This is a genomic window from Sedimentitalea xiamensis (assembly GCF_030164465.1).
Taxonomy (GTDB): domain Bacteria; phylum Pseudomonadota; class Alphaproteobacteria; order Rhodobacterales; family Rhodobacteraceae; genus Sedimentitalea; species Sedimentitalea xiamensis.
Genome location: NZ_JASNJE010000008.1, coordinates 1 through 113329 on the forward strand (window position 1 = coordinate 1; position 113329 = coordinate 113329).

111 protein-coding genes and 1 riboswitch (1 of these 112 cut by a window edge) are annotated in these 113329 nt (G+C 64.9%); of the genes, 63 read left to right on the forward strand and 48 right to left on the reverse strand.

Annotation, left to right across the window (positions count from 1 at the left end):
• The 6 genes from QO034_RS08625 to QO034_RS08650 all read left to right on the forward strand — a co-directional run.
• On the forward strand, positions 1–173 hold a 173-nt coding region (locus QO034_RS08625; RefSeq protein WP_284485249.1), incomplete at its 5' end, for a formate--tetrahydrofolate ligase.
• An 11-nt stretch (positions 174–184) separates the two neighbouring features.
• Positions 185–1045 carry a universal stress protein gene (locus QO034_RS08630; RefSeq protein WP_284485114.1) on the forward strand — a complete coding sequence of 287 codons (861 nt, stop codon included), beginning with the start codon at positions 185–187 and terminating at the stop codon, positions 1043–1045.
• Between the two features lie 117 nt (positions 1046–1162).
• The gene (locus tag QO034_RS08635) at positions 1163–2125 is read left to right on the forward strand and encodes a Bug family tripartite tricarboxylate transporter substrate binding protein (protein WP_284485115.1); all 963 of its coding nucleotides are present in this window, start codon (positions 1163–1165) and stop codon (positions 2123–2125) included.
• A 43-nt stretch (positions 2126–2168) separates the two neighbouring features.
• Positions 2169–2672, forward strand: a complete 504-nt coding sequence (locus QO034_RS08640; protein WP_284485116.1) for a tripartite tricarboxylate transporter TctB family protein — start codon at positions 2169–2171, stop codon at positions 2670–2672.
• 41 nt (positions 2673–2713) lie between these two features.
• Positions 2714–4234 (forward strand): tripartite tricarboxylate transporter permease, encoded by a 1521-nt coding sequence (locus QO034_RS08645; RefSeq protein WP_284485117.1) that lies wholly within the window; start codon positions 2714–2716, stop codon positions 4232–4234.
• Between the two features lie 102 nt (positions 4235–4336).
• Positions 4337–6091 carry a DEAD/DEAH box helicase family protein gene (locus QO034_RS08650; RefSeq protein WP_284485118.1) on the forward strand — a complete coding sequence of 585 codons (1755 nt, stop codon included), beginning with the start codon at positions 4337–4339 and terminating at the stop codon, positions 6089–6091.
• Between the two features lie 160 nt (positions 6092–6251).
• On the opposite strand, the gene QO034_RS08655 is transcribed toward QO034_RS08650, so the two are convergent.
• The 3 genes from QO034_RS08655 to QO034_RS08665 form a co-directional block, all read right to left on the reverse strand.
• A complete protein-coding gene (locus QO034_RS08655) occupies positions 6252–7265 on the reverse strand; it encodes an NAD(P)H-quinone oxidoreductase (protein ID WP_284485119.1) in 1014 nt (337 codons plus the stop codon).
• A gap of 54 nt (positions 7266–7319) precedes the next feature.
• Positions 7320–7763 carry an energy-coupling factor ABC transporter permease gene (locus QO034_RS08660; protein WP_284485120.1) on the reverse strand — a complete coding sequence of 148 codons (444 nt, stop codon included), beginning with the start codon at positions 7761–7763 and terminating at the stop codon, positions 7320–7322.
• Positions 7764–7943: 180 nt separating this feature from the next.
• Positions 7944–8864, reverse strand: coding sequence for a manganese-dependent inorganic pyrophosphatase (locus tag QO034_RS08665; RefSeq protein WP_284485121.1), 921 nt, complete (start codon positions 8862–8864; stop codon positions 7944–7946).
• 180 nt (positions 8865–9044) lie between these two features.
• Between QO034_RS08665 and QO034_RS08670 the strand changes: the two genes are divergently transcribed.
• The 7 genes from QO034_RS08670 (at position 9045) to QO034_RS08700 (ending at position 16141) form a co-directional block, all read left to right on the forward strand.
• A complete protein-coding gene (locus QO034_RS08670; RefSeq protein ID WP_284485122.1) occupies positions 9045–9671 on the forward strand; it encodes a sulfotransferase family 2 domain-containing protein in 627 nt (208 codons plus the stop codon).
• Entirely contained in the window at positions 9661–10356 is a 696-nt protein-coding gene (locus QO034_RS08675; RefSeq protein WP_284485123.1) for a DUF2161 domain-containing phosphodiesterase, read from the forward strand. The genes QO034_RS08670 and QO034_RS08675 overlap by 11 nt, the downstream gene beginning before the upstream one ends.
• Before the next feature lie 716 nt (positions 10357–11072).
• Positions 11073–11360, forward strand: a complete 288-nt coding sequence (gene groES, locus QO034_RS08680; protein WP_284485124.1) for a co-chaperone GroES — start codon at positions 11073–11075, stop codon at positions 11358–11360.
• Positions 11361–11426: 66 nt separating this feature from the next.
• Positions 11427–13073 carry a chaperonin GroEL gene (gene groL, locus QO034_RS08685; RefSeq protein ID WP_284485125.1) on the forward strand — a complete coding sequence of 549 codons (1647 nt, stop codon included), beginning with the start codon at positions 11427–11429 and terminating at the stop codon, positions 13071–13073.
• Positions 13074–13292: 219 nt separating this feature from the next.
• The gene (locus QO034_RS08690) at positions 13293–14147 is read left to right on the forward strand and encodes a DMT family transporter (RefSeq protein ID WP_284485126.1); all 855 of its coding nucleotides are present in this window, start codon (positions 13293–13295) and stop codon (positions 14145–14147) included.
• A 36-nt stretch (positions 14148–14183) separates the two neighbouring features.
• Complete coding sequence (locus QO034_RS08695) at positions 14184–14963, forward strand: alpha/beta fold hydrolase (protein WP_284485127.1); 780 nt, start codon at positions 14184–14186, stop codon at positions 14961–14963.
• Positions 14960–16141: an alpha-D-ribose 1-methylphosphonate 5-triphosphate diphosphatase gene (locus tag QO034_RS08700; RefSeq protein WP_284485128.1), complete on the forward strand. Its 1182-nt coding sequence runs from the start codon at positions 14960–14962 to the stop codon at positions 16139–16141. Before QO034_RS08695 ends, QO034_RS08700 begins: the two co-directional genes overlap by 4 nt.
• Before the next feature lie 38 nt (positions 16142–16179).
• Here the strand turns inward: QO034_RS08700 and QO034_RS08705 are convergent, their stop codons facing one another.
• The 3 genes from QO034_RS08705 to QO034_RS08715 are packed head-to-tail and all read right to left on the reverse strand — an operon-like array spanning position 16180 to position 18008.
• Positions 16180–17253: a 5-(carboxyamino)imidazole ribonucleotide synthase gene (locus QO034_RS08705; protein WP_284485129.1), complete on the reverse strand. Its 1074-nt coding sequence runs from the start codon at positions 17251–17253 to the stop codon at positions 16180–16182.
• The gene (purE, locus tag QO034_RS08710; RefSeq protein WP_284485130.1) at positions 17246–17734 is read right to left on the reverse strand and encodes a 5-(carboxyamino)imidazole ribonucleotide mutase; all 489 of its coding nucleotides are present in this window, start codon (positions 17732–17734) and stop codon (positions 17246–17248) included. The genes QO034_RS08705 and purE overlap by 8 nt, the downstream gene beginning before the upstream one ends.
• Positions 17735–17783: 49 nt before the next feature.
• Positions 17784–18008: a YdcH family protein gene (locus QO034_RS08715; protein WP_284485131.1), complete on the reverse strand. Its 225-nt coding sequence runs from the start codon at positions 18006–18008 to the stop codon at positions 17784–17786.
• A gap of 163 nt (positions 18009–18171) precedes the next feature.
• On the opposite strand from QO034_RS08715, the gene QO034_RS08720 reads away from it, so the two are divergent.
• From QO034_RS08720 to QO034_RS08735, 4 genes are read left to right on the forward strand one after another with little or no spacing between them, the layout of a single operon-like run.
• Positions 18172–18585, forward strand: a complete 414-nt coding sequence (locus tag QO034_RS08720) for an Hsp20 family protein (protein ID WP_284485132.1) — start codon at positions 18172–18174, stop codon at positions 18583–18585.
• 3 nt (positions 18586–18588) lie between these two features.
• Entirely contained in the window at positions 18589–18813 is a 225-nt protein-coding gene (locus tag QO034_RS08725) for a DUF1150 family protein (RefSeq protein ID WP_284485133.1), read from the forward strand.
• A gap of 55 nt (positions 18814–18868) precedes the next feature.
• Positions 18869–19756, forward strand: coding sequence for a PhzF family phenazine biosynthesis protein (locus QO034_RS08730; protein ID WP_284485134.1), 888 nt, complete (start codon positions 18869–18871; stop codon positions 19754–19756).
• The gene (locus tag QO034_RS08735) at positions 19753–20628 is read left to right on the forward strand and encodes a glycosyltransferase family 10 domain-containing protein (RefSeq protein WP_284485135.1); all 876 of its coding nucleotides are present in this window, start codon (positions 19753–19755) and stop codon (positions 20626–20628) included. Before QO034_RS08730 ends, QO034_RS08735 begins: the two co-directional genes overlap by 4 nt.
• Before the next feature lie 57 nt (positions 20629–20685).
• Here QO034_RS08735 and QO034_RS08740 read toward each other — a convergent pair whose 3' ends face one another.
• Positions 20686–22404 carry a bifunctional sulfate adenylyltransferase/adenylylsulfate kinase gene (locus QO034_RS08740; protein WP_284485136.1) on the reverse strand — a complete coding sequence of 573 codons (1719 nt, stop codon included), beginning with the start codon at positions 22402–22404 and terminating at the stop codon, positions 20686–20688.
• A 409-nt stretch (positions 22405–22813) separates the two neighbouring features.
• The gene (gene trxB / locus QO034_RS08745) at positions 22814–23758 is read right to left on the reverse strand and encodes a thioredoxin-disulfide reductase (protein ID WP_284485137.1); all 945 of its coding nucleotides are present in this window, start codon (positions 23756–23758) and stop codon (positions 22814–22816) included.
• Between the two features lie 202 nt (positions 23759–23960).
• On the opposite strand from trxB, the gene QO034_RS08750 reads away from it, so the two are divergent.
• Complete coding sequence (locus tag QO034_RS08750) at positions 23961–24461, forward strand: Lrp/AsnC family transcriptional regulator (protein WP_284485138.1); 501 nt, start codon at positions 23961–23963, stop codon at positions 24459–24461.
• A 6-nt stretch (positions 24462–24467) separates the two neighbouring features.
• Here the strand turns inward: QO034_RS08750 and QO034_RS08755 are convergent, their stop codons facing one another.
• From QO034_RS08755 to lgt, 4 genes are all read right to left on the reverse strand, one after another.
• A complete protein-coding gene (locus QO034_RS08755; RefSeq protein ID WP_284485139.1) occupies positions 24468–25235 on the reverse strand; it encodes a Hint domain-containing protein in 768 nt (255 codons plus the stop codon).
• Positions 25236–25468: 233 nt separating this feature from the next.
• Positions 25469–26224, reverse strand: coding sequence for a peptidoglycan editing factor PgeF (gene pgeF, locus QO034_RS08760; protein ID WP_284485140.1), 756 nt, complete (start codon positions 26222–26224; stop codon positions 25469–25471).
• The gene (locus QO034_RS08765; protein WP_284485141.1) at positions 26221–27294 is read right to left on the reverse strand and encodes a class I SAM-dependent methyltransferase; all 1074 of its coding nucleotides are present in this window, start codon (positions 27292–27294) and stop codon (positions 26221–26223) included. The genes pgeF and QO034_RS08765 overlap by 4 nt, the downstream gene beginning before the upstream one ends.
• Positions 27291–28181 (reverse strand): prolipoprotein diacylglyceryl transferase, encoded by an 891-nt coding sequence (gene lgt / locus QO034_RS08770; protein ID WP_284485142.1) that lies wholly within the window; start codon positions 28179–28181, stop codon positions 27291–27293. Before lgt ends, QO034_RS08765 begins: the two co-directional genes overlap by 4 nt.
• A 95-nt stretch (positions 28182–28276) precedes the next feature.
• Between lgt and QO034_RS08775 the strand changes: the two genes are divergently transcribed.
• The 5 genes from QO034_RS08775 (at position 28277) to QO034_RS08795 (ending at position 31490) form a co-directional block, all read left to right on the forward strand.
• The gene (locus QO034_RS08775; protein WP_284485143.1) at positions 28277–28549 is read left to right on the forward strand and encodes an accessory factor UbiK family protein; all 273 of its coding nucleotides are present in this window, start codon (positions 28277–28279) and stop codon (positions 28547–28549) included.
• 308 nt (positions 28550–28857) lie between these two features.
• Entirely contained in the window at positions 28858–29358 is a 501-nt protein-coding gene (locus QO034_RS08780; protein WP_284485144.1) for a type III secretion system chaperone family protein, read from the forward strand.
• A gap of 35 nt (positions 29359–29393) precedes the next feature.
• On the forward strand, positions 29394–30209 hold the full coding sequence (proC, locus tag QO034_RS08785; RefSeq protein ID WP_284485145.1) for a pyrroline-5-carboxylate reductase: 816 nt from the start codon (positions 29394–29396) through the stop codon (positions 30207–30209).
• A complete protein-coding gene (locus QO034_RS08790) occupies positions 30202–30540 on the forward strand; it encodes a tRNA-binding protein (RefSeq protein ID WP_284485146.1) in 339 nt (112 codons plus the stop codon). The genes proC and QO034_RS08790 overlap by 8 nt, the downstream gene beginning before the upstream one ends.
• Positions 30540–31490, forward strand: a complete 951-nt coding sequence (locus QO034_RS08795; protein WP_284485147.1) for a 2-hydroxyacid dehydrogenase — start codon at positions 30540–30542, stop codon at positions 31488–31490. Before QO034_RS08790 ends, QO034_RS08795 begins: the two co-directional genes overlap by 1 nt.
• On the opposite strand, the gene QO034_RS08800 is transcribed toward QO034_RS08795, so the two are convergent.
• Entirely contained in the window at positions 31487–32080 is a 594-nt protein-coding gene (locus QO034_RS08800) for a thymidine kinase (protein WP_284485148.1), read from the reverse strand. The two genes, QO034_RS08795 and QO034_RS08800, sit on opposite strands and share 4 nt — an antisense overlap.
• 268 nt (positions 32081–32348) lie before the next feature.
• On the opposite strand from QO034_RS08800, the gene QO034_RS08805 reads away from it, so the two are divergent.
• Positions 32349–32807 (forward strand): hypothetical protein, encoded by a 459-nt coding sequence (locus tag QO034_RS08805; protein ID WP_284485149.1) that lies wholly within the window; start codon positions 32349–32351, stop codon positions 32805–32807.
• Positions 32808–32861: 54 nt separating this feature from the next.
• Here the strand turns inward: QO034_RS08805 and QO034_RS08810 are convergent, their stop codons facing one another.
• Positions 32862–33986: a beta-ketoacyl-ACP synthase III gene (locus QO034_RS08810; protein WP_284485150.1), complete on the reverse strand. Its 1125-nt coding sequence runs from the start codon at positions 33984–33986 to the stop codon at positions 32862–32864.
• Between the two features lie 174 nt (positions 33987–34160).
• On the opposite strand from QO034_RS08810, the gene QO034_RS08815 reads away from it, so the two are divergent.
• Positions 34161–34568 carry a BrnA antitoxin family protein gene (locus QO034_RS08815; RefSeq protein WP_284485151.1) on the forward strand — a complete coding sequence of 136 codons (408 nt, stop codon included), beginning with the start codon at positions 34161–34163 and terminating at the stop codon, positions 34566–34568.
• 6 nt (positions 34569–34574) lie between these two features.
• On the opposite strand, the gene QO034_RS08820 is transcribed toward QO034_RS08815, so the two are convergent.
• The 3 genes from QO034_RS08820 to carB all read right to left on the reverse strand — a co-directional run bounded on the left by QO034_RS08820 (position 34575) and on the right by carB (position 39298).
• On the reverse strand, positions 34575–34823 hold the full coding sequence (locus QO034_RS08820) for a ParB N-terminal domain-containing protein (protein WP_284485152.1): 249 nt from the start codon (positions 34821–34823) through the stop codon (positions 34575–34577).
• Positions 34824–35063: 240 nt separating this feature from the next.
• A complete protein-coding gene (locus tag QO034_RS08825; RefSeq protein ID WP_284485153.1) occupies positions 35064–35732 on the reverse strand; it encodes a MarC family protein in 669 nt (222 codons plus the stop codon).
• 218 nt (positions 35733–35950) lie between these two features.
• The gene (gene carB, locus QO034_RS08830) at positions 35951–39298 is read right to left on the reverse strand and encodes a carbamoyl-phosphate synthase large subunit (RefSeq protein ID WP_284485154.1); all 3348 of its coding nucleotides are present in this window, start codon (positions 39296–39298) and stop codon (positions 35951–35953) included.
• A gap of 407 nt (positions 39299–39705) precedes the next feature.
• Here carB and aspS point away from each other — a divergent pair, with 407 nt between their 5' ends.
• The 4 genes from aspS to QO034_RS08850 all read left to right on the forward strand — a co-directional run bounded on the left by aspS (position 39706) and on the right by QO034_RS08850 (position 45015).
• Positions 39706–41589, forward strand: coding sequence for an aspartate--tRNA ligase (aspS, locus tag QO034_RS08835; protein ID WP_284485155.1), 1884 nt, complete (start codon positions 39706–39708; stop codon positions 41587–41589).
• A gap of 106 nt (positions 41590–41695) precedes the next feature.
• Positions 41696–43072 carry a DUF1800 domain-containing protein gene (locus QO034_RS08840; RefSeq protein ID WP_284485156.1) on the forward strand — a complete coding sequence of 459 codons (1377 nt, stop codon included), beginning with the start codon at positions 41696–41698 and terminating at the stop codon, positions 43070–43072.
• A gap of 15 nt (positions 43073–43087) precedes the next feature.
• Complete coding sequence (locus tag QO034_RS08845; protein WP_284485157.1) at positions 43088–44263, forward strand: DUF1501 domain-containing protein; 1176 nt, start codon at positions 43088–43090, stop codon at positions 44261–44263.
• 29 nt (positions 44264–44292) lie between these two features.
• Positions 44293–45015, forward strand: a complete 723-nt coding sequence (locus QO034_RS08850) for a GNAT family N-acetyltransferase (protein WP_284485158.1) — start codon at positions 44293–44295, stop codon at positions 45013–45015.
• Between the two features lie 130 nt (positions 45016–45145).
• Here QO034_RS08850 and QO034_RS08855 read toward each other — a convergent pair whose 3' ends face one another.
• Entirely contained in the window at positions 45146–45865 is a 720-nt protein-coding gene (locus tag QO034_RS08855; RefSeq protein ID WP_284485159.1) for a response regulator, read from the reverse strand.
• Positions 45866–46079: 214 nt separating this feature from the next.
• On the opposite strand from QO034_RS08855, the gene QO034_RS08860 reads away from it, so the two are divergent.
• The 3 genes from QO034_RS08860 to QO034_RS08870 all read left to right on the forward strand — a co-directional run bounded on the left by QO034_RS08860 (position 46080) and on the right by QO034_RS08870 (position 47630).
• Positions 46080–46814: an outer membrane beta-barrel protein gene (locus QO034_RS08860; RefSeq protein WP_284485160.1), complete on the forward strand. Its 735-nt coding sequence runs from the start codon at positions 46080–46082 to the stop codon at positions 46812–46814.
• Positions 46815–46897: 83 nt separating this feature from the next.
• Positions 46898–47302 (forward strand): methylmalonyl-CoA epimerase, encoded by a 405-nt coding sequence (gene mce, locus QO034_RS08865; protein WP_284485161.1) that lies wholly within the window; start codon positions 46898–46900, stop codon positions 47300–47302.
• 52 nt (positions 47303–47354) lie between these two features.
• Positions 47355–47630, forward strand: coding sequence for a DUF1467 family protein (locus QO034_RS08870; protein WP_284485162.1), 276 nt, complete (start codon positions 47355–47357; stop codon positions 47628–47630).
• Between the two features lie 279 nt (positions 47631–47909).
• Here the strand turns inward: QO034_RS08870 and QO034_RS08875 are convergent, their stop codons facing one another.
• The 5 genes from QO034_RS08875 to truA all read right to left on the reverse strand — a co-directional run bounded on the left by QO034_RS08875 (position 47910) and on the right by truA (position 54953).
• A complete protein-coding gene (locus QO034_RS08875; RefSeq protein WP_284485250.1) occupies positions 47910–49145 on the reverse strand; it encodes an acyl-CoA dehydrogenase family protein in 1236 nt (411 codons plus the stop codon).
• Positions 49146–49363: 218 nt separating this feature from the next.
• Positions 49364–52213, reverse strand: a complete 2850-nt coding sequence (gcvP, locus tag QO034_RS08880) for an aminomethyl-transferring glycine dehydrogenase (protein WP_284485163.1) — start codon at positions 52211–52213, stop codon at positions 49364–49366.
• Positions 52214–52316: 103 nt separating this feature from the next.
• Positions 52317–52676, reverse strand: coding sequence for a glycine cleavage system protein GcvH (gene gcvH / locus QO034_RS08885; protein WP_284485164.1), 360 nt, complete (start codon positions 52674–52676; stop codon positions 52317–52319).
• Between the two features lie 20 nt (positions 52677–52696).
• Positions 52697–53821 (reverse strand): glycine cleavage system aminomethyltransferase GcvT, encoded by a 1125-nt coding sequence (gcvT, locus tag QO034_RS08890; RefSeq protein WP_284485165.1) that lies wholly within the window; start codon positions 53819–53821, stop codon positions 52697–52699.
• A 148-nt stretch (positions 53822–53969) separates the two neighbouring features.
• A riboswitch (glycine riboswitch) is annotated at positions 53970–54055 on the reverse strand.
• A gap of 130 nt (positions 54056–54185) precedes the next feature.
• Positions 54186–54953, reverse strand: a complete 768-nt coding sequence (gene truA, locus QO034_RS08895) for a tRNA pseudouridine(38-40) synthase TruA (protein ID WP_284485166.1) — start codon at positions 54951–54953, stop codon at positions 54186–54188.
• Positions 54954–55050: 97 nt separating this feature from the next.
• Here truA and QO034_RS08900 point away from each other — a divergent pair, with 97 nt between their 5' ends.
• From QO034_RS08900 to QO034_RS08935, 8 genes are all read left to right on the forward strand, one after another.
• Complete coding sequence (locus QO034_RS08900) at positions 55051–56466, forward strand: YcjX family GTP-binding protein (protein WP_284485251.1); 1416 nt, start codon at positions 55051–55053, stop codon at positions 56464–56466.
• Entirely contained in the window at positions 56463–56912 is a 450-nt protein-coding gene (locus QO034_RS08905; RefSeq protein ID WP_284485167.1) for a GNAT family N-acetyltransferase, read from the forward strand. Before QO034_RS08900 ends, QO034_RS08905 begins: the two co-directional genes overlap by 4 nt.
• Positions 56909–57919 (forward strand): YcjF family protein, encoded by a 1011-nt coding sequence (locus QO034_RS08910; RefSeq protein ID WP_284485168.1) that lies wholly within the window; start codon positions 56909–56911, stop codon positions 57917–57919. Before QO034_RS08905 ends, QO034_RS08910 begins: the two co-directional genes overlap by 4 nt.
• A gap of 79 nt (positions 57920–57998) precedes the next feature.
• Positions 57999–58709, forward strand: a complete 711-nt coding sequence (locus QO034_RS08915; RefSeq protein WP_284485169.1) for a VIT1/CCC1 transporter family protein — start codon at positions 57999–58001, stop codon at positions 58707–58709.
• A 245-nt stretch (positions 58710–58954) separates the two neighbouring features.
• Positions 58955–61963 carry an isoleucine--tRNA ligase gene (gene ileS / locus QO034_RS08920; RefSeq protein ID WP_284485170.1) on the forward strand — a complete coding sequence of 1003 codons (3009 nt, stop codon included), beginning with the start codon at positions 58955–58957 and terminating at the stop codon, positions 61961–61963.
• 207 nt (positions 61964–62170) lie between these two features.
• Complete coding sequence (locus QO034_RS08925) at positions 62171–63007, forward strand: DMT family transporter (RefSeq protein ID WP_284485171.1); 837 nt, start codon at positions 62171–62173, stop codon at positions 63005–63007.
• Positions 63008–63018: 11 nt separating this feature from the next.
• A complete protein-coding gene (locus QO034_RS08930; RefSeq protein WP_284485252.1) occupies positions 63019–63492 on the forward strand; it encodes a methylated-DNA--[protein]-cysteine S-methyltransferase in 474 nt (157 codons plus the stop codon).
• 62 nt (positions 63493–63554) lie between these two features.
• Positions 63555–64022: a hypothetical protein gene (locus QO034_RS08935; protein ID WP_284485172.1), complete on the forward strand. Its 468-nt coding sequence runs from the start codon at positions 63555–63557 to the stop codon at positions 64020–64022.
• A gap of 10 nt (positions 64023–64032) precedes the next feature.
• Here QO034_RS08935 and QO034_RS08940 read toward each other — a convergent pair whose 3' ends face one another.
• The 4 genes from QO034_RS08940 to fsa form a co-directional block, all read right to left on the reverse strand.
• Positions 64033–64731, reverse strand: a complete 699-nt coding sequence (locus QO034_RS08940; protein WP_284485173.1) for a CDP-alcohol phosphatidyltransferase family protein — start codon at positions 64729–64731, stop codon at positions 64033–64035.
• Positions 64732–64815: 84 nt separating this feature from the next.
• Entirely contained in the window at positions 64816–65736 is a 921-nt protein-coding gene (locus QO034_RS08945; RefSeq protein ID WP_284485174.1) for a tyrosine recombinase XerC, read from the reverse strand.
• On the reverse strand, positions 65733–66428 hold the full coding sequence (locus tag QO034_RS08950; RefSeq protein ID WP_284485175.1) for a DUF484 family protein: 696 nt from the start codon (positions 66426–66428) through the stop codon (positions 65733–65735). The genes QO034_RS08945 and QO034_RS08950 overlap by 4 nt, the downstream gene beginning before the upstream one ends.
• A gap of 142 nt (positions 66429–66570) precedes the next feature.
• Complete coding sequence (gene fsa, locus QO034_RS08955) at positions 66571–67224, reverse strand: fructose-6-phosphate aldolase (protein ID WP_284485176.1); 654 nt, start codon at positions 67222–67224, stop codon at positions 66571–66573.
• Positions 67225–67283: 59 nt separating this feature from the next.
• Between fsa and QO034_RS08960 the strand changes: the two genes are divergently transcribed.
• On the forward strand, positions 67284–69509 hold the full coding sequence (locus QO034_RS08960) for a primosomal protein N' (protein WP_284485177.1): 2226 nt from the start codon (positions 67284–67286) through the stop codon (positions 69507–69509).
• Positions 69510–69533: 24 nt separating this feature from the next.
• On the opposite strand, the gene QO034_RS08965 is transcribed toward QO034_RS08960, so the two are convergent.
• Complete coding sequence (locus QO034_RS08965; protein WP_284485178.1) at positions 69534–70595, reverse strand: YeeE/YedE family protein; 1062 nt, start codon at positions 70593–70595, stop codon at positions 69534–69536.
• Between the two features lie 180 nt (positions 70596–70775).
• On the opposite strand from QO034_RS08965, the gene QO034_RS08970 reads away from it, so the two are divergent.
• Both QO034_RS08970 and QO034_RS08975 read left to right on the forward strand, forming a co-directional pair.
• The gene (locus QO034_RS08970) at positions 70776–72008 is read left to right on the forward strand and encodes an MFS transporter (protein WP_284485179.1); all 1233 of its coding nucleotides are present in this window, start codon (positions 70776–70778) and stop codon (positions 72006–72008) included.
• 191 nt (positions 72009–72199) lie between these two features.
• Positions 72200–73072: a 50S ribosomal protein L11 methyltransferase gene (locus tag QO034_RS08975; RefSeq protein ID WP_284485180.1), complete on the forward strand. Its 873-nt coding sequence runs from the start codon at positions 72200–72202 to the stop codon at positions 73070–73072.
• A 172-nt stretch (positions 73073–73244) separates the two neighbouring features.
• On the opposite strand, the gene QO034_RS08980 is transcribed toward QO034_RS08975, so the two are convergent.
• Positions 73245–73463 (reverse strand): DUF1127 domain-containing protein, encoded by a 219-nt coding sequence (locus QO034_RS08980; protein ID WP_284485181.1) that lies wholly within the window; start codon positions 73461–73463, stop codon positions 73245–73247.
• A 345-nt stretch (positions 73464–73808) separates the two neighbouring features.
• On the opposite strand from QO034_RS08980, the gene ruvC reads away from it, so the two are divergent.
• The 15 genes from ruvC to folD all read left to right on the forward strand — a co-directional run bounded on the left by ruvC (position 73809) and on the right by folD (position 87293).
• A complete protein-coding gene (ruvC, locus tag QO034_RS08985) occupies positions 73809–74303 on the forward strand; it encodes a crossover junction endodeoxyribonuclease RuvC (protein ID WP_284485182.1) in 495 nt (164 codons plus the stop codon).
• A complete protein-coding gene (gene ruvA / locus QO034_RS08990) occupies positions 74300–74974 on the forward strand; it encodes a Holliday junction branch migration protein RuvA (protein WP_284485183.1) in 675 nt (224 codons plus the stop codon). The genes ruvC and ruvA overlap by 4 nt, the downstream gene beginning before the upstream one ends.
• Before the next feature lie 9 nt (positions 74975–74983).
• Complete coding sequence (gene ruvB / locus QO034_RS08995) at positions 74984–76003, forward strand: Holliday junction branch migration DNA helicase RuvB (protein ID WP_284485184.1); 1020 nt, start codon at positions 74984–74986, stop codon at positions 76001–76003.
• 60 nt (positions 76004–76063) lie between these two features.
• A complete protein-coding gene (locus QO034_RS09000) occupies positions 76064–76687 on the forward strand; it encodes a hypothetical protein (RefSeq protein WP_284485185.1) in 624 nt (207 codons plus the stop codon).
• Positions 76688–76797: 110 nt separating this feature from the next.
• Positions 76798–77181, forward strand: coding sequence for a tol-pal system-associated acyl-CoA thioesterase (gene ybgC, locus QO034_RS09005; RefSeq protein WP_284485186.1), 384 nt, complete (start codon positions 76798–76800; stop codon positions 77179–77181).
• Positions 77182–77285: 104 nt separating this feature from the next.
• Positions 77286–77981, forward strand: coding sequence for a protein TolQ (tolQ, locus tag QO034_RS09010; protein ID WP_284485187.1), 696 nt, complete (start codon positions 77286–77288; stop codon positions 77979–77981).
• 3 nt (positions 77982–77984) lie between these two features.
• Entirely contained in the window at positions 77985–78461 is a 477-nt protein-coding gene (gene tolR, locus QO034_RS09015) for a protein TolR (protein WP_284485188.1), read from the forward strand.
• 9 nt (positions 78462–78470) lie between these two features.
• Complete coding sequence (locus QO034_RS09020) at positions 78471–79505, forward strand: energy transducer TonB (protein WP_284485189.1); 1035 nt, start codon at positions 78471–78473, stop codon at positions 79503–79505.
• Positions 79502–80821, forward strand: coding sequence for a Tol-Pal system beta propeller repeat protein TolB (gene tolB / locus QO034_RS09025; protein ID WP_284485190.1), 1320 nt, complete (start codon positions 79502–79504; stop codon positions 80819–80821). The genes QO034_RS09020 and tolB overlap by 4 nt, the downstream gene beginning before the upstream one ends.
• Positions 80822–80901: 80 nt before the next feature.
• Positions 80902–81411, forward strand: a complete 510-nt coding sequence (gene pal, locus QO034_RS09030) for a peptidoglycan-associated lipoprotein Pal (RefSeq protein WP_284485191.1) — start codon at positions 80902–80904, stop codon at positions 81409–81411.
• Between the two features lie 10 nt (positions 81412–81421).
• Entirely contained in the window at positions 81422–82258 is an 837-nt protein-coding gene (gene ybgF, locus QO034_RS09035; RefSeq protein ID WP_284485192.1) for a tol-pal system protein YbgF, read from the forward strand.
• A gap of 71 nt (positions 82259–82329) precedes the next feature.
• Positions 82330–83508 carry a tRNA lysidine(34) synthetase TilS gene (gene tilS, locus QO034_RS09040; protein WP_407696750.1) on the forward strand — a complete coding sequence of 393 codons (1179 nt, stop codon included), beginning with the start codon at positions 82330–82332 and terminating at the stop codon, positions 83506–83508.
• A gap of 75 nt (positions 83509–83583) precedes the next feature.
• On the forward strand, positions 83584–85500 hold the full coding sequence (gene ftsH / locus QO034_RS09045; protein ID WP_284485194.1) for an ATP-dependent zinc metalloprotease FtsH: 1917 nt from the start codon (positions 83584–83586) through the stop codon (positions 85498–85500).
• Positions 85501–85645: 145 nt separating this feature from the next.
• The gene (locus QO034_RS09050) at positions 85646–86224 is read left to right on the forward strand and encodes an MOSC domain-containing protein (protein WP_284485195.1); all 579 of its coding nucleotides are present in this window, start codon (positions 85646–85648) and stop codon (positions 86222–86224) included.
• A 175-nt stretch (positions 86225–86399) separates the two neighbouring features.
• Positions 86400–87293 (forward strand): bifunctional methylenetetrahydrofolate dehydrogenase/methenyltetrahydrofolate cyclohydrolase FolD, encoded by an 894-nt coding sequence (folD, locus tag QO034_RS09055; RefSeq protein ID WP_284485196.1) that lies wholly within the window; start codon positions 86400–86402, stop codon positions 87291–87293.
• Between the two features lie 349 nt (positions 87294–87642).
• Here the strand turns inward: folD and pdeM are convergent, their stop codons facing one another.
• The 14 genes from pdeM to QO034_RS09125 all read right to left on the reverse strand — a co-directional run bounded on the left by pdeM (position 87643) and on the right by QO034_RS09125 (position 102875).
• Entirely contained in the window at positions 87643–88284 is a 642-nt protein-coding gene (gene pdeM, locus QO034_RS09060; protein ID WP_407696751.1) for a ligase-associated DNA damage response endonuclease PdeM, read from the reverse strand.
• A gap of 76 nt (positions 88285–88360) precedes the next feature.
• Entirely contained in the window at positions 88361–90793 is a 2433-nt protein-coding gene (locus tag QO034_RS09065) for a ligase-associated DNA damage response DEXH box helicase (protein WP_284485197.1), read from the reverse strand.
• A gap of 107 nt (positions 90794–90900) precedes the next feature.
• Positions 90901–92208, reverse strand: a complete 1308-nt coding sequence (locus tag QO034_RS09070) for a P-loop NTPase family protein (protein WP_284485198.1) — start codon at positions 92206–92208, stop codon at positions 90901–90903.
• Between the two features lie 152 nt (positions 92209–92360).
• On the reverse strand, positions 92361–92855 hold the full coding sequence (locus QO034_RS09075) for a prepilin peptidase (RefSeq protein ID WP_284485199.1): 495 nt from the start codon (positions 92853–92855) through the stop codon (positions 92361–92363).
• 4 nt (positions 92856–92859) lie between these two features.
• Positions 92860–93708 carry a tetratricopeptide repeat protein gene (locus QO034_RS09080; protein WP_284485200.1) on the reverse strand — a complete coding sequence of 283 codons (849 nt, stop codon included), beginning with the start codon at positions 93706–93708 and terminating at the stop codon, positions 92860–92862.
• Positions 93709–93738: 30 nt separating this feature from the next.
• Positions 93739–94329 (reverse strand): tetratricopeptide repeat protein, encoded by a 591-nt coding sequence (locus tag QO034_RS09085; RefSeq protein WP_284485201.1) that lies wholly within the window; start codon positions 94327–94329, stop codon positions 93739–93741.
• 1 nt (position 94330) lies between these two features.
• A complete protein-coding gene (locus QO034_RS09090; RefSeq protein ID WP_284485202.1) occupies positions 94331–95320 on the reverse strand; it encodes a type II secretion system F family protein in 990 nt (329 codons plus the stop codon).
• Between the two features lie 9 nt (positions 95321–95329).
• The gene (locus tag QO034_RS09095) at positions 95330–96298 is read right to left on the reverse strand and encodes a type II secretion system F family protein (protein ID WP_284485203.1); all 969 of its coding nucleotides are present in this window, start codon (positions 96296–96298) and stop codon (positions 95330–95332) included.
• Positions 96298–97755: a CpaF family protein gene (locus QO034_RS09100; protein ID WP_284485204.1), complete on the reverse strand. Its 1458-nt coding sequence runs from the start codon at positions 97753–97755 to the stop codon at positions 96298–96300. Before QO034_RS09100 ends, QO034_RS09095 begins: the two co-directional genes overlap by 1 nt.
• Positions 97756–97776: 21 nt before the next feature.
• Positions 97777–99015, reverse strand: coding sequence for an AAA family ATPase (locus QO034_RS09105; protein ID WP_284485205.1), 1239 nt, complete (start codon positions 99013–99015; stop codon positions 97777–97779).
• A 197-nt stretch (positions 99016–99212) separates the two neighbouring features.
• Positions 99213–99845, reverse strand: a complete 633-nt coding sequence (locus QO034_RS09110) for an OmpA family protein (RefSeq protein ID WP_284485206.1) — start codon at positions 99843–99845, stop codon at positions 99213–99215.
• Positions 99846–99861: 16 nt separating this feature from the next.
• Positions 99862–101289, reverse strand: a complete 1428-nt coding sequence (locus tag QO034_RS09115; protein WP_284485207.1) for a type II and III secretion system protein family protein — start codon at positions 101287–101289, stop codon at positions 99862–99864.
• A gap of 193 nt (positions 101290–101482) precedes the next feature.
• A complete protein-coding gene (cpaB, locus tag QO034_RS09120; RefSeq protein ID WP_284485208.1) occupies positions 101483–102340 on the reverse strand; it encodes a Flp pilus assembly protein CpaB in 858 nt (285 codons plus the stop codon).
• Between the two features lie 355 nt (positions 102341–102695).
• Entirely contained in the window at positions 102696–102875 is a 180-nt protein-coding gene (locus tag QO034_RS09125) for a hypothetical protein (protein ID WP_284485209.1), read from the reverse strand.
• A gap of 353 nt (positions 102876–103228) precedes the next feature.
• Between QO034_RS09125 and QO034_RS09130 the strand changes: the two genes are divergently transcribed.
• On the forward strand, positions 103229–104122 hold the full coding sequence (locus tag QO034_RS09130) for a transglycosylase SLT domain-containing protein (RefSeq protein WP_284485210.1): 894 nt from the start codon (positions 103229–103231) through the stop codon (positions 104120–104122).
• Positions 104123–104194: 72 nt separating this feature from the next.
• On the opposite strand, the gene QO034_RS09135 is transcribed toward QO034_RS09130, so the two are convergent.
• The 5 genes from QO034_RS09135 to tldD form a co-directional block, all read right to left on the reverse strand.
• Positions 104195–104818 (reverse strand): 3-oxoacid CoA-transferase subunit B, encoded by a 624-nt coding sequence (locus tag QO034_RS09135; protein WP_284485211.1) that lies wholly within the window; start codon positions 104816–104818, stop codon positions 104195–104197.
• A 3-nt stretch (positions 104819–104821) separates the two neighbouring features.
• Positions 104822–105517, reverse strand: coding sequence for a CoA transferase subunit A (locus QO034_RS09140; protein ID WP_284485212.1), 696 nt, complete (start codon positions 105515–105517; stop codon positions 104822–104824).
• Positions 105518–105615: 98 nt separating this feature from the next.
• The gene (topA, locus tag QO034_RS09145) at positions 105616–108195 is read right to left on the reverse strand and encodes a type I DNA topoisomerase (protein ID WP_284485213.1); all 2580 of its coding nucleotides are present in this window, start codon (positions 108193–108195) and stop codon (positions 105616–105618) included.
• 160 nt (positions 108196–108355) lie between these two features.
• Entirely contained in the window at positions 108356–109510 is a 1155-nt protein-coding gene (gene dprA / locus QO034_RS09150; protein WP_284485214.1) for a DNA-processing protein DprA, read from the reverse strand.
• A 244-nt stretch (positions 109511–109754) separates the two neighbouring features.
• The gene (gene tldD / locus QO034_RS09155) at positions 109755–111176 is read right to left on the reverse strand and encodes a metalloprotease TldD (protein WP_284485215.1); all 1422 of its coding nucleotides are present in this window, start codon (positions 111174–111176) and stop codon (positions 109755–109757) included.
• Positions 111177–111356: 180 nt separating this feature from the next.
• Here tldD and coxB point away from each other — a divergent pair, with 180 nt between their 5' ends.
• The 4 genes in view from coxB to QO034_RS09175 are tightly spaced (at most 31 nt apart) and all read left to right on the forward strand, a layout consistent with a single transcriptional unit that may run on beyond the window.
• A complete protein-coding gene (gene coxB / locus QO034_RS09160; RefSeq protein ID WP_284485216.1) occupies positions 111357–112196 on the forward strand; it encodes a cytochrome c oxidase subunit II in 840 nt (279 codons plus the stop codon).
• A 31-nt stretch (positions 112197–112227) separates the two neighbouring features.
• Positions 112228–113169: a heme o synthase gene (cyoE, locus tag QO034_RS09165; protein WP_284485217.1), complete on the forward strand. Its 942-nt coding sequence runs from the start codon at positions 112228–112230 to the stop codon at positions 113167–113169.
• A complete protein-coding gene (locus QO034_RS09170; protein WP_284485218.1) occupies positions 113166–113327 on the forward strand; it encodes a hypothetical protein in 162 nt (53 codons plus the stop codon). The genes cyoE and QO034_RS09170 overlap by 4 nt, the downstream gene beginning before the upstream one ends.
• On the forward strand, positions 113327–113329 hold the 5' portion of the coding sequence (locus tag QO034_RS09175) for a cytochrome c oxidase assembly protein (protein WP_284485219.1). 573 nt of this gene lie beyond the right edge of the window; 3 of the gene's 576 nt are visible here — the first part of the coding sequence; the start codon lies at positions 113327–113329; its stop codon lies off the right edge, out of view. Before QO034_RS09170 ends, QO034_RS09175 begins: the two co-directional genes overlap by 1 nt.

Below are 113329 nucleotides of genomic sequence, written 5' to 3' on the forward strand. Positions count from 1 at the left end.
GCGGCGCGCCCACCGGCCACTCCGTGCCGGTCCGCGAAGTCCGCCTCTCCGCCGGCGCCGGCTTCATCGTCGTCATCTGCGGCGAGATCATGACCATGCCCGGCCTCCCCCGCGTCCCCTCATCCGAATCCATCAGGCTCAACGACCAAGGGCAGATCGAAGGGTTGTTTTAAGGAATGGACCAATGATCCGAAAAATTCTGGTTCCGGTGCGCGGCGACGGGAAGGGCGACAATGTCATCGCCCATGCCGCGGCGCTCGCCCACAGAAACAAGAGCCACCTGGAGATCGCGCATTGCCGCGCGCGGCCCGAGGACATGCTGCCCTTCGGCGTGCCGATTCCGGCGATGTTCAGGAAGCAGATGATCCGGCAGGCCGAGGAACTTGCCAATGTCGAGGAGGAAAGCCTCAGGGAGGAACTGAAGGCGCTGGCGGTCAGGTTCGGCCTGACCCTGACCGACGGCCCGAACGGTGGCGACACCGCGACAGCCTCCTGGGTCGAAGAGGCCGGCAAGATGGTCGATGTCATCAGGCGCCACGGGCGGCTGGCGGACCTGATCGCTGTTCCGCAACCGGATGTCGACCGCAATCTCGGCGCCAATTCGCTGAAGGCGGCGCTGTTCCGCACCGGGCGGCCGGTTCTCATGGTGCCCAATGACGTGGACCCGCCGGCGAACATCGGACGCCATGTCACCCTGGCCTGGAACGGATCGCTCGAGTCGTCCAAGGCGGTGACGATGACGCTGCCGATCCTGCGCACCGCGGATTCGGTCACGATCCTGTCTTCGGGCGGCGAGCCGGTGTCGGCGACGGCGGAGGACTTGCGGGCCTACCTGCACGCCCATGACATCGCATCCGCCATCCACCGCTTCGATGCCGCGGGCAAGAACGTCGGCAAGATCCTGCTGGACGCCAGCCGCGAGGTTGGAGCCGACATGCTGATCATGGGTGCCTATGGCGACAGCCACGAGAAGGAAACCATTTTCGGAGGGAACACCCAGCATATCGTCGATCGCGCCAAAATGCCGGTCATTCTGGTGCATTAGACAAAATGTTGGACGAACGATGGGGACTGAAGACATTAATTACGAGTCGCCGGACCAACGGTGAACAGTGCGTCGCGACACTTTCGCGTCAATTGTGAGATATCCAGGGAGGATACCATGACCATTACGAAACGTATGTTTGTCAAGCTGGCAGGGGCGACCGCGCTTGCCGGATTGATCGCGGGCCCGGCGGCCGCGTGGGAACCGACGAAGCCGGTCGACTTTGTGATCATGGCGGGTGCCGGCGGCGGCGCCGACCAGATCGCCCGCTTCATCCAGTCGGTCGCGGAAAAGAAGGACCTCACCAACCGTCCGCTGGTGCCCAACAACAAGGGCGGCGGATCGGGCGCCGAGGCGCTGATCGCCCTGAACGGCGCCGGCGACCCGGATCACACGATCCTGGTGACGCTGAATTCCTTCTTCACCACGCCGCTGCGCCAGGAAAACCTGGGCATCGACGTGCAGACCTTTACCCCGGTCGCGATGATGGGCGTCGATCCCTTCGTGCTCTGGGTCCACAAGGACAGCGGCATCACCACTTTCGAGCAGTGGCTCGAAGAGGTGAAGAAAGGCGACTACGTCATGGGCGGCACCGGCAAGGGCCAGGAAGACAGCCTTGTCATCACCTATCTCGAGCAGGCGTTCGATCTCGACATCAAGTACATCCCCTACAAGGGCGGCGGTGCCGTGGCCAAGGATCTCGCGGGCAAGCAGATCATGGCGACGGTGAACAACCCGGCGGAAACCAAGGGCTTCTATGCCGCGGGCGACGTCGTTCCGCTGCTGTCCTTCTCGGACGAACGGATGCCGGCCTTCCCGGACGTTCCGACGCTCAAGGAAAAGGGGCATGACTTCAGCTACTACAACCAGCGCGCGGTTGTCGGAGCGCCGGGGCAGTCCGAAGAGGCGGCGGCCTACTATCAGGATCTGTTCAAGACGATCTACGAGAGCCAGGAATGGCAGGACTATATGGCCTCGGAAAGCCTGTCCCCGCTGTGGCTGAGCCCGGACGAGCAGAAAGCCTACTGGCAGACACAGGTCGACCGCCACAAGGAACTGCTGGCGGCGATGGGCGAATAGGCCCGGTCGACTTCGGATAAACAGGTACTGAGGGGAGGGCCGGATGCGCCTTGCAGAAATACTGACGGCGGGCATTCTGGCCCTCCTGTCCATATACTTGATGTGGAAAAGTACCGAACTGAATGTCGGATACATCCGGGGCGAAGGACCGGGCGGCGGGGCGTGGCCCTTCTGGCTGGCGGGGATCATGCTGATCTGTACCGGATTCATCGCCTTCAACTGGTGGCGGCGAACCTCGCCGCCGTCGCAATCCGATGACGTGCTGCTGGACGGCTACGGCAAGCGCACCCTGGTGCTGGTCGGCGGTGGGCTGATCGCCTTTATCGGCCTGGTCAACATCATCTCGATGTACGGCGCGATGGCGGTGTTCCTGTTCTACTATCTGCGCTTTCTCGGACGGCACAGCTGGAACCTGACGCTGATCCTGTCGCTGGCGATACCGACAACGTTCTTCTTCTTCTTCGAAGGGCTGATGCGCATCACCATGCCCAAGGGCCTGGGCTTCACCGAGCCGTTCTACAACTTTCTCTACTCAATCATCTACTGATCCGCCGCCTGTCGCGCGTGTGAATCGGGAAGGGGCTTTGCATGGAAATCTTGGGTCTTCTGTCGGATGGGGTGATGGTCTCGCTCATGCCGATCAACGTGATGCTGATCCTGATCGGTGTGACGCTGGGGCTGTTCATTGGGGCGATGCCGGGGCTCGGGTCGGTGAACGGGGTCGCGATCCTGTTGCCGATCACTTTCCTCGTGCCGCCGAACTCCGCGATCATCTTTCTGGCGGCGATCTACTATGGGGCGATGTATGGCGGCGCGATCAGTTCGATCACGCTGGGCATTCCGGGCGCCTCCACGGCGGTGGCGACAACCTTCGACGGGCGGCCCCTGGCGCTGAGCGGCCGGGCAAGCCTTGCGCTGGTGACTGCGGCGCTGGCGTCATTCATCGGCGGCACGATCTCGAACGTCCTGTTCACGGTCTTCGCACCGCTGCTGGCCACGGTGGCGCTGATTTTCGGACCGCCCGAGATCTTTGCGCTGATGTTGCTGGCTTTCGCCACTTTCGTCGGCCTTGGCGGGGACGATATTCCAAAGACGATCTTTTCGATCTGTCTCGGCCTGGTTTTCGCGGCCGTCGGTTTTGACGAGATTTCAGGAGCGCCGCGATTGATTCTCTTCGATATCAACGGGTTCCTGCATGGCATCAACTTTCTGGTTCTGGCGATCGGCGTTTATGGCATCGGCGAGATGATCTGGACCATCGAGAACACGCGGGGCGAGATCACGACCACAGAGGCCAAGATGAGCCTCAAGGGCATCGTGCGGGATTCCAAGGAGGGCATGCGGCGGGGCTGGAAGGGCACGATGATCGGTTCGTTCCTTGGCTTCTTCGTCGGCATCTTGCCCGCCGCCGGCGCGACTCCCGGTTCGCTCATGTCCTACGGGGTGGCCAAGCTGGTCGCCAAGAACCCGAAGGAATTCGGCAAGGGGCATCCCGGCGGCGTCGCCGCACCCGAGGCCGCGAACAACTCCGCCTCCACGGGGTCGATGCTGCCAATGCTGACCCTCGGCATTCCGGGGTCGCCGACCACGGCGATCCTGCTGGGGGGCATGGTGATCTGGGGCCTGACACCGGGTCCGCGCCTGTTCACCGAACAGCCGGATTTCGTCTGGGGGCTGATCGGATCGTTCTATATCTCCAACGTCTTCGCCCTGCTGGTGAACCTCGCCTTCATTCCGCTGTTCATCTGGATGCTGCGGATGCCGTTCACCGTTCTGGCGCCGCTGATCTTCGTTCTGTCGGTGGTGGGCGGCTATGCGGCGACGCAGGACATGCATGACGTCTGGCTGATGCTGGTCTTCGGGTTCGGCGCGTTCTTCCTGCGCAAACTGGACTATCCGCTGGCCCCCGCGGTGCTGGCCATCGTGCTCGGCCCGATCGCGGAGCCGACCCTGCGCCAGTCCCTGCTGCTGTCGTCCGGCGACGCCTCGATCTTCCTGACCCGTCCGATCGCCGGACCGATCACCGTGATCGCGATCATCCTGATCCTGCTGCCGGTGATCAAGGCCGTGGTCACGCGGATGCGGGGATCGAGAGAGAATGCGGCCTGAGCCACGGCGAATGGCGGCTGACAGGACCGGGGCCGCGCCCCGGTCTTTCGCGCGGCCGGAATATGAGGCAAGCTGACGCAAGGTAAATGCAAAGGAAGCGCCATGTCTGACACGTCAGGAGACTTTCACGCCTGGAATCCGGGCCTGACATCGCAGATCCCGGCAGATTTGCTTCCGGGTGTAACGCTGTTCCGGCCGGAGAATTCGCTTGTATCCTACGCTGAAGCCAAGGAAGCGGCGGAGTTCTGCGGACGCAAGCCAGCAGAAATGAACGCCTTTACCGCGTCCCGCCTGGTCACGCACGAGCTTCTGGTCCGGCTGATGGCGGATATCAACGTGCCGGACGGTCCGGAATACCCGGAACTCGGTGCGCATCTGCGCAGTATGGCGGCGACGATCCTGGACGGGTACATCCGGCCCCAGATGCCCCTGCTGGAGCGGGAATTCGACAAGCTGCGCAACCGGATCGGCGACCGTCTGGCGGCGCGGCTGGATCAGGATGTCTATGCCCGCAAGGACCCCGCGGCGGATCAGCCTGCCGGTCTGATCGCCCGGCTGACCGGCAGCAAACCCAAGCCAGCCGAAAGCGAATCCGCCGAGGTGCTGGCCCTGCTTCAGTGGCAGGCCGAGGTGGATGCCGGGGGCGACAAGTTCGAAATCGCTTGCCTGCGGGGGCTGCTGGCAATCGTCGGCGGCATCGTCGGGCAGCGCGGGCGGCTGGTGGGCGACAAGGATCTGGTGGTGCGGTGGGCGACCAACTGGGTCGCCAACGGGTATGGCAGCCTGCGGATCGGACAGATGATCCAGCCGATGATCCGCGATGCCGCGACTCGCGAAGGCTATCGCATCCTGCCGTTCCAGTCCGCGCCCCTGTTCATGAGCGTCAAGGGCGGTCCGGGGGCCGGCAAGAGTACCCTGCGCCCGCTCCAACGCGAACTGGCCGTCAAGCTGGGCGTGCCATGGGAAGATTTCGCAAAGGTCAGCCCGGACTACTGCCGCAAGTTCCTTCTGGATTACGACAGTCTCGGCAAGAACGCCATCTACGCGGCCTCGCTGACCGGGCAGGAACTGGAAATTCTCGACAAGAAGATCGACCTCTACATGGAACAGAAAGCCGAAAGGTCGGAAATGCCGCATGTGCTGGTGGACCGGTTCCGGTTCGACAGCTTCATGCCGGCGCCGTTCCAGAAGCCCGGCGGCACCCTGCTGAGCCGGTTCGCCGACACCGTCTACCTGTTCTTCATGATCACGCCGCCGCAGGACACGGTGGAGCGGGCCTGGCAGCGTGGCCTGAAAACCGGGCGCTACAAGGCGCTGGACGACATGCTGCATTTCAACATCGAAGCCAACATCGGGATGCCGCAGCTGTTCTTCAACTGGGTGCGCAAGACCAATCAGAAGATTCACTTCGAATTCCTCGACAATTCCGTGCCGATGGGGGAACGGCCGCGCACGGCGGCCTTTGGCTGGAACAACAGCCTGACGATTCTGGATCCGGGTTGCCTGCGCAGCATCGACCGGTATCGCAATATCAACATCGACGCCACGAACCCCGAAGAGGTGCTGCTGCCGGGCGATCCGCCCGGAGGCGACATTCTCGAAGATTGCCTGACCAAGGTGGGCCATGTGACCTTTGCGGACCAGTCGACGCTTCAGGTGCAGGCCCAAACGCGGGACGGACAGTGCGTTTTTGAAAGCGACGGGTTCCTCGCCAGCCTGTCGCTGGGGGAAATCTGTCAGCGTCTGGCGGACCGCGCCGGCGGGAAGACAAAGGTTTCCCATGATCCCGCGGCGGCGGAGCCCGTCGATGCCGATACGGAGCGCAAGTTTACCGTCGGGCAATGGGGCGGCGACTGAGCCGCCGCGCCAGCGTCGAAACGGTTTCCGATCGCGGACATTCCGGCTGCGATGGGTGCAACCCGGACCAAACGGATGGCCGCCGCGTCAAAGCCCGGAAAGCATGGGGCCTTCCGGGCTTCTCATGCGACCGTGATGGGGGGATCCCTTCGCCGCGATTTCACCGGTCGGCGACAGTCACGCCCTGGGGTTCGGGACTAAGCAGGATCTTGCCGCGGTGTCCGGCCCGTTCCATCATCCAATGGGCCTCCGCCGCCTGATCGAAGGGGAAGACCTTGTAGGTCTGCGCTGTCAGCGCCCCTTTGACGAACAGCGGCCAGACCGTCTTGCGCAGGTCCGCGGCGACGGCGCTCTTGAAGCTTTCCGGGCGCGACCGCAGGGTCGAGCCAGTATAGACCAGCCGTTTCAGCATGATCGGCATCAGGTTGATTTCGACTTTGGATCCCGCATTGAACGCCAGTTGGACGATGCGGGCGTCCGGGCTGGCGGCCTTGACGTTGCGCGCCACGTAATCGCCGCCGATGATGTCGAGAATGAGGTTCGCCCCACCCGCATCGCGCACCACGTCGACGAAATCCTCTTCCTTGAAGTTGATCGCCCGGTCCGCGCCCAGCGATTGCGCATAGGCGCAATCCTCGCCGCTGGCGCAGGTGGTGAACACGCGCATCCCCATGGCCTTGCCCAGCTGGATCGCGGTCGAACCGATGCCTCCGGCCCCGCCGTGCACCAGCAACAGCCCGCCGTCCTGCGCAGGCAGGCCGAAGAACAGGTTGCTCCAGACGGTGAAAAAGGTTTCGCACAGCCCCGCTGCGTCGATCTGGGACACGCCGTCCGGGACCGGTAGGCAATGGCCGGCTTTGACCGCGACATATTCGGCATATCCGCCACCGTTGGTCAGGGCGCAAAGCACATCGCCGACATTCCACCCGGTCACGTCCTTGCCGATGGCGGCAATTTCGCCCGAGACTTCGAGCCCGAGCAGGTCGGACGCGCCCTTGGGCGGCGGGTAGTGCCCGCGCCGCTGCACCATGTCCGGCCCGTTGACGCCTGCGGCGGTCACGCGGATCAGGATTTCGGTGTCGCGCAGGCCCGGCAGGTCGCGATGCCCGATCCCGAGCACGTCCGGGTCGCCGGGTTCGCGCATCTCGATGGTTTTCATGGTCGTGGGCAGCATGTGTCGGCTCCTGAATTCGGTTCGTCGGTCCGTGGGTGTTGTGGGTGTGAGCGATCAGGCGGGGGCGAATAGCCGTTCCTCGACAAGGCCCGTGCCGCGCAGCCATTTCCGGGCCAGCCAGCGGATGGTGAACAGCGGCAGCAGGAGCGTCGTGACATTGACCGCATACTTCGGCAGGTCCGGGGGGGCGAAAAACAGACCCTGCAGGCCGAGCGCGCCCGCGAGTCCGACTGCGGCCGGCACGACGCCGAGGATCAGCAGCAGGGATGTCCCGAGGATGAAATGGACTTCGGACAGGCCGACGGCGACATGCGGAAAGACTTCGAAAAACATCAGGCAGACGAGCATCGCAACAAGACTGCGCGCGGCGAGGGACTGCACGTGCCGCGTCCGCAGTTCGGCGGCGATCAGCCTGACCGTCACCCCGGCGGCGCCGGTGGCGGTGGCGACGGCGAGCGCCATCTTCGCTCCGTGGACGGTTCCGGGTTCGATGTGCATCCTGTCTTTCCTTCCGGCCTGGTGCGGCGATCTGCGGGTCCGTCTGTTCCGTCCGGGTATCGGACCGGGTTCGATTTGACAGGTCCCGGCCCCTTGTCGTCAAGCCGTTTCAGACCCGCTCGCGCGGCAAGAAAAAGGGCGCCCTTGGGCGCCCCGCGATTCCCGGAAGGGGTTTTGCTATCAGAGTTTCAGATTCGGGATGATCTGTTTCTTGCGGCTGACGACACCGGGGAGCACGACGGAATCGCCTTCGGCGCGCGCGTCAAAGCTCTTGGCGGCGACGGTCCTGACCAGGTCGTTGGGCACCAGCAGGGTGCTTTCCTCGTTCAGGATATCGACGACGAAGAGCAGCACCTGGTCGACACCGTCCTCGCCGGCGACGGTCTTCATCGATTCGATCAGGCTGGCCTTGCGGTCCAGCACGGTCGCGGGCGAGGTGGTTTCGAGCACCGACACGCGGAACTTGGTGCCGGCGACTTCGTATTCCTTGCTGTCCATCCGCAACAGCTCGGCGTCGCTGAACGAGGACACATCGGATTTCGCGGCGAACATCTCGGCGGCGTAGTCGGGAATCGAAATGCCCAGTTCGCCGGCCAGTTTCTCGGCCACGGCCTTGTCATGCGGCGTGGTGGTCGGGCTGCGGAATTCCAGCGTGTCCGACAGGATGCAGGTCAGCATCGCGCATTTCACGGCGTCGGGCATCTTTGCCATGTCGCCGCCGATCAGGTCGTGCATGATCGTCGCGGTGCAGGCGACGGGACGGACGGTGATGTCGATGGGCCCTTTGGTTTCCAGCCCGCCCACCAGCTTGTGGTGGTCGATGATCGCCTGGATATCCGCGCCGTTGATATTGGCGGGCAGTTCGGCGGGGTTGTTGGTGTCCACGATCACCACCGGGGCATCGTCCGCGACATCGCTTATGATCGCGGGCTTGGGCAGGTCCCAGCGCTTCAGCATGAAAGCAGCTTCGGTGTTGGGTTCGCCCAGCAGCTTGGCTTCGGCGGGGGTGCCCAACACCTCGTTCAGATACCACGCCCAGATGATGGGCGAGCCGGTGGAATCGGTGTCGGGGGATTTGTGGCCAAAAACCTGGATGGTCATGATGGGGGTCCTGTTCAGGGTATGAATTGCGCGCCTTATAGGAACGGCGCCGCGCCTTGTCACCCGCTGTTGCGAGGGCTGCGACCCTTGGTCAGGGCGGGGAGGCGGCGGCCACGTTGACTTTCAAACCGGCAAAGGGCGAAACAGGGACACCCAGATGAAATGCAGGCCGGCTTGTCCATGATCTCCCATTCCCGCGAAACGATTTTCGTGCATGTCCCGAAAACCGGCGGGCAAAGCATCGAGGCGGTGTTTCTGGACGATCTCGGGCTGGGTTGGAACGACCGCGCCGCTCTGCTCTTGCGGCACAACGACGATCCGGCGCGTGGACCCGAGAAATTGGCGCATCTCTTTGCCGGGGAATACGTCGCGCGGGGGCATATCGATCGCCGTGCGTTCGACCGCTATCTGAAATTCGCCGTGGTGCGGCATCCGTTCGACCGTATCCTGTCGGAATACCGGTATCGCGCCGCGGCGCAGGCACGGCGTGGGCTGACCCTGGAACTGGAGACGTTCCTGGCGCGGGAAGAGCCGGGCGACTACTCCGACCTGGCCCGGCATCGCGTTCCCCAGTTCCGTTTTCTGACGGATCGGGACGGCAGTTGCCTCGTGGATCATGTTCTTCGGTTCGAAACGCTCGCTGAGGATATCGCGCCGATCTTCGAACGGATTTTCGGTGAACGCCGGTCTCTGCCCCACAGGAACCGATCCGGCGGCAATCGGAAGATTGCGCTGACCGCGTCGCAAAAGGACAGGCTGGCGGAGCGCTACCGCGGCGATTTCGAGGCGTTCGGCTATGTCCCCTGAGACGGTGTGGAACCTTGAACAGGACCTGTATCCGCCGGTGAAGATGCTGCTGGAGCGTCAGGGCTATGCCGTGAAAGGCGAAGTGGGCGCCGCGGATGTCGTTGCCCGCCGCGGTGACGAACCTCTGGTGATCGTCGAGCTCAAGCTGCGATTCTCGCTTGGCTTGTTCCATCAGGCGGTGGCGCGATTGACGCTGACCGATTGCGTCTATGTCGCGGTTCCGAAACCGGCGGGCAAGACGGCACGGCGGGCGCTTCGCGACAACCTCGCCCTTTGCCGGCGTCTTGGCCTGGGGCTGATCACCGTGCGGCGCGACGGGTATGCCGAGGTTCAGTGCGATCCCGGCCCCTATGCGCCGCGAAAGTCCAGGAAGAAGGCCGCGCGACTTTTGCGCGCCTTTGACCGATTGCAGGGCGATCCCAACGCCGGGGGCGCGACCCGTCACGGGCTGGTGACGGGATACCGTCAGGACGCGTTGCGCTGCGCCGCGCATCTGGCGGAAAACGGCGCCTGTCGCGGGGCGGTCGTGGCGCGGGAGGTCCGGGTTCCGACGGCCACGCGGATCATGCGCGACAATCACTATGGCTGGTTCGCGCGGGTGCGGACGGGCGTCTATGCGCTGACCGAAGGCGGTGCAGAGGCCCTGAAGCACTGGGCCCATAGCTGGGATTCCGGGCAGGATTGAACCGAAAACCGCCTTCTGATTCGCCTGGCGCCCAAAGGATGGGCGCATATTGTCGCAGAGTCGCAACCTAGGCGGGAACCTGCCAATGCCCGCCAAACGCAGGGTGGCAAACGACGTGGATTCGGCGGAGATTTGAAGAAAATCGTTTAGAAAGCGCGGATTTCCGCTTATTTAGATTGGCAGGTAGTGATTGCCTTTGTTTGCAAAGGTGGGTGCGATGAACAGGGTGACGAGTGTGGAAGGATGCGCGTCGAACGAGTGACGGGGACGCGTGTGTTTCGTTTTAAAGATGATCCCGTGAAGACCTCGCGGTTGGTTTCGGTAACGGTTGTTGGCTGGGCGGCTCAAAGGAGAGAACAACGAAGAACAACGGCGGATTGAATTAGGGGGAGGCCGATGATTTCCTGCTTGTGCCGTTCTCTCGTCTCCGGACCCGCCCACCATTTGGTGACACTGTGCGACGAGACCTGACTGTCTGATTGAGGGGTCGTTTTTACGGGTATTTCACGTTGGCTTAATCGCTGCCGACGCGCCCAATTTAAATTAAGTTAGCGCCCGGCTTCGGCCGGGCGTTTTTTTGTCGCGACGGCTGTTGACAGGGTGATCGTGCATCCCTAGCTATGCGCCGTTGGCACTCGTCTCGGGTGAGTGCCAACGGCCCGCCAGAGGGAGTGCGGGCCGGAATTACAAACTTTGAGCGTTAAGGAGCTACAAAGATGGCATTGAAACCGCTTCATGACCGGGTGCTGGTGCGCCGCACGGAGAGCGAAGAAAAAACCGCTGGCGGATTGATCATTCCTGACAGCGCGAAAGAAAAGCCCGCCGAAGGCGTCGTGGTCGCAGTCGGTGCCGGCGCACGGGACGACGATGGCGACCGGATCGCGATGGACGTCAAGGAAGGCGACAAGATCCTGTTCGGCAAGTGGTCGGGCACCGAAGTTCATGTCGCCGGCGAAGAACTTCTGATGATGAAGGAAAGCGACATCATGGGGATCATCGAGTAAGCCGCCCGGCTGCTTTGTTCCCGTTGAACGCTGACATCGAACCAAACCTCTCAAGGAGAAAACAACATGGCTGCTAAGGACGTCAAATTCGATACAGATGCCCGCAACCGTATGCTCAGGGGTGTGAACATCCTGGCCGACGCGGTGAAAGTCACTCTCGGCCCCAAGGGCCGCAACGTCGTGATCGACAAATCCTTCGGCGCACCGCGCATCACCAAGGACGGTGTGTCGGTTGCCAAGGAAATCGAACTGGAAGACAAGTTCGAGAACATGGGCGCGCAGATGGTGAAAGAAGTCGCCAGCCGCACCAATGACGAAGCCGGCGACGGCACCACCACCGCGACCGTTCTGGCCCAGGCCATCGTGCGCGAAGGTCTGAAGTCGGTCGCCGCGGGCATGAACCCGATGGACCTGAAGCGCGGCATCGACCTGGCCACTGCCAAGGTCGTAGCGGAAATCAAGGCCGCTGCCCGTGACGTGAGCGACAGCGCCGAAGTCGCGCAGGTCGGCACCATTTCGGCCAACGGCGAAACCGAGATCGGCCAGCAGATCGCGGACGCGATGCAGAAGGTCGGCAACGAAGGCGTCATCACCGTCGAAGAGAACAAGGGTCTGGAAACCGAGACCGATGTCGTCGAAGGCATGCAGTTCGACCGCGGCTACCTCAGCCCCTATTTCGTCACCAACGCAGACAAGATGACCGCGGAACTCGAAGACTGCGTGATCCTGCTGCACGAAAAGAAACTGTCCAGCCTGCAGCCGATGGTTCCGCTGCTGGAATCGGTGATCCAGTCGCAAAAGCCGCTGCTGATCATCGCGGAAGATGTCGAAGGCGAAGCACTGGCGACCCTCGTGGTCAACAAGCTGCGCGGCGGTCTGAAGATCGCGGCCGTCAAGGCGCCCGGCTTCGGCGATCGCCGCAAGGCGATGCTGCAGGATCTCGCCATTCTGACCGGCGGTCAGGTGATCAGCGAAGATCTCGGCATGAAGCTGGAGAACGTGACCATCGACATGCTTGGCGGTGCCAAGAAGGTCCAGATCACCAAGGACGAAACCACGGTTGTGGACGGCCACGGTGAAAAGGCCGAGATCGAAGCGCGCGTCAGCCAGATCCGCACCCAGATCGAGGAAACGACCTCTGACTACGACCGCGAAAAGCTGCAGGAACGTGTTGCCAAGCTGGCGGGCGGTGTGGCCGTCATCCGCGTCGGCGGCATGACCGAAGTCGAAGTGAAAGAGCGCAAGGACCGCGTCGATGACGCCCTGAACGCGACACGTGCGGCCGTGCAGGAAGGCATCGTCGTCGGTGGTGGCGTGGCTCTGGTCCAGGCGGGCAAGAAGCTCGAAGGCCTGACCGGCGCAAACGCCGACCAGAACATCGGCATCGCCATCGTGCGCAAGGCGCTGGAATCGCCGCTGCGCCAGATCGCCGAGAACGCAGGCGTCGATGGTTCCGTGGTCGCGGGCAAGATCCGCGAAAGCAATGACCCCAAGTACGGCTTCAACGCGCAGACCGAAGAATATGGCGACATGTTCAAGTTCGGCGTGATCGACCCGGCCAAGGTCGTGCGCACCGCCCTGCAGGATGCCGCGTCGATCGCGGGTCTGTTGATCACCACCGAAGCGATGGTGGCCGACAAGCCGCAGAAGGAAAACGCCGGCGGCGGCATGCCCGACATGGGCGGCATGGGCGGCATGGGCGGCATGATGTAAGCCACGCGTTTCCGATCCGGAAACGCCCATGCGGCGGCGCCGGGAAACCGGCTGTCCGCCGCCAAGCGCCAGACACGATCAGGGGCCGCCTTCCGGGCGGCCCTTTTTCATCTGTGATACCGAAGGCTTCGCCCACGGTGGAACGGGTGGCGTGACGAACATGGCGGGCGGCAAGGTTTCGATGTGTTCAACCGTGCCGATCGGCGCTATTCCGGCGGAATGCGCCTCATCTTTCTCACTCTGCTGACCATGACCGCCTTTGCGGCCAATTCGATCCTCAACCGGATGGCCGTGGACAGCAGCGCGATAGACCCGGCGAGCTTCGCCATGCTGCGCGTGGCGTCGGGCGCGGTGATGCTGTCCGGGCTGACCCTGGCGCGGCGAAAGACCCTGCCGCTGCGGGTGCCGGGGCGACTGAAGGGGGCGGTGTCCCTGGTCACGTACATGGTCGGGTTTTCCGCCGCCTATCTGACGCTGGACGCGGGACTCGGCGCGCTGGTTCTGTTCGGGGTCGTCCAGATTTCGATTTTCGGGCTTGCGGCGGTGCGCGGAGCGCCGCCATCGGCACGGCAGGTCCTCGGTGCGGGGATCGCCTTTGCCGGGCTTGCCTGGGTGTTGTGGCCGGCCGGCGCGGTGCGGGTGGACCCTGTCGGGGTCCTGTGCATGGTGCTGGCGGGCGCGGGCTGGGCCTATTACACCCTGGCGGGGCGCTCCGAACCGGATGCACTGGCCGGCACCGCCGCGAATTTCTGCGTCGCGGTTCCGCTGGTCGCGCTGGCCTATGCCGTGTTTCCCGCCGAGCCCGTTCTCACGGGAGACGGCGTCATGCTGGCGGTGCTGAGCGGCGCCGTAACCTCCGGGCTGGGATATGCGCTCTGGTATGCGGTGGTGCCGCGGTTCAGCCCGTCGATGGCGGCCATCGTTCAACTGCTGGTTCCGGTCATCGCAATGGCCGCCGGGGTGATCCTGCTGGGCGAATACGCCAGTGTCCGGCTGATCCTGGGCGCCGTCCTGGTGCTTGGCGGGATCGCGCTGGCCGTGCGCCGCCCGGCGCGGACGGCCGGCGTCAATTGACTTTCCCTTGATGCGATTACGGCGTATTCGGCGGCCATGCGTCTGTTCCCTTTCCTTTTTCTGTGCCTGCAATGGGCTTCCGCCGCGCGGGCGGACTGTGTCGTGCTGCTGCACGGGCTCGCGCGCACGGAAACATCCTTTGCGATCATGGAGCAGGTGTTGCTGAAAAGGGGGTATCGCGTGGTGCGTCCGGGCTTTCCATCGACGGACCTGCCGATCCCCGACCTGGCGGAACAGACCTTGCCGCGAGCGTTGGCCGACTGTGGCGATCAGACGGTGCATTTCGTGGCCCACTCGATGGGCGGTATCCTGATCCGCTACTGGTTCTGGCGCCAGAAGCCCGACAACCTCGGGCGCGTGGTGATGCTTGGCCCGCCCAATCATGGCAGCGAACTTGTCGACAAGATCGGCGATTTCGAAGTGTTCGGACTGCTGAACGGTCCCGCGGGGATGCAACTGGGCACCGGGCCGGAAAGCATCACACGCAGGCTGCCGCCGGTGGATTTTCCTCTGGGAGTGATTGCCGGCACCCATTCGCTGAACCCGCTGTTCTCATCCTTGATCGACGGGCCGGACGACGGGAAGGTGTCGGTCCGCTCGACCATGGTGGAAGGGATGAGCGATCACATCGAACTGCCGGTGACGCATACGTTCATGATGAACAATCCGCGGGTCATCGCCGAAGTGTTGCATTTCATCGAATACGGCCGCTTCGATCCCGAAATCTCGTGGATGGATGCGGTGTTCGGAACCATCGACAGCTTTTGCGTGACGCAGGACTGTGGCCCCGATGCCGGTGAACCGGGATCGCCATGACGGGGCTTTCGCTGGACCTGTGCGGCGCCGAGGTGCTGCTGCCGGAAGGGTTCGCCCGGCGCCGGCTGTCGCTGGCCGATGGTGCGATCGTGGCTGATACGGTCGGGCGGCGCGTGGATCTGAGCGGATATCTGGTCCTGCCCGGTCTCGTCGACCTGCACGGCGATGCGTTCGAGCGCCATCTCGCGCCGCGCCGGGGGGCGATGAAGCAGATGACCGAAGGCGTGATCGCCGCCGAGGCGGAACTGGCCGCCAATGGCATCACCACGGCGGTTCTGGCGCAATTCTACAGTTGGGAAGGCGGGTTGCGCAGCCCGGATTACGCCGGACGGGTCTTCGATGCCATCCGGCAGGTGCAATCCGACGTGGTGACGGACCTGATCCCGCAACTGCGGTTCGAAACCCACATGCTGGACGATTATGCGGACCTGCCCGACCGCATCGCGACCTGGGCCGTGCCCTATTTGGTTTTCAACGATCACCTGCCGCATGACAGGCTCGCGGCGGGCAAGCGGCCGCCGCGGCTGACCGGACAGGCGCTCAAGGCGGGGCGCAACCCGGACCGGCATTTCCAGATGATGCTTGACCTGCATGGGCGGGGGGACGAGGTGCCCGGCGCGCTCGCGGAACTGACGCGGATGCTGGCCGCCGCGGGTGTCCGCCTGGGCAGCCACGACGATCGCACGGCGGCGGAGCGGACGGCGTGGCGGGCGCTCGGGGTGCCGATTGCCGAGTTTCCGGAAACCCCGGAAGCCGCAGAGGCCGCGCGGGCCGGCGGCGACGCGATCATACTCGGCGCGCCGAACGTGGTGCGGGGCGGATCGCACAAGGGCAATGCCAGCGCGTTGGACCTGATTGCGATGGGGCTGTGTGACGCGCTGGCGTCGGATTATCACTATCCGTCCCTGCGCCGAGCGGCGCTGATGCTGTCCCGAAGCGGGCTTTGTGATCTTGCCGGAGCCTGGCAGCTGGTCTCGAGCGGGCCGGCGCAGGTATTCGGCCTGACCGATCGCGGATCGCTGGCGCCGGGTCGGCGCGCCGATATCGTCATTCTGGAACAGGGAACCCACAGGGTCGCGGCGACCATGGGACAGGGGCGTATCAGCTACATGAACGGCGGCATCGCCGACCGGTTCCTGGACCGGATCCAGGGGGGCGCAGCTTCTCAGGCTCGGTGAGCCTTCGGCGCCGCGCGCATCCGCCCTGCGGGCCGGTATCATCCTTTGCGCACGATTCTGTTGGCGTGGCCCATCTTGCGGCCGGGTTTCACCTCTGCCTTGCCGTAGAGATGCAGCGCCGTGTCGGGCTGGCGGGCGAGATCCGGCACGCGGTTCATGTCCTCGCCGATCAGGTTTTCCATCACCACGTCCGCATGGCGCTGCCCGCCGCCCAGCGGCCAGCCCGCCACGGCGCGGATGTGCTGTTCGAACTGGTCCACGGTGCAGCCGTTCTGGGTCCAATGGCCGGAATTGTGCACCCGTGGCGCGATTTCGTTCACGATCAGGCCGCCCGGCGTGACGAAAAGCTCGACCCCCAGAACCCCGATGTAATCCAGCGCGTTGAGGATCGTGGCGGCGAGCAGGATCGCATCCGTGCGCTGCGCCGACGTCAGGCGGGCAGGCACGGTGGTGGTGCGCAGGATCCCTTCGCGGTGAACATTCTCTCCGGGATCGAAACAGGCGATCTCGCCGGTCAGCCCGCGCGCGGCGATGACCGAGACCTCGTGGCTGAAATCAACGAAACCTTCCAGGATGGCCGGAGCTCCGGCCATGTCGGCCAGGGCGTTTTCCGCATCCTGCATCCCGGTCAGGCGCGACTGGCCCTTGCCGTCATATCCGAACCGCCGGGTCTTGAGAATTGCGGGCGCACCGATGGCGTCCAGCGCCATCGTGAGGCTGACCAGATCCGTGACGTTGGCGAAGGGGGCCGTTTGCAGGCCGAGATCCCTGAGAAAGGTCTTCTCGGTCAGCCTGTCCTGGCTGATCCGCAGGGCCTCGCGCCCCGGTCGGATCGGGCGGTGGCGTTCCAGCGCGTCCAGAGCCGAGGTGGGGATGTTCTCGAATTCATAAGTCACGACATCGACCGAGCCGGCGAAGGCGGCGATGGCATCGGCGTCGTCATAGGCCGCTTGCGTGACCCGGTCCGCCACATGTCCGGCGGGCGGGTTTTCACCCGGCTCGAAGATATGGCAGCGAAATCCGAGCCGCGCGGCCGCGACGGAGAGCATGCGGCCGAGTTGGCCGCCACCCAGGATTCCGATCACGGCGCCGGGCGCGAGCGGCTCAGTCATCCTGCGGCTCCTGCGGGATCGATGCGGACAGCGCGTCGCGCCACGCCTGCAGGCGCTGCGCCAGGGCATCGTCCCGCAGGGCTAGGATGGCGGCGGCCATCAGCCCCGCATTGGCCGCGCCGGCGGCACCGATCGCCATCGTCGCGACGGGAAAGCCCCTGGGCATCTGGACGATGGAGTAGAGCGAATCCACACCGGACAGCGCCCGCGTCTGCACCGGCACGCCAATCACCGGAACGCGGGTCTTGCTGGCCATCATGCCGGGGAGATGCGCCGCCCCGCCGGCACCGGCGATGATCACCTGCAATCCGCGCGAGACCGCGGACCTGCCATAGTCCCAGAGCCGGTCGGGCGTGCGATGCGCGGAGACGATGCGTTTTTCGTAGACAACGCCCAGATCGTCCAGAATATCGGCCGCTTCCTTCATGGTCGCCCAGTCCGACTGGCTGCCCATGATGATCCCCACCTGTATGTCCGCCATGTCCGGCCCCAAGCTGCAAAAGAAACCGCACTATAGCGGCATCGCGCGCCTAGGCAATGATATCCGGCGTCAAACGGTCCTCGATGATCGCGATCATGTCCTTGAGCCACAGCTTCTGCTTTTTCAACCGCTTGAGCGTAAGCTGATCGGCAGTGCCGCGTTCCACGAGCGCGTGAATGGCTTCGTCAAGATCCCGGTGCTGACGGCGGAACACTTCCAGTTCGACCCTGAGCACGTCGTCGGTTTTCATCGACAGATCGGATTGGACATTCATGTGGCGGACCCAGAATCGTTGTGCTGTGAACCCAGAGAATACGCGGAGAAGATGTTTTCGCCTAGACCTTGTTCCAGCGCGGTTTTCTCCCCATATTCCTTGGGCGCGGTTGCCGAACCGGGACCGCGCGCTGCGTCGCTTTTTATGCCAAAGGACGAAATACGTGTCGAAACTTACCTTGGGCTCATACCCGCATCTGTTGGGGTTCGAGCAACTGGAACGCCTGCTGGAACGGTCCTCGAAGGCCGGAAACGAAGGCTATCCGCCCTTCAACATCGAACAGACTTCGGATTTTTCCTACCGGATCACGCTGGCCGTGGCCGGGTTCGCGGAGAGCGATCTGTCGATCACGGTCGAGGACCGGCAACTGGTGATCCGGGGCCGTCAGACCGAGGACATGGATGGCCGGGTCTTCCTGCACCGCGGGATTGCCGCGCGACAGTTCCAGCGCATGTTCGTTCTGGCTGACGGCGTCGAAGTCGGCGAAGCCATCATGGAAAACGGATTGCTGCATGTCGATCTGACGCGGGCCATGCCCGAAACGGTGGTGCAGACGATCAATATCAGGAAAGGGTAAGTCATGAACACACCATTCAATTTTGACCAGTCGGACAATCGCATCGTCTACGTCAAGACCGTAGACGTGGCCGACCTGCCGCAAGAAGTGCGGGCCGAGGCCGGCGACCTGAGCCACCTTTACGCCGTGCATTCGGCGGACGGGGCGCAACTGGCGCTGGTTGCGGACCGCAGAATGGCCTTTGTCCTGGCGCGTCAGAACGATTTCGCGCCGGTGGCCGTTCACTAGGTCTGACCGCACCACATGAACGGGTGAGTGCTCCGCCCGCGCCGAAAGGGTTGCAATGGCGTCTTATCGTTTCGACTGGGTGGATGCCTTCACGGACAAGCCCTTTGCCGGGAACGGTTGCGCCGTGGTGCACGGCGGGGCGGCGCTGGACGCCGAAGTCTGCATGGATGTCGTGCGCGAAACCTCGCTGGTGGAATGCACCTTCACCGGGCCGTCGGAGGTCGCGGACATCCGCGTGCGGTATTTCCTCGCCAGCCGTGAAATTCCCTTCGCCGGCCATCCGACCGTCGCCACCGTCGCCGCGATGCGATCGCGCGGCCTTATCGACGGCGACAGCCTGGTTCTGGAAACCGGCGCCGGACTGGTCCGGGTCGATCTGGACGGTCCGCTGATCGAGATGACGCAGGTCGCGCCGCAGTTCGGCATCTGCCCCGATCCGGCCCGCGTCGCGCATGTCGTCGGTCTGATGCCGGACGCCATCATCGCGCCACCGCAGATGGTGTCCACGGGATTGCCCTTCTGCATCACCGTCCTGCGCGACCAGGGCGATCTGCGGGCCGCGCGGCTGAACGTCGATGCCCTGCGCGAGTTCGCCGCCGACATGGGGCATCAGGGAGCCGACATGGCCGAACCCTTCCTGGTCACTCTGTCGGGAGCGACCTCCGAAGGCGACACCTATTCGCGGCTTCTGCTCGCACCGCCGGGCCCGTCCGAAGACCCGTTCACCGGGTCCGCGACCGGAGCGATGGGGGCCTATCTCTGGCGTCACGGCCTGCTGGACAAGCCGGTTTTCACCGCCGAACAGGGGCACGGTATGAACCGCCCGGGGCGGGCGCGTGTCACCCGTGTCGGCCCGTCCGGGGCGATGACGGGGATCAAGGTTGCGGGGCAGGGCTATGTCCTGATGCGAGGCGAGATCGATCTGCCCGAGGCCGGTGGATGAGCGCCCCCGAACCCGCCATCGGCTTTCTGCCCTACGGCAGCACGCTGGGGCCCGCGTTGGCCAAGATGCCGGTCGAGCGGGTGAAATGGCCTTTGGGTTGTCCCGACCGGCTGGCCGGGGCGACTGTGGGCGATCTCTTGCCATCCGATCACCTGATCTGTTTTCCAAGAACCACGCATCATTTCCACCTGTGGCGCGGCAGCCGTGCGCAGATATCGCTGGTGCTGGGCGAACCTTCGGCGATCCACGCCAAACACCTGGCGTTGCTGCGCGTCACCTATCGCCGGTTCCATCGTGTGCTTTCCTTCAACGAGGATCTTCTGGCCCATATCCCGAACGGCATCTTCTTTCCCTACGGCACGACGTGGGTGCAGGACTGGCGCGGCCTGCCGAAGGACAAGACGCGGATGACCTCCCTGATCGCTTCGGCGAAATGCGACACGACGGGTCACAAGCTGCGGCACGCCGTCGTCGAATGGGTGCGCGGAACGAAGCAGGACGTGGACGTGATGGGGCGCGGCTATACCCCCTTTGCGGTGAAATCGGACGGGCTTGCGCCCTATCGGTATTCGATCGTGATCGAGAACATGCGCGAAGCCAATTATTTCTCGGAAAAGCTGCTGGATGCCGTGTTCTGCGACACGGTTCCGATCTACTGGGGCTGTCCGAACCTTGAACGGTTCATCGACCCCGACGGCATCATCCAATGCGCCAGCGAAGACGACATCCGCCGTGCGGTCCTGGCCGCTTCGGAACAGGACTTCGCCGCGCGATTGCCCAGGTTGAAGGCGATCCAGCCGCAGTTGGATGCCTACAGCGATCTTGAAAGCCGCGCTGCCGTGGCGATCCGCGACAGCCTTGTGGAAAACTGAAACCGGCCCGGAAGCGATCTGCTTCCGGGCCGGCTGTCAGGTGGGATCGGGCCGCGATCAGCGCGCCGCGATGAGGCCCATGTTTTCCAGCTTCAGCAAGACCTGGTGGGCGCAGTTGTCCACGTCGGTGCCTTCCGTTTCCACCCGCAGTTCGGGATTGGCGGGCACGTCGTAAGGGTCAGAAATCCCGGTGAATTCCTTGATCTTGCCCTCGCGGGCCAGCTTGTAGAGTCCCTTGCGGTCGCGGCGTTCGCATTCTTCGATGGAGGTGGCGACATGCACCTCGACAAAGGCGCCGAACGATTCGATCTCTTCCCGCACCGCGCGCCGGGTGCTGGCGTAGGGCGCGATCGGGGCGCAGATCGCGATGCCGCCGTTCTTGGTGATCTCGCTGGCGACATAGCCGATGCGGCGGATGTTCAGGTCGCGGTGTTCCTTGGAAAAGCCCAGTTCGCTGCTCAGGTTCTTGCGCACCAGATCGCCGTCCAGCAGCGTCACCGGACGTCCGCCCATTTCCATCAGCTTGACCATCAGAGCGTTGGCGATGGTGGACTTGCCCGATCCCGAGAAGCCGGTGAAGAACACGGTGAACCCCTGCTGGCTGCGCGGCGGCCGGGTGCGGCGCAGTTCGGCCACCACTTCGGGGAAGGAGAACCATTCCGGGATCTCGAGACCCTCGGACAGACGGCGGCGCAACTCGGTGCCGGAAATGTTGAGGATGGTCACGTCGTCCTTGTCGGCGATCTCGTCATTGGGTTCGTATTGGGCGCGTTCCTGCACATAGACCATGTGTTTGAAATCGACCATTTCGATGCCCATCTCGTCCTGGTGCTGGCGGAACAGGTCCTGCGCATCGTAGGGGCCATAGAAATCATCGCCGGCGCTGTTCTTGCCTGGGCCGGCGTGGTCGCGGCCGACGATGAAATGGGTGCAGCCGTGGTTCTTGCGGATCAGGCCGTGCCAGACCGCTTCGCGCGGGCCGGCCATGCGCATCGCCAGGTTCAGAAGGCTCATGGTGGTGGTGGCGGCGGGGTATTTGTCCAGCACCGCCTCGTAGCAGCGCACGCGGGTGAAATGGTCCACGTCGCCCGGCTTGGTCAGCCCCACGACCGGGTGGATCAGCAGGTTCGCCTGGGATTCGCGGGCGGCGCGGAAGGTCAGTTCCTGATGCGCCCGGTGCAGCGGGTTGCGGGTCTGAAAGGCGACGATCTTGCGCCAGCCCAGCTTGCGGAAATAGGCGCGCAATTCGTTCGGTGTGTCGCGGCGACCGCGGAAATCATAGTGCACCGGCTGCTGGATGCCCGTCACCGGGCCGCCCAGATAGACCTTGCCCGCCGTGTTGTGCAGGTAGTTCACGGCCGGATGCGCGTCGTCATCGGCGCCAAAGACCTTGGCCGCCTCGTTGGACTTGTTCGGCACCCACCGGTCGGTCACGGTCATGGTGGCCAGGATCACGCCTTCCTGGTCGCGCAGCGCGATGTCTTCGCCGATCTCAAGCGTCTCGGCGAATTTCTCGGACACGTCCAGCGTGATCGGCATCGGCCAGAGCGTGCCATCCGCGAGGCGCATGTTCTCGACGACGCCATTGTAGTCGGCTTCGTTCAGAAACCCCTTGAGCGGATTGAAGCCGCCGTTCATCAGAAGCTCCAGATCGCAGATCTGACGCGGACTCAGGTCGTGGCTCTTCAGATCTCCGGCCTCGCCCTTCAGTTTCTGGGCCGAGTCATAGGACACGTAGAGTTCGGGGATCGGGGCAAGATTTGCGAGCATGGTCATTGAGACTATTCCTGGAAGCTTGAAAAGGCGCGGGTGCCGGCGGACCCGGTCGGGCGCGGCATATATCCGGAGCGTCGCCAAAGTCCAGCCATGGAAAACAGGTTTTGCCCGATTGAGCCGTTTCGGCGCGAATTTTCGCCTTCAAACAGGCGAAACAGCCTGATTCGGCGGGGATTTGGCCCGGTTTGGTCCCTGCGCATGGCCGCCATGACGACAGGTCAAACGGGTGTCGGGGCACTTGGCTTACAGACGGGGCGTCAATTGCGCGCGCCACCCGTGCGCCGGTGCATCACTGCCAGATGCAAGCGGTCCGGCACCGCGCGATCCAGGGGGCATTCCCTCCGCCCCGAAAGAGCAGGTCCGCACGATGGACAGGGGCGATCCGCCGGATCACCCCGCCGCGCGTTGATCAGGCATCCTGTTCCGCCAGGAAACGTTCGGCTTCCAGCGCCGCCATGCATCCCATGCCGGCGCTGGTGACGGCCTGGCGATACTTGTGGTCGGTCAGGTCGCCGGCGGCGAAGACGCCGGGAATGCTGGTTTCGGTGCTGTCCGGCTTGGTCACGACATAGCCGCCCATATGGGTTTCCAGCACGTCCTTGACCAGCTCGTTCGCGGGGGCGTGGCCGATGGCGACAAAGACGCCCTTGGCCGGGATCTCGATGATCTCGCCGGTTTTCACGTGTTTCACCCGGACGGCTTCGACGCCCAGCGGATTGTCCGTGCCGACGACCTCTTCCAGAGTATGAAACCACAAGGGTTCGATCTTGGGGTTCTTCATCAGCCTGTCGATCAGGATCGCCTCGGCCCGCAATTCGTCACGCCGGTGCACCAGCGTCACCTTGCTGGCGAAATTGGTCAGGAACAGCGCCTCTTCAACCGCGGTGTTGCCGCCGCCGATCACGACGATCTCCTGGCCGCGATAGAAAAAACCGTCGCAGGTGGCGCAGGCGCTGACACCGAAGCCCTTGAATTTCTCTTCGGACGGCAGGCCCAGCCATTTGGCCCGCGCGCCCGTTGCCAGGATCACCGCGTCCGCCGTGTAGACCGTTCCGCTGTCGCTCCGGGCGGTGAACGGGCGGTTCGACAGGTCCAGATCGGTGATAATGTCGCTGACGATCTCGCAGCCCATGGCCTTGGCATGGGCTTCCATCCGCAGCATCAGGTCGGGGCCCTGGACTTCGGTGTCGCCGGGCCAGTTCTCGACCTCCGTCGTGGTGGTCAGCTGGCCGCCGGGTTCGATCCCCTGCACCAGAAGCGGTTGCAGCATCGCGCGGCTGGCATAGACACCTGCCGTATATCCTGCCGGTCCCGACCCGATGATCAGAACCCTGGTGTGACGTGTTTCGCCCATGACAACCCCTCGTTTCGGTCCCAGGGGCGGGCAGGCCGCCCGCCGAGACAGGGATATAGCGATCGGTCCACCGGTCTTAAAGCCCCATTTCCCCAGCGCGGGGCGGGAAAACGAAAGACATACAATGTTGCGCAATCGCGAAATATAATTGCGCGCCTTGGATGTGCTGCTATAAGAAACGAAAATTCCGGGGGAGCAGGGAATGGTCGCAACACGTCTCGATCCGATTGACCGCAAGATATTGTCGGAACTTCAGGCCGACGGGCGGATGACGAATGTCGAACTGGCCCGACGAGTCGGAATATCCGCGCCGCCGTGCCTGCGCCGCGTGCGCACGCTGGAGGAATCGGGGCTGATCGAAGGCTATCACGCCGAAGTCAATGCGCGCGAACTGGGGTTTGAGGTCCAGGTGTTCGCGATGGTCGGGCTGGACAGTCAGGCCGAGGCCGAACTGAGCGCCTTCGAGAGCCGGTGCCGGAACTGGCCGCTGGTGCGGGAATGCCACATGCTGAACGGAGAGGTCGATTTCATCCTGAAATGCGTGGCCCCGGATCTCAGCAGCTTCCAGAGCTTTCTCACCGGCGAACTGCTCACCACCCCGAATGTCGCCAGCGTCAAGACATCGCTGGTGATCCGCCGGGCCAAGGACGAGCCCGGCGTGCCGTTCGACATCCTCGAAGAACGCCTGAGCAAGAGCGCCTGACCGGGATCAGGTCACGACCGCGTGAATCTGCCCGTCCCCGGCGCGCGGATGGCGCAGGGCGCCGAAATCGCAGAATTGCGAAACATGCGGAAACAGGTTCAGAAAGACCGGCCGCATCGCATGGCTGACCATTCGGCCCGCATTCGGGCCGGGGTGGTAGGTTTCAAAATCAAGGCCGCCGACGCGGATCACCGCATGAGTTGCCAGGCAGAGGTGATAGAGTTGCACCGGCGTCGGCGGCGCGGTTTCTACCACATTCATCCCGTCGATACACGCTTGCACGGGGCTCAGGATCTGTTGCCCACCCGCCAATGACCGCAAGTGGCCGGGTGTGTGCAGCAACCGTGCCGAGGGGCCGGCGATCAAGCAGGAAATGGGACGCTGGATGCCGAAGCTGTCGGTCATGATCCGCGTCAGGTGGAGCTTGCGCCCCTGCGGTCCGGGCCGTCCCGGAACCAGCGTCGTGCTGCCTTTCCAGACAAGGGGTTCGGCCTTTCCATCCGATGTTACGATCCTGTCGCCGGGCAGCAGGTCTTCCACGGCGACGAGCCCGGCATCGGTCTCGATCAGCGACCCGCGGGAAAAGGCGCAGAATGCATCCTCGAACAGCGGCAGCGCCGGTGCGACGTGGCGGGTTTCGGCGATGGTTCCGTCGGGCGACAGCCTGCATACGTCATAGCGGCGCAGCTGCGGTTTCGGCTGGGGGACTTTGGCGGCGGAACTGGCGGGCGCAACACGGTGCGCGTCGCGGTTCAGCGGAACGGGGAGCGTCATGACAAGTCGGCCTTTTCGGGTTCTGCCGGGCTGCGTCGGCCCCCACCGACAACGCAGACCGGCGCGGTGATTGCGTGGATCTGCTTGGTGACAATACTTGGTGAATTTCGGTAAAATTGTCAAAGACTTGGGTGATCGCATGGTTAATCCGGGACAGTCCGGCGGCGGAGAACGTGATTGTTTCCGAACCAGGCTTGGCCAGGCGGTCTTCGGACTGCAGGCGCGGCCAGCGGCTACAGGCAGATGGCCGAAATCAACCGCCCGTAATCCGCATCCTTGGTGTGGACGCTGCGCCGGTAGGAATAGAACCGATCCGCATCCGAATAGGTGCAGTGGCGCGTCCATTCGGCCTGGCCGACGCCTGCCCGGCGCAACCTGTGCAGTCCGAAGGCGGGCAGGTCGAACTGCATCCTGTCTCCCGCGCCATTGGCAAAGAAACGGCTGTTGTCGGGGTCGTCGGCCATGAAGGCGTCAAGGAATTCCGGGCCGACCTCGTAGGCGCGCTGGCTGATCGTCGGCCCGATCACCGCGACAATGTTGCTCCGTCGCGCGCCGAGGCTTTCCATGCTGTCCAGCGTCGCCTCGAGCACCCCGTCCAGCGCCCCGCGCCATCCGGCATGGGCGGCGCCGATTACGCCGGCGCGCGCATCTGCGAAAAGGACCGGCTGACAATCCGCCGTCAGGATCGACAAGGCCAGGCCCGGTGTGGCCGTCACCATCGCATCGGCGCGGGGTTTGTCTGGCAGGGGGCCGTCAACCGTCACCACATCCGGGGAATGCACCTGGTGGACCCCGATCAGCGCATCGCTGTCCACCTGCATGGCCTGCGCCACGCGGGCGCGGTTGATGGCGACCATGTCGCTTTGGTCCGACGACCCCGTGCCGCAGTTCAACCCGAGGAAAACGCCCGAAGACGCGCCGCCGCGGCGGGTGAAAAATCCGTGCCGCAAATTCGACAGACTGTCCGAAGTCAGGATTTCCAGTGTCATGGGTCCAATCCGGGTGGCGTCGCGCAATCATGAGGATAGAGGCCGAGAATCTTGAACAGATTTCCCATTTCGTCCGGATGCGTCAACCTGCGATGTGCGCTGACAAGCAGATCGAGCGCGGTTCCGGTCAAATTGTCGGCAGCCGCGAGCGCCTGTGCCCTCGCGGTAATGCCGAGCCGTTCCAGGAAAACGCCCTGCGGCGCAAGGCGGCTGTGCGCGCAACCCGCCTTGCCCGCCGCGATGGCGATGGCTTCGAAATCCACATGCGCGGTCAGGTCGGCCTGACCGGGGGCGTCAAGCACGTCGCAGGATTCGTGTGCCCGGACCGCCTGCAAGGTGTCGCCCTGCGACCGCCAGTCGCCGTAGTCGATGATCAGCGCCGCCCCGCCGTGGTCGGCGATGCGCCGCGCCAGACAGGTGGCGATGGCTTCCGCCGCCGGGCGGATTTCGACCAGGTCGCCGTCTTTGGTATCGGCCAGCCGATCCGCGAGGTCCGCCTGGGCGGCGGGCGTTCCAAGACCGAAAACAAGGGCGTCGTCCTGCACCCCGATCCGCCGTTCCCGCCAGCCGGGTCCGGCGCGCACGAACTGGCGCACCGGCAGGGCATCGAAGAATTCGTTGGCCACGGCGAACAGCGGCAGGTCCGGCAGGGCTTCGGCACGGTCCAGCCAGACCGGCCCGAACGGGCCGAGGGTTTCCTTTTGCACCGCCCGCAAACCGGGAGAAGCTTCGACCAGCGCGATCCTGGCCGCCGCGTGAAAGCCCGGAACCGACCGGGTCGCCCGCAGGATATCGGCCATCAGTGTTCCGCGTCCGGGGCCGAGTTCGGCCAGGGCGATCGGTGCCGGACGGCCCTGATCCATCCAGGTCTGCGCCAGGCACAGTCCGACCATTTCGCCGAACATCTGACTGATTTCCGGCGCGGTGACGAAATCGCCCTGCGCACCGAACGGGTCGTGGGTGGTGTAGTAGCCATGGACCGGATGCAGCAGGCAGTCGGCCATGTAGTTGGCGATGCTGATCGGACCGTCCTGCCGGATTCGGTCGATGATGAGTTGCGCAAGGGTCATCGGCCTGCGCCGCGCCGGGACCGCAGGACCAGCAGCAGGCCGAGCGCGATCATCGGCAGCGACAGGATCTGCCCCATGGTCAATCCGTATCCGCCGACCTGCCAGGCCAGGCCGAGCGGGTTCCCCGGCGACACGAACTGGGCGTCGGGCTGGCGCACGAATTCGACCAGAAACCGGGCCAGCCCATAGCCTGCGAAGAACATTCCTGTGACGCGGCCCGGATGTTTGAACGCCCCTCGCCGGTAGACCATCCAGAGCAGCAGGGCGCCGAGTATCGCGCCTTCGAGAAGCGCTTCGTAGAGCTGCGAGGGGTGGCGGGCGCAGAGACCCGCGACACCGGGGCAGTCCTGTGCGGCGGCGCCGGGAAAGATCACGCCCCAGGGCAGGTCCGTCGGACGGCCCCAGAGTTCGGCGTTGACGAAATTGGCGAGCCGTCCGAGCAGCAGCCCCGCCGGCACGGAATGGGCGACCAGGTCGGCGACCGGCAAGGCCGGAAGGCGGTGACGCCGGACATAGAGCCAGGCCGCGGTCACGACCCCGAGCAACCCGCCGTGAAACGCCATGCCGCCCTGCCAGATCCGCAGGATTTCCAGCGGATTCTGGGCGTAGTAGGCGGGCTGGTAGAACAGCACGAAGCCGAGACGCCCGCCGAGGATAATCCCCAGAATGACCCAGGTCAGCAGGTCTTCGATCTGCGCCGGAGTCATTGGCGGAGTTTGCTCCGCCCACAGGGATGCGCGGCGCACCGCCAGCACGCACAGCCGCCACGCGATGAGGATGCCGACGATATAGGCAAGCGCATACCAGCGCAGCGCCAGTTCGATCCCGAAAATCGTGATCGAGACAAGATCGGGAGAGAGTTCGGGAAAACGGATGGCTGCCTGCATATGCGTCTGAATGCCTCTGGGATCGTAGGGAAGTCAACCTTGTCGCACGCCCTGGAGATGCCCATATTCACGGCAACTCTCAATGGAGGCGAAAGATGCAGACACGCAACAAGATTCTCGACGACATTTCCCAGCTGATGACCAACGCGATGGGCGTGGCGCAGGGCGCCAAGGAAGAAGCCGAAACCGCGATGAAGTCGATGTTGGATCGCTGGCTGGCGGACCGCGATCTCGTGACCCGCGAGGAATTCGACGCGGTGCGCGCGATGGCGCAGAAGGCACGCGAGGAAAACGTCGCACTGGCGGCGCGGCTCGACGCGCTGGAAGCCAAGGCCAAGCCGAAGCCCGGCGCCAAGCCGAAGAGCTGATCCAAAGGAGGCGCTGCCGCGCCATTTTACATCCACTTTCTTGCGGGCGCGACGCGCCGGCCTGCCGTGGCGCGGCTTTGCGCAGCGCATCAAGATCCGAGCTGATCCGGAAGGACCAGATTTTGGGCGGCAGGACAAACTATCCACAGCTTATTGCGGGTCCCCCCGAAATAGGGGGTTGTCAGGCTCGCCATGACGGCGCACCATATATTGTATGGGCACGGGGGATCGCCCCGGTCTGTAGAGCAGGCAGCTAGCGCTAGGGGCGCTACGAAGACCCCTCCGCTAGAGATCAGTGAGGTGGCATCATGGCCCTTTCCGAGCAGTATCTGGAAGACGACATACACCCTATCGACATCGTCGAGCACATCGCGTCGGATCACGACTGGGATTTCGACCGCATCGGCGACGATCAGATCGCCATGGCCGTCGAAGGCCAGTGGCGCACCTATTCCATCACCCTGGCCTGGTCGGGTTTCGACGAAACCCTGCGCATGATCTGCACCTTCGAACTGGAGCCGCCCGAGGACAAGATGCCGGGGCTGTATCAGTTGATGAACGAAATGAACGATCAGTGCTGGGCGGGGGCCTTCACATACTGGGCGGAACAGAAGCTGATGGTCTACCGCTACGGGCTCGTCCTGGCGGGCGGCCAAATGGCGAGCCCGGAACAGATCGACACGCTGATCACCGCCGCGGTGGTCGGTGCGGAGCGGTATTATCCGGCGATCCAGCTGATGGTCTGGGGCAACCGGACTCCGCGGGAAGCGATGCAGGTCGCCATTGCAGAGGCTTATGGACGCGCGTAACCCTGTCCCCTGAACCAAAGCGGAGAGGGGAAAGCATGGATCTGTCACGTATCGCCGACCGCGGCCTGGTGTTGCTGGGCTGCGGCAAGATGGGATCCGCCATGCTGGCCGGCTGGCTGGAACGCGGATTGCCGGCAAGTTCGGTCTGGGTGATCGATCCGAAACCTTCGGACTGGGTCAGGGCGCAGGGGGTGCATCTGAACGCGGCGCTGCCGGAGCGGCCGGCGATCGTGCTGGTGGCGGTGAAACCGCAGATGATGGGCGACGCCCTGCCGACCATCGCGGGTCTTGGCGGTGGCGGCACGCTTTTCGTTTCGATCGCCGCAGGCACGCCGATCGCGGAATTCGAACGGATTCTCGGATCCGCCACGCCGATCGTGCGGGCGATGCCCAACACTCCGGCGGCGGTCGGGCGCGGCATCAGCGCGCTGACCGGCAACGCCGCTGCGGGGGAGGAGGATCTGGATCTCGCTGATTCCCTGCTGTCTGCCGTCGGGCAGACGGTGCGGCTGGCCAGCGAGTCCCAGATCGATGCGGTAACGGGTGTCAGCGGCTCGGGTCCGGCCTATGTGTTCCTGCTGATCGAAACGCTGGCGGCGGCGGGAGAGGCGCAGGGCCTCGATGCCGACCTGGCGATGCAACTCGCCAAGGCGACCGTCGCCGGCGCCGGGGCGCTGGCCGAGACGGCAGAGGACAGCCCCGCCCAGTTGCGGGTGAACGTGACCAGTCCGAATGGGACGACCCAGGCCGCGCTGGAGGTGCTGATGGATGCCGATGCGGGCTTTCCGCCGCTCCTGCAAAGGGCCGTCGCTGCGGCAACGAACCGGTCCAGGGAACTGTCCCGTGGCTGAGATCGGGTTTGACGACTTCCTGCGGGTCGATATTCGCGTCGGCGAGGTGGTGCGGGCCGAAACCTTTCCGGAGGCGCGCAAGCCGGCGATCAAACTGTGGATCGATTTCGGCGGCGAGATCGGCGAAAAGAAGACCTCGGCCCAGATCACCGTGCATTACGACCCCGAGACGCTGATCGGCAGGCAGGTTCTGGCGGTTGTCAATTTTCCGCCCCGCCAGATCGGCCGTTTCATGTCCGAGGTGCTGGTGCTGGGACTGCCGGACGAACATGGCGATATCGTCCTGATCGGCCCGGACGGTCCGGTGCCGAAAGGCGGGAGGATGCATTGATGCGGCTTCTGATCACGCGCCCCATGCCGCCCGCCGTCGAGGAACGGGTCCGCGCCGCGTTCGACTGCGAGATCCGTCCGGAACAGAACCCGCTGGATCCGGCAGAGCTGCGCCGGGCCCTGCGCGACTTCGATATCGTGATGCCGACCCTGGGCGACCGGTTTTCCGCGGAGGTCTTTTCCGAGGTCCCGACCCCGCGCTGCGGGTTGCTGGCGAATTTCGGCGTCGGATACAACCATATCGATGCGCAGGCGGCCGGTCTGGCGGGGGTCGCGGTGACCAATACGCCCGGCGCCGTGACCGATGCCACCGCCGATATCGCCATGACGCTGATCCTGATGAGCGCGAGACGCGCCGGAGAAGGCGAAAGAATGGTGCGGGCGAGGAACTGGCCCGGCTGGCATCCGACGCAACTTCTCGGGATGCATATCACCGGCAAAACGGTCGGGATCGTCGGAATGGGGCGCATCGGACAGGCCATTGCCCGGCGTTGCCATTTCGGTTTCGGAATGAGGGTGCGCTATCTGGCCAGAACGTCGAAAACGCTGGATTTCCCCGCCGAGGCGGCCACCGGTCTGGCGGACCTCGCCGCGTCGGTGGACGTGCTGGTGATCGCGGTTCCCGGCAGCGCGGAAACGCATCACCTGATCGGACAGGACGTGCTGGAAGCGATGCGGCCGACCGCGCATCTGGTCAATATCGCGCGCGGCGATGTCATCGACGAGGCGGCGCTGATCCGGTGCCTGAAAGCGGGCGCGATCGCCGGGGCGGGGCTGGATGTCTACGAGTTCGAACCGCAGGTTCCGCAGGCGCTGATCGACCTGGAGAACGTGACCCTGCTTCCGCATCTCGGCACCGCGGCGCTGGATGTGCGCACCGGCATGGGGCATATGGCTCTGGACAATGCGGTCGCCTTTGCCGCCGGCGATCCGCTGCCCAATCCGGTCTAAGCGACCGGAGCGCGGTCGCCCACCGCCTCGCGCCAGTGCCGCCGGCAAAGCGACAGGTAGGTGTCGTTCCCGCCGATCTGGACCTGCTCGCCTTGCAGGATCGCGCGGCCCTGATCGTCCTGGCGAATGACCATTGTCGCCTTGCGTCCGCACCGGCAGATAGTGCGCACTTCGCGCATCTCGTCGGCGATGGCCAGCAGTGCGGCCGAACCGGGAAACAGCTCGCCCCGGAAATCGACCCGCAGCCCGTAGCACAGGACGGGGAGATTGAGATCGTCCACCACCCGCGCCAGTTGCCATACCTGTTCGGGGGTCAGGAACTGGGCTTCGTCCACGAAGACGCAGGAAATGGACCCCTGCGCCAGCCGCGCCCGGACCATCTCCGCCAGGTCGCTGCCGCCGTCGAAGATGTCCGCGTCCGAGCCGATGCCGATGCGCGAGGCGATGCGCCCGGCGCCGGACCGGTCGTCGATGCGCGCGGTGAGCAGATAGGTCTCCATCCCATGTTCGCGGTAGTTGTGCGAAGCCTGCAGGAGCACCGTCGACTTGCCCGCGTTCATGGTCGAATAGTTGAAGAAAAGCTTGGCCATGCCCGTCGTTTAGGGTCTGGCGCCGCCCCTTGCAAGCGAGCCGTCGCCCGCAGGAAACGGAAACCGATGGCAGCGGGCACGCACCCGCCCGCTGCCTGAGCACACTGGCCGCCAAGGCGGTCCGATACTGGCTACGTACCCCTTCCCGAAGAGGTATGGCGCAAACATGGCATCTGGACTAAGTTTTCGTAATGGGAAATGAAGGAACTCATTCCCCGTGCTGGCGCCCTTGCGGGTATCGAGTATCAGGCAGTCCGGAGACCCGAAAATGGACAACTGTGGCAGCTATCTGAAAAAGCACACGGAATCGCTGGTCAAGGAGGTGGGGATCGAAACGGCCTGTTCCGTCACCGGCAAATCCAAGGCGACGCTGGGCCGGTATTATTCGGATCACGAGGAACATGCGGACCGGTTCATCCCCGTCGATGCGGTGGCCAAGCTGGAGGCTCTGTCCTCATATCCGCATGTCACCAGCGCCCTGGCCGAACTGAAAAACATCACGCTGTCCTATGACGGCCGCAAACCGAACGAACCGGACAGCGGCGGGGTCAATTCGGATGTGATCGCGCTGAGCCAGCGGTTCGCCATGCTGATGAGCGAATATCACCAGGCCATCGAAGACGGGGTGATTTCCCTGAACGAGGCGAAGCGGCTCTTGCGGGAAACCGTCATGCTGCAACAGGTCCTGATCGACATGAAGCTGCATCTGGAAGCGGAGTGTTCGTGACGGACGTTGCCAAAAGGAGCGCCTTCGGCGCACGCCATTGCTGATCCGCGGCTGTCAGCCGTGGCGCTGAACCAGCACCGATCCGACCGAGTAGCCGGCGCCGAAAGAGCAGATCAGCCCGAGGTCCTTGTCCTGCAGGTCGTTGGAATACCTGGAAAAAGCGATGATCGAACCGGCCGAGGAGGTGTTGGCGAAATCCTGCAGGATGTTGGGCTGCTCGCCGGGTTCGGGCGTCCGGCCGAGAACCTTGCGGCCGATGAAATCGTTCATCGCCTTGTTGGCCTGATGCAGCCAGAGGCGTTTCAGTTCGGACGCCTGCACCCCGTCGGCGGCGATGTGATCTGCGATATGGGCGCTGACCAGGGGCAGCACTTCCTTGAACACCTTGCGGCCGTTCTGCATGAACTGCATGTCGCGCCTGTCCTTGACTCCGTCAGGGCGGGAGCGGCGCAGGAAGCCGTTGTTGTTGCGGATGTTGTTGGAGAATTCCGTCGCGCAGCGCGTTGATCTTATTTCGAAATACGGCCCCTTCGCATCCTCCGCCCGTTCGATGATCGTGGCCGTTGCCACGTCTCCGAAGATGAAATGGCAGTCCCGGTCGCGCCATTCGAGATGGGCGGAACAGATCTCGGGGTCGACCACCAGAGCGGCGCGGACGGAGCCGGCGCGGATCATGTCGGCGGCGGCCTGGATGCCGAAGGTGGCTGAGGAACAGGCGACGTTCATGTCAAAGGCAAACCCTTGACTACCAAGCAGGTTCTGGATCTCGATGGCGATGGCGGGATAGGCGCGTTCCATGTTGGAGGCGGCGCAGATCACGAGGTCGATGTCCTGCGCGTCGCGGCCGGCGGCGGCGAGCGCCTTCTGCGCCGCATCGACGCCCATTTCCGCCATCAGGGAAGGTTCGTCATCGGAGCGTTGCCGCAACAGGGGATGCATCACTTTCGGGTCGAGAACGCCTGTCTTGTCAATGACATACCTTTGTTCGATGCCCGAGGCCTTGACGATGAAATCCTCGCTGGAATGCTCCTTCGCCTCGATCTTTCCGGCGGCGATCTCGGCGGCGTGTTCGGCATTGTAGAGATCGGCATAGGCGTTGAACGCCTCGACCAGCTCGGCATTTGTGATGACGTTCTCGGGGACGAAGACCCCGGTGCCGGTGATGGCGGGGATGTGCATGACGGGCTCCTGCAAGGGTCAGAAGATGTGGACCCAAACCCGGCGCGAGGTCAAGTCAAAGCCGGGTGTGCCAGGCGTGCATACCGCGTGCATACGCCGTGCAGACCGGTGGTGCAGCCGGTTGTTAACCGATTGGCGGCAGGATTGCCCCGGTTCCAAAGCAGGGAGACCGGGATGACGCAGACCGTGGGCGGCAAGCCGAAACGCACCAGACGCGAAGCCGAAAATATCTATTACGTCAACGAGGCGTTGCAGCGGCTGGAATACGATCTGCACACGCATCTCAACCATATGCGGCGCATCCCTCTGGAGTGGGAACAGATCTATACCGACCGCAGCTATCACAAGACGCGGATCACCATGCGGGTGGACCAGGACGTGCTGAAGTTCTTTCGCTCGCTTGGGCCGGGGTATCAGCCGCGGATGAACGACGTGCTGCGCGCCTTCATGCATGCCAAGCTGGCCGGGCTGATCGGGGGCGGCGAAACGATGACCGAATACCGCGAGAACCGCTGGGCCGACCGGAACCGGCCCCAGTTCGGGGATGTGGAGAAACAGATGGGCGCCCGGCGCGGCGGCTGACGGCGGTCAGTGCAGCCGGGCATGCACGAGATAGGCCGTGACCGAGCTTTCCCCGAGGGCGCGCAGGGCTTCGAGCCGGTGCAGCCCCTCGACGAGAATGAACCCGGCGCCTTCGCTGCGGACCCGGATCGGCGTGGTCTGGCCATTGTCGATCATGTCCTCGGCGATCTGCTGCACCTTGGCCGCATCCAGCGTCCGCGCCCGCTTCGCGGGCACCCGGATGTCGGTGAGGGCGATGGACCGTTTTTCGAGCATGCGCGAGCATGGCGCGATTCCGGAAGTTTGACCAGCGGAATGGCGGTTGATGCGGGCGCGGATGCGGACCGCCCGGTATCCGCGCGATGTTGCAACCCTTGCCGGGCGTGATGGATCGGGCGGCCATTCGCGGTTCGGCGCGGACGGGAACTGGTTCTGCGCCGGCGCAATGCGTGGCCCTGTGGACGCCGGTTTTCCGGGGAGGGCCGAAGCTGGATTCATGGTGGAGCGTTGTGCGGCTTAGCCGGAGTCCGCCTGCGTCAGGGGGCTTTCGACGGGCGGCGGCGCGACATCGAGGACGCCGAGTTCGTCCAGACCTCCGAGGATGGAATCCACCGCGATGGTCGCCAGCACGATTCCCATTACCCGGCTGATGATGCTGGCGCCGGTGTTTCCGATGACCTTGTTGACGGCGCTTGCGGCCAGCAGGAGAAGCAGCGTCAGGAGCAGGACGATCATCAGCAGGCCGGCCGTGATCGCCTGCTCGGCAACCGACTCCGTGTGGTTGTCGGTCAGGATCACGATGGCCAGCATCGCCCCCGGCGAGGCGATGGACGGCATGGCGAGCGGGAACACCGCGCCGGCCAGGTGATCGCGCCCCGCTTCTTCGATCTCGCGCGCGGGCTTGGATTCTCCGAAAACCATGGTCATCGCGAAGAGGAACAGGATGACGCCGCCGGCGATCTGGAACGATCCGAACCGCAGGCCGAGGGTTTCCAGCAGGAGCTGTCCGCCGACGAGGAAGGCGAGCAGGACCAGCGCGGAGATCGCCACGGCGCGAATCGCGAAGCGGCGATGCAGTTTTCGTGGAACGCCCTGAACGGCGAAAAGATACACGGGGATCGATCCGACCGGATCGATCACGACGAACAGGGTCACAAGCTCTTTCGTGAGTGCGGCCCAGTCCATGATATGTGTGCCTTCCTGCTGATCTGTCGGTGCGTCCCGCGCCCGATACCGCTGAGCGCAGGAGGGACGGGTTTTGTGACTAAGCCCCTGATACTGCGAACCTTCGCGATTCTGAACCTCCTATTTCCGCCTGCGCCGCCGAAACGCGACGCCGGTGCTGCCAGACGCCGGCGGGCCGGGTGCGCATCCGGGCGGATTGCGGCCCGGTCCCGAAGGTCCTAGCCTTGCAGCGCCTTCACCCCCACGTCGCCTTCGGCCTGGGCCTTGATGGCGAGCGCGGCGGCGTGGCTGCCGGCGGCGGTGGTGAAATAGGGGATCTTGTCATAGAGCGCGATGGTGCGGATCGACTTGGAATCCTCGACCGCCTGGGCGCCCTCGGTGGAGTTCATCACCAGCTGGATGCCGCCGTCCTTCATCATGTCGGTCACGTCCGGGCGGCCTTCGTAGACCTTGTTGACCACGTCGCAGGCGATGCCTTGCGCCGCCAGCCAGCCTTGCGTGCCGCGGGTGGCGACGATGGTGAAGCCGAGGCCGGTGAGGATCCGCGCGGCTTCGAGCATCTGCGGCGTCTTGTCGGCGTCCTTGATCGACAGGAAGGCGCAGCCCGAGGATGGCAGGGACATGCCCGCGCCCATCTGCGCCTTGAGGAAGGCGCGGGGGAAATCGCGGTCCCAGCCCATGACCTCGCCGGTCGAGCGCATTTCCGGGCCCAGGATCGTGTCGACGCCGGGGAAGCGGGCGAAGGGCAGCACCGCCTCCTTGACCGAGAACCAGGGCATGTTCGGGTCGGCCAGGGTCATCGGGTCGGCCAGCGGCAGCACCGTGTCGTAATCCGCGTCCACGTCATAGGGCGCGCGCATCGGGAAGCTGGACAGCTTTTCGCCCGCCATGACCCGCGCGGCGATGGAGGCGATGGCGCTGTCGGTCGCCTTGGCGACGAAGGGCACGGTGCGGGAGGCGCGGGGGTTGACCTCGATCAGGAAGATTTCCTCTTCGCCCTGTTCATTGGCCTTGACCGCGAACTGGATGTTCATCAGCCCGACCACGTTCAGCGCATGGGCCAGGGCGTGGGTCTGTTCGGTGATCTGCGCCAGGATTTCCGGCGCCAGCGAATAGGGCGGCAGCGAACAGGCGCTGTCGCCGGAATGGACGCCGGCCTCTTCGATATGCTGCATGATGCCGGCCACATGCACGTCGGTGCCGTCGCAGATCGCGTCCACATCCAGTTCCACCGCGCCGGCGAGATAGCTGTCGAGCAGCACCGGGCTGTCGCCCGAAACCACCACCGCGTCCGAGATGTAGCGTTCGAGCTGTGCCTGGTCGCGCACGATCTCCATCGCGCGGCCGCCGAGCACGTAGGAGGGGCGGATCACCAGCGGGAAGCCGATGTCCTGCGCGATCTCCAGCGCCTCGGCGTCGGTGCTGGCGATGCCGTTGTGCGGCTGCCTGAGGCCGAGCCCCCGCACCAGCTGCTGGAACCGCTCGCGGTCCTCGGCGAGGTCGATGGCGTCGGGCGTGGTGCCGAGGATCGGGATGCCCTCGTCATGCAGCGCGTTCGCGAGTTTCAGCGGCGTCTGGCCGCCGAACTGCACGATGACGCCGTGGAGCGTGCCGTTTTCCTGTTCGACCCGCAGGATCTCCATCACGTGCTCAAACGTGAGCGGTTCGAAATAGAGCCGGTCGGAGGTGTCGTAATCGGTGGACACGGTTTCCGGGTTGCAATTGACCATGATGGTCTCATAGCCCGCCTCGGTCAGCGCGTAACAGGCGTGGCAGCAGCAATAGTCGAATTCGATCCCCTGGCCGATCCGGTTGGGGCCGCCGCCGAGGATCACCACCTTCTTGCGGTCGCTGGGGCGCGCCTCGCATTCGACCTCGCCCATCATCGGGGCCTCGTAGGTGGAATACATGTAGGGCGTCTGGGCCTCGAATTCGGCGGCGCAGGTGTCGATGCGCTTGAAGACGGCGGTGACGCCGGCGGCGATGCGGGCCTTGCGGACCTGGGGTTCGGTCTGCCCGGTCAGGCGGGCGAGACGGGCGTCGGTGAAGCCCATCATCTTGAGATGGCGCAACCCGTGCTCCGTGGTCGGCAGGCCGTCGGCGCGGACGGCGTCTTCGGCCTCGACGATCTCGCGGATCCGGGCGAGGAACCAGGGGTCGAACATGGTGACGGCGTGGATCTCGTCATCGGTGAGGCCGTGGCGCATGGCCTGGGCGATGGTGCGCATGCGGTCGGGCGTCTGCCGGCTGATCGCCTTGATGACCGCGGCCTTGTCGGGCGCGCCGGGAATGTCGATCTCGTCGAAACCGGTGAGACCGGATTCCATGCTGGCCAGCGCCTTTTGCAAGGATTCGTGGATGGTGCGGCCGATGGCCATGGCCTCGCCCACGGATTTCATCGCAGTGGTCAGATTGGGTTCCGAGCCGGGGAACTTTTCGAAGGCGAATTTCGGGATCTTGGTGACGACATAGTCGATCGTCGGCTCAAACGAGGCCGGCGTGACGCGGGTGATGTCGTTGTCCAGCTCGTCCAGCGTGTAGCCGACCGCCAGTTTCGCGGCGACCTTGGCGATGGGAAAGCCGGTGGCCTTGGAGGCCAGCGCCGAGGAACGGGACACGCGCGGGTTCATCTCGATCACCACCATGCGGCCATCCGCCGGGTTCACCGCCCATTGCACGTTGGAGCCGCCGGTTTCCACGCCGATCTCGCGCAGGACCGCGATCGAGTGGTTGCGCATGATCTGGTATTCCTTGTCCGTCAGGGTGAGCGCCGGGGCGACGGTGATGCTGTCCCCCGTGTGCACGCCCATCGGATCGACGTTCTCGATGGAACAGACGATGATCGCGTTGTCGGCGGTGTCGCGCACCACCTCCATCTCGTATTCCTTCCAGCCGAGCAGGCTTTCGTCGATCAGGATCTGCCCGACGGGGCTGGCATCCATGCCCGAGCGGCAGATCGCCTCGTAATCGTCGCGGTTGTAGGCGACGCCGCCGCCGGTGCCGCCCATTGTGAAGGCGGGGCGGATGATCGCGGGCAGGCCGACCTCTTCCAGCGCGTCCAGCGCCAGGCGCACGCCGGCGGCGAGATCCTTCTTGCCGTGGGCGTCCCTGGGCGCGGTGACGATGGTGGCGCGCGGGTTCTCGATGCCCAGCCGGTCCATCGCCTCGCGGAACAGCTTGCGGTCCTCGGCCATCTCGATGGCTTCGCGCCTGGCGCCGATCATCTCGACATTGTATTTCTCCAGCACGCCCATTTCTTCCAGCGCCAGCGACGTATTCAGCCCGGTCTGCCCGCCCATCGTCGGCAAGAGCGCATCGGGGCGTTCCTTTTCGATGATCTTGGCGACGACCTCGGGGGTGATCGGCTCGATATAGGTGGCGTCGGCCATGCCCGGGTCGGTCATGATCGTGGCCGGGTTGGAGTTGACCAGGATCACCCGGTAGCCTTCCTCGCGCAGCGCCTTGCAGGCCTGGGCCCCGGAATAGTCGAATTCGCAAGCCTGCCCGATGACAATGGGTCCGGCTCCGATGATCATGATCGACTCGATGTCGGTTCTCTTCGGCATGGCGCGGCCCCTTGTTCCGGAGTGTCGTTTGATCTGGCGAGTCGTCGGACGCATCGGCGCGCCCAAATTGTCCTGCGTTATAGGGATGGACCGCCGGGGTGCAAGGGGGAACGGAGGGGCAGGCCGTGCTGCTTTCCGCTTTCCGGAAATATCCCCGCCGGAGGCATGAAATTTTTCTGGTGCGACTTAAGGATTCCATGCCTCCGGCGGGGATATTTTAAGAAAGTGGAAACCATGGGCGTGGTTGCATGATGTCACGGTACAGGCTGGGAAGCCGATGACCGTGAAAGTGGAAAGCGCCCTGTGATCGGTGACGATGGCAGGGCGCGGACCGCTTGCCCTTGACTTCCTGACCCAGTCACGATGTATCGGCGCGAAGATTTCCAAGTCCTGAAGGGATGCGACCGATGCACGCCTATCGCAGCCATACCTGCGCCGACCTGACCGCCGCCAATGTCGGGGATACCGTCCGCCTGTCCGGTTGGGTCCATCGGGTGCGCGACCACGGCGGCGTGCTGTTCATCGATCTGCGGGACCATTATGGCGTGACGCAGGTGCTGTGCGACGGGGACAGCGATGCGTTCAAGGCGCTGGAAAAGGTGCGCAGCGAATGGTGCATCCGCATCGACGGCGATGTGAAGGCGCGCGATCCGGAACTGGTGAACCCCAAGCTCCCGACCGGCGAGATTGAGGTCTATGTGCGCGATCTGGAGGTTCTGGGCGCGGCGGACGAGCTGCCGCTGATCGTGTTCGGCGACCAAGAATACCCGGAAGAAACCCGCCTGCGCTATCGCTATCTCGACCTGCGGCGCGAGGCGATGCAGAAGAACATGACCCTGCGCAGCGACGTGGTGGCCAGCATCCGCCGCCGGATGTGGGACCAGAAATTCCGCGAATACCAGACCCCGATCATCACCGCTTCCTCGCCCGAGGGCGCGCGGGATTTCCTGGTGCCGAGCCGCCTGCATCCGGGGAAGTTCTATGCGCTGCCGCAGGCACCGCAGCAATTCAAGCAACTGATCATGGTCAGCGGTTTTGACAGGTATTTCCAGATCGCGCCCTGTTTCCGTGACGAGGACCCGCGCGCGGACCGCAGCCCGACGGATTTCTACCAGCTCGACATGGAAATGTCCTTTGTCACCCAGCAGGACGTGTTCGACGCGATCCAGCCGGTGCTGACCGGGGTGTTCGAGGAGTTCGGCGGCGGGCGCGCGGTCGATCAGCACTGGCCGCAGATCAGCTATCGCGACGCGGCGCTCTGGTACGGCACCGACAAGCCGGATCTGCGCAATCCGATCAAGATGCAGGTCGTGTCCGAGCATTTCGCGGGCTCCGGTTTCGCGATCTTCGCCAGGCTGCTGGAGCAGGAGGGCACCGAGATCCGCGCGATCCCGGCACCCGGCGGCGGGTCACGCAAGTTCTGCGACCGGATGAATGCCTTTGCCCAGAAAGAGGGGCTGCCGGGCATGGGATATATCTTCTGGCGAAAATCCGCAGGTGGGCCGATTCTCGAAGGTGATCCAATGTTTGGTGAAGGCCCAGAGTCTGAAACTAAGGAAGCGATGGAAGCCCAGTACAAACTTTGGGTCGAACGTGGACATTCCGGCATCGAGGCCGCCGGTCCGCTGGCCAAGAATATTGGCCCGGAGCGCACCGAGGCGATCCGCACCCAGCTCGGCCTCGGCGTCGGCGACGCGGCGTTTTTCCTTGGCGGCAAGCCGTCCGCCTTCCAGGCCGTCGCGGGCCGTGCCCGCACCGAGATCGGCCGCGAGTTGGGGCTGATCGAGGAAGACCGTTTCGCCTTTGCCTGGATCGTCGATTTCCCGATCTACGAGCAGGACGCGGAAACCGGGCGGATCGATTTCGAACACAACCCGTTTTCGATGCCGCAGGGCGGGATGGAGGCGCTTCAGGGCGATCCGCTGAAGGTGCTGGGCTATCAGTACGACTTGGCCTGCAACGGCTATGAACTGGTCAGCGGCGCGATCCGCAACCACAAGCCCGAGATCATGTTCAAGGCCTTCGAGATCGCCGGTTACGACGAGGCCGAGGTCCGCAAGCGGTTCGGCGGCATGGTCAACGCCTTCCGCTACGGCGCGCCGCCGCATGGCGGGTGTGCCGCCGGGATCGACCGGATCGTGATGCTGCTGGCGGATGAGGCCAATATCCGCGAGGTCATCATGTTCCCGATGAACCAGCGGGCCGAAGACCTGATGATGAACGCGCCGGGCGAGGCGGGCAGCGACCAGTTGATGGAACTGCGGCTGCGGGTGCTGCCGCAGGACGACTGACGCACGGGCTGCGCGGTTTTTCGCGCGGCCGGTGAAACCAGGCGACAGCCGCCCGAATCTGGCCTAATCTGGCGCGGAAGGTCCGCTTTTCACAGGTTCTGCCGCCGTGCCCTTTCGTCCTGAACAGGCCGCTGTCCGGTTTGGCTGCGGTTTCTCGCCCGCGTTGCCTCTGCCTGCGTCACCCGAGGCGCTGCTTGACGGGCTGCGCGGGCCGGACCAGATGGCCCTGCGGTTTCCGGTCGAAACCTTTTCCGATTATTCCCGGCACCTGGTGAAGGCGGCGGACATGCGCCGGACCGCCCGCAAGACCGGAACGGTGGACGAGACGCGGCAGGCGTTGCGGACGTTTCGCCAGGGGCTCGGGGCGCAAAGCCACCGCTGGCACGCCAACCACCTTTTGCGCTGGACCTGGAGTGAGACTCCGTTGCGGGAACGGCTGGCGCAGTTCTGGGCCGACCATTTCACCGCCGCGGGCAAGTCGAATATCCTGGTGCACAGCGCGCTGCCCTTTGTGGAGGAGGCGATCCGACCGAACATGACCGGCCGTTTCGCCGACCTGCTGATCGCCACCACCACCCATCCCTTGATGTTGCACTATCTCGACCAGGCGCTGTCGGTCGGGCCGAACAGCCAGGCGGCCTCCAGGGTGGAACGGCTGGGCGGGCTGAACGAGAACCTCGCGCGGGAGGTGCTGGAACTGCATACGCTGGGCGTGAACGGGGCCTATACGCAGGCGGACGTGCGGCAGCTGGCGGAACTCTTCACCGGCCTGACCTACCAGCCGGAGACCGGGTTCCGGTTCCGCCCGGCCTTTGCCGAACCCGGCAGCGAAACCGTGCTCGGCCAGACCTATGGAGGCGATCCGGCCCGGCTGGAACCGGTGCTCGACGCGCTGCGCGACCTGGCGGTGCATCCGGCCACGGCGCGCCATGTCGCCGGCAAGCTGGCGGTGCATTTCACCGGCGATGCCCCCGATCCGGCGCTGGTGGAGCATGTGGCGGCCCGTTTCGCCGAGACCGGCGGCGAGCTGATGGCGGTCTATGCGGCGCTGATCGAACATCCCGCGGCCTGGTCCGACGGCCCGGTGAACGTCAAGCCGCCGCTGGATTACATCGGGAGCGCCTGCCGCGCGCTCGCGGTGCCGCCGGAGCATGTTCAGGCGCTGGATCCCAAGGTTCTGCGCCGCAGTCTCGTCAACCCGCTGCGGGAGATGGGGCAGCCGTTGTTTCGCCCTTCGGGGCCGGATGGCTGGCCCGAAGAGGACGCCGCCTGGATCACCCCGCCGCTGGTCTCGGCGCGGTTGCGCTGGGCCTTGTCGGCCCCGGCGGCGCTGTGCCCGGAGCTGCCCGACCCGCGCGCATTCGTGGACACGGCGCTTGGCCCCTATGCGACGGAGCCGGTGCGCTTTGCCGCGGCGGCCGCCGAAAGCCGGCGGGACGCGATCGGCCTCGTGCTGTCCGCGCCCGCGTTTCAACGCCGCTAGGAGCCGGAGACCGTGATGCGCCCTTCTTCTTCCCTTGACCGCCGCGGCTTCCTGCTGCGGTCCGCCTTTGTCGGCTGTTCGCTGGCGGCGAGTCCGCTGCTGACCCCGATCAGCCTTGCCGCCGGGCCCTGGGATGCGCGGCTGGTGGTGATCATCCTGCGCGGCGGCATGGATTCGCTGGACGTGGTGCAGCCCTATGGCGCGCCGGAATACGCCACGCTGCGGGCCGGGCTGAAAGCGGGACCGGCGAACGGGGCGGCGGATCTGGACGGGTTTTTCGCGCTGCATCCGCGGCTGGCGCCGCTGATGCCGCTATGGCGGACGGGCGATCTGGGCTTCGTCCACGCGGTGTCGACGCCCTACCGGGACAAGCGCAGCCACTTCGACGGCCAGGACCTGCTGGAGGCCGGGACCGACAGCCTGTCGGGCGTGCGCGACGGCTGGCTGAACCGGATGCTGACGCAATTGCCGGGGGTCGAAGCGCGGACCGCCTTCGCGATCGGGCAGGGCGAGATGAAGCTTCTGACCGGGGCGGCGCCGGTCGCGGACTGGACCCCGGATGCCGATCTCGCCATCAGCCCGCAGGCATTGCGGCTCGCCGATCTCGTGATGCAGGACGACCCGGCCTTTCATGCGGCCCTGTCCGAGGCGATGATGCTGTCCGAAGACGGCGGAATGTCCGGCGGGCGCGGACAGCCGCATGTCAAGATCGCCGAGTTCGCCGCCGCGCAATTGCGGGGGGACACCCGTGTCGCGTCGTTCTCGATCAACGGCTGGGACACGCACAACCGGCAGGAGCGGGCGCTGGGCGCGGCGCTGGACCGGCTGAGCGAGACGATCCTGACGCTGCACGCCGGGCTTGGGGCGCCGGTCTGGCAGAAGACGGCGATCGTGGCGATGACGGAATTCGGCCGCACGGTCCGGGTGAACGGGACCGGCGGCACCGACCATGGCACCGGCGGCGCGATGCTGCTGGCGGGCGGCGCGATCCGGGGCGGGCGGGTGTTCGGCGACTGGCCGGGGCTGGCGGAGGCGGACCTTTATGACGGCCGCGATCTCATGCCCACCGGCGACGTGCGCGCCCCGGCCGCCTGGATCATGCGGGGGCTGACCGGGCTGGACACGGCCGGTTTGCAGTCGGTGGTCTTTCCGGGGCTGGACATGGGCGGCGATCCCGGCTTTCTGTTGTGAACGGGTGACAGAGAAGACAGGGTGATGCCGTGACACAGACCGATCCGGAGCGACCGCTGGGCGCGGTGGTGGAAAACTGGACGCCGCCGGAGGCGCCGGGCGGGGAGATCCTGGAAGGGCGCTATGCCCGGCTGGAACCGCTGTCCGCCAAGGACCATGCCGCGCCGCTGTTCGCGGCCTATGCCGGGCATGACGCGATCTGGGACTACATGCCCTGCGGCCCGTTCGGGACCGAAGCGCAATACCGCGACTGGGTGCGGGAGACGGTCGCCAACCCGGCGCATATGTTCTATGCGATCCGGGACCGGGAGACCGGCGAAATCGGCGGCGTGGCGAGCTATCTGCGGATCGACCCCGCGGCCGGATCGATCGAGGTCGGCAACATCGCCTATGGCCCGTCGCTGCAACGCACCCGCGCCGCCACCGAAACCATGACGCTGATGATGGGCTGGGCTTTCGATGCCGGCTATCGCCGCTATGAATGGAAATGCAATGCGCTGAACGCGCCGTCGCGCCGCGCGGCGCAGCGGCTCGGTTTCAGCTACGAAGGCGTGTTCCGCCAGGCGCTGGTGGTGAAGGGGCGCAACCGCGATACGGCCTGGTTCGCGGCGATCGACAAGGAGTGGCCCGCCCTGCGCGATGCCTTCGGGCAATGGCTGGACCCTGCCAATTTCGACGGCAGCGGCCGGCAGATCACGCCGCTGGGACGGCTGACCGAAGAGATCCGAGTGGCGTCAGACCCGACGGTCTGACAATCGGGCGGGGTCGGATGAGTCCGGCCGCGCCGGTCCGGACGGGCGGTTTCCGCGACTTTCGGCCCAGGACTGGACCCAGAGCACCAGCCCCAGAGAACACAGGGACAGAAGGAACAGTTCGATCATCTCAGATCACCTGTTTCTGATCGAGCCGCTCCCGGACCATCCAGGCGATCCGCGCGGCGTCGCGCGCCACGGGTCCGCCGTTGCGGCGGGCGGCGGCGAGGGATGCGGCGGCCTGCGCCAGCGCGGTGTCGTGGGCGCTGCGGGCGACGCCGCCGACGAACTGCGCCACATAGTCCAGGGTCGTGTCCTCGGCGGATTCGCTCAGCACGTCGGCCACATGGGCCATGTCGTCGTGAAAGGCCATCGGGTCGGGCGAAATCACGTCGTCCTGCACGATGCGCGGGCCAAGCGGACGCTGGTGGACGGGGAGGCGCGACAGCACGGCATTCTGGAACCCGGCCAGCGAGGTGATCGGCTTTTCCAGGAACCCGTCGGCACCGGCGGCGATCGCCGCGTCGCGCGAGAAATTGTCGCCCGATGTGCCGAGGATCACGGGCACGCGGGGGATCGACCTGGCGAGTTCCTCGATCAGTTCGATGCCGGAGCCGTCGGGCAGGCCGAGATCGGCGATGACGACGGAGGGCTGGTAGACCTGCAGGTGCCGGCGGGCGGATTTCAGGCAGTCGGCCCGTCGGATGCGCGCCCCGCTGCGCAGGCACAAAAGGCGCATCGCCTCGCAGGCGAACCGGCTGTCTTCGACAACGAGAATGGTCAGTCCCAAGAGCGGCCGGTTGGCGGTCGGCATGCGCGATGGGGCGGCAAACGGATCAGGATCGTCCATGGGTGGGCTCCTCTCAGCAGACACGAATCACGCTAAGGGCCCTTGGCTAACAGCGCGTTAATGGGCATGGCGAAAATGCGCGGCCTCTTCGTGAAATATCCGCCGGCCGGGCCGGGACCGGCGGCGTCCGGGGGCGGAAAGGAAACGCAATTTGTCCATTGAGTTGCGGCCGCCGCATAATAATCTGAGAGGATATTCGACAGGGGAGACCGGCATGAACAGACCACTGAGACATCTGGCGGCGGCATCGGTCCTCGCGCTGTCGTCTTCGGCGGCGCTCGCCCAGGGCAGCGGCTGGAGCACGACGCTGGACATCTACCTGTTCACGCCGGAAACCAGGACCGGGATCGGCGCGACGGAATCCGAGCTCAGTTTCAGCGATGCGCTGGAGAACCTGGACCTCGCCTTCATGGGGACAGTCGCGGTCAGCAACGGGCGATGGAGCTTCCTGGGCGACTACATGATGACGGATCTGTCCTTTGGCCAGCCCGTCCAGGGGCAGGCGGTGTCGACCCTGAACTCGGAACTGAAGACCGAACTCTTTTCCGGTTACGCCGGCTACCGTGTCTACGAAGATCCTTCGGTCAGTGTCGATCTGGCCGCCGGCTTTCGCTGGTTCAGGACGCGCACCAAGCTGACCGGGCTGGACGGCAATGGCGCGGTGGTGGTGGGGCGCAGCGTCGATGACAGCTGGGTCGATCCGGTGATCGGCGTCCGCCTGCGGTTCGCCATCGCGGAAAGATGGGGCGGCACCGTGGTCGCGGATTACGGCGGGGTTCAAAGCGACAGGGAAACCTGGCAGGTCCTGCTGACCGCCGATTACCGGATCAATGACAACTGGACCGCGCGGTTCGGATACCGGCAGATTTCGGTCGATAACGTGATCAATGGAACGCCGTTTTCCTTCGACCAGTCCGGTCCGGTCTTCGGCGTGAGCTACCGGTTCTGACCGGCGGGTCCGATCCGGCGGCTTGCCCTTTGCGCCGCACCGCCGCATAACGGGGCAAGACCGCGCCCCAGAGGAGTTTCGCCATGATCGGCCGCCTGAACCATGTCGCCATCGCCGTTCCGGATCTGCAAGCCGCGTCGGCGCAATATGCCAACGCCCTGGGCGCCAAGGTCGGCGCGCCGCAGGACGAACCGGATCATGGCGTGACCGTGGTTTTCATCGAACTGCCCAATACCAAGATCGAATTGCTCTATCCGCTGGGCGAGAACAGCCCGATTCAGGGGTTTCTCGACAAGAACCCCTCCGGCGGCATCCACCATGTCTGCTACGAGGTCGAGGACATCCTCGCGGCGCGCGATCACTTGCAGGAAACCGGCGCGCGGGTGTTGGGCAGCGGCGAACCCAGGATCGGCGCCCATGGCAAGCCGGTGCTGTTCCTGCATCCCAAGGATTTCAACGGCTGTCTGGTCGAACTGGAACAGGTATAGGTCCCGGCGCTGAAGCGCCGGCGCCCGGTTCCGCAGGAAAGGGAGTAGTCACATGGCCATAACGTCAGCAATCGTGCTCTACGCGGTCTTCTGGTTCATGACCTTCTTCATCGCCCTGCCGATCCGGGTGCAGACCCAGGGCGACAAGGGCGAAATAGTGCCCGGCACCCATGCCGGGGCGCCCGAGGTGCATAATCTGAAAAAGAAGGCCTGGATCACCACTGCGGTGGCCTCTGTCCTGTGGGCGATCACCGTCGCCATCATCCTGTCGGGCGTCATCACCGTGCGCGATCTGGACTGGTTCAACCGGATGCCGCCGCTGGAGTGATCCGGGCGCCGGCGCGATGGCCGCATCCGGTTTCTTTCGTCCCCGGAAACCTGTTCCGACGCCTTGGGCGCGTGCTTGCGCTGGCGGACCTGTTCCCGCGTCGCGCCAAAGGCGAAAGATTGCCGCGGCCAGGGCACCGATGCCGAGCCGCGGAGAGGGCCGGACACAGCGACGGCGGCAGGCGGCGGCCGGGTCAGGGCGGCGCGATACCCTGACCATCCGTTCGCCGGGTTTCCGGTGCCTCTCGCGGCCGGTAGTTGCCGTGCCGCGCCTTGGGTTTCAGACCTTTTCCTGGGTGTATTTCTTCAGTTCCACCCGCGCGACCTGACGGCGGTGCACCGCGTCCGGCCCGTCGGCGAGGCGCAGGGTGCGCACATGGGTCCAGGCCTGCGCCAGCGGCGTGTCCTGAGAGATCCCCTGGGCACCGTAGATCTGCGCCGCCTCGTCGATCACCTTGAGCGCCACGCGGGGCGCCACCACCTTGATCTGGGAGATCCACGGTGCTGCGGCGCGGGCATCGCCCTGATCCATGTACCACGCGGCCTTCAGGCACAGCAGGCGGGCCATCTCGATCTCCATCCGGCATTCCGCGATGATGTCGAAATTCGCGCCCAGATGGGCGATCTTCTTGCCGAAAGCCTCGCGGTTGAGCGCCCGGCGGCACATCTGTTCGAGCGCCGATTCCGCCTGCCCGATGGCGCGCATGCAGTGGTGAATCCGCCCCGGTCCGAGCCGGCCCTGCGCGATTTCAAAGCCGCGGCCTTCGCCCAGCTGCAGGTTGGCCACCGGCACCCGGACGTCGGTGAAGCGGATGTGCATGTGCCCGTGCGGCGCGTCGTCATGGCCGTAGACCTCCATCGGGCGGACGATCTCGATGCCGGGCGTGTCGCTGGGCACGACGATCATCGACTGGCGCTGATACTTGTGGCGTTCCTCGCCGCCGGTCTTGACCATGACGATGTAGACGGCGCAGCGCGGATCGCCGGCCCCGGAGGCCCACCATTTCTCGCCGTTCATCACGTAGTGGTCGCCGTCGCGCACGCAGGGCATGGAAATGTTGGTGGCGTCGGAACTGGCCACGTCCGGTTCCGTCATCAGGTAGGCGGAGCGGATCCGCCCGTCCAGCAGCGGTTCGAGCCACTGCTTTTTCATCGCGTCGCTGCCGTAGCGTTCCAGCACCTCCATGTTGCCGGTGTCCGGCGCGGAACAGTTGAACACCTCCGCGCCCAGCGGAGTCTTGCCCATCTCTTCGGCGAAATAGGCGTATTCCACCGTGGTCAGCCCGAAGCCCCTGTCGCTGTCGGTGAGCCAGAAATTCCAGAGCCCCTCGGCCTTTGCCTTGCCTTTCAGGCCTTCGAGGATTTCGGTCTGGCGGTCGGTGAACTGCCAGCGGTCGCCGGTGGCGACCTCGCGGGCGTATTCCTCTTCCATCGGCATGATGTCGTCGCGCACCATGGCCGCGACGCGGTCCAGCAGCTTGCGGTGGTCGTCGCGCATTCCGAAATTCATATCCATGTCTGCCTGCGCCTCCCAGCGCATTCGCCGCTCCGGGCTTTCCTGATGACTGTTGCGCAGGGACTGTGACATGGCGCGCCGCCGCCGTATTTGATCTGGCTCAGGTTGGCGGCCGGAGCGGAACGGGTTTTCGCGGCGTCTGCCCGCATCGGGATCGCCCATGAAAAAGGACCCCATGCGGTTGGCAGGGGTCCCATTCCGTCATTCGGGGGATGCGGTCATTCCGCGGCTTCGGCGTAATCCTCCATCGGCGGGCAGGTGCAGACCAGGTGACGGTCGCCATAGACGTTGTCGACCCGGTTGACCGGCGGCCAGTATTTGTCGACCCGGAAGGCGCCCGGCGGGAAACAGCCCTGTTCGCGCGTGTAGGGGCGGTCCCAGTCGCGCACGAGGTCTTCCATCGTGTGCGGCGCGTTTTTCAGCGGGTTGTTGTCCTTGTCGAAGCGGCCCTCTTCGATGTCGCGGATTTCTTCGCGGATCGCCAGCATCGCGTCGCAGAACCGGTCCAGTTCCGCCTTGGTTTCGCTTTCCGTCGGTTCGATCATCAGGGTGCCCGCCACCGGCCAGCTCATCGTGGGCGCGTGGAAACCGTTGTCGATCAGCCGCTTGGCGATGTCGTCCACGGTGACGCCGGCGCTGTCGGCATAGGGGCGGGTGTCGATGATGCATTCATGCGCGACCCGTCCCGTCTTGCCGCGGTAGAGCACGTCGAAGGCGCCTTCCAGCCGTTTGGCGATGTAATTGGCGTTGAGGATCGCGACCCGCGTCGCCTGGGTCAGCCCTTCGCCGCCCATCATCAGGATGTAGGCCCAGGAGATCGGCAGCAGCGAGGGCGACCCGTAGGGCGCGGCGGACACCGGTCCCTCGGTGCCGCCGGTGGCCGGGTGGCCGGGCAGATGCGGCACCAGATGCGCCTTGACGCCGATCGGGCCCATGCCGGGGCCGCCGCCGCCATGCGGGATGCAGAAGGTCTTGTGGAGGTTCAGGTGGCTCACGTCGCCGCCGAGGTCGCCGGGACGGGACAGGCCGACCATGGCGTTCATGTTGGCCCCGTCGATATAGACCTGCCCGCCATGCGCATGCACGATGTCGCAGACCTCGGTCACGGTTTCCTCGAACACGCCATGGGTGGAGGGGTAGGTGATCATGCAGCCGGCCAGGTTGCCGCTGTGTTTCTCGGCCTTGGCGCGGAAGTCTTCCAGGTCGATGTCGCCGTTGGCGGCGGATTTCACCGGCACCACCTTCCAGCCGACCATCTGCGCGCTGGCGGGGTTGGTGCCGTGGGCCGAGGTCGGAATCAGGCAGATGTTGCGGTGGCCTTCGCCCTGCGCCCGGTGCCAGGCGGCGATGGTCAGCAGCCCCGCGTATTCGCCCTGCGCGCCGGAATTGGGCTGCATCGAGATCGCCGCATAGCCGGTGATCGCGCACAGCTTGTCCGACAGGTCCGTGATCAGTTCCTGGTAGCCCCGCGTCTGGTCGGTCGGCGCGAAGGGATGCAGCCGGGCGAATTCGCGCCAGCTGACCGGCATCATCTCGGCGGCGGAATTGAGCTTCATCGTGCAGGACCCCAGCGGGATCATCGCCCGGTCCAGCGCCAGATCCCGGTCGGCGAGGCGGCGCATGTAGCGCATCATCTCGGTTTCCGCGCGGTTCATGTGGAACACCGGATGGGTCAGGTAATCGGTGGTGCGGTGCAGGTCCTCGGGCACCCGGTAGCGGGCTTCGAACTGGTCGTCCTTGCGGACGATCCCGAAGGCGCGCCAGACCGCTTCGATATTCTCGGGTCGGGTGCATTCATCCAGCGTGATGCCGACCCGGCGTTCGCCCACCCGGCGCAGGTTGATGCCTTCGTCCACCGCCGATTTCACGATGGCGCCCTGAAGCGGGCCGACATCCACGGTGATCGTGTCGAAGAACACTTTGGGATCGACCTTGAACCCGGCGTCTTCGAGCCCGTTGGCCAGGCGCACCGTCTTGCGGTGAATGCGCTGGGCGATGGCCTTGAGCCCCTTGGGGCCGTGAAACACCGCGTACATCGACGCCATCACCGCCAGCAGCGCCTGCGCGGTGCAGACGTTGCTGGTCGCTTTCTCGCGCCGGATATGCTGTTCGCGGGTCTGCAGGCTCAGGCGGTAGGCGCGGTTGCCGTGGCTGTCGACGCTGACCCCGACCAGCCGCCCCGGCATCGCCCGCGCATAATCCGATTTCGTCGCCATATAGGCCGCGTGCGGCCCGCCAAAGCCCAGCGGGACGCCGAATCGCTGGGTGCTGCCGACCGCGATGTCGGCCCCCATCGCGCCCGGTTCCTTGAGCAGCGTCAGGGCCAGCGGATCGGCAGAGACGATGCCGATGGCGCCCGCCGCGTGCAGGGCGGCGATCTGGCCGGTGAAGTCGCGCACATGGCCGTAGGTGCCGGGATACTGGAACAGGGCGCCGAAGACCTTGTCGGCTTCCATCTTGTCCGGGTTGCCGACGATCACCTCGATCCCCAGCGGCGCGGCGCGGGTCTCTATCACCGCGATGTTCTGCGGATGGCAGTCGCGGTCCACGAAGAACGCCTTCTGCTTCGATTTGGCGACCCGCTGCGCCATGGTCATCGCCTCGGCGCAGGCGGTGGATTCATCCAGCAGCGACGCGTTGGCGATTTCCAGCCCGGTGAGGTCGCTGACCATGGTCTGGTAGTTGAGCAGCGCCTCGAGCCGGCCTTGCGAAATTTCCGGCTGGTAGGGGGTATAGGCGGTATACCACGCCGGGTTCTCGAAGATGTTGCGCTGGATCGCGGGCGGCGTCACCGTGCCGTGATAGCCCTGGCCGATCAGGCTGATCAGGACCTTGTTCTTGCCGGCCGTCACCCGCATGTGGTGCAGCAGTTCCCGTTCCGACTTGGCCTTGCCGAAATCCAGCGGCTGTTCCTGCCGGATCGCCGCCGGCAGGGTGTCGTCGATCAGCGCGTCCAGGGAGGACGCGCCGACGGTTTTCAGCATTTCCGCCATTTCCTCGGGCGACGGGCCGATATGTCGCCGGTTGGCGAAATCATAGGGCAGGTAGTCGGTAGGGGTGAACGACATGGCAAACTCTCCCATTGCTGCACGGGCCGCCGCATCGCGCTGGCCTCGTCTTGCTCTGTTTCAATAGCTCCCCGCCGGGGCCGCCGGCCCGCAGAGACGGGGATCAGGCGATGAATTTCTTGTAGGCGCTTTCGTCCATGTAATCGTCCATGGGGCCAAGGTCGGACGGCTTGATCTTGAAGAACCAGGCCTCGCCCTCGGCGTCTTCGTTGACCAGGCCGGGGTTGTCCGCCAGCGCCTCGTTGACCTCGACGATCTCGCCATCCAGCGGCGCGAGAATGTCGCTCGCCGCCTTGACGCTTTCGATGACCACGATCTCGTCGTCCTTCGTCACTTCGGCGCCCACTTCGGGCAGTTCGACGAACACCACGTCGCCCAGCTGCTCGGCGGCGTGCTCGGTGATGCCCACGACGACAAGGTCGCCATCTTCCAGCAGCCATTCGTGCTCTTCAGTGTATTTCATGTCCGGTTTTTCCTTCGGGACTAGCGTTTGAACCTGGCTGCCACGAAGGGCAGCGCTGTCACTGTGACAGGGAGGCGCTTTCCGCGCAATTCTCCATAGAGCCGGGTGCCTTCGCCGGACAGACCGGCCGGGACATAGCCCATCGCGACCGGCCCGCCGACCGTGGGGCCGAAACCGCCCGAGGTGATCGTGCCGACCGGCGCGCCGCCTTCCGGCTCTGCGAACAATTCGACCCCCTCGCGCATCGGCGCGCGCCCCTCGGGCCGCAGCCCGACCCGCCGCCGCGCGGGACCGTCGGCCAGCTGCGCCAGGACTTCGCGGGCGCCGGGAAATCCGCCCGCCCGCGCGCCGCCGGCGCGCCGCGCCTTCTGGATCGCCCAGCCAAGCCCCGCCTCGGCGGGCAGCGTGGTTTCGTCGATGTCGTGCCCGTAGAGGCACAGGCCCGCCTCCAGCCGCAGCGAATCCCGCGCGCCAAGACCGATCGGCATGACGTCCTCGTGGTTCAGCAGCAGCCGGGCCAGCGGTTCGGCATGGCGTTCGGGCACGGAAATCTCGAATCCGTCCTCGCCGGTGTAGCCCGATCGCGAGACCCAGCAATCCACCCCGTCCAGCGACAGGGTCGCGACATCCATGAACCCCATGTCCAGGACCGCCGCGTTCAGTCCGCTGAGCACATGTTCGGCCTGCGGGCCTTGCAGCGCCAGCAGCGCGCGGTCGGTCACGGTGGTCACGACCACGCCCGGTTCCAGAGCGGCCTTCATGCGGGCGATATCGGCGGTCTTGCAGGCGGCGTTGACGACCACGTAGAGATGATCGCCCCGGTTCGCGAACATCAGGTCGTCCAGGATGCCGCCTTCCGGGTTCAGGAACAGCCCGTAACGCTGCCGGCCCTCGGCAAGCCCGGCCACGTCCATCGGCACGAGGGTTTCGAAGGCGGCGGCGATGTCGGCCATCGACGCGCCGGTCAGCAGCGCCTGTCCCATGTGGCTGACGTCGAAAAGCCCGGCCTTCTCGCGGGTGTGGGCATGTTCCACCATGATCCCCGCCGGAAACTGCACCGGCATGTCATAGCCCGCGAATCCCACCATCTTGCCGCCCAGTTCCACATGCAGCGCGTGCAGCGGCGTTCTCAACAGGTCCGTCATGCCCGTTCCTCCTGCGATTCGAATTGATTCTGGCTGGTCATGTGGCATCCCCTTTCCGCACGGGACCGTGCGTGTGATGCCCCCTCTGTCCTTTCGCCTGAGATCGTTATCCCTTCGGCGGACGCAATGCGTCTCTCTCCAGAGTCTCGTCGTGCGCACGGTCCATCGGCCTGAGAGTTTCCGGGGCGGTTGCTCCTTCGGCACCGGACTTGCCGGTTCTCCCGTATGCACTCGCATACCGTAGCGCCGTTCCCCGGTTCCGGCAAGGGCCGAAAACCGGGACCGGCATGTCCTTCTTGTCGCAGGCGCAGGGGAATGCATGATGCCTGCGCAATCCGGTCGAGCCGGGCGGCTGACCGAAGGGTCAGGCGAAGGGATCGGCGGGATAGCCCACCCGCGCCAGATACAGACCCTGCGGCGGGCAGACCGGGCCGCAGGCGGCGCGGTCCCGCGCGGCAAGCGCCGCGCCCACGTCATCGGGCGTCCATGCCCCGGCCCCGACCCGTTCCAGCGTGCCGACGAAGCTGCGCACCTGGTTGTGCAGGAAGGACCGCGCCCGGACGTGAAAATGGACCTCGGGGCCGGTGAAGCTGTCCACCGCTTCGATTCGCAGTTCATCCAGCGTTTTCAGCGGGCTGGCCGCCTGGCAGATGGAACTGCGGAAGGTCGTGAAATCGTGCCGCCCGACCAGCCGGTCGGCGCCTGCCTGCATTGCCGCCACGTCGAGCCGGTGGTTGATCCGCCAGACCTGCCCCGCGTCATGGGTGGCGGGCGCCCGCCGCATCAGGATGCGGAACAGGTATTGCCGCTCGATGGCGGAAAACCGGGCGTGCCAGTCCCCCGCAACCCGCGCGCAGGCGGTGATCGCCACCGGCGCGGGCTTCAGGTGGTGGTTGAGCGCTTCGGACAGGCGGAAAGGATCCCAGTCGCGGAGGAGGTCGCAATGGGCGACCTGCCCGAGCGCATGCACGCCGGCGTCGGTGCGCCCGGCGGCGGCGATGGTGTGCTCGCCCGGTTGCAGCCGCGCCAGCGCGGATTCGACCGCGCCCTGAACGCTGGGCAGATCCTTCTGCCGCTGCCATCCGGCGAAAGGCGCGCCAAGATATTCGATTTTGAGGGCATAACGCGGCATGTCCGCGCTGCTAGCCTGCCTGACGCGCGACGGCAAGACTGGTATCCCGCCGCCGCCCCGCCTATCTTTGGGCAAACGCATGGGGCAGGGGACCGTATTGGTCATTTCAACGCTTGCCGACGGGCTGGTGCGCGGCATCGAAACCGTCGGAGACACGATTTCCGAAACGCTGTTCGAACCGGTGATCCGGCTGGGCGTCACCGGGCTCGCGCGGTCCGGCAAGACGGTGTTCATCACCTCGCTGGTCGCCAACCTGATGGACCGGGGCCGGATGCCGGGTCTCGTGGCGGCGCAGGAAGGGCGCATTTCCGCCGCCTTTCTGCAACCGCAGCCCGATGACACCGTTCCGCGGTTCGATTATGAATCCCACCTTGCGGACCTGACCGCCCGCACCCCCCGCTGGCCCGACAGCACGCGGGCGATCAGCGAATTGCGCCTGTCGCTGAAGGTGCGCCCGAACGGTCTGCTTGCGGGGGTGCAGGGGCCGCGCACGGTGCATCTGGATATCGTCGATTACCCCGGCGAATGGCTGCTCGACCTGGCGCTTCTGGACAAGAGCTATGCGCAGTGGAGCGCCGAGACCCTGTCCCGCATCGCCAGCCGCGAACAAGCGGCGGCGTTCAACGCGCTGGTGTCGGAGGAAGACGCCGCCGCGCCGCTGGTGGAACCCCGCGCACAGGCGCTGGCGCGCGCCTTCACCGGCTATCTGAACGCGGCGCGGGACGCGGGCTATTCGGACTGCACGCCGGGGCGGTTCCTGTTGCCCGGCGATCTGGCGGGTTCGCCGGTCCTGACCTTCGCGCCGCTGCCGGAACAGGCGGGCGCCCCGCGCCGGAGCCTCTGGCGCGAGATGGAGCGCCGGTTCGACGCCTACAAGAGTCAGGTGGTGAAACCGTTCTTTCGCGATCACTTCGCGCGGATCGACCGGCAGATCGTCCTGGTCGATGCGCTGGGTGCGATTCACAAGGGGCCGCGCGCGGTTCAGGACATGCGCGGCGCGATGTCCGACATCCTGGGCGCGTTCCGGCCCGGCGGCAATGCGTTCCTGACCAGGCTGCTGCTGGGCAGGCGGGTGGAAAAGATCCTGTTCGCCGCCACCAAGGCCGACCATCTCCACCATAGCCAGCACGCCCGCCTGACCGCGATCATGGAAGCACTGACGCGGGACGCCCGCGACCGGGCGCGGTTCGCCGGGGCGGATACGGCGGCCATGTCCATCGCCGCACTGCGGGCCACCACCGAAGAGGTGCGCGACCATGACGGGCGCAGCCTGAACTGCGTGCGCGGCACGCTGCTCGACACCGGCAAGGAGGCGGCGTTCTATCCCGGAGACCTGCCCGACGATCCGGCCCATCTGCTCGGCCCGGCCCGCGACGGGGCGGAAACCTGGCTGGGCGCGGATTACCGGATCATGTCCTTTGCGCCGGCGCCGCTGACCCTGAAACCGGGCGACGGGCCGCCGCATATCCGGCTGGACCGGGCGGCGCAGTTCCTGATCGGGGACCGGTTGTGACCGCGCTGCTGCGGGCGGCCCGGCCCACCGACGCCGGAGCCACCGGGATGATCCTGTGGCGGTTCCATTCCGAAACCGACTGGTTGCCCTGCCTCTATTCGGCGGCGGAAACCATCGCCTTCTGCGGCGACATGATCGACCGGGGCTGGATGACGGTGGCAGAGCGGGACGGGCGGGTGCAGGGGTTCATCGCGCGGGACGGGCAGGAAGTCTGCGGCCTTTACCTTGCGCCCGAAGCCCGTGGGCAGGGGCTTGGCCGGATGCTGCTGGACGCGTCCAAGCGCCGGGTCGACCGGCTGCATCTGCGCAGCTTCGCCGCCAACGCCCCCGCGCGGCGGTTCTATGCGAAGGCCGGATTCCGGCTGGTGGCCACGGGCAACGGGGCCGACAACGATGAAAACCTGCCCGACATCCACTATGTCTGGCGAAAGGAGGCCGCCGCATGACGCAAGGTCCGGTTCTGATCGATCTGGAAGACGGCTCCGCGCCGGTGTCCGTCGCCGACGCGCCGCCGGTGCCCGATGCTCCGTCCGGCCCGGAGCGCCCGACGGGGCAGGCGATGCAGATGGCGGCGCGGGCCGCATCGCGCCGCCCGTCGCGGCTGGCGCGCTGGTTCTGGGGGCTGGCGGGGGCGGTTGTCGGCGCGATGGCGTCGGTGGCGGCCTGGGATTTCGCCACCGGCCTCGTGGATCGCGCGCCGGTGCTGGGCTGGGCGGTGGCGGGGCTGATCGTCGCGCTTCTGCTGGTGCTCTTGCTGATCGCGCTGCGCGAAATGGCGGCGATTTTCCGGCTCGGCCGGATCGACAGCCTGCACCAGGCGGCCGACAGGGCCCTGGCGGAGCGCGATCTGGCGCAGGCGCGCGCCGTCACCGACCGGCTGCTCGCCTTTTACGCGGGGCGCGAGGACACCCGCTGGGGCCGGGAGCGGTTCCGCGACCGGGCGGGCGAGCAGTTCGACGCCGAGGCGCTGCTGGAACTGGCCGAAGACGACATCCTGGCGCCGCTGGATCAGGCGGCCGCGCGCGAAGTCGAGGCCGCTGCGCGGCAGGTCGCCACCGTGACCGCGCTGGTGCCGCTGGCGCTGGCGGACGTGGCGACGGCGCTCGCCGCCAACCTGCGGATGATCCGGCGCATCGCGGAAATCTATGGCGGTCGGTCCGGCCTCATCGGCGGCTGGCGGCTGACGCGCGCGGTGTTCACGCATCTGATCGCCACCGGCGCGGTGGTGGTGGGCGACGACCTGCTGGAACCGGTGCTGGGCGGGTCGCTCCTGTCCAAGCTGTCGCGCCGCTTCGGCGAGGGCCTTGTCAACGGTGCGCTCTCGGCGCGGGTCGGCGTCGCCGCGATGGAGGTCTGCCGCCCGCTGCCCTTCACCCGCAACCATCGCCCGTCGGTGCGCGGCATCGTCAGGCGGGCGCTGACTGGACTGTTCGGCGCCCGCGACGGCGGATAGCGGCCCCGACGTTGATCTGCCGCAAGGAACCCGGCGGCACGGTGTTTCACATTGCTGCCGGAAAACTGGGAGAGACGCGATGCCGGACCATGGACACAGCCCGGAAGAGATAGCCGCGCGAATCGGATCGCCGCCGGGGCGGGGGATCCTGCGCGACCTGGTCTATGGCGCCATAGACGGGTCCGTGACGACCTTTGCCATTGTCGCCGGGGTTGCCGGAGCCGGGCTGTCGCCCTTTGTCATCGTCGCGCTCGGCATCGCGAACGTCCTGGCGGACGGGTTTTCGATGGCGGCGGGGAATTATTCCGGCACCAAGGCGGAACGGGACAATCTTCACCGGATCCGCGCCATCGAGGAACGCCACATCGCGCGCTACCCCGATGGTGAGCGGCGCGAGGTGCAGGAAATCCTGTCCCAGAAGGGGCTGAGCGGGCAAGTGCTGAAGGACGCCACCCAGGCGATCACCTCCGACAAGGAAAACTGGATCGGGATGATGCTGGAAGGCGAATACGGTCTTGGCGGGGTGGAACCGCATCCGATGCGCGCGGCGCTGGCGACCTTCGGGGCGTTTCTGGTCGCGGGCCTGGTCCCGCTCCTGCCCTTTGTCTTCGGGCTGCCCGAAGCCTTCACGCTGAGCGCGGTGATGACCCTTTGCGTCTTCTTCGCGATCGGCGCGCTGAAAAGCCGCTGGTCGCTTGCCCCCTGGTGGCGGTCCGGCCTTGAAACCCTGCTGATCGGCGGCGTCGCCGCGGCCATCGCCTATGGGGTCGGCACGATGTTTCATGCCTGATCGAGACCGGCCGTTGCCCGGTCTGAACCGGCGCGCCGGCGGACCGCGGCGCAGTGTGCCCAAACGCCCCACTTTACCCCGCCGCCGCGCAACCCTATAAACCGCGCATGAGACAGCTCTGCCTGATCATTATTCGAATTATATCCCCGGCGCTCTGACCCTGATGCGCCGGGAAAAGGTGTTTGAGTCCTCGCACCGACCGCTTGCTGAACATTCCGACACGACAGATCCAAAGGACGCCCACAATGTGCGCCGACACGACCGAAACCGTTGACTACAAATCCACCCTGAACCTGCCGAAGACCGGTTTTCCCATGCGGGCCGGCCTGCCGACCCGTGAACCGGCCTGGCTTGACCGCTGGGCCGAGATGGACATCTACGGCCGGCTCAGGGCCAAGACCAACCGCCCCCCCTTCATCCTGCATGACGGGCCGCCCTACGCCAACGGGCACCTGCACATCGGGCACGCGCTGAACAAGATCCTCAAGGACATGGTGGTGCGCAGCCAGCAGATGATGGGCAGGGACGCGCGCTACATCCCCGGCTGGGACTGCCACGGCCTGCCGATCGAATGGAAGATCGAAGAGAAATACCGCGCCAAGGGCCGCGACAAGGACGAAGTGTCGAAGATCGAGTTCCGCAAGGAATGCCGCGACTTCGCCGCCGGCTGGATCGACATCCAGCGCGAGGAATTCAAGCGCCTCGGCGTCACCGGCAACTGGGCCGATCCCTATCTCACGATGAATTTCCATGCCGAACGGGTGATCGCCGAGGAATTCCAGAAATTCCTGATGAACGGCACGCTCTATCAGGGCAGCAAGCCGGTGATGTGGAGCCCCGTCGAACAGACGGCGCTGGCCGAGGCCGAGGTCGAGTATCACGACAAGGAGAGCTTCACGATCTGGGTGAAGTTCCGGGTTGCTGCTGCTAATCATGATCTGAAGATCAGCTTGGGTGAAAACTCAAAGCGAATGCTGAAGCCTGCGGACTCTACCTCGACGGACCACGCCGTTGTTCATGATAGCCGCGACTTACTCGATGCGCATGTGGTCATCTGGACCACCACCCCGTGGACCATCCCGTCCAACAAGGGCGTCGTCTATGGCGAAGCCTTCGACTATGGCCTTTACGAAGTCACCGGCACACCGGAGGAATCCTGGGCCAATGTGGGCGACCGCTTCATCCTCGCCGACAAGCGGGCCGAGGATGTGATGACCCGCGCCCGGCTGGACCCCGGCATGTGGAAACGCCTGCGGAGCGTGACGGCGGATGAACTCTCGGGCCTCACCCTGGAACATCCGCTCGCCGGCGTCGAAAGTGGCGAAGGCGAATGGGACGCCCCGCGCGATTTCCGCGCCGCGCCCTTCGTGACGGATGAGGACGGCACCGGTTTCGTCCATTGCGCGCCCTCCCACGGGATGGACGAATTCGAACTCTACCGCGACGCTGGGATGCTGGCCGAGGTGATCACCTACAACGTCGAACCGGACGGCACCTTCCGCGCCGATCTGCCGCTGTTCGGCGGCAAGGCGATCCTGAAGCCCAACGGCAAAGAGGGCGACGCCAACACCGCCGTCATCGACAAGCTCGCCTCCGTCGGCGGGCTGCTTGCGCGCGGCAAGATCAAGCATTCCTATCCGCATAGCTGGCGGTCCAAGGCCCCGGTGATCTACCGCAACACGCCGCAATGGTTCGCCGCCATCGACCGTCCCGTGGGCGACGGGCAGGATACCTATGGCACCACGATCCGCGAACGCGCGCTGCGCAGCATCGACGAACTGGTGACATGGACGCCGAAGACCGGACGCAACCGGCTCTATTCGATGATCGAGGCGCGGCCGGACTGGGTGCTCAGCCGCCAGCGCGCCTGGGGCGTGCCGCTAACCTGTTTCGTCAGAAAGGGCGCGCACCCGTCCGATGACGATTTCCTGTTGCGCAACGATGAGGTCAATGCCCGCATCCTGGAAGCCTTCGAGGCCGAAGGCGCGGACGCATGGTATCAGGATGGCGCGAAACGGCGATTCCTGGAAGGACTGGTCGACCCGGACGCCTACGAGCAGGTGTTCGATATCCTCGATGTCTGGTTCGATTCCGGGTCGACCCACGCCTTCGTGCTGCGCGACCGCGTCGATGGCGCAGAGGACGGTCTGGCGGACCTTTACCTCGAAGGCACCGACCAGCACCGGGGATGGTTCCATTCCTCAATGCTGCAAAGCTGCGGCACCCGGGGCCGCGCGCCCTACCGGGGGGTGCTGACCCACGGCTTCACGCTGGACGAGAAGGGCAACAAGATGTCCAAATCGCTCGGCAACACCATCGTGCCGGACGCGGTGGTGAAGCAATACGGCGCGGATATCCTGCGGTTGTGGGTGGCGCAGACCGACTACACCGCCGACCAGAGGATCGGACCCGAGATCCTGAAGGGCGTCGCCGACAGCTATCGCCGCCTGCGCAACACCATGCGGTTCATGCTGGGCAGTCTCAACGACTTCACCGAAGCCGACCGGACGGATGCGGCGGAGATGCCGGAACTGGAACGCTGGGTTCTGCACCGGCTGGCGGAACTGGATGAGGTGGTGCGCAAGGGCTATGACGCCTATGATTTCCAGGGGGTGTTCCAGGCCGTGTTCACCTTTGCGACGGTCGATCTCAGCGCCTTCTATTTCGATATCCGCAAGGACGCGCTCTATTGCGACGGCGACACGCCGCGCCGCCGCGCCGCGCGCACTGTCCTTGACATCCTGTTCCACCGCCTGACCGCCTGGCTTGCGCCGGTTCTGGTGTTCACCATGGAAGAGGTCTGGCTCGAACGGTTCCCCGGCGATGACAGTTCGGTGCATCTGACCGACATGCCCGAAACCCCCGCCGGCTGGCGCGACCCGGACCTGGCGGCGAAATGGACGATGATCCGGCAGGCCCGCCGGGTGGTGACTGCGGCGCTGGAAGTGCAGCGCACCGACAAGGTGATCGGCGCCAGCCTCGAAGCCGCGCCGGTGGTGCACGTGGCCGACCCGGACATGCTGTCGGCACTGAAATCGGTGGACTTCGACGATCTCTGCATCACGTCGGACCTGGTGCTCACCGGCGATCCGAGCCCCGCCGAGGCGTTCCGGTTCCCGGAAACCGAAGGCGTGGGTGTGGTGTTCGAAAAGGCCGAGGGCGCGAAATGCCAGCGCTGCTGGAAGATCCTGCCCGACGTGGGCCAGCACGGGCATGCGGGCGTCTGCGGGCGCTGTGACAGCGCCCTGACCTGATACGGCGCCGCCGGCGCGCACGGTCAGACGTTGCGCCGGCGGCAGGGCGGATCCGGCGTTCCCGGCCGAAAGACGCCGCGGCCTGCCCCTTCATCTTTGCATCAAATACTCGAACAAGACGACAGCAAGAAGCGCCGCGCTTGTCCTTGTCGTTGACCTTTCCGGCGGAATGGCCGTAACTGGCGGGCGCGCAGAACGGCAGCCTTCATGACCCTTTTCGTTTTCCTCGCCGTCCTTTTCGCGGCCTTCCTGCACGCTCTGTGGAACGCGTTGATCAAGGTCGGTGTCTCCAAGGTGACGGGGATGCTGATCATGACGCTGGTTCAGGGCGGGCTGGGGCTGGTCGTCGCACTGACGCGGCCCTGGCCGGCGGCCGATGTGGTGCCTTGGCTGCTGGCCTCGGGCGTGTTTCATGCGGGATACAAGCTGTTTCTGGCCTTTGCCTATGAACAGGGCGACCTGAGCCGGGTCTACCCGATCGCCCGGGGCGCGGCGCCGATGGTCGTCACCGGCATCAGCGCCCTGTTTCTGGCCGATGCGATCGCACCGGCGGAATATGCCGGCATCCTGGTGCTTGGAACCGGCATCGCGGTGATGGCGCGGGGCGCGTTCAGGAACGGCGAATCCCGCCGGCTGGTGCCGCTGGCTCTGGGGTCGGCCCTGATGACGGCGGGCTATTCGCTGGTCGACGGGCTGGGCGCGCGCGTGTCGGGCGATGCGGTGATGTATGTGGGCTGGCTGTTCGCGCTGGACGCGGTGATCTTCACGCCGATCTGCATCGCCCTGCGCGGCGGCGCGGTGCTGCGAGCGGGCGGGCGGGACTGGGCCATGGGCAGCGCCGCGGCGGCGGCGTCCTACGGTGCCTACGCCATCGCGGTCTGGGCGATGACGCAGGCGCCCATCGCGCTGGTGGCGGCGCTGCGGGAAAGTTCAATCCTGTTCGCGGTGCTGATCGGCTGGCTGGCCTTCGGTGACCGCATGGATGCGGGCAAGGCGCTGGCAGCGGGGCTGATCGTGCTGGGCATGATGCTGACAAGGCTCTAGACTCCGTGACCATGCCCCGAACCGAGAGCCCCGACTTGCGCCTGACAATCGACACGCCCACCGGCCCCGTGACCCTGACGGAACGCGACGGCGCGATCACCAGGCTGACCTGGGGCGGGCAGGCGGCTGATCGGAGCGATCTGCTCGATGCGGCGGCGCGGCAGCTCGCGGCCTATTTCGCGGATGCGACCGCCGGCTTCGATCTGCCGCTGCGGGTGGAGGGGAGCGATTTCCAGCGCGCGGTCTGCGCCGCCATGTGTCGCATTCCCGCCGGTCAGACCCGGACCTATGGCGACATCGCCTCGGATCTGGGCGTTCCGCCGCAGGCCGTAGGGCAGGCCTGCGGCAGGAACCCGATCCCGATCATCATTCCCTGCCACCGGGTTCTTGCCGCCGCCGGTCTTGGTGGATTTTCCGGCGCGGGCGGGATAGAGAGCAAGATTGCACTGCTGCGCCATGAAGGCGCCGCAGGATTGCTGATCTAGATCAAGGCGCTGCGCACGCACGCCATCGACTGTGAACGAAATGACAAAACGAGGAGTCGGCAATGACCGCACCCGGAGACCGCGCTGCGCTGAAAAAGGCCATCCACGACAAGCTGATGTCACTGGAAGAGGCGGAACTTGCGACCGCGAAGGCGCATTATGAAAACTACCTGACGGAAAGCCGGCTGGACAGCCGGGAGACCCGCGACACCGACGATCTGGCCGATGCCCGCGAAAGCGCCGATCTGGCGGCGGCGTTCGATCATCCGGTGCACACGCATCACGCCAAGATCGACGCCATCGAGAACGCCGACTTCTCGCTGACGGACACGGTTGGGCCCGGCGCCGTGGTGGCGTTCAACAACCGGCATTTCGTGGTCATCGTATCGACGGTCAAGTTCGAGTGCGGGGGCGAAACCTACATGGGAATCTCGACCCAGAGCCCGATCTACAAGGCGATGCAGGGCCTGAAGGCAGGCGAATCCTTTTCCTTCAACGGGCGCGAGATCGTGCTAGACGACGTGATGTGATCGCGTGGTCTCAGTCGGCGTCGGGCAGCGGTATGATCTGCTGCGCGATGCCGGCGAAGACCAGGTAGACGCTGGTCACGATCAACCCCCAATGCGCCCAGCTTTCCGGGTGGAAGTCCACCCAGGCCGCCCATCCGGCAAAGAAGGTCCAGCCCAGAGCCATCGGCAGGGTCACGGCGCGCCAGCGTTCCGTGCGCACCGGGTGCACGAACTTGAGCGGCAGGAACATGGCGATCGACAGCGCCGTGACCAGCGCCAGGATCACCCAGAAATTCGGCTCCAGCGCAAAAACCACGAGAACCACCATGTTCCAGCAACCGGGAAAGCCCGAGAACGAATTGTCCTTGGTTTTCATGCGGGTGTCGCAGAAATACATCGCGCTGGCGAAGGTGATGACGATGATTGCGACCCATCCGGTCCAGCCATCCATCAACCCGGACTGAAACAGCGCGAAGGCCGGGATGAAGACATAGGTCAGATAGTCGATGATCAGGTCGAGCAACACGCCGTCGAACTGCGGCGCATAGTGCTTGACGTGGTATCGGCGCGCCAGCGGTCCGTCGATGCCATCGACGAAGAAGGCGACGACGAGCCAGAGGAACATGAGGCTCCATTTGGTTTCGGCGGCGGCGAGCATGGCAAGCATGGCGAACACCGCGCCGGTGGCCGTGAACAGATGGACGAGAAGGGCGCGCATGGACAAGGTCATGCCCCGTTCTGCCGGATACGTTTTTGGGATGCAAAGCAAAAAACGGTTTTTGTCAGAGCGGTCCGGTTTTCGCGGCCAGGGCGGTCACGCCTTGGGATGGGTGCGGTTGTAGACATCCATCAGATGCGCCGTGTCGACGGCGGTATAGGCCTGGGTCGTCGATAGTGACGCATGTCCCAGCAGTTCCTGAATGGCGCGCAGATCACCGCCCGCTTCCAGAAGATGGGTGGCGAAGCTGTGGCGCATGGCGTGGGGCGTCGCGGTGGCGGGCAGGCCGAGCTGAAGGCGCGTCCGCGCCATCACATCCTGGATCGTGCGCGGGTTCAGGGCGCCGCCGCGCACCCCGCGGAACAGCGGTTCGCTGCCGGTCAACGGATGCGGGCAGAGGCGGATATAGGCGGCCACCGAGTCGCGCGCGACATCCAGAACCGGCACCACCCGTTCCTTGCCGCCCTTGCCGACGATCCGCAGGACCCTGGGCAGCGGCGCGTCGGCCCCGGTCAGCCCCAGCGCTTCGGAGATGCGCAGCCCGCAGCCGTAAAGAAGCGTCAGAACCGCCGAATCCCGCGCGGCGACCCATGCCGTCGCATGTTGCAGGTCGACGGTTTCGATCATCGCGCGGGCGGCGTCCGGGGCCAGTGGGCGCGGCAGTTTCTTCTGGAACCTGGGGGACCGGGTGGACAGGACGGCGGTGGGTTCGAAGCCTTCGCGCTCCGCCAGCCAGCGGTAGAAATTCTTGACGGCGGACAGCTTGCGCGCCAGCGACCGGGCGCCGACCCCGCCGCTGCGGGCATGGGCCATCCAGGCCCGCATGTCGGCGACGGAGATCCTCTCCAGGGCGCGCAAGCCCTGCGGGGCGCCGTGATGCAGCGTCATGAAGGACAGGAAATCGCCGACATCGCCCTGATAGGCGGTGATGGTGTTGTCCGCCGCGCCGGCCAGCGCCTTCTGCCCTTCGAGCCAGTGCTGGAGGGCGTCGCGGCAGGCCGGCGAGATCAGGGTCACGACAGCCAGCGGCGCATCGAACGTTCCAGCACACCGGTGAAGAAGGCCATCAGGTCCGTGCCCTGTTGCGGGCTGAACCGCTTCGGGTCCTCGGAGCCGAGCAGGAGCATCCCCGGCAGGCGATCCGCGCCCAGATCCAGTTTCAGGCAGGCTTCGGACCGGATCCATTCGGCGGCCTTGCCATAGACCCGTTCCGATGCCCCTTCGACCGCGCGCAACGTGATCTGCCGCGGCGCGTTGCCCCGTTCCCGCGTCAGATAGCTGTCGATGAAGCCCGGTTCTTCCACCGTCAGGATGCCGTCGTGCTGACGACCGGCCGGATCGGCGGACTCCAGGACCAGGGTCACGGTATCCACCCGCAGGATCTCGGCCACGTCCCCGCCGAGGTCGCGCAGGAACTGTTCGAAATCGCCCGCGTCGAGCATCCGCAGGATCGCCCGATGCACCTGGTTGGTGCCTGCGAGGTTCTCATAGGCGGCGGCGATCACGCTTTGATGGGTGTTTTCCAGCCGGTCCAGCCGGTTTTCCAGCCGGTCCATCGCGATGCCGCGCATGTCCACGATGTTACCGCCCATGGCCCGTTCATTGGCGCCGATCAGGGCGCGCATCACGTCGTGATCGTCCAGAATGGCGTCCGGCTTGGCGATGATCGCGGCGCGCAGGGCGTCTTCGAGTTTCTGACTGCTGCTCATGGGAACCTCTTGTTGTTTTCGGGCCTTATAGCACGGCCCTTGGTATCGGGTCGCTGACCAATCCGAAACAAAAGTAAAACTTGTATTAAATTCACCACGCCCGCCGCGGCGGAATGGGCGTGGTGTGCCGGCGTCGCCGCGGTCAGAGGATCTTCTGGCCGGTCTTCGCCCAGTCGGCCATGAACTGTTCCAGTCCCTTGTCGGTCAGCGGGTGGCTGGCCAGGGCCTTGATGACGCCCGGCGGCGCGGTGATCACGTCGGCGCCGATGCGGGCGCTTTCGGTGACGTGGTTCACGGTCCGGATCGAGGCCGCGAGGATCTGGGTTTCGAAACCGTAATTGTCATAGATCGTCCGGATGTCGGCGATCAGCTCCATCCCGTCGAGATTGATGTCATCCAGCCGTCCGATGAAGGGGCTGATGAAGGTCGCGCCGGCCTTTGCCGCCAGCAGCGCCTGATTGGCCGAGAAACACAGGGTGACGTTCACCATATGGCCTTCGCCGCTGAGCACCTTGCAGGTTTTCAGACCGTCCCAGGTCAGCGGCACCTTGACCGCGATGTTGTCGGCGATGGCGGCAAGCTTGCGGCCCTCGGCGATCATTTCGTCGGCGTTCAGGGCGACCACTTCGGCGGACACGGGGCCGTCCACCAGGTCGCAGATTTCTTTGGTGACTTCGAGAATGTCGCGGCCCGATTTCAGAATCAGCGACGGGTTGGTGGTGACGCCATCGACCATGCCGAGAGCGTTGAGTTCGGCAATCGCGTCGATTTCGGCAGTGTCTACGAAGAATTTCATGGGCAGCGTCCTTTGATGGGTTGGCCTTGGATCGGCTTGGCTTTACCCCATGAGCGGAGATGATCAAACCCCCAGAGAGGCGCGGCAGGTTGAGCGAGCGGGATTTCTTCGATCATGGCGCGCTCGTGGCCGTTCTGACGACGCAACCGCTTGACCGGCTGCTGGATTACAAGGCGCCCGAGGGGGGCTGCATGACCGGAGCATTCGTCGAGGTTCCCCTGGGACCGCGCAAGGTTCTCGGTGTGGTCTGGGGGCCGGGACAGGGCGATTTCGACCCGGCTAGGGTGCGCTCGGTCATCCGTGTGCTGGACGTGGCCCCGATGCGCGACGAGATGAAGACCTTCCTCACCCGCGCGGCGGATTACACCCTGACGCCGATGCCCGCGATGCTGCGCCTGGCGACGCGCGCGCCGGGCCTGTCGGACCCGCCGTCGATGCGCAAGGTCTATCGGCGCGGCGCGGGCGATCCTGATAGGATGACCGACGCGCGCCGGCGGGTGATCGCGGCGCTCGACGACTTTGGCAGCCTGTCCTTCACGCTGAAGGAGCTGGCGGACATGGCCGGGGTCACGACATCGGTGGTCAAGGGGCTGGTGAAACAGGGCGTCGTGCGCGAAGAGGACAGCCCGCGCGATCTGCCCTTGCCCCGGCTGGACCCGGCGCGGCCCGGCAAGGAGCTGACCGCGGACCAGGCCGCCGCCGCAAGGATCCTGTGCGAGTCCATTCGCGGCGAAAGCTATGGCACGACCCTGCTCAAGGGCGTCACCGGGTCCGGCAAGACCGAAGTCTACCTGGAAGCGGTGGCGGAATGCCTGCGCCGGGGGCGGCAGGCGCTGGTCCTGTTGCCGGAAATCGCCCTGACGGCCGAATTCCTGACGCGGGTTCAATCCCGGTTCGGGGCGCTTCCGGCAGAGTGGCATTCGGGCGTGACCATGACCGAACGCAGGCGGGTCTGGAAAATGGTCGGCCGGGGCGAGGCCCAGCTCGTGGTCGGCGCGCGGTCAGCGCTTTTCCTGCCGTTCCAGAACCTCGGCCTCATCATCGTCGACGAAGAACACGACACGTCCTACAAGCAGGAAGACGGGGTGCTCTACAACGCGCGGGACATGGCGGTGCTGCGCGCGGCGATCTGCGGCGCGCAGGTGGTTCTGGCCAGCGCTACCCCCAGCCTGGAAAGCTGGGCGAACGCGCAGTCCGGCAAATACGGCATGGTGGAACTCGGATCGCGGTTTGGCCCGGCGGTGATGCCCGAGATGCGGGCCATCGACATGCGGGCCGAAAAGATGCAGGCCGGCACCTGGATTTCACCGACCCTGCGCAGGGCGGTCGAGGAGCGGCTGGCCAGGAACGAACAGGCGATGCTGTTCATCAACCGCCGGGGGTTCGCGCCGGTGACGCTGTGCCGGGCCTGCGGCCAGCAGATCGCGTGCGATCATTGCGATTCCCGGATGGTGGAACACCGGTTTCTGAAACGGCTGATGTGCCACCAATGCGGCGAGACACGGCCGATCCCGACCGTCTGCCCGTCCTGCGGGGCAGAGGACAAGCTCGCCCCCGTCGGCCCCGGCGTCGAACGGTTGGGCGAAGAGGCCGCGCAGGTCTTTCCCGATGCCCGCATCGCGGTGCTGAGCTCCGATCTCTTCGGCTCCGCGAGGGCGCTCAAGGCCGAGATCGAGAAGATCGCCGCCGGCGAGGCCGACATCGTCATCGGTACGCAACTGGTTGCCAAGGGGCACAATTTTCCGCTGCTGACCCTGGTGGGCGTGATCGACGCCGACCTGGGGTTGCAGGGGGCGGACCTGCGCGCCGCCGAACGCACCTTTCAACTGATGCGGCAGGTCGCCGGGCGGGCAGGCCGGGCCGACAAGCCGGGAACCGCGCTGTTGCAGACCTTTCAGCCGGAACATCCGGTGATCCGGGCGATCCTGTCGGGGGACGAAACCGCGTTCTGGCGTACCGAGGCCGCGGAACGGGACGCGGCGGGCGTGCCGCCCTTCGGGCGCCTGGCGGGCATCATCCTGTCCGGGCCGGACGTGGCGCAGGTGTTCGATCTGGGCAACGCCCTGGCCCGCAACGATGCGCCGCTGCGCGCCATCGGGGCGCAGGTGTTCGGCCCGGCGGCCGCGCCGATCGCGCGGATTCGCGGTCGTCACCGGGTGCGGCTGCTGGTCAAGGCGGCGAAATCCGCGCCGCTGCAGGACGCGCTGGCCCGCTGGATCGCGCCGGTCCGGCTGAAGGGCGACCTGCGGCTGAGCGTGGATATCGACCCGCAGAGTTTCTACTAGTCCCCGGATCGGGCGCGGACGGGTTCATGCCAGCGCCGCTTCGGCAGGCTGATCCACCAGCAGGTCCGTGAGCACCGCGCCGATCCACATGAAGAACAGGGCGCACCACGCCGTTCCGACAAAGATCGACCCGCCGGTCACGCCGGCGCCGATGGCGCATCCTCCGGCCAGCATGCCGCCAAAGCCCATGAGGGCGGCCCCGATCATGGCCTTGCGCATGGTGGCGGGACCGTCGAACGCCTGCCATTTCAGCTCGCCCGTGAACCCCGCCGCGAACAGAGCGCCGAGAAAGACGCCGGGCACCAGACCGACATCGAATTCGAGGATGGCGTTGCGATCCAGGAAGAACATCAGCGTGTGGGCGGACGGGCCGGTGAAGGTCGCGCTTTCGATCTGCACCGGTTCGAACGCCACTTGCGAAAGCGAATAGGTCAGCACCCAGCCCAGGGCGACCGCGAAACCGACGCCCGATGCGAAGACCAGCCGCGACGCGCCGATCCGGTTCCGCCGCGACAGGACAAGTGCGACCACCGCGATCAGCAGCCCCAGGACCAGCCCCGCCCATTGCGGAACGCCGATGGTCGACAGCAGGTTCATGTTACGCCCGCCCTCGGTGATCCAGAGCGCCGCGATCCTGTCCCGCAGCGGCGACAGGATGCCCGAGAGGCTCATCTGGGCGACCACGGCGAAGATCAGTCCCGACACGATGGATCGCATGTTGCCGGTCGCCGCCAGAACCAGCAGGCGGCCCGAACAGCCGCGCGCCAGCACCATGCCGGCGCCGAACATCAGGCCGCCGACGATGGCGCCGGACCAGCTTCCGGGCACGGCCATCATCCGGGCGTCAGCACTGTTCATCAGCCCGAAAAGCTGCGCGGCCTGCACCCAGACCAGCGCCGTTGAAAAGGTCAGAAGCCAGACGGCCACCTTGTCTCCCATCCGGCCCCGTGCAAATTCGACCGTCGCCGCGCGCAGGCAGAACCGGGATCGCTGTGCCGCGATTCCGAACACCGTGCCGGTGACGAGTCCGAACAGGGCGGCGACAGGCGCTTCGCCGATGCGGTCGATGAGGCCTACGAGATCCATGGGCGCGCTCCGAATTCATTCACGAAACGCGATATATTGAAAACGCGGGCCGCGCGCATTGATGCAGATCAGATGCGTATCCGGCTGCGCCGGGCTAGGGCCCGCAGGGCCGCATCCCGTTCCCGCCCGCAGGCAAGAAAATGGCTCGCCAAGGTTCGCGAAGGGGCGTATGCCGTTCACATGACAACCATCGTTCCCATATCGGAGGCGCGGCAGATGCCATTGTGGCGCAGGCCGACGACGCTGCTCTTCGTGATGTCGATGTCGATGCCGGTCGCATTCTATGCCTGGTATGCGCTGCTGAACAACTTCGTGATCGAGGTTGCGGGCTTTGACGGGGCCGATATCGGGTTGTTGCACACGGTGCGCGAGATTCCCGGTTTCCTCGCCGTCGGCGTGATCGCCATCATCATCTTCGTGCGCGAACAAGTGCTGGGCCTGGTGTCGCTGGCCCTGCTGGGCGTTGCCACCGCCTTCACCGCCTGGCTGCCGAGCCTTGGCGGGCTGCTGTTCCTGACGCTGCTCAGTTCCATCGGGTTCCATTACTACGAAACCGTGAACCAGTCCCTGCAATTGCAATGGCTGCCCAAGGACCGCGCGCCGCAGATGCTGGGCTGGATCATGGGCGCGAGTTCCGCGACGACGCTGGTGGTCTTCGTCCTGATCGTGCTGATGTGGGAACCCCTGGGGCTGACCTACAACCTCGTGTTCATGACGGCGGGCGGCGTGACCTTTGCCATGGCCGTGCTGTGCATGGTTCTTTACCCGCAGTTCGAAGCGCCGCATCCGCAGGTCAAGAAGATGGTGCTGCGCAGGCGCTATTGGCTGTATTACGCGTTGCAGTTCATGTCCGGGGCCCGGCGGCAGATCTTCATGGTCTTCGCGGGCTTCATGATGGTCGAGAATTTCGGCTTCAAGGTGCACGAACTGACGGGGCTCTACCTGATCAACCTGATCGTCAACATGCTCGTCGCGCCCTTTCTCGGCAAGGCGGTGGGGCATTTCGGCGAACGCCGCACGCTGATCTGCGAATACATCGGCCTGGCCATCGTGTTCCTGATGTATGGCGGCGTCTACTGGTTCGGATGGGGCGTGGCGCTGGCGGCGACGCTCTATGTGGTGGATCATATTCTGTTCGGGCTGGCGCTGGCCCTGAAAACCTATTTCCAGAAGATCGCGGATCCGGGCGACATTGCGCCTACGGCCGCCGTCGCCTTCACCATCAACCACATCGCGGCGGTGTTCCTGCCGGTGCTGCTGGGGCTGCTCTGGGTGGTGTCCCCGTCGGCCGTGTTCGGGCTGGCGGCCTGCATGGCGCTGATCTCGCTGAGCCTGGCGATGCTGATCCCGCGCCACCCCGAACCGGGTCACGAGACGATCTTTGCGCGCGGGCTGCCTGCGCCCGCCGAATAGGGCCATGGCCGGGCAGGGGCGGTTCCAGCCCCCGGCGTCATCTATGCCCAGGCGGCCAACGTGCTGGCGGGCGGGGCCGCGGCCTTCCGGGGCTGGCGTTTCGTGGTCGGACCGGTCCGCGGGCAGCTTCCCGCGCTTGACCTCGTCCCGCCGCGTCCCTACGCGCATGCGGACCGATTCAGGAGATGATGATGACCACCTACACCGCGCTCACGACCTTGACGGGCCGCAAACCGGCCGAAGCCCTTGGGGCGGCGATGGAACGGCTGGTGCCCGAACCTACCGGCGTCGGGGTCTTCGAGGTCGAGGATGGCTCCGGCCTGTGGGAAGTGGGCGGCTATTTCGAGGAAACCCCCGACGTCGGCGGTCTGGCGCTTCTGTCCGCCAGCTTTGGCGCGAAACCCTTCGTGGTGTCCGAAGTCCCGGAAACGGACTGGGTGGCCCATGTGCGGCGGGAACTCGCCCCGGTCGCGGCGGGACGGTTCTTCGTGCATGGCAGCCATGATCTCGACAAGGTTCCGGCCGATGCCCTGCCGCTGCTGATCGAGGCGCAGATGGCCTTTGGCACCGGCCACCACGGCACGACTCTTGGATGCCTGCGGGCGCTGGACCGACTTGTCGATTCGGGTTTCGTGGCGCAGCGCGTGGCCGATGTCGGATGCGGCACCGCCGTTCTTGCGATGGCGGCGGCGCGGGTCTGGGACGGCCGGATCGTGGCCAGCGATATTGATGAGGTCGCGGTCGAGGTGGCCACGGCCAACCTGCGCGCCAACGGGCTCGAAGGCCGCGTGACCTGTGTCGAGGCCGCGGGGTTCGATCACCCCGCGCTTGCGGCTCTCGCGCCCTGCGATCTGATTTTCGCCAATATCCTGAAGGGGCCGCTGGTGGCCCTGGCGCCGGATCTCGTGGCGCATCTGAAACCCGGCGGTCGCGCGATCCTTTCAGGCATCCTGAACGAACAGGCCGACGATGTGATCGCGGTTTATCGCGGCGTCGGAACCGATCTGGTGGCGCGCGAGCAGATCGGCGACTGGACGACGCTGGTGCTCGGGGTCGCCGCGTAGAAAATCCGGGATGGGTGGCGCGTTTCGCCGGCGCGGGGCCGTTCCAGGCGGATGCGTCACGCGGCGCCTGAAACGAGAAAGACAGCCGAGTGTGTATGACCCGGCTGTCTTCATGATGTGATCGGTCGCGGAAACTCTGACCCCGGTTTGTCGGGGCCGGGTCGGGCGCGTCTCAATAGGTGATGCGGCTTGCCGCCACATGGTCGATGTCACCGCGGACCAACCCGATGTCTTCCAGCTCGCGATCGGTGAGGCTGGACAGAGCATTGCGCGTGACGCGCGCGTCATTCCAGGCCGAGAGCATGCCGATCATGTTGGCGGCGAAGCCGCCGATACGGCTGAAAAGGCCGTGAGAGCCATAGGTGGTGCGGGTGGTGTCGAAAACAGCCATATCCGTGTCCTTCGTTACAGTGTGTGAATGCAGGTGCATTGTTTGATGGACGGCAGATAAGGACAGGCATTCGGCGCGGCAAGCAGCATAAATTGCAATGTCCCTATGCAATTCCAGCATGGGTCGAACCTGCGTTATCGCCTTTTGAAGACTGGCAGAAATCCGCCGGTAAAAGTGTCGTTTTCGGGTTTTCAGGCTGTCGGTTTCGGGCGTCGTGTCGCCAATGGGCGATCCCCTGTCGCGTTCATGCCGCGGTGCAAAACGCTTGGACCGTGTTCGCGTTTCGTGCTAGTGCATCAAAAAAGCAACAAGATGTGCGCAAATGGCGCCGGGAAACGGGCAGACATGCGAATATTGGGCATCGATCCGGGGCTCCGCAGCCTGGGCTGGGGCGTGATCGACTCACAGGGCTCGCGGTTGAGCCATGTGGCGAATGGTCAGATTCGCTCGGACGGGGCCGATCTGGCGGGGCGGTTGCTGTCGCTTTACGATCAGCTGACCGCGGTTCTGCGGTGCTACGCCCCGGACACGGCGGCGGTGGAACAGACCTTCGTGAACAAGGACGGCGCCGGGACGCTGAAGCTGGGCCAGGCCCGCGGCATCGCATTGCTGGTGCCGGCGCAGGCGGGGATGACCGTCGGAGAATACGCGCCCAACCGGGTCAAGAAGACCGTGGTCGGGGTCGGGCATGCGGACAAGGCGCAGGTGAATCACATGGTCAAGTTGCAGCTGCCCGGCTGCGTCCCGGCGGGACCGGATGCGGCGGACGCGTTGGCGGTCGCCATTTGTCATGCCTTTTACGGCGGTGCGCGGCCTTTGTTGCGTGAGGTGCGGGCGTGATCGGGCGGCTGCGCGGACGGCTGGAATATCGCGGCGCGGATCACGTGCTGATCGATGTGCAGGGGGTCGGGTATATCGTGTTCTGTTCCGACAGAACCCTGGCCGCCCTGCCCGGACCGGGCGAGGCGGTGTCGCTTTTCACCGACATGGTGGTCCGCGAGGACCTGATGCAGCTCTACGGCTTTTTGACGCTGATGGAGAAGGAATGGCACCGCCTGCTCTGTTCCGTGCAGGGGGTCGGGGCCAGGGTGTCGCTGGCGATCCTGGGCGCGCTGGGGCCGGACGGCGTCGGGCGCGCCATCGCCCTGGGCGATGCGGCCAGCATCAAGGCGGCCAAGGGCGTCGGTCCGAAGACCGCGCAGCGGGTCGTTCTCGACCTGAAGGACAAGGCCCCGGCCGTCATGGCCATGGGCAGTCTTCAGCCGGTTCCCGAGTCGACGGGGACCGCTGCGCCGGCCATCGAGGCCGCCGCACCGGCGCCGCGCAAAGGCGCGGCGGCGCCGGTGTCGGATGTTGCTGCGCAGGCGGCGGCGTTGTCGGCCTTGTCCAATCTCGGATATGCTCCGGGCGATGCCGCGGGGGCCGTGGCGGAGGCTTCCGCCGGTTTGCCCGAAGCGGGCGAAGCGGACCTGATCCGGGCGGCCTTGAAGCTGCTCGCACCGAAAGGGTAGGCCGCCGCGATGTCCGATACCGACCCGACCCTGCGCCCGGAGCCGCTGCCTGACGACAACGATCGGGCGCTGCGCCCGCAGACGCTGGACGCATTCATCGGTCAGGCAGAGGCCCGCGCCAACCTGAAGGTCTTCATCCAATCCGCCCGCCAGCGCGGCGAGGCGATGGATCACACCCTGTTTCACGGCCCGCCGGGGCTTGGCAAGACCACGCTGGCGCAGATCATGGCGCGCGAGCTGGGGGTGAATTTCCGCATGACCTCGGGTCCGGTGCTGGCCAAGGCCGGCGATCTGGCCGCGATCCTGACCAACCTCGAGGCGCGGGACGTGCTGTTCATCGACGAGATTCATCGCCTGAACCCGGCGGTGGAGGAAGTCCTTTATCCGGCGCTGGAGGATTTCGAACTGGATCTCGTGATCGGCGAGGGTCCGGCGGCGCGCACGGTGCGGATCGAGCTGCAGCCCTTCACGCTGGTCGGGGCGACGACACGGATGGGGCTGCTGACGACACCCCTGCGCGACCGGTTCGGCATCCCGACCCGGCTTCAGTTCTACACCATCGAGGAGCTGCATGAGATCGTCGGCCGAAATGCCCGGCTGCTGGGCGTGCCGGCGGAGTCGGACGGTGCGCGCGAGATCGCCCGCCGGGCGCGGGGCACGCCGCGGATTGCCGGGCGGTTGTTGCGCCGGGTGGTGGATTTCGCGGTGGTCGAGGGTGACGGCCGTATCACGCGGGAACTGGCGGATGGCGCGCTGACCCGGCTTGGGGTGGACCATCTGGGGCTTGACGGCGCGGACCGGCGGTATCTGCGGCTGATCGCGGAGAACTACATGGGCGGACCTGTCGGGATCGAGACCCTGTCCGCGGCGCTGAGCGAGAGCCGCGATTCGCTGGAAGACGTGATCGAACCCTTCCTGTTGCAGCAGGGGCTGATCCAGCGCACGCCGCGGGGGCGGATGCTGGCGCACAAGGCGTGGTCTCATCTGGGTCTGGTCGCGCCTCGGGGTCAGAACGATCTGTTCGATTGAACCCGCGGGCCATGCGTTCTATGCCTCCGGCGGGAGTATTTTGCGCAAGAGGAAGGCGACGTGACACCCGAGGAGATCGAGGCCCTGTTCACCCGCAGCGACGGGTCCTATGCGTTTGCGCGCTGGGGGCGTCCGATTGTGCCGGTGGTGTTCGGGGTGCAGGATGAAACCCTGCCGGTCATCAAGGGCGCCTTTGAAGCAGTTTGCGCCCTCGCCGGACACCGGATGGCGGAGACGGATCCGGAGCTTGGAAGCAACTGCATGGTGTTCTTCCTGCGGGCATGGGACGAACTGCCGGCGGTACCCGATCTGGACAGGATGCTGCCGGATCTCGAACCTCTGGTGCTGCGGCTGAAAGCGGCGGAGGCGAACCAGTACAGGGTCTTCCGCTTTGACGGCACGGGATCGATCCGCGCGGCGTTCGTGTTTCTGTGCATGGACGAAAATCTCGGCGCGGTGTCCGCTGAAGCACTGGCGCTGTCGCAGGTCGTGCAGACCGTGCTGCTTTGGTCGGACCTGGCGTTCCGGGACCGCTCGCCCCTGGCGTTGGCGCGGGACAGGATGGTGCTGCGCCCCGAGATCGCCGGGGTGATCCGGGCCGCCTACGATCCGGTCCTGCCGGGCGCGGCGCAGGATGCCTCCCATGCGCTGCGGATCTTTGCGCGCCTGTCCGCGACGCGGTGATCCGCCCGGTTTCGGCGGGTGTGCATTGCGGCGCACATCGGTAGTGGGGGACCGGGCGCGGGATCCCGCCCGAAATGGTTGAACGATCACGACGAAGGAGAGCGACAGGGATGCACAGGTTTTCGGTTCGGGTCTACTACGAAGACACCGATATGGGCGGAATCGTCTATCACGCGAACTATCTGCGCTATATCGAGCGGGCCCGCAGCGACTGGGTGCGCCAGCTGGGCAATGACCAGAACGCGATGCGCGACGCCGGTCTGGTCTGGGTGGTGCGGCGGATCGAAGCGGATTACATCTCGACGGCGCGGTTCGAGGACGAATTGGAGATCGAAACAACGGTTGAGAAGATCACTGGCGCACGCCTCGTGATGGCGCAAGTGGTGAAAAAGAACGGCAAGGATATCTTTCGCGCGGTGGTCACGGCGGTGTGCATGACGGCGGACGGGCGGCCTGTGCGCCTGCCAGCGGAGATTCGCGCATCGATCAAGTGACGCAGGTGGATCGCGCGGATCTATTGGCATTTCCGGGCCAACTGCGATAGGCTGTGGCGAACGAAAGGCCGGAAAGAAAACGGCCACGAGCAAAGAGCAGGCAGATGGAAGCAGAAACACTTGCGCTGGCGCAGGAGATTGACTTTTCCTTGTGGGGTCTTTTCGCGCGCGCGACCTTCGCCGTCAAGCTGGTCATGATCATCCTGACAGTGGCGTCGGTCTGGTCCTGGGCGATCATCCTTCAGAAGCTGATCGTGTTCCGGGGTGCGCGGGCCGAGGCATCGATCTTTGACCGCTCCTTCTGGTCGGGCGAACCTCTTGACGGGTTGTTCGAACAGATCGGGGCGCAGCCGGATGGCAATTCGGAGAAGATATTCGCCGCCGGGATGACCGAATGGCGGCGTAGCCACCGCACCGACGGGCGTCTCATCGCCGGCGCGCAGTCGCGGATCGACCGGTCGATGGACGTGGCGATCAACAAGGAAGCCGAGGGTCTGCAAAGAGGCTTGCCGGTTCTGGCCACCATCGGGTCGACGGCGCCGTTCATCGGGCTGTTCGGCACCGTGATCGGGATCATGAACGCCTTCATCGAGATCGCCGAACAGCAGAACACAAACCTCGCCGTGGTCGCGCCCGGTATCGCCGAAGCGCTGCTGGCCACGGGGCTGGGCCTGCTTGCCGCAATTCCGGCGGTCATCTTCTACAACAAGCTGAGCGCGGACAGCGACCGCATCGTTGCCGGATACGAAGCTTTCGCCGACGAATTCGCGACCATCCTGTCGCGCCAGTTGGACAGCTAGATCATGGGGGCCGGGGTTCAGCAGTCCGAAGCGGGCGGCGGGCGCCGCCGCAGGCGCGGGCGCCGCCGCGCCCGGCCGATGTCGGAGATCAACGTGACGCCCTTCGTGGACATCATGCTGGTGTTGCTGATCATATTCATGGTGGCCGCGCCGCTGCTGACGGTCGGGGTTCCGGTGGAACTTCCGAAAACGGCGGCGAACGCCCTGCCGACGGATTCCGAGGAACCGTTGACCGTGACGATCACGGCGGATGGCGAAGTGCAGATCCAGACGACGCCGACGCCGCGGGACGATCTCGTGAACAAGCTGCGCGCCATCGCCGCGGAGCGGGACACCGACCGGGTGTTTCTGCGCGCGGACGGCGCCATTCCCTACGAGAGCGTGATGCAGGTGATGGGGGCGCTCAACGCGGGCGGGTTTTCCAACGTGGGCCTGGTGACGGATGTCGGCGGGCCGACGCTGGACAGCGGCCGGCAGTGAGGCGGCGGTTTGGACACCGGCACCAAGATTTCTGCGATTGCCCATGCGGGCCTGATCGGAGTGGCCTTCCTGGGCGGAGCTTTCCGGTCCGAACCTCTGCCGTTTGAGGTGCGCGAGGTGTCGGTGATCTCGTCCGAGGACTTTGCCGCCCTGACAGCGCCGCGAGAGCCCGAAACGGTGCGGGAAAGCCCGCGGCCGCCGATCCGGCCGGAACCGGCGGCCGAATCCGTCCCGGCTCCGGAACCCGAACCGGTGGTCCAGCCGCCGGAACCGCAGCCGATTCCGGAGATCGACGAACCGGAGCCCGTCGTCGTGCCGGAAGCGGCCGCGCCCAAACCGATCGAACGCGTCGCGCCCGAACCGGTGCCCACGCCTCCGGAAGATGCGAAGCCGGACAGTCAGACGCGCACCGAGGTCACCAATGACGCCGGGGCCGAGACGCCGCAGGAACAACAGGAAGCGACCGCCCCGGAGGAAGCCACCGACCGGATCGTGACCGAGGCCGATGCGGTCGAAGCGAAGACCTTCGCGCCGCAACTGTCGCCGCGTCCGCCATCGATTCGGCCCGAGCGTCCGACGCCGGCCCCGACGCCCACGGCCCAGCCGATCCAGGAGACCGCGCCCGAACCGGAACCGGCCCCGGACACGTCTGACGCGGTCAATGCCGCGCTGGCCGAAGCCCTGAGCGCCGGTTCGAACGCGCCCGAGGCCCCGACCGGTCCGCCCTTGTCGGCGGGCGAAAAGGACGCGCTGCGCGTGGCGGTCTCCGAATGCTGGAACGTCGGGTCGTTGTCCTCGGCGGCGCTGGCGACCACGGTGGTGGTCGGCGTGTCGATGGCGCAGGATGGCAAGCCGATCAGCGATTCGATCCGCATGCTGTCCAGTTCGGGGGGGGACAGCGGATCAGCCCGTCAGGCCTTCGAGGCCGCCCGCCGGGCGATCATTCGCTGCGGATCAACAGGATTTGATCTTCCGGCCGAGAAATATGGTCAATGGCGTGATATCGAGATGACATTCAATCCGGAGAGGATGCGGATCAAATGATGAGACTTCTGTCGTGCTTGCTGGTCGGCGCAACCCTGTTGGCGGCACCATTGGCGGCGCAGACCGGACCGTTGAGGATCGAGATCACCGAGGGCGTGATCGAACCGCTTCCTTTCGCGGTGCCGACCTTCGTGCCCGACACTGCCGAGGCGGCGGCGCAGGCGGCGCAGATTTCGCAGGTCATTGCCGACGACCTGACGGGCACCGGGTTGTTCCGTCAGATCCCGGACAGCGCGCATATCAGCAAGGTGACGGATTTCGCAGCACCGATCCAGTATGCGGACTGGAAAGCGATCAACGCGCAGGCGCTGATCACCGGAGCGGTCTCGGTGGCCGGGGGCAAGCTGACGGTCCGGTTCCGGGTCTATGACGTGTTTTCCGGCGCGGAACTGGGCAACGGGCTGCAATTCGTCGGCTCGCCGGACGGTTGGCGACGGATGGCGCACAAGGTCGCCGACGAAGTCTACAGCCGGATCACCGGGGAAGGCGGCTATTTCGACAGCCGGGTCGTCTATGTCTCTGAAACCGGGCCAAAGGACCAGCGGCTGAAACGGCTCGCGATCATGGATTACGATGGCGCGAACGTGCAGTATCTGACCGACAGTTCGTCGATCGTTCTGGCGCCGCGGTTTTCGCCGACCGGCGATCGGGTGCTGTTCACCAGCTACGAGAGCGGATTTCCGCGCATCAACGTCCTTGACGTCGGCAACGTGCAGCGTCGCGTCCTGCAACAGACGGAAGGCACCATGAGCTTTGCGCCGCGGTTCGCGCCGGACGGGCGTACGGTGGTGTTTTCGCTGGAACAGGGCGGCAACACCGATCTTTACCGGCTGGATATCGCCACCGGCACACAGACCCGGCTGACGACGGCCCCGTCCATCGAGACCGCGCCGAGCTTTGCACCGGACGGCAGCCAGATCGTGTTCGAAAGCGACCGCTCCGGCACCCAGCAGCTTTACGTCATGCCCGCTGGCGGCGGAGAAGCCACCCGGATCAGTTTCGGACAGGGGCGCTATGGCACGCCCGTCTGGTCGCCCCGCGGCGACCTGATTGCCTTTACCAAGCAGAACAAGGGGCGGTTCCACATCGGCGTCATGCGCGTGGACGGCAGCGAGGAACGGTTGTTGACGGCGTCCTTCCTGGATGAAGGCCCGACCTGGGCGCCCAATGGCCGGGTGCTGATGTTCGCCCGCGAGACGCAGGGCGAAACCGGCCGGTCCTCACTCTATTCGGTGGATATCACCGGGCGGAACCTGAAACCTGTCCGGACGCCCGATGGCGGGTCCGATCCGTCCTGGTCTCCGCTGCAAAAGTAACCTGTGCGTCATGGTGCGTTCACAAGGCGAATCCGCTGTGATAGAAATGTCTTAACAAACAAAACAACGGGGCAATCGGCATGAGACTTCTGAGCAGACTTGTTATCTTCGGTGCGGTGCTGGCCTTGGCCGCCTGCAGCAATTCTTCGCGCTTTGACAGCGCGGGTGCGGGCGGCGCCGGGAGCGGCTCCGTGTCCGGTTCGGGCTTGCCGTCGGATCCGACCTCGGTCGCCTATTTCCAGCAGGCCGTCGGCGACAGGGTTCTTTTCGCCGTGGACCAGTCCACCATTTCGCCGGAAGGCCAGAGCATCCTGAACGGCCAGGCCGAGTGGCTGATGAAGAACACCGACTATTCCGCCGTCATCGAAGGGCACGCGGACGAGCAGGGCACCCGCGAATACAACCTGGCCCTCGGTGCCCGCCGGGCCAATGCCGCGCGCGAATACCTGATCTCGCGCGGGGTCGCCGGCAACCGCCTTCAGACGGTGAGCTACGGCAAGGAGCGCCCGATCGAGATTTGCAGCGATGAAAGCTGCTATGCCCGCAATCGGCGCGCGGTCACGGTTCTGGCCGGCGGATTGACGAGCTGACGATATGCGGATGAGGGTTCTGAACAGTCTGGCAATGGTTTTGGCGGTCGGATTGGCGGCCGCTCCCTTCAGGGCGACAGCGCAGGATCAGCAGACCCTGGCGGATATCCGCCAGGAACTGACGGTCCTCTATGTCGAAGTCCAGAAACTCAAGCGGGAGTTGTCGACCACCGGAACCGCAGCCGGGAACCTGGCGGGAACCACGGTTCTGGACCGGGTCGCCGCCATCGAGAACGAACTGCAACGCCTGACGGCACAGTCCGAGGATCTGGAAAACCGGATCAACCGGGTCGTGACGGACGGGACGAACCGGATCGGGGATCTGGAATTCCGGCTGGTCGAACTGGAAGGCGGCGATGTCTCGAAGCTCGGTGAAACCACGACATTGGGCGGTGACGTTCCCGGCCCGAAGGTGTCAGCCTCGGTTCCCGCGCCTGCCGAAACGGGAGAAAGCGGCGAACTCGCAGTCGGCGAGGAAGCGGATTTCAGGATTGCCGCACAGGCGTTGCAGGACGGTGACAACGCGAAGGCCGCAGAGCTGTTTTCGACGTTCAACCAGACCTATCCGGGCAGTCCGCTGACGGCTGAGGCCGAATTGAGCCGGGGGCGCGCGCTGGATGGACTTGGCGACACGCGCGAGGCGGCGCGGGCCTACCTGGCCAGTTTTTCCGCCGATACCGATGGCGCCGTCGCGCCCGCGGCCCTGTTCGAACTGGGGGCGGCGCTTGGGCGTCTCGGTCAGACAAGTCAGGCTTGCATAACCCTGGGCGAAGTTGCGACCCGCTTTCCCGCCGCCGAAGCGGTCGAACCGGCGCGACAGGAAATGGCTGCTCTGGGCTGTTCTTGACGGGGGCGGATCGCGATATTCTGGCCCGGACAAGGGCGCAATTCGGAGCCGCTCCGCCAGCCAGGCTGGGTGTGGCGGTTTCCGGCGGCGGAGATTCGGTCGCGTTGCTTCACATCCTGTCCCGCTGCTTTGAACCGGGAGCGGTCGAGGTGGCCGCCGTAACGGTCGATCACGGTTTGCGCCCGCAGTCCGCCCGCGAGGCCGAAGAGGTGGGTGAACTGGCCGAACGGTTGGAAATCGCCCACACGACCCTGCGATGGACGGGCTGGGACGGAACCGGCAACCTGCAGGCGCGCGCGCGGGATGCCCGGTATCGGCTGATCGGCGAATGGGCGAAAACGCTGGAGATTTCGGTCGTGGCTTTCGGACACACGGCGGATGATCAGGCGGAAACCGTGCTGATGGGGCTGGCCCGGTCGTCCGGCGTCAACGGACTGTCGGCCATGCCGGTGCGCCGCACCCTGCACGGAATCAACCTGTTGCGCCCGCTTCTGGGCGCCACGCGGCAGGAATTGCGGGATTACCTGAGGGGCCACGACATCGCCTGGAGCGAGGATCCGTCCAACGAGGATGACCGGTTCGACCGTGTGAAGGTGCGCGAAGCGCTGAAACTGCTGGCGCCGATCGGCCTTACCGCGCAGGTGTTGTCCGACGTTGCGGGAAACATGGCGCAGGCGCGCGAAGCCCTGGACTGGTTCGGTTTCCTGTCCGCACGCGACCTCGCGGTGGTCGATGGCGGCGATGTGTCGATGGATCTGCGCCGTTTCCGGACGCTGCCAGCGGAAATCGCGCGGCGGTTGCTGACCCGCGCGATCCTCTGGGTAGGCGGCCAAGATCAGGTGCTGCGCCGGGTCCCGGTATCGCAGGCGCTGGATGCGGCCCGGCAGGGGCGCGCGATCACGCTGGGCGGCTGCCATGTGCTGAGTCACGGCAATCGGATCTGGGTTTGCCGCGAATTCAATGCGGTGCGGCACGAACGGTCCGGACCACAGGAGATCTGGGACCGGCGCTGGCGCCTGGACGGGCCATGCGAGGCCGGTGTCGAGATCCGGCCTCTCGGCCGCAAGGGCGTCAGCGACTGCCCGGATTGGCGGCTGACCGGACGGCCCTTGTCGTCCGTGATCGCGTCTCCGGCCATCTGGAAAGACGACGAGCTGCTCGCGGCGCCTTTGGCCGGCCGGCCGGAAGGATGGAAGGTCCGGTTGACCGGCGGTGAAGAGGAGTTCTTTGCTTCGCTATTATCGCATTGAACCTGAGCGTTTCCTCTCTATTTTAAGTCTGAAGCGGGCCGTGATCCTTCCGGCCCCGGATTTAGGAGAGTTTCCTTGGGAAATGCACGCAATATTGCCTTTTGGGTTGTCCTGTTCCTGCTGATCCTTGCTCTGTTCAACCTGTTCAGCGGGCCGGGCGGCACGATGCAAAGCCGTGAGATCCCCTATTCTCAGTTCGTGGCCTCGGTCGAAAACGGCGACGTGAGCCAGGTGACGCTGGATGGCGAACAGATCCGGTTCCGTGGATCGGATGGGGTGGACTACGTTGCGATCAAGCCGGAAGACGCCGGCATCACGGATCTGCTGATAAACAACAACATTCCGGTCCGTGCGGAAAAACAGCAGCAATCCGGGTTCCAGTCCTTCCTCGTGACACTGCTGCCCTTCCTGCTGCTGATCGGGGTCTGGGTCTATTTCATGAATCGGATGCAGGGCGGCGGCAAGGGCGGCGCGATGGGCTTTGGCAAGTCCAAGGCCAAGATGCTGACCGAGAAGCACGGCCGCGTGACCTTTGACGACGTGGCGGGTATCGACGAGGCCAAGGAAGAACTGGAAGAAATCGTCGAATTCCTGCGCAACCCGCAGAAATTCAGCCGCCTGGGCGGCAAGATCCCGAAAGGCGCTTTGCTGGTCGGCCCTCCGGGCACCGGTAAGACCCTGCTGGCCCGCGCCATCGCCGGCGAGGCGGGGGTGCCGTTTTTCACCATTTCCGGTTCCGACTTTGTCGAGATGTTCGTCGGCGTCGGTGCCTCCCGTGTGCGCGACATGTTCGAGCAGGCCAAGAAGAACGCCCCCTGTATCGTCTTCATAGACGAGATCGACGCCGTCGGCCGGCATCGGGGCGCGGGCTACGGCGGCGGCAACGACGAACGCGAACAGACGCTGAACCAGCTTCTGGTCGAGATGGACGGGTTCGAGGCCAATGAAGGCGTGATCATCCTGGCCGCCACCAACCGCAAGGACGTGCTGGATCCGGCGCTGTTGCGTCCGGGCCGGTTCGACCGGCAGGTCACGGTCGCCAACCCCGACATCAAGGGCCGCGAGAAGATCCTCGGCGTCCATGCGCGCAAGACTCCGCTTGGACCGGATGTCGATCTGCGCATCATCGCCCGCGGCACCCCCGGCTTTTCCGGCGCGGACCTGGCGAATCTCGTGAACGAGGCGGCCTTGATGGCGGCGCGCGTCGGCCGCCGGTTCGTCACCATGGAGGATTTCGAGAACGCCAAGGACAAGGTGATGATGGGCGCTGAACGGCGATCCATGGTGCTGACGGCGGAGCAGAAGGAAAAGACCGCCTATCACGAAGCCGGACATGCGGTGGTCGGCATGGCGCTGCCGGAATGCGATCCGGTCTACAAGGCCACGATCATTCCGCGCGGCGGCGCCCTGGGCATGGTGGTGAGCCTGCCCGAGATCGACCGGCTGAACTGGCACAAGTCCGAATGCGAACAGAAGCTGGCGATGACCATGGCCGGGAAGGCCGCGGAAATCCTGAAGTGGGGCGAAGGCAACGTTTCCAACGGTCCCGCGGGCGACATCCAGCAGGCCAGCGCGCTGGCCCGTGCGATGGTGCTGCGTTGGGGCATGTCGGAAAAGGTTGGCAATATCGACTATGCCGAAGCGCATGAAGGCTATTCCGGTCAGACTCCGGGCTTTTCCGTATCGGCCCACACCAAGGAACTGATCGAGGAAGAGGTCAAACGCTTCATCGAGGAAGCTTACGACCGCGCCTATGGCATCCTTCAGGAAAAGAACGAGGAATGGGAACGGCTGGCCCTCGGTCTGCTGGAATACGAGACCCTGACCGGCGAGGAAATCAAACGGGTGATGAATGGCGATCCGCCGCAGTCAGGGGATCACGATGACGATGCCCCGGATCAGGGCAGCGCGCCGAGCGTCACCGCGATTCCGAAAACCAAGCCGAAGAAGTCGCCGCCGGATGGCGGGCTTGAACCGGAACCGTTGGCCTGACCGACACCGGCTTGACAGGAAGAAACCCGAGCTGCCGGAGCACGCTCGGGTTTTTTCGTTTTAGGCTGGCGGAACCGACTCGGTCGGATAAACATGTGCCCGGCAGGAGTTGTCATTCTGTGGCTGACAGGAAATGAGAACGGGTTTGGCCGGACTGAAGGAAACGGAATACGAGGGCGAAGTCGTCTGGCTTGGATACGTACCTGCCAACAGCGGGTCGTTGCGGTCGCAGGCCAAGGACTCGCTGGATCTGCAATTCGGCGGGGTTGCCGGCGAGCAGCACGAGGGGGTGCGCCGCCCGTCCTGTTCCCGGGTCACGAATCTCTATCTCAAGGGCACGGAGATCACCAACACCCGGCAGCTCAGCATCCTGTCCAGCGAGGAGATGGATGAAATCGCCCGTGGCATGGGCATGGCAGAGCTGGACCCGGCCCTGATCGGCGCCAGCATGATCCTGCGGGGCATTCCCGATCTGACGCATCTTCCGCCGTCGTCGCGACTGCAATTCGCGTCCGGCGCGACCTTGACGGTCGACCTGGAAAACGGCCCCTGCGTTTTTCCGGCGCGCGAAATCGAAGCCGAGGCGCCGGGCTTCGGCAAGGGTTTCATACCCGCCGCGACAGGCCGGAGAGGCCTGACGGCCTGGGTCGAACGGCCCGGCCGGGTGTCGCTGGGGGACAGGCTGCGGCTTTTCGTGCCGGACCAGAGATCGTGGACGCCCTGACGGCAAACCCGCTTTCACGACGCATCGGATCGGGAAAATGTCGGAAATCCGACCTGCGATTTCCGGTCAAACCGGTAAGCCTGACGCTGACTCCATGCGGTGAAGCACCATGGCGATCGGGCATGTCCGCAACATCGCGACATGCCGGGATCGGGATCAAAAGGAAGGACAGGAAATGAGCGCGCAGATTATTGACGGCAAGGCCTTTGCGGCCAGGGTCCGAGAGCAGGTGGCCGAACATGTGGCACGGTTGAATCGCGATCATGGGCTGAAGCCCGGATTGGCCGTGGTCCTGGTGGGCGAAGACCCGGCGAGCCAGGTCTACGTGCGTTCCAAGGGCAAGCAGACCGTCGAAGTCGGGATGAACAGCTATGAACACAAGCTGGACGCGGACACCTCCGAAGCCGACCTGCTGGCGTTGATCGACAGGCTGAACAACGATCCGGCGGTCAACGGGATCCTCGTGCAACTGCCTCTGCCCAAACACCTGAACGAAGACCTGGTCATCAATTCCATCGACCCGGCCAAGGATGTGGACGGGTTCCACATCAGCAATGTGGGATTGCTGGGAACCGGACAGAAGAGCATGGTGCCCTGCACGCCGCTGGGGTGCCTGATGATGCTGCGCGATCACCTTGGCAGCCTTTCGGGGCTGGATGCGGTGGTGATCGGGCGTTCCAACATCGTCGGAAAACCGATGTCGCAGCTCTTGCTGGGCGACAGCTGCACCGTGACCATCGCGCATTCGCGCACGAAGGACCTGCCGGATGTGGTGCGGCGGGCCGACATCGTGGTCGCCGCGGTCGGACGTCCGCAAATGGTGCCGGGCGACTGGATCAAACCGGGCGCCACGGTGATCGACGTGGGCATCAATCGCATCGACAAGCCGGATGGGGGCACTCGTCTGGTGGGTGACGTGGACTACGACAGCTGCGCCGCCGTCGCGGGCGCGATCACACCGGTTCCGGGCGGCGTCGGGCCGATGACCATTGCCTGCCTGCTGGCCAATACGCTGACCGCCACCTGCCGTGCCAACGGCCTGGAGGAACCGCAGGGGCTGACGGCCTGACCTTGGCCGGCGTGACGCCCGTTCGCGGGGCCACTTCGGCCCGCGAATCTTCCCGCGGATGGGCATTCCGGCTCCGACCGCTGCCCTTGGCGTGCCGGAGTCGCCTGCCCGTCGTGACGGACAGGTGGTGCTTGGCTGGCTCCGCGGCCCGCAACAGGGGCGTCAGTCTGATTGCCGAAGCGCCGCAATCCCGGCGGCATATATGTCAGTCGGCGCATCCTGCCCGGATCTGAGAGGCCCGGTTTCCCGGCGTGAAATCCGATGGCGGGACGCACCTCGAACCGATCAATGGCGATCTGGTTCCGGTCAGCCGGAAGTATCGCCCGGAACCGGAAGAGGCCGGGGTGATCTAGCGCGGCATCGGCACCGCAAGCACGGTCGGCCCGGTCAGCAGGGCCAGGGCGCCGGGCCGCATCAATTCGGTCAGGCTCCGGTCGGTGCTGCGCAACCCGCCGGTGAAACTGCCATAGGCTGGCAGGACCAGCCGCCGATCATCGAGCAGAAAGGCCGGGCGCGACAGGGAATGTCCGCGCATCCGCAGATGCACCTTTGGATGGAAATGGCCCGAGACTTCGGCGCTGGCGGCGGGGTCCGCGATATGGCGGAAGGTCAGGGGTCCGACCGTCAGCTCGCCCAGGTGCATGCCGCCCAGCGATACCGGGCCGGGATCGTGGTTCCCCTCGATCCAGATCCAGCGGCGTCCGGCCTGAAGACGGCTGATCCGCCGCAACTCCGGGTCGGGCAGGCCCGCAGCGGATTCCAAGTCGTCGAAACTGTCTCCGAGACAGATCACCATCGCGGCGCCGGTTCTGTCGATGTCGTCGGACAGCCGGGACAGGGTTTCGCGGCTGTCATAAGGGGGCAGGGCGCTGCCGCCAAGTTTCGCCAGACGCACGGATTTGCCGAGGTGCAGGTCGGAGACGCACAAGAGACGGTGTTCCGGCCACCACAGCGCGCCGGATCCCAGCGCGACCAGGCTGGCTCCGGCCAGGGAAAAGGCGTGTTCGATCCCAGGGTCTTCACCGGTCTGGCGTGCCTGAGGGGCGCAAGGCGGCGCTTTGGGCGGATCAGGCGGGGCTTGCGACACGGTTCACCTCCTGAAGCCCGGAGAGTTCCATCAACCGGCGGGTTTCTTCGGCCAGCAGGCGTTCCTCGGCGGTGCCCTTGACCGGCACCTTGCCGACTTCGAGCAGCAAAGGCGCTGCGAGCGGCGTGATCCGGGGCAGGCGAAGCAGGTCCAGCCGGGGTCCGACCCGTTGCAGCATTTCTTCTATGCGGTGAAAATCGACCAGCCCGCGCAGGGCTTCGGTTCGCGTGATGTCCAGCATCAGGTGGTCCGGGTCATATTTTTGCAGCGTGTCATATAGGATATCGGAAGAAAACGTCGCCTGCCGACCGGATTTCCGGGCGCTTGGCGTATTGCGTTCGATCAGTCCGGCAATCGTGGCGCTGGCGCGGAAGGTCCGTTTCATCACCGCATTGCCATCCAGCCAGCCCTTCAGACCGTCGCGCAGGCTGCGTGCATCCAGCAGCGCGGATGCGTCCAGAACCGGGTCGAGCCCCCAGATCAGCGTGGCATAGTCGGTCGCAACGAAGCCCAGGGGATGCAGGCCCAGATCTTCCATCCGCTTGGTCAGAAGCAGGCCCAGAGTCTGCTGCGCATTGCGGCCGGCAAATCCATAGACACAGACATGTTCCCGCCCGTCGTGGGGGAAGCTCTCGATCAGCAGCCGGTCCCGTTCCGGCAGGCGCGACATGCGCTTCTGAAGGGCGAGCCAGTCTCGGGTGTGCTCGGGAAGCTGCGGCCAGTGCGGCTGGGCGAAGAGTTCGAGAATCCGGGCGCTCAACTGTGTGGAGGTGGCGAACTTGGTGCCGGAAAAAGTGGCGATCCGGGGCGTTCGGCCCGCGTCGCGTGTGACTTCGACCGTCATGTCGCGCAACCCGTCGTAGCGCACGATTTGCCCCCCGATCAGGAAGGTATCCCCCGGTGTCAGGGTCGCGGCAAAGGCTTCCTCGACCTCTCCCAGGGGTTTGCCGACCCGGTTGCGTTTCAGCCGGACTTTCAGGGTGTCGGTGTCCTGGATCGTGCCGATGTTCATGCGGATACGCTGGGCGCTGCGCGGATCGCGCAGGTGCCAGCGACCATCCGGACCCTGCCGCAGGCGTTGCCAGCGGTCATAGGCCCGCAGGGCATACCCGCCGGTTGCGGTGAAATCCAGGCACCGGTCGAATTCGGCGCGGGTCAGGTCCGCATAGGCGCCGGCGGTCGTCACCTCCGCGAACAGGTCGTCGGCGCGGAACGGTGCTGCGCAGGCGGCGATCAGGATATGCTGGCAAAGCACGTCCTGCGGTCCCTGGCCGCGCGGCTCGCCATCCAGATCGCCGGCGGTCGCCGCTTCCAGCGCCGCGACGCATTCGACGACTTCGAACCGGTTGGCAGGGACCAGAAGCGCCTTTGAGGGGGCGTTGTAGCGGTGATTGGCCCGCCCTATCCGCTGCACCAACCGTTTCACGTTCTTCGGCGCGCCGATCTGTATGACGAGATCCACGTCGCCCCAGTCGATGCCGAGGTCGAGGCTTCCGGTGCAGACAATGGCGCGCAACTCGCCCCGGACCATCGCCGCCTCCACACGCTGACGCTGCTGCCTGTCCAGGCTTCCGTGATGAATGCCGATCGGCAGGCCTTCGCTGTTGGCCAGCCACAGGTTGTGAAAGAAAATCTCGGCCTGCGCGCGGGTATTGTGAAAGATCAGCGTGGTCTTGTGGGTGCGGATCCGATCCAGCACCGCAGGGATCGCATAGGCTGCGCCGCCGCCGGCCCAGGGCGGCGGTTCCCGTGTCTGCAACATTGCGATGTCAGGCACCGGTCCCGGATCCGCGATCAGGATTTCACAGGGGTCCGGATGCCGCGCCAGCAAGGCGGCAATGGCCTTCGGGTCCTGAACCGTTGCCGAAAGGCCGACGCGGCGCAGGTCGGGGCAGAGCGTCTGCAAGCGGGACAGCGCCAGCATCAACTGGTCGCCACGCTTGCTTTCGGCCAGCGCATGGATCTCGTCGACGATGACGCGCTTCAATCCGGCGAACATGCGCGGGGCATCCTCGTAGGAGATCAGCAGGGCCAGGCTTTCCGGTGTCGTCAGGAGGATATGCGGAGGATCGGCGCGTTGCCGTTTCTTGCGGCTGGCGGGCGTGTCGCCGGTGCGATCCTCGATCCGGATGTCCAAGCCGATCTCTTCCACCGGTGTGCGCAGGTTGCGCTTGATATCGGCGGCCAGCGCCTTGAGCGGGCTGATGTAAAGCGTGTGCAGACCCGGATGGGGCGCGGTGGTCAGGTCGGCCAGCGTCGGCAGGAAGCCGGCCATGGTCTTTCCGCCGCCGGTCGGGGCGATAAGCAGCGTGGCCGGGTGATCCGCCGCGTCCAGCATGGCGCGCTGATGCGGGTGCAGTGCCCAGTCACGCGATGAAAACCACTGTTCGATGGAGGGCGGAAGACCGGTCATCCGCCAAGTTTAGCGGCTAATATCGAGGATTGGAACGGGTCGTGAACATCACGTGGCGCGCCGATCCGTGTTTCGGTCCGCGCAGGGCGAAGCGGTCCGCCCCGGCGCTATTTCACGATCTTTTCATCCTTCACGAACATGTTGGCCCAGGCCCTGTCGATCAGGTCGGGCGTCATCTGGTAGGGGATGCCTTCGAACTCGCAGATCGCGATCATCTGGTCGATCAGGAAGACCGGTTGATAGTTGGCGTAGATATTGTCGATGGTGGGATACTTGGTCTTCAGCAGGTAGACGAGCGATGCCTCGTCCAGCGGCATTCCCTTCTTGCGGGCCACCAGCGCAAAGATCTTCAGGAAGTTTTCCTGGCTTGGTCCGTCGATCTTGATCTTGAAGAAGATCCGGCGCAGCGCGGCCTTGTCGAAAATCTCGTTCGGGTGGAAGTTGGTCGAAAAGATCACCAGCGTGTCGAACGGCACTTCGAATTTCTCGCCCGATTGCAGGCCGAGGATGTCTTTGCCTTCCTCCAGCGGCACGATCCAGCGGTTGATCAGCGCCTGCGGCGGTTCTTCCTGCCTGCCGAGGTCATCGACGATGAAGATGCCGCCGGTCGATTTCAACTGGAGCGGCGCCTGGTAGGTGCGCGCCGTGGGATTGTAGACCAGATCGAGCATTTTCAGCGACAGCTCGCCGCCGGTCACGACGGTCGGGCGTTCACAGCAGACATAGCGCGTGTCGAACCGCCTGGCGCGGCGCAGCGAATTCGGATCGTCGCGGATTTCCTCGACGGCGGAGTGCACGATCGGATCGTAGACCGTGATGACCTGTCCGGAATATTCGATCGCGCGGGGGACATAGACCCTGTCGCCAAGCGCGTCGCGCACCCCGTTGGAGATCGAGGATTTCCCGTTGCCCGGCGGGCCATACATCAGGATCGACCGACCGGCGCTGACGGCGGGTCCAAGATGGTCCAGCAGGCTGTCGGGCAGGATCAGATGGCCCATCGCGCGGGTCAGCTGGTCGCGCGTGATCTGGATGTTGCGGATCGACTGCCGTTTGACCTGCTCGCGGTAGACATCCAGCGGAACCGGCATCGCGCCGAAATATTCCGACTGGGCCAGCGCGTCCAGCGCCCGCGCCTTGCCCGCGTCGGTCAATTGGTATCCCATCTCGTTGCCATTGTTGGCATTGAGCGTTCCGGTCGCTTCCAGCAGGCGCTGGTCGCGGGCGATATCGACGAGTTCCTGCGTCACCTGGAGCGGCAGGCAGATGGCGGTGGCGATCTCCGACACGGTATCGACATTCTTGCGGAATATCGTTTTCAGCAGGATGTCGCGCATCATGACCATCGGCAACTGCATCTCGGCCATGCTGCGCGGCGAAGGGGGCTCCATGACGGGGGAGGTTTGCATGTTCATCTGGCTTGCCTGTCGGTTGTCGTGCTGCTGCGAGTCAGACTAGCGGCGATGTTTGGCAGGAATGCGGCAAGCAAGGCACGACATGCGGGCTTTCTCTGGCTGTGTCCGGATGCGCGTGACCGGCGGGTTCCGGCAAAGGGCGCCGGAATGGGTCAGGCGCCGAACTGCGATCCGAGCAAGAGATAGATCGCCAGCGTTCCGCCCAGCGACAGACCCATGGGGAATTTCCAGCCGGCGGTCCAGCTTGTCCAATCCGGCGCGATCCGGCGCAACGGTGTGTATTTCACCAGCCGGTGCGTGACGAAAGCCGCCAGGAGGTTGGCTGCGAAAATCGCGATGAGTAGCCGCAGGTCGCCGATGGCGATGAACGGGGCGGCGGCGGCGGCGAATTTGGCATCCCCCGCGCCGATCGCGCCCGCCGCGTTCAGCACGATCCCAACGACCAGGATGACGCCCATCTGCAACAGGCGGACGCCATATGTCGGCAGGGGCAGCACGAAGAGTCCCACGACCACGAAAACCGCGGCCAGCAGAAGAACCGCCTGATTGGTGATGCGCATTTCCCGCAGATCCGTGAACGCCACGTAAAAACAGATCGGCAGGACGAACGGCAGGAACCAGAGCGCCGCTGACGCGGAGACCGCCATCGGATCAGGTGCTTTCCAGCGCCCGCAGGGATCTGGCGGCTTCTTCGAAGTGCTGCGGATGGGTGTTGATGGCTTCCCGCAACAGACCTTCTCCGGTCTTCACATCGCCCTGCTTGATCGCGGTCAGGGCCATGGTGTGCAACAGTTCCGCCCGTTCCGTCTGGTCCATCGGAACCACCGGCAACGAATAGTTGCGTTGCGCCCCGCGCGCCAGAACCAGGTTGTTCTTGGCGGTGAAGAGCGTCGGGTCCTGCCGGATCGCTTCGCCGAACAGTCGCTCCGCTCCGGCGAAATCGCCGCGGGTCAGCTTCGAATAGCCCCAGTTGTTCATGACCCCGGCGGGTTTGGTGGTCAGGCCGACCGCCGTGTCATAGAAACTGTCGGACTTGTCCCATTCCTTGTTGGCGTCGGCCACCATGGCTTCGAGACGATAGCGCTTGAAGGTTTCATGGGTCGGCGGCACGCTGTCCAGCGTCTGTTCCGCGGCCTTCCAGTCGCTGTTGCGGATCTGTGCGTCGGCCAGTTCGACCTTGTCCCCTGCATTGGAACCGGTCATTCCGACCACTTTCGTCCAGGCGGCGGCGCCTTCTGTATTGCGTTTTGCCCGCACCAGCGACGTCGCGAGCCCACGCTGCAAATCTATCCGGCCCGGACTTTTCTGCAGGCTGCGGGAAAAGTAGTCGACGGCCTCGTTGGGGTCGGCGACGGTCAACATCACATCGTTCAGGTCGCTTTCGTCGACGACATTCACGTCCTGAAAGGCCCGTTCAACCGTCTCGTCGGGTTTCTCGGAACAGGCCGAAAGAATAAGACCGCCCACGAGAACAACCGGAATCAGAATGAGGTGGCGCATTTTTTGCGTCCTTTACTGCTCTTGCCTCTGTCATGGTGTCTTCCGGATCAGGAATTCGCTGCTGCCCCGGCGCACCAATTTATAGTCTTCATTTTCCGGCTCCTTGATAGCAGAATTTTCCGATTTTGCGAGCGCTAAGCGCAAATTGTCGCGGATTGAGTCACTTTCGCCATTGTCCAGCGCATAGGCCTTTCGGAAAATCTGCGTGGCTTCGGCGATCTCGCCCATTTCCATCAATACAACCCCAAGGTTATTCCAGGCCTCCGGCCAGTCCGGCGCGGCGACGACGGCGCGGCGCAGCAGTTTCTCGGATTGCCCAAGCCGTCCCAGCCCGAGATTGGCGGTGCCGAGACCGGTCAGGATTTCCGGGGTCATGCCTTGTTCGAGCGCGGCGCGGGTGAAGGCATCCAGCGCCAGTTCGTATTCCGATGCCGCCATCAGACGATTTCCAACCTCGACCCCGTCGACCGCATCCTTGCGCAGATCGACGCCCGGTGCATAGGGGCTGTCGGGCAGGTTCGTGATCGGCGCGGGTCCGCAGGCGGCCACCGCCGAACAAACGGCGATGGCCAGACATGCAATACGGGGTATCGATTTTCGCGTCGCCTTTGCTGGCGCCATGTCACTGGTTGCCCAATTGTCCCAAGTTCGCGATGCCCTGCGCCGATGGGCTGATCAGGATGATCAGCAGCGGGGGCACCGTCAGACCCATAGTGGCAAGGGTCATTTTGGTTGGCAACTTGTTTGCGGCCTCTTCGGCGCGCATCACGCGTTTGTCCCGCATTTCACCGGCGTAGACCCGGAGGGCTTCGGCGATCGAGGTGCCGAAGGCGGCGGACTGGATCAGAACGGTCACGAAGGACGACACATCCTGCACCCCGCAGCGCGTGCCCATGTCGCGCAGAACGGCGGACTTGTCCTTGCCGGCCTTCATCTCGTAGGCGACGACCTCGAATTCCTCGGCCAGATCGGGGTAGGAGGCGTGCAGTTCCTTGGCCACCCGAACGATGGACTGATCCAGCGACTGGCCGGCCTCGACGCAGACCAGCATCATGTCCAGCGCGTCCGGAAAGCCGCGTTCGATGGTTTCCTTGCGTGCATCGACGCGCCGGGTGATCCAGTATTTCGGAATCATGTAGCCGATGCCGCCGGGGCCGATCGCGTACATGATCATCTTCTGGTTGTCCAATTCCTGCCCGCTGGCATTCAGCATCGCGATATAGGCGACACCGCCGATCAGGCCGATGATGCCAAGCGCGAACTGCGCGAAATGAAAGAACCGCACCGCGTCCTTTGACTGATAGCCGGCCTGGCGCAGTTTCAGTTGAATGGCCGACAGCTCGTCCTCATTCTTGGGTTCCAGGAAGGAGGCGAATTTCTGAAGCTGTTCGTTGCGGCCGTTCTGACGCAGCTTTTCCTTTTTCTTCTGGTCGCCTGTGCTTTGCGTGGTGCTGGCGCGCTTCAGCTTTTTCAGGGGATCCTCGCGCTGGTTCAGCATCAGCGGGATGGTGAGCAGGATCATGAACAATCCCAGCGCGCCAACCACGATGATGGGGCCGAACTCGCCAAGCGAATTTGTGAGCATGTCGTTGATACCGGACAGAAATTGCATCTCGCGCCCCTATACTTTGATGTTGGTCAGAAAACGCATGACCATTAGGTTGGCCGACAGCAGGATGCCGACGACAAAGCAGCCCGGAATGAACCAGGGATGATCCTGCACTTCGACGTAGTAGTCCGGATCGTTCACCAGGATCACGACCAGGCACAGCAGAGGGAAGGCGGACAGGAATTTTCCCGACCATTTCGCCTCTGCGGTGATTGCGTTCACCCGCCGGAACAGACGGAACCGGGCGCGGATCACCTTGGCCAGCCCGGCGAGGATCTCGGCCAGGTTGCCGCCCGATTGCTGCTGGATCGTCACGGCGACGGACAGGAACCGCAGATCCTGCATGTCCAGCCGTTCCGCCATTTCCTTGAGCGCATCGCCCACGTCGCGGCCATAGGTGCTTTCATCGGCGATGATGCCGAACTCGGTTGCCAGGGGGTCTTCGATTTCCTTGGATACGATGGTGATGGCCGACGAGAACGGATGCCCGACTCTCAGGCTGCGGACCATGAGTTCGACCGCATCCGGAAGCTGTTCGGCGATCATCGCCATCCGCTTCTTCGCCTTGGAATTGACCCAGAAATAGACGCCGCCGATACCGATGCCGACCGAGGCGATCAGCCGGAGGGGGATTTCCGCCGTGGTCCCGATGCTCAGCGCGACAAAGGCGGCGACGGACAGCCCGGCCATGATCATGATCAATTGGCGCGGGGTAAAGGCGATGGCCGCCTTCTGCGCCTTCTCCGCCAGCAGCGAGTAGAGAGGGATGGATCTCGATTTCATGTGCTGGCGCATTTCCTTGCGCAGCTGTTCCAGCACCTGTTCGCGTCCGGTGCCCTTGTCGAGCATCTCCAGACGCCGGTTGACCCGGCTGTTCAGGCTGATGGATTTGCCAAAGGCGACCAGGTAGATGCCTTCGACGAGGACCAGAACCCCGACAAAGATCAACCCGTAGATAATCGGTTCCGCGCTCAGTTCCATCACTTGTGCTCCATCACGGTGGGTTCGTAGATCGACGCCGGCAGATCGTAGTTCCACATCCGGAAACGTTCCGAGAAATGGCTGCGCACGCCGGTGGCGGTGAAATGCCCGATGATCTTGTTGTCCGGGGTCAGTCCGACCCTCTGGTACTTGAAGATTTCCTGCATCGAGATCACGTCGCCCTCCATCCCGGTGATTTCGGTGATCGAGGTCATCCGGCGGCTTCCGTCCTGCAGGCGGCTGGCCTGCACGATCAGGTTGACGGCGGAAGAGATCTGGCTGCGCACCGCCTTCAGCGGCATTTCGATCCCGGCCATGGCGATCATGTTCTCCAGCCGCGACACGCCATCGCGGGCAGAGTTCGCGTGGATCGTGGTCATGGAGCCGTCGTGGCCGGTGTTCATTGCCTGCAGCATGTCGATGACTTCTTCGCCGCGGGTTTCCCCGACGATGATGCGGTCCGGTCGCATCCGCAGGGCGTTCTTCAGGCAGTCCCGCGGACTGACTTCGCCCTTGCCCTCGACGTTCGGCGGACGGCTTTCCATCCGGCCGACATGGATCTGTTGCAACTGAAGTTCCGCGGTATCCTCGATCGTCAGGATGCGTTCGGAATTGTCGATGAAACTGGAAAGTGCATTGAGCGTGGTGGTCTTGCCCGACCCGGTTCCACCGGACACGATGACATTCAGCCGGGTTGCGACAGCGGCTTGCAGATAGGCGGCCATTTCCTCGGAAAATGCGCCGAAGTTCACCAGGTCGTCGATGCCCAGCTTGTCTTTCTTGAATTTCCGGATCGACACGAGGCTGCCGTCGACGGCGATGGGCGGCACCATCGCGTTGAACCGCGACCCGTCCGCCAGGCGGGCGTCCACATATGGGTTTGATTCATCCACACGCCGGCCGACGGCGGACACGATCTTGTCGATGATGCGAAGAAGGTGGCGTTCGTCCTTGAAGGTGACGTCGCTGAGTTCCAGCTTGCCGGCCCGTTCCACGAAGACCTGCTGCGGGCCGTTGACCAGGATGTCGTTGACGGTTTCGTCCTGAAGCAGGGTTTCCAGGGGGCCGAGGCCGGTGACTTCGTCATAGAGTTCCTTGTTCAGGGTCTGGCGATCCTCCCGGTTGAGGATGAGCCCCTTTTCTTCCAGCAATTCTCCGGCGATCGAACTGATTTCCGTGCGCAGTTCCGCCTCGCTCGCGTGTTCCAGCGCGGCCAGGTTGAGATTGTCCAGAAGCGAACGGTGCAGTTCGATCTTGATCTCGCCAAGGCGTTCCTTGCGCTTGCGGTCCTTGTCGGCGGATCCGGGTTCTGCCGCCTTGGCGGGCATCGGACGCCGCAGGCTGGCCGCGGGTGCCTGTTCGGCCTTGGGCTGCGGCTGGGCCTCGATATTGACGACCTTGGCGGCGTGCCTGGCCGAGGCTGCGGTCGGTGATGCTTTCTTGTATTTCGAGAACATGATCCTGAACCCCTTGAAAGGTTATGCGGCTTTGGCTTCGCTACGGCCCAGATCGTGCAAGGATTGCGCCAGCTTGGCGATTTCCTTGCGCAGCGGGTTCTTGCCTGCGTTGGTGGCCAGGGGAAGGCCGTGATCCGCCCCTTGCGTCACCTGCTTGCCGCCGTCGGGCAACTGCAGGTCTATGGAAATTCCGAGGCTTTCGGCCATGCGCTTGACGCGGCTTTTCCCGGAAAGATCGGTGAACTTCGGCGCCCGGTTCAGGGCGAACCGCAGTTTCTGAAACGGCAGGTCCTCGGATTGAAGCGCCCGTTTCAGGCGCAGGGCGTTCTGCGCGGAGCGCATGTCCAGTTCCATCATCGCGAAATAGACATGCGCGGTCTGAAGAACGGTTTCGGACCATTGGACGAGCGTTGACGGCATGTCGATCACGACATAGTCGAAATGGCTGCGCGCCATCGCGATCACGCGGTCGATGTCTTCGGAGGTCACGATGTCCAGCGGCAGCATGTCCGACGGAGCCGTCAGGACCTGGAGCTTGTCCTGGAACCCGAGCAGGGCCTGCCCGAAGATCTCATCGTCCATGTTCTCGGTGTCCGACAGCATCTCGAACACGGTGTCGCGCCGGGCCAGATCCAGATAGGTGGCCACCGATCCGTATTGCAGATCCAGGTCGAGCAGGCAGACGCTGGGCGCCTTGTCGCCGTCTATCAGCGCCAGTTCCCAAGCGAGATTGACCGCCAGGGTGGTCGATCCGACACCGCCGGCAAGCCCGTGCACGACGACCACTGCGCCTTCCTTGGATGACCCTGATTTCAGTTGATGTGTATTGTGCTGCACCGGAAGGGGGTCCGGTTCGGGGGCGTTCAACCGCTCGATCGCGGATTTCAGTTCGTTTTCGGGCAGCGGATAGGGCACGAATTCATCCGCCCCCTGGCGCAACAACTGATGCAGCGAGGCGGGCGTAACATCTTCGGCGATCAGGATGACGCGAATGCCGCGCGCCTTGGCCTGGGCGATGATTTCCCCCATGAGAACGAGATTGTCCTCATCGTCGGAATCCAGGGCGAGCGCGACGAATTCGAGCGTGTCGGCTTCGGGCTGGCCGAAGAACGCCAACGCCTCGGCAAATCCCAGGTCGCCCCAGCTTTCGCCAAGCGCGGCTTCCATGTCTTCGATCAGGAGGTCGAAGTTCTGAACATCCCGGCTGATCGTGCAGGCGACGATCGGGTTCAATTCGGGGTGTGGTGGTCCACTGCTCATTGCCTCTTTCCTCAATACCAAGGCTGGGCAGGGCAGTGCGGGCTTGGCCCGTTCTATGCTGTCCTGCTGTCGCCAGCGTGCGGCCGGTTTTGGTCGCACGTCACCTCATGAGGACAATTTGCGTGGCAATCTGGGCGAGATTTAGGCCAAAAAACCCCAATTGTAGGGAATCGAGATACGATCCCGCCCGATCGGGGCTATTGTGTTTGCCCGAATCCGCCGGTGTCGGTGCGGCGGGTCAGGCCGTCGACCGGTTTCGCGCTTTCAACATATTCGCGATAGATGATCTGGGCGTATTTCCCATCCAGGACCGTGGGGTGGCGGGCGAGGAAGCCAGCGACTTCGGTGACGCTGCGGCGGTTGGCCCGCTCGGGGCCGGGAGTGTCGATGACGGGACGGGTCTTGCCATAGGACACCAGCGAATTCAGGCGCGACCGGCTGATGCCGCGGGTCGACAGGTATTGAACCACCGCGTTCGCCCGGCGCTTTCCCAGGCCGTAGTTGTAGGATTTCGTGCCGACGTTGTCGGTGAACCCGTAGACATTGAACCTGACCTCCGGGAACTGGCGGATCCAGTCGGCCTGGCGGTCCAGGATCTGTCGGGCCGCGCCATCGAGATGGTCGCTGTCGAAGGCGAAGTTCACTGTCGTCGGGATTTCGCGGGCGAACCGTTCTCCCAGAGCGATGGCATAACTCTGGTCGCCGCGCATGACGAGCGCGTTGTTCATGGTCGCATTGCCGAACTCACCGGTTCTGACGAAATCGCCGGCCTCCCGTGCGCATCCAGACAAGGCAAGGCTCATACCCGCCATGAGAACCAATTTCTTCATGTTTCCGTCCTCTCGCCTAGTCCATGACATAGCCATAGGACCCGCTGAAATCCTGCTTCGCCACCTCGTTCGCAGCGCTGTTCCTGCCGCCTCCGACCCTGCTCATCTTTCCGAACAAGAAGAGCTCGCTTTCGCTGGGCGGGGTGACGCGATCCGTCGGCAGGGCCAGCGCCTCGCCACGGGTCGGCATGACCAGATGCGCGGTGACGATGATGACCAACTCTGTCTGCTTGCGCGAATAGTCCGCGCTGCGGAACAGGGCGCCGAGGACCGGAACGTCGCCAAGCCAGGGCAGTTGGGATGCGTTGTCGAGGAACTCGTCTTCGATGAGCCCGGCGATGGCAAAGCTTTCGCCATCCCGCATTTCGACCGTGGTCGATGTTTCGCGGCGCGAAAAAGCGGGGACCGTCAGGTCGTTGATGTCGACGCCGAGCGTCGGGTCGATCGAGGATACCGCCGCCATCAGTTCAAGATTGATGACATCCTTGTCAACGACGCGGGGGACGAAGTTCAGTTCGATGCCGAACGGCTTATATTCCACCGAGAACAGCCCGTCGCGCTGCGCCACCGGGATCGGGAATTCTCCGCCGGCGAGGAATTTCGCCTCCTGCCCGGACAGGGCCGAAAGGTTCGGCTCCGCAAGGGTGCGCACGACTCCCTTCTTCTCCAGCGCTTCAATCAGAAGTCCCACCTGGACGGATCCGGCGTTGAAGCCGAACAGGATAGCGCCGGTATTGTCGTTGGCGAGAGGCAGGTTGCCCTGGTTCACACCATTGGAGTTTCCGAGCTGGTTGCTGAACCGGCCGGTTCCGGCATTGACACCTGCATCGCCGCTGAGAATGCTGCCGTTGAAACCAAGCGAGGAGCTGAGCGATTTCGAGACCGAGCGTTGCATCTCGGCGAACCGGACCTTCAGCATCACCTGCTGCACGCCGCCGACGCTCATCAGGTTGGACACCCGTTCCGGCGCATAGCGTTCCGCAAGGTCCAGGGCGCGCTGCAATCTGGCCGAACTCGACACCACGCCGGACAGCACTATGCCGTCATTCGCGGTGCGGACCTCGATCTTTTCGCCCGGAAGGATCTGCCGCAGACGTTCCTTGAATTCGGTCACATCGGCCGCGACCCGGACGTTGACGTTCGTGATCAGGCGGCCGGTGTTGTCCAGCAAGGTCAGGGTGGTCAGACCGGGCGACTTGCCCAGCACATAGATCGTGCGGTCCGAAAGCGTTGAAATGTCCGCAATGCCGGGATTGGCGATGCTCAGTTCCGCAAAGGGCACGTCGCTTTCCACCACGACGGCCCGGTTCATCGGAACATCCAGCGTTGCCTCGGTCCCTTTCTTGACCACCGTCACGGTCTCTGCCTGCGCGGCGCCGATGAGCGGCCCGCACATCAAGGAAAGCCCGAACAGGGCCGCCTTCAGGAGTCTTTCAATTGTCATGTGACCTGCCTCTCCGATCACGCCTCATTGTCGGGTCTTGTCGCCCGGTCTTCGATCCAATCTGCGTCAGTTCGATATTTTTTGCAAGAATCAAAGGTTTCCGGTAATTTCCTTATGTGGATATCCGGCAACAATAGGAAAAGCGGGGCATGCAACTTACACGCCCCGGTTGTGCTAACGTCTTGTAGTTGTGTCAGTTTGTGCAGGGGATCGGGATGTCGACGACTTCCGCTCCGCGGCGGGTCCGGATCGTGCAAACCTGTTTTTCGATCTGTTTCGGAGCGATTTCGAGATCGCCCAGACCCAGCAACGAACGCTGATTGACCTCGATGGCGGAAGCGATCGTGTCGTCCTGGGCCCCCACGAGCGCAAGCGACAGCTTGCCGGTGGATTGCGCTTGTGCCAGGGCGGCGACCTGTTCCGGGCTGGCGGAGACGGTTACGGTCCGGGCAATCGTCGCGCCGCTCTGATCGGCCCCGGCGCTTTGATCGACGGCGATCAGGGGCACGTTGGCTTCGATCAGGCGGGTCACGTCGCCGCGCGCGCCTTCCACGGCGCTGGCGACGCTGCCGGTCCAGTAGACGTCGACACGGTCGCCGGGGCGCAGGAAGCCGGACACGCCGGACGCCACGTCGACCTTGATCGCGAACGCCCGCATGCCGCGTTCGAGCTGCGAGGTCAGCCCGGCGTCCTCGCCGGGTTTCGTCACCTTGACCAGCATGATGGCCTCATCCTTTTCCATCGTGCGCAGGACCACCCGGAATTCGTTGATCTCCGGCGGGAACAGAACGCTGGCATCGGTAAAGGCCCCTTCGGGAATGGCGTTTTCCGGCCAGCGCACCTGGCGGACATCCTCTGGTGTCAGGGGTTCGCCGTATTTCAGGTCGCGGGAGGCGACAAAGACCTCGACCGTGGGCACGATCTCGGCGCGGGCCGCGCGTTCCTTTTGCAGTTCCGTCTGATAGGCCGTGATGTATTTCTTCGCCATCATCACGGCGCCGCCCGCCAGGGCGATTCCGACGATCAGAACCAATCCAAATACCGCTCGCATTGTCTTGTCCTCTTTTTGTGGCGCCGAAGTGATCCCGGTGCCGTTGTGCTTGTCACATGACGCTCAATAGCCTTGCCCCGGTTTGTGGCGAAATCCGGGAACGACAGCGGCCAAGTTCGGGCATTTGCCGGCAAATCCGGGAGGTGCCACGATCGCACGGCGGTTGCCGGGAGAGCCTTCTGGCCCTGGCCGGGATTTCAGGAGTTTCTGTCAGGATCGTCGATATCGCATCGACGAGAGCGCCGGACAGCGGTCCGGGTATCGGCAGCCCATCGGGAAAGGTTGCGCGAAAACGGGTGCGGGTTGCTCCGCGGGGACACGGAACAACCCGAAATCTTGCAGGACGTGACCCAGTTTACTGGGGCGCCTTGGTGCCGATGAACGTTCCCGTTGCGGTGGTCACGGCTTCGGTGTTGGTCTTGATCGACGTGAAGGCCACTGCGGCCAGACCGACGACGGCTGCGGTCAGAACGACCCAGTCGACGGTCACGGCGCCATATTCACTGTCGCGGAACTTCTTGAAGAATTTAATCATTGATTGTCCCTCCATAGGATCACTGGTTGATTGTCCGACCTCGTCGCGCAAGTTGGGCTGTCTTTCTCTCGTGACCCGTGCCCGCCGTGGTATGAGGACATATAGAAGGGTCGGGGTGGCAGGATTTGGGCGGAAAAACGGAAAATGCCGCCACAGTTGCGGATTTCGCAGGAAATTTCATAACTAACTGAAAAGTTGGAAAAAATTCTTCCATGCGGAATTCTCCGGGCGCGCAGGCGATGCAATCCGGTGTCAACTATGGCAAAATCGACAGATTTCCCGCGCATTTTCTGGCAATTGCGCGGGTTTTCCCGAACTGTCGAAAAAAACAAGACGAGCAGCGAGGCCTGCACATGAAGATACTTGGGACGATCGCTCCGGCGATTGCCGTTGTCATTTGCCTGGCCGGACCGTCCAATGCCGAACGTCTGGTGTTGCGGGAGGCAACGGAGGAGCCGGCGGACGCGGCACAGCCCGCCGCCCGGACGGAGACACCATCGGTGCGCCGCGCGCCAACCCCGTTCCCGGATTTCCAGGCGAAACGGGTGAAACCGCCGAAACCGGGAGAAACCCGGCGCATCACCATTCAGATCGATCCGAACGAACAGAAGAAGGTCGCGCTGCCGATCATCACGGAGAAGCCTGCGGCCCCGTCCGAACGGATAGGGCGGTTCACGTGGTTCTGGGATCAGGTTTCGCCGCGCATGGTCAACACCGGTCCCGGACGTCTGCCCGAAGCGCTGAGTGCGCTCAACGCCTCCGGCAAGGTCGCGGCGCCGCGCCTTCAGGCGATGCAGGAAATCGCCAAGGCGCAGGGTGTTCCGATTCTGATGTCCACGGTCGGGACGCGGGTCTCGCCGGCGCTGGTCCTGGCGGTCATTGCTGTGGAATCGTCAGGGCGCGCGGATGCGGTAAGCCGGGCCGGGGCTCAGGGGCTGATGCAGTTGATGCCAGACACCGCCGCCCGGTTCGGGGTGAAGAACAGCATGAAACCGGAGGAGAACATCGCCGGCGGGGTCAAGTATCTCGACTGGCTGATGGGGGAATTCAACAACGACCCGATCCTGGTCCTGGCCGGGTACAACGCCGGCGAAGGGTCGGTCCGCAACCACGCGGGCGTGCCGCCCTATGCCGAAACGCGCGACTACGTGCCAAAGGTCCTGGCCGCTTTCCAGGTGGCCAGCGGACTCTGCGCGACCCCCCCGGAGCTGATCAGCGACGGCTGCGTCTTCGTCACCATGAACTGACGGTCGCGGTCAGGAAAAAACCGGCGCGAAGGTCGCGCCGGTTCGTGGGTCTGGATCAACAGGCCCGTTCTGTCAGTCGACGATGTTCGCCTCTGTCGCGGCGCGCAGTTGGTCTTCGGTGACGCCGTCGGCGCATTCGACGATCCTGAGGCCGCCTTCGACCACGTCCAGCACGCCGAGGTTGGTGATGATCCGGTTCACCACGCCCTTGCCGGTGAGCGGCAGGGTGCATTCCTTCAGCACCTTGCTGTCGCCGTGCTTGTTGGTGTGGTCCATCACCACCACCACGCGGCCGACGCCGGCGACGAGATCCATCGCGCCGCCCATGCCCTTGACCAGCTTGCCGGGGATCATCCAGTTCGCAAGGTCGCCGTTCTCGGCCACTTCCATCGCGCCTAGGATCGCCGCCGCGATCTTGCCGCCGCGGATCATCCCGAAGGACATCGCGCTGTCGAAATAGCTGGTGCGCGCCAGTTCGGTGATCGTCTGCTTGCCGGCGTTGATCAGGTCGGGGTCGATCTCCGCCTCGGTCGGGAACGGGCCCATGCCCAGCATGCCGTTTTCCGACTGCAGCGTGATGTCCTTGTCGCCGACGTAATTCGCCACCAGCGTCGGGATGCCGATGCCGAGGTTCACATACATGCCGTCTTCGAGTTCCTGTGCCGCGCGCGCGGCCATCTGGTTGCGGTCCCACATGGCTCAAGCCTCCCGGATGGTGCGCTGTTCGATGCGCTTTTCGTGATCGCCCTGAATCAGGCGGTGGACATAGATGCCGGGCAGGTGGATCATGTCGGGATCCAGGCTGCCGCGCGGCACGATTTCCTCGACCTCCGCGACGCAGACCCTGCCGCACATGGCCGCCGGCGGGTTGAAATTGCGCGCGGTCTTGCGGAACACCAGGTTGCCGGTGTCGTCCGCCTTCCAGGCCTTGACGATGGCGAGATCGGCGACGATGCCGCGCTCGAGAATATAGGTCTCGCCGTCGAAGTCCTTGTGTTCCTTGCCCTCGGCCACCTGGGTGCCGACGCCGGTCTTGGTGTAAAAGCCGGGAATGCCGCAGCCGCCGGCGCGCATCCGCTCGGCGAGCGTGCCCTGCGGGTTGAACTCCAGCTCAAGCTCTCCGCTGAGATACTGGCGCATGAACTCGGCGTTCTCGCCCACGTAGGAGCTGATCATCTTCCTGACCTGCCGGGTCTGCAGCAGGATGCCGATGCCGAAATCATCGACCCCCGCGTTGTTGGACGCGAAGGTCAGATCCTTCGTCCCCGACTCCTTGATCGCCTGCAGGAGAAGCTCCGGAATGCCGCAAAGCCCGAACCCCCCGCTGGCAATGAACATGCCGTCAAACAGCAATCCGTCAAGCGCATCAGACGCGCTACCGTAGACCTTCTTCATGGAAAACTCCCCTTGGGTCGATGTCACACCGCTTGTGCCGCCCTGCAGAAAGAGAGTCAATAAACGGCGCCGACTTCGTTCCGCGGAACCATGGACAGCTATTCCTTTTTCGCCGGTTTCCTTGCCGTGGCCTTCTTTTTCGGAGCGGCTTTCTTGCGGGTGCCTTTCTTGGCGGATTTCTCGGCGATCAGTTGAACCGCCTGTTCCAGCGTCACGTTTTCGACTTCGGTGCCCTTGGGCAGGGTCGCATTGACCTTGCCCCATTTCACATAGGGGCCGTATTTTCCTTCCATCACGCTGATCGGTCCGCCGTCGTCGGGGTGTTCGCCCAGATCGCGCAGCGGTTTCGCCGCGGCGCCGCGACCGCCCCGGCTGGCGACCTTTTCGGCCAGCAGCTGCACGGCGCGGTTCATGCCGACGGTGAACACTTCGTCGATGTTTTCAAGGTTGGCGTTGGTGCCGCCGCGTTCCGAGGTGCTTTCGGCGTGTTTCAGGTAAGGTCCGTAGCGCCCGATGTTGGCCCAGACCATCACCCCGTCATCGGGATGCGGGCCGATGGGCCGTGGCAGCGACAGCAGTTTCAGCGCCTGTTCCAGATCGACATCCTGCGGCGGCCAATCCTTCGGGATCGACTGGCGCGGCGGTTTCTTGTTGTCCTCGGTGACTTCGCCCCGTTGCACATAGGGGCCGAAGCGGCCCTTGAACGCATAGATCCTGTCGCCGGCGTCTTGGCCCAGGAACTTGCCTTCGGGCGGGATCGCGCCGTCGTCTTCCGCGCCGGGAGGTCCGAAGGCGCGGGTATAGCGGCATTCCGGGTAGTTCGAGCAGCCGATGAAGGCTCCGCCGGAGCGCGCGGTGCGCATGCTCAGCCGTCCGGCGCCGCAATTCGGGCAGAGCCGCGGATCGCTGCCGTCCTCGGTGGGCGGGAACAGGTGCGGTTCCAGCACTTCGTTGATCTTTTCCAGCACTTCGGTGATCCGCAATTCGCTGGTTTCGGCGATCGCGGCGGAAAAATCCCGCCAGAACCGGTCCAGCACCGCCTTGTAATCGGCATCCCCCGCGCTGACCTGATCCAGCTCGTCTTCGAGCCCGGCGGTGAAGTCGTATTCCACGTAGCGGTTGAAATAGTTCTGCAGGAAGGCCGTGACCAGCCGCCCCTTGTCTTCGGGGATCAGGCGGTTCTTGTCCTTGCGGACATATTCACGGTCCTGGATCGTGGTGACGATGCTGGCATAGGTCGACGGGCGCCCGATGCCGAGTTCTTCCATCTTCTTGACCAGCGTCGCCTCGGTATAGCGCGGCGGCGGCTGGGTGAAATGCTGTTCCGGAGCGACGCTGCGCTTTTCGGCCTTTTCGCCCTGCGTGATCTGCGGCAGGCGCGCGCCGTCGTCATCCTCTGCCACCGCGTCGTCGCGGCCTTCCTCGTAGACCCGCAGGAAGCCGTCAAAGAGAAGCACCTGGCCGGTCGCGCGCAGTCCGACCTGCCCGTCGCGGCTGCCGACGTCCACGGTGGTGCGTTCGAACCGCGCGGCTTCCATCTGGCAGGCCAGCGTCCGTTTCCAGATCAGGTCGTAGAGCTTGCGCTGGTCCGGGTCCGACAGTTTCAGGCCGGCGGCATCCCGCGTCATGTCGGTGGGGCGGATGCATTCATGCGCTTCCTGGGCGTTCTTGGCCTTGTTCTTGTACATGCGCGGGCTTTTGGGCACGTAGTCTTCGCCAAACCGGTCCCGGATCGCGTCGCGCGCGGCGTGCACGGCCTCGGGCGCCATGTCGATGCCGTCGGTGCGCATATAGGTGATGTGCCCGGCCTCGTACAGGCGCTGCGCCACGCTCATCGCCTGGCGCGCGCCCATGCCGAACTTGCGGCTGGCTTCCTGTTGCAGGGTCGAGGTCATGAAGGGCGCGCTGGGGTTGCGGGTGGCGGGTTTGGCTTCGACCGCGGCGACGGAGAGGTCGCGGCTGGTGATCGCCTGCACCGCGAGTTCGGCCTGGGTCGCGTTTTCGATGTCGAACTTGTCGAGCTTCTTGCCCGCCAGCAGCGTCAGGCGCGCCTCGTATTCCTGACCGCGCGGGGTGACGAGCACGGCCTTGACGGACCAGTATTCGCGGGCGCGGAAGGCCTCGATCTCCATCTCGCGCTCGACGATCAGGCGCAGGCAGACCGATTGCACCCGGCCGGCCGATTTCGCGCCGGGCAGCTTGCGCCAGAGCACCGGGGACAGGTTGAACCCGACGAGATAATCCAGCGCGCGGCGCGCGAGGTAGGCCTGGACCAGCGGCATGTCGACCTGGCGGGGATGGGCCATCGCCTCGTCCACGGCTGCCTTGGTGATGGCGTTGAAGGTGACGCGGCTGACCGGCGTGTCCTTCTTGATCGACCTCCTTTTGGTCAGCGCCTCCTGCAGGTGCCAGCTGATCGCCTCGCCTTCGCGGTCCGGGTCGGTCGCGAGGATCAGGGCATTGTCTTCGGCCAGCGCATCGGCGATCGCCTTGACATGCTTCTTGCTGTCGCTGGCGACTTCCCACTTCATGTCGAAATCATGTTCCGGGTCGACCGATCCGTCCTTGGGCGGCAGGTCGCGAACATGGCCATAGGATGCCAGAACGGTGTAGCCGGGACCGAGATATTTGTTGATTGTCTTGGCTTTCGCCGGGGATTCTACAACAACTACAGGCATTTAACAAAAGACCTCATGCGGCGGACTGCGGGCGCTCTATGGCCGCGCAAGATGTGGGGTGCAAGAGGCGATTGTCAATCCGCGCGAAATCGGCGCAGGAAAGCGCAGGGTTCGATGCAGAATTTCCGCACACGAACTGCGGGAAAATCCGGAAAACGTTTCAATTTCCGAGTGACAGAAGCCCACCGGATTGTCGCCTGATCTTGCCGTCCAGTTCCAGGTCGACCAGCGCCGGGCCGACATGGCCGGCGGGAACCGACAGGTCGCGGATCAGCTGGTCTTCGGCCACCGGGGACGGGCCGAGGCGGGACAGGATCCGCTGGTGCAGGCTGGCGGTTTCGCGCAGCGACCGCCTTTCCGGCGGCGGCGGCGGGAGGTCCGCCAGCAGGTCCGCCTGCGGTTGCGCCTGTTCGGGCGCGACGCGCCGGGGCAGGGCGGCGATCACGTCCTCCGCGTTGCGGACAAGGGTCGCCCCATCCCGGATCAGCAAGTTGCAGCCCGAAGCGCGGGCGTCGAAGGGGTGGCCGGGCACCGCCAGCACGTCGCGGCCCTGGTCGAGCGCGTCGCGCGCGGTGATCAGGCTGCCGGACCTGGTGGCGGCCTCGACCACCACGATGGCGCTGGAGACGCCGGAAATGATCCGGTTGCGGGCCGGAAAGTGACGCGCGTGCGGCGCCATGCCCAAGGGCTGTTCGGACAGCAGGACGCCCTGGTCGCGGATGTCCTGCGCCAGTTTCGCGTTCTCGCTGGGATAGATGACGTCGACGCCTCCGGCCATCACCGCGATGGTGCCGGTCCCGAGCGAGGCGACATGGGCCGCGGCGTCGATGCCGCGGGCCAGTCCCGACGCGATGACATAGCCCTCGGACCCCAGTTCCTGCGCCAGCGCGCGGGCCATGCGGGTGCCGAGAGAGGAGGCGTTCCTGGCGCCGACGATGCCGATCGCCGGTCTGGAAAAAAGCGCTGTGTCGCCGACGGCCCAGAACAGCGGCGGGGCGTCGGGAATGTCCGTCAGCGCGGACGGGTAATCGCCGTCGCCAAGGCACAAAAGCCGCGCTTTGGCGGCTTTTGCGGCCTTGATTTCGGCGTCGATCACACCGGCAGGGCATATTTCATACCCGTCTACTCCGGCGGCGCGCGCCACTTCGGGCAACGCGGCCAGCGCGTTCTGCGCTGAGCCATGCTCTGCCAGCAGCCGGTAGAACGTCGTGATACCGACCCTGCGCGAGCGCAAGAGACGAAGCCACGCATACCGATCGTCTTCCGTGGTGGGTGGGAGTGGGGGGTGAGTGGAAGAATGGGTTTCCTCGGTCATCCGTCGCTCCGTCTGCTTGCAGGACAGGTGTAGGGGCAACGAGGTTAACGACGCGTAAAGCGGAAACGGCTTTATGCGCCTTTTTCGAAAAATCGTCGGAATGGCGTTCACTGCTTGGCGGACCGGGCTTTGGCGGGATGTGCAGGCCGTGCATACCGCGTGCATACGCCGTGCATACGGCGCATGGCCGATTCGGGCCGCCGGACCCTTGTGAACACGGCGCGCGCCGCAACGGCGCGGCGGGTCACGCCGCCGAACCGCCCACGGTCAGCCCGCCCATCAGCACGGTGGGCTGGCCGACGCCGACGGGCACCCATTGGCCTTGCTTGCCGCAATTGCCCATGCCGGGATCGAGCGCCATGTCGTTGCCGAGGCCGCGGATGCGGGTCAGCGCCGTCGCGCCGTCGCCGATCAGGGTTGCGCCCTTGACCGGGGCGCCGACCTTGCCGTCCTTCACCCGGTAGGCCTCGGTGCAGGAAAACACGAACTTGCCGTTGGTGATGTCGACCTGCCCGCCGCCGAAACCGACCGCCCAGATGCCGTCCCTGATCTGCGCCACAAGATCGGCGGGGTCGGCGTCGCCGCCCATCATGTAGGTGTTGGTCATGCGCGGCATCGGCGCATGGGCATAGCTTTGACGCCGCCCGTTGCCGGTCGGGGCGACGCCCATCAGCCGGGCGTTCTGGCGGTCCTGCATGTAGCCCACGAGGATGCCGTCCTCGATCAGCACGTTGCGGGCCGAGGGCGTGCCTTCGTCGTCGACGGTGATGCTGCCGCGCCGGTCGGGAATCGTGCCGTCGTCCAGCACCGTGACGCCGGGGGAGGCGATGCGCTGGCCCATCAGCCCGGCGAAGGCGGAGGCGCCCTTGCGGTTGAAATCGCCTTCGAGACCGTGGCCGATCGCCTCGTGCAGCAGGATGCCCGGCCAGCCGGGGCCGAGCGCCACGTCCATGACGCCCGCCGGCGCGGGCACGGCGTCGAGATTGACCAGCGCGATGCGCAGCGCCTCGCGCGCCTTGGCCTGCCAGTCGGCGGGGTCGATCAGCCCGTCCAGCCCGACCCGTCCGCCGCCGCCGGCGGTGCCGGTTTCGCGCCGTCCGCCCTGTTCGACGATCACCGACACGTTGACGCGGGTCATCGGCCGCACGTCGCGGACCTGAACCCCGTCCGGGCGCAGGATCTCGATTTCCTGCAACGAGGCCGCCAGGGTCGCGGACACCTGCACCACCCGCGAATCGAGATCGCGGGCGAAGGCGTCGATCTCGCGCAGGGTGTCGATCTTGACCGGGAAGGGCTGGCCCGCGATGGGATCGGCATCGGTATAGAGGTGCCGGTTCGTCGCCTGCGGCGAGGCCGCCAGCGTGCCGCCGCCGTCGCCCACGGCGAGCCGCGCGGTTTCGGCGGCGCGTTTCAGCGCGGCGATGCTCATCTCGGTGGAATGGGCATAGCCCGAGACCTCGCCGTTGACCGCGCGCAGGCCGAATCCCTCGGACGCGTCGTAGCTGGCGGTGCGCAGCCGCCCGTCATCGAACACCAGCGCTTCGGACTTGCGCCTCTCGGCAAAGATTTCGCCATCGTCGGCCCCGGCCGTCGCCACCCGCAGTTCGCGCAGGGCTTCGTCCCGCGGCAGGGTGGTTTCGAAGGGGAGAAAGGGCGCGGTTGTCATTGCCTCTGGCCTCACAATTTGATCTAAATCAAGAAAAGCGTCCGTTTGACGCAATCAGATGTCTTTATCTGGTTGGCGGAATATGTTTTCTACGGGCGACAAATACAACGGGGCAGGTGCGTTTTGATGACGGATGCTTGTGCCAGACAGAACAACGCGATCAAACGATCAGGACATGACATGAAGAACGCTTTTACGCTTTCAGGGGTTCTTGCGGCCCTTTCCGCCTTTCCGGCCCTCGCGCAGGATGGACTTCAGATCATCGGCAAGCCGGTTGACGGTGCGACCGGGTTCCAGCCCGCCGCATCCGAACTGGCCCGCGATCTGCAATCGCTGGACTGGATGATTCTGGTCATCATCACCGCGATCTGCGTCATGGTGACGGGGCTGCTGATCTTTGCGATCTTCCGGTTCAACACGCGGGCGAACCCGAAGCCGGCGAAATTCACCCACAATTCGCCGCTGGAAGTCGCCTGGACGGTGATCCCGATCGTGATCCTGGTCTTCATCGGCGCGTTTTCCCTGCCGGTCCTGTTCAAGCAGCAGGAAATTCCCGAGGCCGACATCACCATCAAGGTGACGGGCTACCAGTGGTACTGGGGCTATGAATATGTCGATCACGAGTTCGGCTTCGAAAGCTTCCTGCTGGCGCGGGACGAGCTGGAAGAACACGGCTACAGCCAGGACGAATATCTGCTGGCGACCGATACCGCCGTGGTGGTTCCGGTCGGCAAGACCATCGTGATGCAGGTGACGGGGGCGGACGTGATCCACGCCTGGACGATCCCGGCCTTCGGCGTCAAGCAGGACGCGGTGCCGGGCCGTCTGGCCGAGCTGTGGTTCGCCGCCGAGAAGGAAGGCATCTATTTCGGCCAGTGTTCGGAGCTTTGCGGCAAGGACCACGCCTATATGCCGATCACGGTCAAGGTGGTCAGCGAAGCGGAATACGACCGCTGGCTCGACGGCGCGATCGAGGAATACGCGGGCAAGCCCCGCAGCCTGACCGTGGCGTCGAACTGAGACCGGACCGCAGGGTGGTGAGTAAAGCGCGATGAGCGACGTCAGCATCAACACCGCCGTCCGCGAGGACGAGGCGCAGTTCGGCGACTTTTTCGCGCTGCTGAAGCCGCGGGTCATGTCGCTGGTCGTGTTCACCGCCTTCGTCGGGCTGGTCGCGGCCCCGGTCGGGGTGCATCCGGTGGTGGGGTTCTGCGCGATCCTGTTCATCGCCATCGGCGGCGGCGCGTCCGGCGCCCTGAACATGTGGTGGGACGCGGATATCGACCGGGTGATGCGCCGCACCCGCAACCGCCCGATTCCGTCGGGCAAGGTGTCCGGACAGGACGCGCTGGCCATCGGCCTGGCGCTGTCCGGCCTGTCGGTGATGATGCTGTCGCTGGCCACCAACCTGATGGCCGGCGCGATGCTGGCCTTCACCATCTTCTTCTACGCGGTGGTCTATTCCATGTGGCTGAAGCGGAGCACGCCGCAGAACATCGTGATCGGCGGCGCGGCGGGGGCCTTCCCGCCGGTGATCGGCTGGCTGGCCGCCACCGGCAGCATGGCGGTCGAGCCCTGGCTGATGTTCGCGCTGGTGTTCATGTGGACGCCGCCGCATTTCTGGGCGCTCTGCCTGTTCATGCGCAACGATTACGACAACGCGGGCGTGCCGATGCTGACCGTGACCCACGGACGGCGGGCGACCCGCGTGCATATCCTGGTCTATACGGTGCTGCTGGCGGTCCTGGCCATCGGCGCGGCGTTCACCGGCATCGGCGGGCCGGTCTACCTGGCGGTTTCGGTGGTGCTGAACGGGTTGTTCCTGATGGGGGCGCTGCGCATCTGGCGGCGCGACGAGGAGGATGCGGAGGCTGACAACTTCCTCGCCGAGCGCAGGTTCTTCAAGCTGTCGCTGCTTTATCTCTTCCTGCATTTCGGCGCGATTCTGGCCGAGGCGCTGCTGCGGCCCTACGGCCTGGGGGGCTGGGCGTGAGTCTGAAGCCGACACATGAGCTGCACAGCCGCCGGTTCGGGCGCAACCTGGGCGTCGGGCTGGTGCTGGCGGCCTTCGTCGCCATCGTGTTCGGCCTGACCGTGGTCAAGGTGACGAGCGGCGATTTCGCCCTGCCCAAGATCGAGGAGCAGAACTGATG

Bases quoted from the DNA above. Each gene is read 5' to 3' on its own strand.
- QO034_RS08825 (WP_284485153.1), bottom strand. From the start codon at position 35,732: ATGGACTGGGCCGCACTCACGAAAGAGCTTGTGACCCTGTTCGTCGTG.
- QO034_RS08875 (WP_284485250.1), bottom strand. From the start codon at position 49,145: ATGGATATGAATTTCGGAATGCGCGACGACCACCGCAAGCTGCTGGAC.
- trxB (WP_284485137.1), bottom strand. From the start codon at position 23,758: ATGGGCGAAACACGTCACACCAGGGTTCTGATCATCGGGTCGGGACCG.
- QO034_RS08700 (WP_284485128.1), top strand. From the start codon at position 14,960: ATGACGGGGCTTTCGCTGGACCTGTGCGGCGCCGAGGTGCTGCTGCCG.
- QO034_RS08950 (WP_284485175.1), bottom strand. From the start codon at position 66,428: ATGAGCAGCAGTCAGAAACTCGAAGACGCCCTGCGCGCCGCGATCATC.
- tldD (WP_284485215.1), bottom strand. From the start codon at position 111,176: ATGACAACCGCGCCCTTTCTCCCCTTCGAAACCACCCTGCCGCGGGAC.
- QO034_RS08810 (WP_284485150.1), bottom strand. From the start codon at position 33,986: ATGCACATCCCCGCCATCACCGGCACCGGGGTCTTCGTCCCCGAGAAC.
- QO034_RS09075 (WP_284485199.1), bottom strand. From the start codon at position 92,855: ATGGCGGTCTCCGCGTCAGCGGCGCTCTGGTTCCTGCCGTTCGTCCTG.
- QO034_RS09105 (WP_284485205.1), bottom strand. From the start codon at position 99,015: ATGAGCAGTGGACCACCACACCCCGAATTGAACCCGATCGTCGCCTGC.
- QO034_RS09080 (WP_284485200.1), bottom strand. From the start codon at position 93,708: ATGCGCCACCTCATTCTGATTCCGGTTGTTCTCGTGGGCGGTCTTATT.
- QO034_RS08915 (WP_284485169.1), top strand. From the start codon at position 57,999: ATGCCGGACCATGGACACAGCCCGGAAGAGATAGCCGCGCGAATCGGA.
- QO034_RS08805 (WP_284485149.1), top strand. From the start codon at position 32,349: ATGGACAACTGTGGCAGCTATCTGAAAAAGCACACGGAATCGCTGGTC.
- QO034_RS08820 (WP_284485152.1), bottom strand. From the start codon at position 34,823: ATGCTCGAAAAACGGTCCATCGCCCTCACCGACATCCGGGTGCCCGCG.
- QO034_RS09125 (WP_284485209.1), bottom strand. From the start codon at position 102,875: ATGATTAAATTCTTCAAGAAGTTCCGCGACAGTGAATATGGCGCCGTG.
- gcvT (WP_284485165.1), bottom strand. From the start codon at position 53,821: ATGACGGACCTGTTGAGAACGCCGCTGCACGCGCTGCATGTGGAACTG.
- gcvH (WP_284485164.1), bottom strand. From the start codon at position 52,676: ATGAAATACACTGAAGAGCACGAATGGCTGCTGGAAGATGGCGACCTT.
- ruvB (WP_284485184.1), top strand. From the start codon at position 74,984: ATGTCCGATACCGACCCGACCCTGCGCCCGGAGCCGCTGCCTGACGAC.
- QO034_RS08845 (WP_284485157.1), top strand. From the start codon at position 43,088: ATGCGCCCTTCTTCTTCCCTTGACCGCCGCGGCTTCCTGCTGCGGTCC.
- QO034_RS08750 (WP_284485138.1), top strand. From the start codon at position 23,961: ATGGTCGCAACACGTCTCGATCCGATTGACCGCAAGATATTGTCGGAA.
- folD (WP_284485196.1), top strand. From the start codon at position 86,400: ATGAGCGCGCAGATTATTGACGGCAAGGCCTTTGCGGCCAGGGTCCGA.
- QO034_RS08665 (WP_284485121.1), bottom strand. From the start codon at position 8,864: ATGACCATCCAGGTTTTTGGCCACAAATCCCCCGACACCGATTCCACC.
- tolB (WP_284485190.1), top strand. From the start codon at position 79,502: ATGATGAGACTTCTGTCGTGCTTGCTGGTCGGCGCAACCCTGTTGGCG.
- QO034_RS08705 (WP_284485129.1), bottom strand. From the start codon at position 17,253: ATGACTGAGCCGCTCGCGCCCGGCGCCGTGATCGGAATCCTGGGTGGC.
- QO034_RS09090 (WP_284485202.1), bottom strand. From the start codon at position 95,320: ATGCAATTTCTGTCCGGTATCAACGACATGCTCACAAATTCGCTTGGC.
- QO034_RS08870 (WP_284485162.1), top strand. From the start codon at position 47,355: ATGGCCATAACGTCAGCAATCGTGCTCTACGCGGTCTTCTGGTTCATG.
- QO034_RS08755 (WP_284485139.1), bottom strand. From the start codon at position 25,235: ATGACGCTCCCCGTTCCGCTGAACCGCGACGCGCACCGTGTTGCGCCC.
- QO034_RS08910 (WP_284485168.1), top strand. From the start codon at position 56,909: ATGACGCAAGGTCCGGTTCTGATCGATCTGGAAGACGGCTCCGCGCCG.
- tolR (WP_284485188.1), top strand. From the start codon at position 77,985: ATGGGGGCCGGGGTTCAGCAGTCCGAAGCGGGCGGCGGGCGCCGCCGC.
- QO034_RS08725 (WP_284485133.1), top strand. From the start codon at position 18,589: ATGAACACACCATTCAATTTTGACCAGTCGGACAATCGCATCGTCTAC.
- QO034_RS08675 (WP_284485123.1), top strand. From the start codon at position 9,661: ATGTCCCCTGAGACGGTGTGGAACCTTGAACAGGACCTGTATCCGCCG.
- QO034_RS09135 (WP_284485211.1), bottom strand. From the start codon at position 104,818: ATGTGGGACCGCAACCAGATGGCCGCGCGCGCGGCACAGGAACTCGAA.
- QO034_RS08970 (WP_284485179.1), top strand. From the start codon at position 70,776: ATGACAACCATCGTTCCCATATCGGAGGCGCGGCAGATGCCATTGTGG.
- QO034_RS09110 (WP_284485206.1), bottom strand. From the start codon at position 99,845: ATGAAGAAATTGGTTCTCATGGCGGGTATGAGCCTTGCCTTGTCTGGA.
- ruvC (WP_284485182.1), top strand. From the start codon at position 73,809: ATGCGAATATTGGGCATCGATCCGGGGCTCCGCAGCCTGGGCTGGGGC.
- QO034_RS08630 (WP_284485114.1), top strand. From the start codon at position 185: ATGATCCGAAAAATTCTGGTTCCGGTGCGCGGCGACGGGAAGGGCGAC.
- QO034_RS08930 (WP_284485252.1), top strand. From the start codon at position 63,019: ATGCCCCGAACCGAGAGCCCCGACTTGCGCCTGACAATCGACACGCCC.
- QO034_RS08695 (WP_284485127.1), top strand. From the start codon at position 14,184: ATGCGTCTGTTCCCTTTCCTTTTTCTGTGCCTGCAATGGGCTTCCGCC.
- QO034_RS08650 (WP_284485118.1), top strand. From the start codon at position 4,337: ATGTCTGACACGTCAGGAGACTTTCACGCCTGGAATCCGGGCCTGACA.
- pgeF (WP_284485140.1), bottom strand. From the start codon at position 26,224: ATGACACTGGAAATCCTGACTTCGGACAGTCTGTCGAATTTGCGGCAC.
- QO034_RS08635 (WP_284485115.1), top strand. From the start codon at position 1,163: ATGACCATTACGAAACGTATGTTTGTCAAGCTGGCAGGGGCGACCGCG.
- ybgF (WP_284485192.1), top strand. From the start codon at position 81,422: ATGAGGGTTCTGAACAGTCTGGCAATGGTTTTGGCGGTCGGATTGGCG.
- cpaB (WP_284485208.1), bottom strand. From the start codon at position 102,340: ATGCGAGCGGTATTTGGATTGGTTCTGATCGTCGGAATCGCCCTGGCG.
- QO034_RS08670 (WP_284485122.1), top strand. From the start codon at position 9,045: ATGATCTCCCATTCCCGCGAAACGATTTTCGTGCATGTCCCGAAAACC.
- ybgC (WP_284485186.1), top strand. From the start codon at position 76,798: ATGCACAGGTTTTCGGTTCGGGTCTACTACGAAGACACCGATATGGGC.
- QO034_RS08780 (WP_284485144.1), top strand. From the start codon at position 28,858: ATGGCCCTTTCCGAGCAGTATCTGGAAGACGACATACACCCTATCGAC.
- cyoE (WP_284485217.1), top strand. From the start codon at position 112,228: ATGAGCGACGTCAGCATCAACACCGCCGTCCGCGAGGACGAGGCGCAG.
- QO034_RS09095 (WP_284485203.1), bottom strand. From the start codon at position 96,298: ATGGAACTGAGCGCGGAACCGATTATCTACGGGTTGATCTTTGTCGGG.
- gcvP (WP_284485163.1), bottom strand. From the start codon at position 52,213: ATGTCGTTCACCCCTACCGACTACCTGCCCTATGATTTCGCCAACCGG.
- mce (WP_284485161.1), top strand. From the start codon at position 46,898: ATGATCGGCCGCCTGAACCATGTCGCCATCGCCGTTCCGGATCTGCAA.
- pal (WP_284485191.1), top strand. From the start codon at position 80,902: ATGAGACTTCTGAGCAGACTTGTTATCTTCGGTGCGGTGCTGGCCTTG.
- QO034_RS08735 (WP_284485135.1), top strand. From the start codon at position 19,753: ATGAGCGCCCCCGAACCCGCCATCGGCTTTCTGCCCTACGGCAGCACG.
- QO034_RS08715 (WP_284485131.1), bottom strand. From the start codon at position 18,008: ATGAATGTCCAATCCGATCTGTCGATGAAAACCGACGACGTGCTCAGG.
- QO034_RS08765 (WP_284485141.1), bottom strand. From the start codon at position 27,294: ATGACCCTTGCGCAACTCATCATCGACCGAATCCGGCAGGACGGTCCG.
- groES (WP_284485124.1), top strand. From the start codon at position 11,073: ATGGCATTGAAACCGCTTCATGACCGGGTGCTGGTGCGCCGCACGGAG.
- QO034_RS09070 (WP_284485198.1), bottom strand. From the start codon at position 92,208: ATGAACATGCAAACCTCCCCCGTCATGGAGCCCCCTTCGCCGCGCAGC.
- lgt (WP_284485142.1), bottom strand. From the start codon at position 28,181: ATGCAGGCAGCCATCCGTTTTCCCGAACTCTCTCCCGATCTTGTCTCG.
- topA (WP_284485213.1), bottom strand. From the start codon at position 108,195: ATGCCTGTAGTTGTTGTAGAATCCCCGGCGAAAGCCAAGACAATCAAC.
- QO034_RS08965 (WP_284485178.1), bottom strand. From the start codon at position 70,595: ATGGATCTCGTAGGCCTCATCGACCGCATCGGCGAAGCGCCTGTCGCC.
- QO034_RS08925 (WP_284485171.1), top strand. From the start codon at position 62,171: ATGACCCTTTTCGTTTTCCTCGCCGTCCTTTTCGCGGCCTTCCTGCAC.
- carB (WP_284485154.1), bottom strand. From the start codon at position 39,298: ATGCCGAAGAGAACCGACATCGAGTCGATCATGATCATCGGAGCCGGA.
- QO034_RS08975 (WP_284485180.1), top strand. From the start codon at position 72,200: ATGACCACCTACACCGCGCTCACGACCTTGACGGGCCGCAAACCGGCC.
- QO034_RS08660 (WP_284485120.1), bottom strand. From the start codon at position 7,763: ATGCACATCGAACCCGGAACCGTCCACGGAGCGAAGATGGCGCTCGCC.
- QO034_RS09100 (WP_284485204.1), bottom strand. From the start codon at position 97,755: ATGTTCTCGAAATACAAGAAAGCATCACCGACCGCAGCCTCGGCCAGG.
- QO034_RS08960 (WP_284485177.1), top strand. From the start codon at position 67,284: ATGATCAAACCCCCAGAGAGGCGCGGCAGGTTGAGCGAGCGGGATTTC.
- truA (WP_284485166.1), bottom strand. From the start codon at position 54,953: ATGCCGCGTTATGCCCTCAAAATCGAATATCTTGGCGCGCCTTTCGCC.
- tolQ (WP_284485187.1), top strand. From the start codon at position 77,286: ATGGAAGCAGAAACACTTGCGCTGGCGCAGGAGATTGACTTTTCCTTG.
- QO034_RS08690 (WP_284485126.1), top strand. From the start codon at position 13,293: ATGCGCCTCATCTTTCTCACTCTGCTGACCATGACCGCCTTTGCGGCC.
- proC (WP_284485145.1), top strand. From the start codon at position 29,394: ATGGATCTGTCACGTATCGCCGACCGCGGCCTGGTGTTGCTGGGCTGC.
- QO034_RS08980 (WP_284485181.1), bottom strand. From the start codon at position 73,463: ATGGCTGTTTTCGACACCACCCGCACCACCTATGGCTCTCACGGCCTT.
- ileS (WP_284485170.1), top strand. From the start codon at position 58,955: ATGTGCGCCGACACGACCGAAACCGTTGACTACAAATCCACCCTGAAC.
- QO034_RS08935 (WP_284485172.1), top strand. From the start codon at position 63,555: ATGACCGCACCCGGAGACCGCGCTGCGCTGAAAAAGGCCATCCACGAC.
- QO034_RS08775 (WP_284485143.1), top strand. From the start codon at position 28,277: ATGCAGACACGCAACAAGATTCTCGACGACATTTCCCAGCTGATGACC.
- QO034_RS08855 (WP_284485159.1), bottom strand. From the start codon at position 45,865: ATGGACGATCCTGATCCGTTTGCCGCCCCATCGCGCATGCCGACCGCC.
- QO034_RS08940 (WP_284485173.1), bottom strand. From the start codon at position 64,731: ATGACCTTGTCCATGCGCGCCCTTCTCGTCCATCTGTTCACGGCCACC.
- QO034_RS08800 (WP_284485148.1), bottom strand. From the start codon at position 32,080: ATGGCCAAGCTTTTCTTCAACTATTCGACCATGAACGCGGGCAAGTCG.
- dprA (WP_284485214.1), bottom strand. From the start codon at position 109,510: ATGACCGAGGAAACCCATTCTTCCACTCACCCCCCACTCCCACCCACC.
- QO034_RS09085 (WP_284485201.1), bottom strand. From the start codon at position 94,329: ATGGCGCCAGCAAAGGCGACGCGAAAATCGATACCCCGTATTGCATGT.
- QO034_RS08860 (WP_284485160.1), top strand. From the start codon at position 46,080: ATGAACAGACCACTGAGACATCTGGCGGCGGCATCGGTCCTCGCGCTG.
- QO034_RS08795 (WP_284485147.1), top strand. From the start codon at position 30,540: ATGCGGCTTCTGATCACGCGCCCCATGCCGCCCGCCGTCGAGGAACGG.
- QO034_RS09140 (WP_284485212.1), bottom strand. From the start codon at position 105,517: ATGAAGAAGGTCTACGGTAGCGCGTCTGATGCGCTTGACGGATTGCTG.
- QO034_RS08740 (WP_284485136.1), bottom strand. From the start codon at position 22,404: ATGACCATGCTCGCAAATCTTGCCCCGATCCCCGAACTCTACGTGTCC.
- coxB (WP_284485216.1), top strand. From the start codon at position 111,357: ATGAAGAACGCTTTTACGCTTTCAGGGGTTCTTGCGGCCCTTTCCGCC.
- QO034_RS09115 (WP_284485207.1), bottom strand. From the start codon at position 101,289: ATGACAATTGAAAGACTCCTGAAGGCGGCCCTGTTCGGGCTTTCCTTG.
- QO034_RS09065 (WP_284485197.1), bottom strand. From the start codon at position 90,793: ATGACCGGTCTTCCGCCCTCCATCGAACAGTGGTTTTCATCGCGTGAC.
- aspS (WP_284485155.1), top strand. From the start codon at position 39,706: ATGCACGCCTATCGCAGCCATACCTGCGCCGACCTGACCGCCGCCAAT.
- QO034_RS08640 (WP_284485116.1), top strand. From the start codon at position 2,169: ATGCGCCTTGCAGAAATACTGACGGCGGGCATTCTGGCCCTCCTGTCC.
- QO034_RS08730 (WP_284485134.1), top strand. From the start codon at position 18,869: ATGGCGTCTTATCGTTTCGACTGGGTGGATGCCTTCACGGACAAGCCC.
- fsa (WP_284485176.1), bottom strand. From the start codon at position 67,224: ATGAAATTCTTCGTAGACACTGCCGAAATCGACGCGATTGCCGAACTC.
- QO034_RS09130 (WP_284485210.1), top strand. From the start codon at position 103,229: ATGAAGATACTTGGGACGATCGCTCCGGCGATTGCCGTTGTCATTTGC.
- QO034_RS08655 (WP_284485119.1), bottom strand. From the start codon at position 7,265: ATGCTGCCCACGACCATGAAAACCATCGAGATGCGCGAACCCGGCGAC.
- QO034_RS08645 (WP_284485117.1), top strand. From the start codon at position 2,714: ATGGAAATCTTGGGTCTTCTGTCGGATGGGGTGATGGTCTCGCTCATG.
- QO034_RS08815 (WP_284485151.1), top strand. From the start codon at position 34,161: ATGACGCAGACCGTGGGCGGCAAGCCGAAACGCACCAGACGCGAAGCC.
- purE (WP_284485130.1), bottom strand. From the start codon at position 17,734: ATGGCGGACATACAGGTGGGGATCATCATGGGCAGCCAGTCGGACTGG.
- groL (WP_284485125.1), top strand. From the start codon at position 11,427: ATGGCTGCTAAGGACGTCAAATTCGATACAGATGCCCGCAACCGTATG.